The sequence below is a fragment of the Klenkia sesuvii genome (genome assembly GCF_037083825.1).
GTDB lineage: Bacteria > Actinomycetota > Actinomycetes > Mycobacteriales > Geodermatophilaceae > Klenkia > Klenkia sesuvii.
On sequence record NZ_JBAPLU010000010.1, the window covers coordinates 57,672 to 157,799 of the forward strand.

The 100,128-nt window shown below is 74.0% G+C and carries 112 protein-coding genes and 1 pseudogene (1 of these 113 cut by a window edge); 22 read left to right on the plus strand and 91 right to left on the minus strand.

Going from position 1 to position 100,128, the window contains the following annotated elements:
• Positions 1-1,124, plus strand: the 3' portion of a protein-coding gene (locus TEK04_RS11505; protein ID WP_336404486.1) for an MFS transporter. The gene continues 421 nt to the left of window position 1, outside the view; 1,124 of the gene's 1,545 nt are visible here — the last part of the coding sequence; its start codon lies beyond the left edge, outside the window; its stop codon occupies positions 1,122-1,124.
• A 28-nt stretch (positions 1,125-1,152) separates the two neighbouring features.
• Positions 1,153-2,553 (plus strand): hypothetical protein, encoded by a 1,401-nt coding sequence (locus TEK04_RS11510; protein WP_336404487.1) that lies wholly within the window; start codon positions 1,153-1,155, stop codon positions 2,551-2,553.
• Between the two features lie 6 nt (positions 2,554-2,559).
• On the opposite strand, the gene TEK04_RS11515 is transcribed toward TEK04_RS11510, so the two are convergent.
• Genes TEK04_RS11515 through TEK04_RS11540 form a run of 6 tightly spaced genes read right to left on the minus strand, consistent with a single transcriptional unit; the run spans position 2,560 to position 6,663 of the window.
• On the minus strand, positions 2,560-3,258 hold the full coding sequence (locus TEK04_RS11515) for a DUF6230 family protein (protein WP_336404488.1): 699 nt from the start codon (positions 3,256-3,258) through the stop codon (positions 2,560-2,562).
• Positions 3,255-4,028, minus strand: coding sequence for a hypothetical protein (locus TEK04_RS11520; protein WP_336404489.1), 774 nt, complete (start codon positions 4,026-4,028; stop codon positions 3,255-3,257). The genes TEK04_RS11515 and TEK04_RS11520 overlap by 4 nt, the downstream gene beginning before the upstream one ends.
• Positions 4,003-4,740 carry a DUF6114 domain-containing protein gene (locus TEK04_RS11525; protein WP_336404490.1) on the minus strand — a complete coding sequence of 246 codons (738 nt, stop codon included), beginning with the start codon at positions 4,738-4,740 and terminating at the stop codon, positions 4,003-4,005. Before TEK04_RS11525 ends, TEK04_RS11520 begins: the two co-directional genes overlap by 26 nt.
• Entirely contained in the window at positions 4,737-5,393 is a 657-nt protein-coding gene (locus TEK04_RS11530; protein ID WP_336404491.1) for a DUF6230 family protein, read from the minus strand. Before TEK04_RS11530 ends, TEK04_RS11525 begins: the two co-directional genes overlap by 4 nt.
• A gap of 59 nt (positions 5,394-5,452) precedes the next feature.
• Positions 5,453-6,004, minus strand: a complete 552-nt coding sequence (locus TEK04_RS11535; RefSeq protein WP_336404492.1) for a DUF6114 domain-containing protein — start codon at positions 6,002-6,004, stop codon at positions 5,453-5,455.
• Positions 6,005-6,039: 35 nt separating this feature from the next.
• Positions 6,040-6,663, minus strand: coding sequence for a DUF6230 family protein (locus TEK04_RS11540; RefSeq protein WP_336404493.1), 624 nt, complete (start codon positions 6,661-6,663; stop codon positions 6,040-6,042).
• Between the two features lie 446 nt (positions 6,664-7,109).
• Here TEK04_RS11540 and lepB point away from each other — a divergent pair, with 446 nt between their 5' ends.
• Positions 7,110-7,676, plus strand: coding sequence for a signal peptidase I (gene lepB, locus TEK04_RS11545; RefSeq protein ID WP_336404494.1), 567 nt, complete (start codon positions 7,110-7,112; stop codon positions 7,674-7,676).
• 699 nt (positions 7,677-8,375) lie between these two features.
• On the opposite strand, the gene TEK04_RS11550 is transcribed toward lepB, so the two are convergent.
• The 10 genes from TEK04_RS11550 to TEK04_RS11595 form a co-directional block, all read right to left on the minus strand.
• A complete protein-coding gene (locus TEK04_RS11550; RefSeq protein WP_336404495.1) occupies positions 8,376-9,971 on the minus strand; it encodes a DEAD/DEAH box helicase in 1,596 nt (531 codons plus the stop codon).
• A gap of 225 nt (positions 9,972-10,196) precedes the next feature.
• Positions 10,197-11,255, minus strand: a complete 1,059-nt coding sequence (locus tag TEK04_RS11555; protein WP_336404496.1) for an adenosine deaminase — start codon at positions 11,253-11,255, stop codon at positions 10,197-10,199.
• A gap of 10 nt (positions 11,256-11,265) precedes the next feature.
• A complete protein-coding gene (locus tag TEK04_RS11560; RefSeq protein WP_336404497.1) occupies positions 11,266-12,075 on the minus strand; it encodes an ABC transporter permease in 810 nt (269 codons plus the stop codon).
• Positions 12,072-12,932, minus strand: coding sequence for an ABC transporter ATP-binding protein (locus tag TEK04_RS11565; protein WP_336404498.1), 861 nt, complete (start codon positions 12,930-12,932; stop codon positions 12,072-12,074). Before TEK04_RS11565 ends, TEK04_RS11560 begins: the two co-directional genes overlap by 4 nt.
• Positions 12,933-13,103: 171 nt before the next feature.
• Positions 13,104-14,384: a thymidine phosphorylase gene (locus tag TEK04_RS11570; protein ID WP_336404499.1), complete on the minus strand. Its 1,281-nt coding sequence runs from the start codon at positions 14,382-14,384 to the stop codon at positions 13,104-13,106.
• Positions 14,381-14,782, minus strand: a complete 402-nt coding sequence (locus TEK04_RS11575; protein ID WP_336404500.1) for a cytidine deaminase — start codon at positions 14,780-14,782, stop codon at positions 14,381-14,383. Before TEK04_RS11575 ends, TEK04_RS11570 begins: the two co-directional genes overlap by 4 nt.
• Positions 14,779-16,065, minus strand: coding sequence for an ABC transporter permease (locus TEK04_RS11580; RefSeq protein ID WP_336404501.1), 1,287 nt, complete (start codon positions 16,063-16,065; stop codon positions 14,779-14,781). Before TEK04_RS11580 ends, TEK04_RS11575 begins: the two co-directional genes overlap by 4 nt.
• Positions 16,062-17,228, minus strand: a complete 1,167-nt coding sequence (locus tag TEK04_RS11585) for an ABC transporter permease (RefSeq protein ID WP_336404502.1) — start codon at positions 17,226-17,228, stop codon at positions 16,062-16,064. The genes TEK04_RS11580 and TEK04_RS11585 overlap by 4 nt, the downstream gene beginning before the upstream one ends.
• Positions 17,225-18,748 (minus strand): ABC transporter ATP-binding protein, encoded by a 1,524-nt coding sequence (locus tag TEK04_RS11590; RefSeq protein WP_336404503.1) that lies wholly within the window; start codon positions 18,746-18,748, stop codon positions 17,225-17,227. The genes TEK04_RS11585 and TEK04_RS11590 overlap by 4 nt, the downstream gene beginning before the upstream one ends.
• A 172-nt stretch (positions 18,749-18,920) precedes the next feature.
• Positions 18,921-19,991, minus strand: a complete 1,071-nt coding sequence (locus TEK04_RS11595; RefSeq protein WP_336404504.1) for a BMP family lipoprotein — start codon at positions 19,989-19,991, stop codon at positions 18,921-18,923.
• Positions 19,992-20,361: 370 nt separating this feature from the next.
• Here TEK04_RS11595 and TEK04_RS11600 point away from each other — a divergent pair, with 370 nt between their 5' ends.
• On the plus strand, positions 20,362-21,927 hold the full coding sequence (locus TEK04_RS11600) for a D-alanyl-D-alanine carboxypeptidase family protein (protein WP_336404505.1): 1,566 nt from the start codon (positions 20,362-20,364) through the stop codon (positions 21,925-21,927).
• Between the two features lie 19 nt (positions 21,928-21,946).
• Here TEK04_RS11600 and TEK04_RS11605 read toward each other — a convergent pair.
• The 4 genes and pseudogenes from TEK04_RS11605 to hisC all read right to left on the minus strand — a co-directional run.
• A pseudogene (locus TEK04_RS11605) lies at positions 21,947-22,891 on the minus strand (YihY/virulence factor BrkB family protein); the annotation flags it as partial.
• Complete coding sequence (locus tag TEK04_RS11610; RefSeq protein ID WP_336404506.1) at positions 22,843-23,472, minus strand: 2'-5' RNA ligase family protein; 630 nt, start codon at positions 23,470-23,472, stop codon at positions 22,843-22,845. The gene TEK04_RS11610 and the pseudogene TEK04_RS11605, both read right to left, overlap by 49 nt.
• Complete coding sequence (gene trpS / locus TEK04_RS11615) at positions 23,469-24,488, minus strand: tryptophan--tRNA ligase (protein ID WP_432277332.1); 1,020 nt, start codon at positions 24,486-24,488, stop codon at positions 23,469-23,471. The genes TEK04_RS11610 and trpS overlap by 4 nt, the downstream gene beginning before the upstream one ends.
• Before the next feature lie 37 nt (positions 24,489-24,525).
• Positions 24,526-25,641 (minus strand): histidinol-phosphate transaminase, encoded by a 1,116-nt coding sequence (gene hisC / locus TEK04_RS11620; RefSeq protein WP_336404508.1) that lies wholly within the window; start codon positions 25,639-25,641, stop codon positions 24,526-24,528.
• Between the two features lie 25 nt (positions 25,642-25,666).
• On the opposite strand from hisC, the gene galE reads away from it, so the two are divergent.
• Positions 25,667-26,614 carry a UDP-glucose 4-epimerase GalE gene (galE, locus tag TEK04_RS11625; RefSeq protein ID WP_336404509.1) on the plus strand — a complete coding sequence of 316 codons (948 nt, stop codon included), beginning with the start codon at positions 25,667-25,669 and terminating at the stop codon, positions 26,612-26,614.
• 67 nt (positions 26,615-26,681) lie between these two features.
• On the opposite strand, the gene TEK04_RS11630 is transcribed toward galE, so the two are convergent.
• The 6 genes from TEK04_RS11630 to TEK04_RS11655 form a co-directional block, all read right to left on the minus strand.
• Entirely contained in the window at positions 26,682-28,013 is a 1,332-nt protein-coding gene (locus tag TEK04_RS11630; protein WP_336404510.1) for a hemolysin family protein, read from the minus strand.
• 394 nt (positions 28,014-28,407) lie between these two features.
• Positions 28,408-29,289: an endonuclease domain-containing protein gene (locus TEK04_RS11635; protein ID WP_336404511.1), complete on the minus strand. Its 882-nt coding sequence runs from the start codon at positions 29,287-29,289 to the stop codon at positions 28,408-28,410.
• A gap of 218 nt (positions 29,290-29,507) precedes the next feature.
• Entirely contained in the window at positions 29,508-30,725 is a 1,218-nt protein-coding gene (locus tag TEK04_RS11640) for an NADP-dependent isocitrate dehydrogenase (protein WP_336404512.1), read from the minus strand.
• 49 nt (positions 30,726-30,774) lie between these two features.
• Entirely contained in the window at positions 30,775-31,722 is a 948-nt protein-coding gene (locus TEK04_RS11645) for a malate dehydrogenase (RefSeq protein ID WP_336404513.1), read from the minus strand.
• 47 nt (positions 31,723-31,769) lie between these two features.
• Complete coding sequence (locus tag TEK04_RS11650) at positions 31,770-32,069, minus strand: DUF3017 domain-containing protein (RefSeq protein ID WP_336404514.1); 300 nt, start codon at positions 32,067-32,069, stop codon at positions 31,770-31,772.
• Between the two features lies 1 nt (position 32,070).
• Complete coding sequence (locus TEK04_RS11655) at positions 32,071-32,934, minus strand: bifunctional methylenetetrahydrofolate dehydrogenase/methenyltetrahydrofolate cyclohydrolase (RefSeq protein ID WP_336404515.1); 864 nt, start codon at positions 32,932-32,934, stop codon at positions 32,071-32,073.
• Between the two features lie 145 nt (positions 32,935-33,079).
• On the opposite strand from TEK04_RS11655, the gene TEK04_RS11660 reads away from it, so the two are divergent.
• Complete coding sequence (locus TEK04_RS11660; protein WP_336404516.1) at positions 33,080-33,685, plus strand: hypothetical protein; 606 nt, start codon at positions 33,080-33,082, stop codon at positions 33,683-33,685.
• Positions 33,686-33,757: 72 nt separating this feature from the next.
• Here TEK04_RS11660 and purH read toward each other — a convergent pair whose 3' ends face one another.
• From purH to TEK04_RS11695, 7 genes are all read right to left on the minus strand, one after another.
• Positions 33,758-35,308, minus strand: coding sequence for a bifunctional phosphoribosylaminoimidazolecarboxamide formyltransferase/IMP cyclohydrolase (gene purH, locus TEK04_RS11665; RefSeq protein ID WP_336404517.1), 1,551 nt, complete (start codon positions 35,306-35,308; stop codon positions 33,758-33,760).
• Positions 35,305-35,907, minus strand: coding sequence for a phosphoribosylglycinamide formyltransferase (gene purN, locus TEK04_RS11670; RefSeq protein WP_336404518.1), 603 nt, complete (start codon positions 35,905-35,907; stop codon positions 35,305-35,307). Before purN ends, purH begins: the two co-directional genes overlap by 4 nt.
• Before the next feature lie 34 nt (positions 35,908-35,941).
• The gene (locus tag TEK04_RS11675) at positions 35,942-37,123 is read right to left on the minus strand and encodes a cell division protein PerM (RefSeq protein WP_336404519.1); all 1,182 of its coding nucleotides are present in this window, start codon (positions 37,121-37,123) and stop codon (positions 35,942-35,944) included.
• 142 nt (positions 37,124-37,265) lie between these two features.
• Positions 37,266-38,627 carry a hypothetical protein gene (locus tag TEK04_RS11680; protein ID WP_336404520.1) on the minus strand — a complete coding sequence of 454 codons (1,362 nt, stop codon included), beginning with the start codon at positions 38,625-38,627 and terminating at the stop codon, positions 37,266-37,268.
• 176 nt (positions 38,628-38,803) lie between these two features.
• Entirely contained in the window at positions 38,804-39,679 is an 876-nt protein-coding gene (gene sucD / locus TEK04_RS11685; protein WP_336404521.1) for a succinate--CoA ligase subunit alpha, read from the minus strand.
• 33 nt (positions 39,680-39,712) lie between these two features.
• Positions 39,713-40,876 carry an ADP-forming succinate--CoA ligase subunit beta gene (sucC, locus tag TEK04_RS11690; protein ID WP_336404522.1) on the minus strand — a complete coding sequence of 388 codons (1,164 nt, stop codon included), beginning with the start codon at positions 40,874-40,876 and terminating at the stop codon, positions 39,713-39,715.
• 106 nt (positions 40,877-40,982) lie between these two features.
• Positions 40,983-42,128 carry a hypothetical protein gene (locus TEK04_RS11695; protein ID WP_336404523.1) on the minus strand — a complete coding sequence of 382 codons (1,146 nt, stop codon included), beginning with the start codon at positions 42,126-42,128 and terminating at the stop codon, positions 40,983-40,985.
• 191 nt (positions 42,129-42,319) lie between these two features.
• On the opposite strand from TEK04_RS11695, the gene TEK04_RS11700 reads away from it, so the two are divergent.
• Entirely contained in the window at positions 42,320-43,219 is a 900-nt protein-coding gene (locus TEK04_RS11700) for an alpha/beta fold hydrolase (protein ID WP_336404524.1), read from the plus strand.
• 235 nt (positions 43,220-43,454) lie between these two features.
• Positions 43,455-44,342, plus strand: a complete 888-nt coding sequence (locus TEK04_RS11705; protein WP_336404525.1) for a M23 family metallopeptidase — start codon at positions 43,455-43,457, stop codon at positions 44,340-44,342.
• 18 nt (positions 44,343-44,360) lie between these two features.
• Here the strand turns inward: TEK04_RS11705 and pcrA are convergent, their stop codons facing one another.
• Positions 44,361-46,679, minus strand: a complete 2,319-nt coding sequence (gene pcrA / locus TEK04_RS11710) for a DNA helicase PcrA (protein WP_336404526.1) — start codon at positions 46,677-46,679, stop codon at positions 44,361-44,363.
• 188 nt (positions 46,680-46,867) lie between these two features.
• On the opposite strand from pcrA, the gene TEK04_RS11715 reads away from it, so the two are divergent.
• Positions 46,868-47,158, plus strand: a complete 291-nt coding sequence (locus TEK04_RS11715; RefSeq protein ID WP_336404527.1) for a chorismate mutase — start codon at positions 46,868-46,870, stop codon at positions 47,156-47,158.
• 40 nt (positions 47,159-47,198) lie between these two features.
• The gene (locus tag TEK04_RS11720; protein ID WP_336404528.1) at positions 47,199-47,936 is read left to right on the plus strand and encodes a PIG-L deacetylase family protein; all 738 of its coding nucleotides are present in this window, start codon (positions 47,199-47,201) and stop codon (positions 47,934-47,936) included.
• A gap of 154 nt (positions 47,937-48,090) precedes the next feature.
• Here TEK04_RS11720 and TEK04_RS11725 read toward each other — a convergent pair whose 3' ends face one another.
• Both TEK04_RS11725 and TEK04_RS11730 read right to left on the minus strand, forming a co-directional pair.
• Positions 48,091-48,747, minus strand: a complete 657-nt coding sequence (locus TEK04_RS11725; RefSeq protein ID WP_336404529.1) for a response regulator — start codon at positions 48,745-48,747, stop codon at positions 48,091-48,093.
• The gene (locus TEK04_RS11730) at positions 48,744-49,928 is read right to left on the minus strand and encodes an ATP-binding protein (RefSeq protein ID WP_336404530.1); all 1,185 of its coding nucleotides are present in this window, start codon (positions 49,926-49,928) and stop codon (positions 48,744-48,746) included. The genes TEK04_RS11725 and TEK04_RS11730 overlap by 4 nt, the downstream gene beginning before the upstream one ends.
• A gap of 124 nt (positions 49,929-50,052) precedes the next feature.
• Between TEK04_RS11730 and TEK04_RS11735 the strand changes: the two genes are divergently transcribed.
• Together TEK04_RS11735 and TEK04_RS11740 are read left to right on the plus strand one after the other, a co-directional pair.
• Positions 50,053-50,994, plus strand: coding sequence for a PspC domain-containing protein (locus TEK04_RS11735; protein ID WP_336404531.1), 942 nt, complete (start codon positions 50,053-50,055; stop codon positions 50,992-50,994).
• Positions 50,987-51,400, plus strand: coding sequence for a hypothetical protein (locus TEK04_RS11740; protein WP_336404532.1), 414 nt, complete (start codon positions 50,987-50,989; stop codon positions 51,398-51,400). Before TEK04_RS11735 ends, TEK04_RS11740 begins: the two co-directional genes overlap by 8 nt.
• Before the next feature lie 26 nt (positions 51,401-51,426).
• Here the strand turns inward: TEK04_RS11740 and TEK04_RS11745 are convergent, their stop codons facing one another.
• From TEK04_RS11745 to guaB, 4 genes are read right to left on the minus strand one after another with little or no spacing between them, the layout of a single operon-like run.
• Positions 51,427-52,452: a sodium:calcium antiporter gene (locus tag TEK04_RS11745; RefSeq protein WP_336404533.1), complete on the minus strand. Its 1,026-nt coding sequence runs from the start codon at positions 52,450-52,452 to the stop codon at positions 51,427-51,429.
• Positions 52,453-52,471: 19 nt separating this feature from the next.
• On the minus strand, positions 52,472-54,034 hold the full coding sequence (guaA, locus tag TEK04_RS11750) for a glutamine-hydrolyzing GMP synthase (RefSeq protein ID WP_336404534.1): 1,563 nt from the start codon (positions 54,032-54,034) through the stop codon (positions 52,472-52,474).
• Between the two features lie 11 nt (positions 54,035-54,045).
• On the minus strand, positions 54,046-55,167 hold the full coding sequence (locus TEK04_RS11755; RefSeq protein WP_336404535.1) for a GuaB3 family IMP dehydrogenase-related protein: 1,122 nt from the start codon (positions 55,165-55,167) through the stop codon (positions 54,046-54,048).
• A 12-nt stretch (positions 55,168-55,179) separates the two neighbouring features.
• Positions 55,180-56,700 (minus strand): IMP dehydrogenase, encoded by a 1,521-nt coding sequence (gene guaB / locus TEK04_RS11760; protein WP_432277333.1) that lies wholly within the window; start codon positions 56,698-56,700, stop codon positions 55,180-55,182.
• Positions 56,701-56,808: 108 nt separating this feature from the next.
• Between guaB and TEK04_RS11765 the strand changes: the two genes are divergently transcribed.
• Complete coding sequence (locus TEK04_RS11765; protein WP_336404536.1) at positions 56,809-57,213, plus strand: DUF5319 family protein; 405 nt, start codon at positions 56,809-56,811, stop codon at positions 57,211-57,213.
• Between the two features lie 12 nt (positions 57,214-57,225).
• Here the strand turns inward: TEK04_RS11765 and TEK04_RS11770 are convergent, their stop codons facing one another.
• Both TEK04_RS11770 and TEK04_RS11775 read right to left on the minus strand, forming a co-directional pair.
• The gene (locus tag TEK04_RS11770) at positions 57,226-58,350 is read right to left on the minus strand and encodes a glycosyltransferase (RefSeq protein WP_336404538.1); all 1,125 of its coding nucleotides are present in this window, start codon (positions 58,348-58,350) and stop codon (positions 57,226-57,228) included.
• A gap of 80 nt (positions 58,351-58,430) precedes the next feature.
• On the minus strand, positions 58,431-59,183 hold the full coding sequence (locus TEK04_RS11775) for a helix-turn-helix transcriptional regulator (protein WP_432277334.1): 753 nt from the start codon (positions 59,181-59,183) through the stop codon (positions 58,431-58,433).
• 207 nt (positions 59,184-59,390) lie between these two features.
• On the opposite strand from TEK04_RS11775, the gene TEK04_RS11780 reads away from it, so the two are divergent.
• Positions 59,391-59,783, plus strand: a complete 393-nt coding sequence (locus tag TEK04_RS11780) for a WhiB family transcriptional regulator (RefSeq protein WP_432277335.1) — start codon at positions 59,391-59,393, stop codon at positions 59,781-59,783.
• Positions 59,784-59,958: 175 nt separating this feature from the next.
• Here TEK04_RS11780 and groL read toward each other — a convergent pair whose 3' ends face one another.
• Both groL and groES read right to left on the minus strand, forming a co-directional pair.
• Entirely contained in the window at positions 59,959-61,599 is a 1,641-nt protein-coding gene (gene groL, locus TEK04_RS11785; RefSeq protein ID WP_336404539.1) for a chaperonin GroEL, read from the minus strand.
• A gap of 158 nt (positions 61,600-61,757) precedes the next feature.
• Entirely contained in the window at positions 61,758-62,066 is a 309-nt protein-coding gene (gene groES, locus TEK04_RS11790; protein WP_336404540.1) for a co-chaperone GroES, read from the minus strand.
• Between the two features lie 186 nt (positions 62,067-62,252).
• Here groES and TEK04_RS11795 point away from each other — a divergent pair, with 186 nt between their 5' ends.
• The gene (locus tag TEK04_RS11795) at positions 62,253-63,488 is read left to right on the plus strand and encodes a class I SAM-dependent methyltransferase (RefSeq protein ID WP_336404542.1); all 1,236 of its coding nucleotides are present in this window, start codon (positions 62,253-62,255) and stop codon (positions 63,486-63,488) included.
• Positions 63,489-63,491: 3 nt separating this feature from the next.
• Here the strand turns inward: TEK04_RS11795 and tsaD are convergent, their stop codons facing one another.
• The 3 genes from tsaD to tsaB are packed head-to-tail and all read right to left on the minus strand — an operon-like array spanning position 63,492 to position 65,558.
• Positions 63,492-64,529 carry a tRNA (adenosine(37)-N6)-threonylcarbamoyltransferase complex transferase subunit TsaD gene (gene tsaD / locus TEK04_RS11800; RefSeq protein WP_336404543.1) on the minus strand — a complete coding sequence of 346 codons (1,038 nt, stop codon included), beginning with the start codon at positions 64,527-64,529 and terminating at the stop codon, positions 63,492-63,494.
• Positions 64,522-64,959, minus strand: coding sequence for a ribosomal protein S18-alanine N-acetyltransferase (rimI, locus tag TEK04_RS11805; RefSeq protein WP_336404544.1), 438 nt, complete (start codon positions 64,957-64,959; stop codon positions 64,522-64,524). Before rimI ends, tsaD begins: the two co-directional genes overlap by 8 nt.
• Positions 64,956-65,558 carry a tRNA (adenosine(37)-N6)-threonylcarbamoyltransferase complex dimerization subunit type 1 TsaB gene (gene tsaB / locus TEK04_RS11810; protein WP_336404545.1) on the minus strand — a complete coding sequence of 201 codons (603 nt, stop codon included), beginning with the start codon at positions 65,556-65,558 and terminating at the stop codon, positions 64,956-64,958. Before tsaB ends, rimI begins: the two co-directional genes overlap by 4 nt.
• 80 nt (positions 65,559-65,638) lie before the next feature.
• On the opposite strand from tsaB, the gene TEK04_RS11815 reads away from it, so the two are divergent.
• Together TEK04_RS11815 and TEK04_RS11820 are read left to right on the plus strand one after the other, a co-directional pair.
• Entirely contained in the window at positions 65,639-65,860 is a 222-nt protein-coding gene (locus TEK04_RS11815) for an antitoxin (protein WP_336404546.1), read from the plus strand.
• Between the two features lie 7 nt (positions 65,861-65,867).
• A complete protein-coding gene (locus TEK04_RS11820; RefSeq protein ID WP_336404547.1) occupies positions 65,868-66,284 on the plus strand; it encodes a TA system VapC family ribonuclease toxin in 417 nt (138 codons plus the stop codon).
• A gap of 7 nt (positions 66,285-66,291) precedes the next feature.
• Here TEK04_RS11820 and tsaE read toward each other — a convergent pair whose 3' ends face one another.
• The 11 genes from tsaE to TEK04_RS11875 form a co-directional block, all read right to left on the minus strand.
• The gene (tsaE, locus tag TEK04_RS11825) at positions 66,292-67,236 is read right to left on the minus strand and encodes a tRNA (adenosine(37)-N6)-threonylcarbamoyltransferase complex ATPase subunit type 1 TsaE (RefSeq protein ID WP_336404548.1); all 945 of its coding nucleotides are present in this window, start codon (positions 67,234-67,236) and stop codon (positions 66,292-66,294) included.
• Positions 67,233-68,411 (minus strand): alpha/beta fold hydrolase, encoded by a 1,179-nt coding sequence (locus tag TEK04_RS11830; protein WP_336404549.1) that lies wholly within the window; start codon positions 68,409-68,411, stop codon positions 67,233-67,235. The genes tsaE and TEK04_RS11830 overlap by 4 nt, the downstream gene beginning before the upstream one ends.
• A complete protein-coding gene (gene alr, locus TEK04_RS11835; RefSeq protein WP_336404550.1) occupies positions 68,408-69,547 on the minus strand; it encodes an alanine racemase in 1,140 nt (379 codons plus the stop codon). The genes TEK04_RS11830 and alr overlap by 4 nt, the downstream gene beginning before the upstream one ends.
• Positions 69,544-70,998 (minus strand): NAD(P)H-hydrate dehydratase, encoded by a 1,455-nt coding sequence (locus TEK04_RS11840; RefSeq protein WP_336404551.1) that lies wholly within the window; start codon positions 70,996-70,998, stop codon positions 69,544-69,546. The genes alr and TEK04_RS11840 overlap by 4 nt, the downstream gene beginning before the upstream one ends.
• The gene (locus TEK04_RS11845; RefSeq protein WP_336404552.1) at positions 70,995-71,369 is read right to left on the minus strand and encodes a holo-ACP synthase; all 375 of its coding nucleotides are present in this window, start codon (positions 71,367-71,369) and stop codon (positions 70,995-70,997) included. Before TEK04_RS11845 ends, TEK04_RS11840 begins: the two co-directional genes overlap by 4 nt.
• Positions 71,370-71,448: 79 nt before the next feature.
• Positions 71,449-73,311, minus strand: a complete 1,863-nt coding sequence (glmS, locus tag TEK04_RS11850) for a glutamine--fructose-6-phosphate transaminase (isomerizing) (protein WP_336404553.1) — start codon at positions 73,309-73,311, stop codon at positions 71,449-71,451.
• A 31-nt stretch (positions 73,312-73,342) separates the two neighbouring features.
• Positions 73,343-74,704: a phosphoglucosamine mutase gene (gene glmM, locus TEK04_RS11855; RefSeq protein WP_336404554.1), complete on the minus strand. Its 1,362-nt coding sequence runs from the start codon at positions 74,702-74,704 to the stop codon at positions 73,343-73,345.
• Positions 74,705-74,714: 10 nt separating this feature from the next.
• The gene (gene rpsI, locus TEK04_RS11860) at positions 74,715-75,143 is read right to left on the minus strand and encodes a 30S ribosomal protein S9 (protein WP_432277336.1); all 429 of its coding nucleotides are present in this window, start codon (positions 75,141-75,143) and stop codon (positions 74,715-74,717) included.
• Entirely contained in the window at positions 75,140-75,583 is a 444-nt protein-coding gene (rplM, locus tag TEK04_RS11865) for a 50S ribosomal protein L13 (RefSeq protein WP_336404555.1), read from the minus strand. Before rplM ends, rpsI begins: the two co-directional genes overlap by 4 nt.
• A 136-nt stretch (positions 75,584-75,719) precedes the next feature.
• Positions 75,720-76,961, minus strand: a complete 1,242-nt coding sequence (locus TEK04_RS11870; protein ID WP_336404556.1) for a DUF7373 family lipoprotein — start codon at positions 76,959-76,961, stop codon at positions 75,720-75,722.
• 50 nt (positions 76,962-77,011) lie between these two features.
• Entirely contained in the window at positions 77,012-77,497 is a 486-nt protein-coding gene (locus tag TEK04_RS11875) for a beta-class carbonic anhydrase (RefSeq protein ID WP_336404557.1), read from the minus strand.
• A 103-nt stretch (positions 77,498-77,600) separates the two neighbouring features.
• Here TEK04_RS11875 and moeA point away from each other — a divergent pair, with 103 nt between their 5' ends.
• From moeA to TEK04_RS11890, 3 genes are read left to right on the plus strand one after another with little or no spacing between them, the layout of a single operon-like run.
• Positions 77,601-78,833 carry a molybdopterin molybdotransferase MoeA gene (gene moeA / locus TEK04_RS11880; protein WP_336404558.1) on the plus strand — a complete coding sequence of 411 codons (1,233 nt, stop codon included), beginning with the start codon at positions 77,601-77,603 and terminating at the stop codon, positions 78,831-78,833.
• On the plus strand, positions 78,830-79,300 hold the full coding sequence (gene moaC, locus TEK04_RS11885) for a cyclic pyranopterin monophosphate synthase MoaC (protein WP_336404559.1): 471 nt from the start codon (positions 78,830-78,832) through the stop codon (positions 79,298-79,300). The genes moeA and moaC overlap by 4 nt, the downstream gene beginning before the upstream one ends.
• Complete coding sequence (locus tag TEK04_RS11890; protein WP_336404560.1) at positions 79,297-79,794, plus strand: MogA/MoaB family molybdenum cofactor biosynthesis protein; 498 nt, start codon at positions 79,297-79,299, stop codon at positions 79,792-79,794. The genes moaC and TEK04_RS11890 overlap by 4 nt, the downstream gene beginning before the upstream one ends.
• Here the strand turns inward: TEK04_RS11890 and fdhD are convergent, their stop codons facing one another.
• Positions 79,795-80,625, minus strand: coding sequence for a formate dehydrogenase accessory sulfurtransferase FdhD (gene fdhD, locus TEK04_RS11895; RefSeq protein ID WP_336404561.1), 831 nt, complete (start codon positions 80,623-80,625; stop codon positions 79,795-79,797).
• Between the two features lie 32 nt (positions 80,626-80,657).
• Between fdhD and mobA the strand changes: the two genes are divergently transcribed.
• Both mobA and TEK04_RS11905 read left to right on the plus strand, forming a co-directional pair.
• Positions 80,658-81,257: a molybdenum cofactor guanylyltransferase gene (mobA, locus tag TEK04_RS11900; protein WP_336404562.1), complete on the plus strand. Its 600-nt coding sequence runs from the start codon at positions 80,658-80,660 to the stop codon at positions 81,255-81,257.
• A gap of 9 nt (positions 81,258-81,266) precedes the next feature.
• On the plus strand, positions 81,267-81,926 hold the full coding sequence (locus tag TEK04_RS11905; RefSeq protein ID WP_336404564.1) for an SDR family oxidoreductase: 660 nt from the start codon (positions 81,267-81,269) through the stop codon (positions 81,924-81,926).
• Here the strand turns inward: TEK04_RS11905 and truA are convergent.
• The 32 genes from truA to rpsJ form a co-directional block, all read right to left on the minus strand.
• Positions 81,923-82,771, minus strand: coding sequence for a tRNA pseudouridine(38-40) synthase TruA (truA, locus tag TEK04_RS11910; protein ID WP_336404565.1), 849 nt, complete (start codon positions 82,769-82,771; stop codon positions 81,923-81,925). The two genes, TEK04_RS11905 and truA, sit on opposite strands and share 4 nt — an antisense overlap.
• 4 nt (positions 82,772-82,775) lie before the next feature.
• Positions 82,776-83,501, minus strand: a complete 726-nt coding sequence (gene rplQ / locus TEK04_RS21370; protein ID WP_432277337.1) for a 50S ribosomal protein L17 — start codon at positions 83,499-83,501, stop codon at positions 82,776-82,778.
• A gap of 127 nt (positions 83,502-83,628) precedes the next feature.
• Positions 83,629-84,693: a DNA-directed RNA polymerase subunit alpha gene (locus TEK04_RS11920; protein ID WP_336404566.1), complete on the minus strand. Its 1,065-nt coding sequence runs from the start codon at positions 84,691-84,693 to the stop codon at positions 83,629-83,631.
• Between the two features lie 104 nt (positions 84,694-84,797).
• A complete protein-coding gene (rpsD, locus tag TEK04_RS11925; protein ID WP_336404567.1) occupies positions 84,798-85,424 on the minus strand; it encodes a 30S ribosomal protein S4 in 627 nt (208 codons plus the stop codon).
• Positions 85,425-85,470: 46 nt separating this feature from the next.
• Positions 85,471-85,875 carry a 30S ribosomal protein S11 gene (rpsK, locus tag TEK04_RS11930; RefSeq protein ID WP_055764664.1) on the minus strand — a complete coding sequence of 135 codons (405 nt, stop codon included), beginning with the start codon at positions 85,873-85,875 and terminating at the stop codon, positions 85,471-85,473.
• 119 nt (positions 85,876-85,994) lie between these two features.
• The gene (gene rpsM, locus TEK04_RS11935) at positions 85,995-86,369 is read right to left on the minus strand and encodes a 30S ribosomal protein S13 (RefSeq protein WP_091061434.1); all 375 of its coding nucleotides are present in this window, start codon (positions 86,367-86,369) and stop codon (positions 85,995-85,997) included.
• A 14-nt stretch (positions 86,370-86,383) separates the two neighbouring features.
• The gene (rpmJ, locus tag TEK04_RS11940; RefSeq protein WP_012950458.1) at positions 86,384-86,497 is read right to left on the minus strand and encodes a 50S ribosomal protein L36; all 114 of its coding nucleotides are present in this window, start codon (positions 86,495-86,497) and stop codon (positions 86,384-86,386) included.
• Positions 86,498-86,565: 68 nt separating this feature from the next.
• Positions 86,566-86,787 carry a translation initiation factor IF-1 gene (gene infA, locus TEK04_RS11945; RefSeq protein WP_012950459.1) on the minus strand — a complete coding sequence of 74 codons (222 nt, stop codon included), beginning with the start codon at positions 86,785-86,787 and terminating at the stop codon, positions 86,566-86,568.
• Between the two features lie 235 nt (positions 86,788-87,022).
• Positions 87,023-87,826, minus strand: coding sequence for a type I methionyl aminopeptidase (gene map / locus TEK04_RS11950; protein ID WP_336404568.1), 804 nt, complete (start codon positions 87,824-87,826; stop codon positions 87,023-87,025).
• A gap of 84 nt (positions 87,827-87,910) precedes the next feature.
• Positions 87,911-88,510, minus strand: coding sequence for an adenylate kinase (locus TEK04_RS11955; RefSeq protein WP_336404569.1), 600 nt, complete (start codon positions 88,508-88,510; stop codon positions 87,911-87,913).
• Entirely contained in the window at positions 88,510-89,820 is a 1,311-nt protein-coding gene (gene secY / locus TEK04_RS11960; protein WP_336404570.1) for a preprotein translocase subunit SecY, read from the minus strand. The genes TEK04_RS11955 and secY overlap by 1 nt, the downstream gene beginning before the upstream one ends.
• 76 nt (positions 89,821-89,896) lie before the next feature.
• The gene (gene rplO / locus TEK04_RS11965; protein WP_336404571.1) at positions 89,897-90,340 is read right to left on the minus strand and encodes a 50S ribosomal protein L15; all 444 of its coding nucleotides are present in this window, start codon (positions 90,338-90,340) and stop codon (positions 89,897-89,899) included.
• A gap of 22 nt (positions 90,341-90,362) precedes the next feature.
• Positions 90,363-90,545 carry a 50S ribosomal protein L30 gene (gene rpmD / locus TEK04_RS11970; RefSeq protein ID WP_092802629.1) on the minus strand — a complete coding sequence of 61 codons (183 nt, stop codon included), beginning with the start codon at positions 90,543-90,545 and terminating at the stop codon, positions 90,363-90,365.
• A gap of 1 nt (position 90,546) precedes the next feature.
• Entirely contained in the window at positions 90,547-91,185 is a 639-nt protein-coding gene (gene rpsE / locus TEK04_RS11975; RefSeq protein ID WP_336404572.1) for a 30S ribosomal protein S5, read from the minus strand.
• A gap of 34 nt (positions 91,186-91,219) precedes the next feature.
• Positions 91,220-91,636: a 50S ribosomal protein L18 gene (rplR, locus tag TEK04_RS11980; RefSeq protein ID WP_336404573.1), complete on the minus strand. Its 417-nt coding sequence runs from the start codon at positions 91,634-91,636 to the stop codon at positions 91,220-91,222.
• The gene (rplF, locus tag TEK04_RS11985) at positions 91,636-92,175 is read right to left on the minus strand and encodes a 50S ribosomal protein L6 (protein ID WP_336404574.1); all 540 of its coding nucleotides are present in this window, start codon (positions 92,173-92,175) and stop codon (positions 91,636-91,638) included. Before rplF ends, rplR begins: the two co-directional genes overlap by 1 nt.
• Before the next feature lie 15 nt (positions 92,176-92,190).
• Entirely contained in the window at positions 92,191-92,601 is a 411-nt protein-coding gene (gene rpsH / locus TEK04_RS11990) for a 30S ribosomal protein S8 (RefSeq protein ID WP_091061410.1), read from the minus strand.
• Positions 92,602-92,700: 99 nt separating this feature from the next.
• On the minus strand, positions 92,701-92,886 hold the full coding sequence (locus TEK04_RS11995; RefSeq protein ID WP_014742845.1) for a type Z 30S ribosomal protein S14: 186 nt from the start codon (positions 92,884-92,886) through the stop codon (positions 92,701-92,703).
• Positions 92,887-92,905: 19 nt separating this feature from the next.
• A complete protein-coding gene (gene rplE, locus TEK04_RS12000; protein WP_336404575.1) occupies positions 92,906-93,490 on the minus strand; it encodes a 50S ribosomal protein L5 in 585 nt (194 codons plus the stop codon).
• 1 nt (position 93,491) lies between these two features.
• Complete coding sequence (gene rplX, locus TEK04_RS12005) at positions 93,492-93,827, minus strand: 50S ribosomal protein L24 (RefSeq protein WP_336404576.1); 336 nt, start codon at positions 93,825-93,827, stop codon at positions 93,492-93,494.
• A 2-nt stretch (positions 93,828-93,829) separates the two neighbouring features.
• Entirely contained in the window at positions 93,830-94,198 is a 369-nt protein-coding gene (gene rplN, locus TEK04_RS12010; protein WP_336404577.1) for a 50S ribosomal protein L14, read from the minus strand.
• A gap of 202 nt (positions 94,199-94,400) precedes the next feature.
• A complete protein-coding gene (rpsQ, locus tag TEK04_RS12015) occupies positions 94,401-94,709 on the minus strand; it encodes a 30S ribosomal protein S17 (protein ID WP_092802611.1) in 309 nt (102 codons plus the stop codon).
• On the minus strand, positions 94,706-94,939 hold the full coding sequence (gene rpmC, locus TEK04_RS12020; RefSeq protein ID WP_336404578.1) for a 50S ribosomal protein L29: 234 nt from the start codon (positions 94,937-94,939) through the stop codon (positions 94,706-94,708). The genes rpsQ and rpmC overlap by 4 nt, the downstream gene beginning before the upstream one ends.
• Entirely contained in the window at positions 94,939-95,355 is a 417-nt protein-coding gene (gene rplP, locus TEK04_RS12025) for a 50S ribosomal protein L16 (RefSeq protein WP_056289191.1), read from the minus strand. The genes rpmC and rplP overlap by 1 nt, the downstream gene beginning before the upstream one ends.
• Positions 95,356-95,358: 3 nt before the next feature.
• On the minus strand, positions 95,359-96,285 hold the full coding sequence (gene rpsC, locus TEK04_RS12030) for a 30S ribosomal protein S3 (protein ID WP_336404579.1): 927 nt from the start codon (positions 96,283-96,285) through the stop codon (positions 95,359-95,361).
• Positions 96,285-96,749 (minus strand): 50S ribosomal protein L22, encoded by a 465-nt coding sequence (gene rplV, locus TEK04_RS12035; protein WP_432277338.1) that lies wholly within the window; start codon positions 96,747-96,749, stop codon positions 96,285-96,287. Before rplV ends, rpsC begins: the two co-directional genes overlap by 1 nt.
• 22 nt (positions 96,750-96,771) lie before the next feature.
• Entirely contained in the window at positions 96,772-97,053 is a 282-nt protein-coding gene (gene rpsS, locus TEK04_RS12040; protein ID WP_091061398.1) for a 30S ribosomal protein S19, read from the minus strand.
• A gap of 17 nt (positions 97,054-97,070) precedes the next feature.
• Complete coding sequence (gene rplB, locus TEK04_RS12045; RefSeq protein ID WP_336404580.1) at positions 97,071-97,904, minus strand: 50S ribosomal protein L2; 834 nt, start codon at positions 97,902-97,904, stop codon at positions 97,071-97,073.
• 53 nt (positions 97,905-97,957) lie between these two features.
• A complete protein-coding gene (gene rplW, locus TEK04_RS12050; protein ID WP_092802599.1) occupies positions 97,958-98,260 on the minus strand; it encodes a 50S ribosomal protein L23 in 303 nt (100 codons plus the stop codon).
• Positions 98,257-99,027 (minus strand): 50S ribosomal protein L4, encoded by a 771-nt coding sequence (rplD, locus tag TEK04_RS12055; protein WP_336404581.1) that lies wholly within the window; start codon positions 99,025-99,027, stop codon positions 98,257-98,259. The genes rplW and rplD overlap by 4 nt, the downstream gene beginning before the upstream one ends.
• A complete protein-coding gene (gene rplC / locus TEK04_RS12060) occupies positions 99,024-99,689 on the minus strand; it encodes a 50S ribosomal protein L3 (protein WP_336404582.1) in 666 nt (221 codons plus the stop codon). The genes rplD and rplC overlap by 4 nt, the downstream gene beginning before the upstream one ends.
• Positions 99,690-99,702: 13 nt before the next feature.
• On the minus strand, positions 99,703-100,008 hold the full coding sequence (rpsJ, locus tag TEK04_RS12065; protein WP_014742859.1) for a 30S ribosomal protein S10: 306 nt from the start codon (positions 100,006-100,008) through the stop codon (positions 99,703-99,705).
• Between the last annotated feature and the right edge of the window lie 120 nt (positions 100,009-100,128).

A 100,128-nucleotide genomic window follows, 5' to 3' on the forward strand; every position in this document is an offset into this window, starting at 1 on the left:
AGCAGCGGCGCCTGGCCATCGCCGTCTGGGCGGCCGGGTTCTCCGGTGGCGCGGCCCTCGGCCCGGTGGTCGGCGGCTTCCTGCTCGAGCGGTTCTGGTGGGGTTCGGTGTTCCTCATCAACGTGCCGGTGCTGGTCCTGCTGCTGGTGGCCGGGCGCCTCCTGCTCCCCGAGTCGCGCGCACCGCAGCCGGGCCCGCTCGACGTCGTGAGCGTCGTCCTGTCGCTGGCGACCATGCTGCCGCTGGTCTACGCGGTGAAGAAGCTGGCCGGCAGCGGCCTGGCCCCCCTGCCGGTCGCCGCGGCCGCGGTGGGGCTGGTCGCCGGCACCGTGTTCGTCCGGCGGCAGCTCCACCGCAGCCATCCCCTGCTCGACCTCTCCCTCTTCCGCTCCCGGGTGGTGCGGGCCGCGATCAGCGCCAACCTGCTCAGCATCGCGGCCTTCGGCGGCCTGCTGCTCATCGCCTCGCAGTACCTGCAGCTCGTGCTGGGCGCCACGCCGATGGAGGCCGGTCTCGTGCTGGTGCCGGGGCTGGCCGCGGCCGTCGTGGCCGGGCTGCTCGCCGTCCCGCTGAGCCGCCGGGTGCCGGTGCGGGCCCTGGTGGTGGTCGGTCTGCTGCTGGGCGCCGCCGGGTTCGCCCTGGCCACCCAGCTGGGCACCGGGACGACGGCCGCCACCGTCGTCCTGGCCTTCGTGCTGGTCGCCGCGGGCGCCGGGTTGGCCGAGACGCTGACCAACGACGCCATCCTCACCGCCGCCCCGGCCGAGCGGGCCGGGCAGGCCAGCGCGGTCAGCGAGACGGCCTACGAGCTCGGCACCGGTCTGGGCGTCGCGGTGTTCGGCAGCGTGCTCGCCGCGGTCTACACCGCGCAGCTGACCTTGCCCGCCGGGCTCGACGCCGGGCAGGTCGCCGCCGTGCAGACCCTCGGCGGGGCGCTCGACGTCGCCGGCGGCCTGCCCGGCGACGCCGCCGCCGCGCTGGCCGACAGCGCCCGGGCCGCCTTCGCCGGCGCCACCGACACCAGCGCGGTCATCGGCCTGGGCGTGATGCTCGCCGCCGCGGCCGTGGTGTCGACGGTGTGGCGGGCACCGCGGGCGGCGGACGGCGAAGACCCGCGCGGCTGATCCCGGGGCCAGAGGGCAGGATGTGCCCGTGGCCAGGCCGAGCATCGTCCCCATCGCCCTCACCCTCGACGACCGCACGGGCTACACCCTGTGGGCCCCGCCGTGGGAGGAGGACGGCGAGGAGTGGCAGGCGTTCCTCGGCAACTCCGAGGGCGAGACCGCCGTCGTGCACCTGTTCCCCACCCCGGCCGCGCTGGCCGCCTACTGCCGCACCAGCACCGACCACGACTTGGCCGACCATCCGGTGTGGCCGGTGGTCGCCGGGCTGGGCGCTGCCGACGTCACCCCCGACGACGACCACCGCTACGACCTCGACGGCGTGTACGACGTCGTCGCCGACAACCCCGACCGCTGGGCGGTCGAGGAGCTCGCCGCCACCTTCGAGATGACCGGCCGCCTCGCCGAGTGCTGCGACACCGCCCCCGACGACGAGGACGACGACGAGGACGAGACCGCGTTCGAGTCCGTCGCCGAGCTCATGGCCGCCCCCGAGGTCGCCATGCTCGGGCTGGGCATCGACGCCTTCGTGGGCCGCGCCGGCGAGGAGGCGTGGATCCGGCTCGGCGGCACGGTCGACGAGCTGTGGGAGGACGTCCTCGAGGAGCTCGAGGAGCACCTGGACTGGACCGGGGCCGGCACCGTCGACCCCGACGACTACCCGCCGGCCGCCGAGTCCGCGGCGGTGGTCGACGACGGCGCCGACCTGGACGACGCGGACGTGGACGACGCCGTCCCGGACACCGCAGCCCCGGACGACGCCGACGAGACGGGTGCCCGCGACGACACCCGGGGCGACGACACCGCCGCCGCAGCGGTGCCCACGAGCACCATCAGCAGCTCGAGCCGCCTGTCTGCCGACCCGGCTGCGGTGGCCGCGGCGGCCGGCTTCTGGGAGGGCGTGGGCATCCTGCCCGTCGAGGTGGTGGTGCCCGAGGGCGCGGGCCTGACGCTGCGCTGCTACGTCGAGGACGCCGCGCGGTTCCTCGGCGCCGACCGGGAGGTGTTCCTGTTCCACACCCCGGCCGAGCTCACCGCGTTCGTGCGGGGCGAGGAGGACCACGACCTGACCGAGATCGCCTCCTGGCCCGAGGTCGCCGAGACCGGCACCACCCCGCTGCCCGTGGACCAGGACCGGTACGACCTCGTCGAGGTGGCCGACGTCCTGGCCGAGGTGGCCGACGGCGCCGCCGGGCTGGTCGACCACAGCGTGCTGGTGCAGCCCGTCGAGGGCGTGCGCGACCTCGCCGAGTACGCCGGCCTCACCCGGGTCGAGGAGCTGCTGGGCACCGGCACACCCCTGGGCCAGGCGGTCGCCCGCGCCGAGCGCGACCCCCGTGCCGCACTGCGCGCCGAGGACGCCGCGCGCCTCACCGGCCCGTGGGACGAGCTGGTCGGCGAGGTCAGCGCCGCGCTGGTGTTCCGCGACTGACCGCGCTCACCCCGCCACGGGGGTGCCGCTGCAGCCGTTCTCCCCCGGGACGAGGGTGATGCGCAGCCCCGGCAGGGTGAGCGGCCCACCGATCGTCGTGTCGGCCAGCAGGCCGCGGACCTCGACGATGTCCCCGGCGCTGGCGTCGATCGCCGTCCACCCCGGCTCCGTCGGTGCGCCCAGCGGGTTGGCCGCACCGGGCCGGGTGGTGACGTCGCTGGACGCGAGCCCGATCTGCACCACCCCGTCCAGGTTGATCCCCGAGCCCGAGCCGCGGAAGGACAGCAGGTCGATCTGCACGTCGGCGGCGGTGATCTCCTGGGTGGCCGGGTCGCCGTCGCCGGCCTCGACCCGGATGGTCACCGGCCCGATGCCGGGCAACTGCTCGACCTGGGACAGGCACAGCCCGTCCATCCGCGCGGTGGCGAACCCCGCCCGCAGCACCGGGGTGGTGCGGGCTCCGCCGTCGGGGTCGGTGCGGGTCACCGGCACCATGGCGAAGGCCACGTCCTGGCCGCTGATCCGGCCGGTGCTGAACTCGGCCGTCCCGCCCTGGTAGACCACCGTGGCAGCCAGCACGTCCTGGGAGACGGCCACCACACCGGCGGCGAGGACACCCAGGCCGAGCACGGCAGCCGCCACCGACCGGCGCCAGCGGGTGCCGCCCACGAAGCTCTCGGGCAGCGCGGCGGCGTGGCCGCTCATGGGCCCACCGTCACGTCGGTGTCGGGCAGCCGGACCGAGTACTGCCCCTGGATGGGGCCGGTCTCGGCGGTGGTGACCACGTACCGGGCGTCCAGGGACATCCCGCAGCCGCGGACCGAGAGCGGGATCCAGTCGGTCGTGCCCAGGATTCCGTTGTCGACCCGGGTGTCGGACTCGCAGGTGAACACCGGGAGCAGCAGCAGGCTGAACTCGAAGCGCAGCAGGCTCTCGCCGGTGACCCACATGTCGGTGACGACGGTGGTGCCCGCACTCCCCTGGCCGCCCAGCACCGCGTCGGCGTCCGGCGCGAGGGTCAGGGTGTAGCCGTTCCCGCCCACGGTCTGCAGGGTCACGTCCTGGGTCACCGCGAACTCCCGGAACGTCAGGCGGTACAGCTGCTGGGTGGTGCCGTCCTGCAACCGGACGGTCTGCAGGCCCGACCGCGAGACCCCGGTGATCGACCACTTCTTGTCCCAGCAGGTGCGTCCGAAGATGCCGCACCGGGACGAGGCCGGGGGGATGGAGATGCGCAGCGTGACGCCGGACAGGCACGGCCGCAACTGGACGCCGGCGCGGGTGGTCAGGTCCGCCCGGTTGGCGTCGCCCGGGCCGCAGGTGGCCAGCCCGGGCGGTACGTCCACCGCTCCGGAGCTGGTCGGCCACCAGGTGGCGACCACCAGCAGCATCGTCAGGGCCAGCACCACGACCCGGCGCTGCCGATCGGCCGGGAGGACCAGACCGCCGTCACCGCGCCGAGTCGTGGTCAGCATCGCTGCCCGCGTCCTCTCCCTCGCGCTCGGGCTCCCCCTCCGGCTGGTCCTCGCCCTCCGGCTCACCCTTGGCCTCCGGCTCGCCCTTGGCCTGGCCCTCGGGGTCCCGGTCCTTGCGCGGACCCCACGCCCAGATCATCGAGCCGCCCAGGATGCCGAGCACGGACCCGAGCAGGAACCCGCCGAGGTTGGCCGCCACGAAGGCCGCCAGCGCGAAGAGCCAGCCCATGATGCCGAGCAGCGTGCGCTGCTGGGGGGCGAACCAGGAGACCAGCCCGAGCAGGACCATCCCCCCGCCGAGCAGGAACCCCGACGCCGCGCCACCCCCTCCCCCGATGGCGATGCCCAGCGGCGCGATGCAGAACCGCAGGACGACGGCCCCGCCGAGGGCCAGCCAGAGCCCGCCCCAGAACGGGCGGGTCCGGCGGAAGGCGCCGAACAGCGCCCACCCGACGGCCACGGCCGCCGTGGCGTGCCGGACGGCCCGGCGGACCCGGGTTGCCCGGCCGGAGCCCGGCGCCGCGGAGAGCGTGGCGTCGGTGCTGTCGTCGGTGCTGTCGTCGGTGCTGTCGTCGGTGCTGGCGTCGTCGGTGCCGATGTCGTCGGTGCCGATGTCGTCGGTGCCGGTGTCGTCGGTGCCGATGTCGTCGGTGCCGGTGTCGTCGGCGGCCTCGGTGTCCGAGCCCGCCCTGTGGTCGATCCCGGAGGTCATGGCACGCACGTCCCCTTGTCCACCGCACCGGGCACGACCCGGATGCTGAGGTTGGGCAGGGTCACGTCGCCCTGCAGGTCGATGCCGTAGGAGCTCGCGTCCAGGCCGCCGATCTGCATGACGTCGGCCTGCAGCCCGAATCCCCCGACCGGCCCGGCGAACGGGGTGCCGCCCATGTCCAGGGTGTCGGCGGACTGCCCGAGGGTCAGCCGGGCGATGTTCTCCCCGGTCCCCGACAGCGAGTCGGTCGCCAGGCGCAGGGCCGTGGTGTTGATGGCCCCGTCCGCGCCGTCGGACACCGCACCGTCCACCGGCTCGCCGGCGGTGAGCACGAACGACACCGCCCCCAGCACGGGCAGCTCGTCGGTGGCGATGGCGCACAGGCCGTACAGGTCGGCCTGCTGGAAACCGAACTGCATGGCCGGTGCGTCGCCGGCGGACCGGGCCTGGGCACCGAGGTACCCCGCGGCCTGCTGGCCCACCACCCGGTCGGTGTAGATCCGGTAGGCATTGTCCGAGGCGGTGAAGTTCACCGCCAGCACGTCGGCGGAGACCATCTGGAACATCGTGCCCAGCGCCACCACCCCGGCCGCTGCGACGGGCACCGCCCGCAGCCGCGTGCCGGACCGGCCGGCGACGTCGGCTGCGACCATGCCGGCTCGTGAGCCCGCCGCTGCGGAACGCACCCGCGCGGTCGCCCGCCGCAGCGCCCTCACCGGGACACGTCCGCGGCGTCGGCGTCGGCGTGGATGACTGCGGTCGGCCCGGCCGGGACCGGCCGGCGCTCGGCCCGATCGGTCTCGTCGGCCTGGTCGCCGTCGAAGACCTCCAGACCGTCGTCGGCGGCCCCGGCCTGGTCGGCCGCGTCGTGGGCGGGGTCCTCGGCGGGGTCCTCGGCGGGGTCGTGACCCTCGGCGCCCTGGTCCAGCTGCTGCTGGGTGTAGGGCGTCCAGGCGAAGACCATGCCGCTGCCGACGATGCCCAGCACCATGCCGAGCAGCCACCCACCGAGGTTGGCCAGGGGCAGCGACGCGACGGAGAAGATCATCGCCATGATCGCCGGGAAGAACCGCTGGTCAGGCTTGACCAGGGCCACCAGCGCGGCTGCGATCATGCCGCCACCGAGGATGTAGACCTGGGCGCCGCCGACCCCGAGCCCCAACAGCAGGCTGAAGGAGCCGACCGCCGGGCGGAGGACGAACCACCCACCCAGGGCCAGGATCAGGCACCCCCAGAACGGCCGGGTGCGGCGGAAGCGGGTCAACGCCCGCCACGCCCTCCCGCCGACGCCGCTACCCCTCAGCACGTCGCTGTACCCAGCTGCGGCGTGATGGTCAACCCCTGCCCGAAGTTCAGGCTCTCCAGGCTGAGGGCGTAGGCATCGGTGTCCAGGTCGTTCAGCACCACCGGACCGTTCGCCTCCAGGCCGAAGCCACCGGGGCGGTAGCCGTTGGCCACCGTGCTCTGGTGGTCCAGCGTCGACTGCGCCACGCCGATGCTGGTCTGCGGCAGCCGCGCCGAGCCGGCCTCGATGGCGTCCGCGCTGATGTCGACGTCGCCCAGGCTGGTGGTCCCGCCTGCGGTCAGCCGGAGCCCGATGTTGCCCAGCACAGGCACGGGCTGGTTGGCGGCCAGGCAGAGCTGGTCGACCTCACCGGCGTTGAGCGTGACCAGGGCGCTCTTCTTCTGGTCCTCGGTGGTGTCGTCCTGCCCCGACGCCGTCGTCGCCTGGCGCAGGGACAGCTCCAGGCCGGTGGCCCGGGCCTGATCGGCCGAGACGGTGAACGGGTCCACCGAGGACAACTGCGCGGCGACCATCCCCTGCAGGATGGCGTAGCCGAAGCCCACGCTCACCACTGCCGCGGGGACCGTCACCGCCGTGAACCTGCCGATGCGGACCCGCCCGGTGCCTGCTTCCTTCACGTCGACCTCCTCGTCGAGGAGACGCCCGACCGTTGAGCGCCTCTGGGTACTGCATCCCCGTGCCGGCGCGGTCGTGGCCTGCCACGAACGAGCCGGGAATGTGGCGATCCCCCATCACCCGACCTAGTGAACTGACTACGCGCAGTCACTATGACGTGGTTCACGTTAAACAGATTCCTACCAACTCACAAGGCGCTCGGAGCCCCAGAACGAGAACGTTCGCAACTATCGCCAGCACTTGGACGGCATCCTGGTGCGTTGTCCACCCGCGTCGGTCACGTTGTCACGCAGCGTAGTTGATGACGTGCTCTGAGCTGATTCGTCGCACAATGCCCCGAACAGGACGCATAGATGGCACCCTGCGTCCACGGATCACCGACGACAGGAGCACAGCTGTGGGAACCGCTCGGCGTCCTAGCGCTCGCCGGACGGCAGGGTGGGTGGCGGTGACCCTGCTGCTGGCCGGCCTGCTGGTGCCGGTCGCGGCGCTCACCTTCTCGGTGGAGGTGGTCGGCACCAGCATGGAGCCGACGGTGCACCCCGGGGACCGGCTCCTGGTGGACGTCCTCGCCCGCGAGGACATCTCGCGGTTCGACCTCGTGGAGGCCACGGTCTTCGGTTCAACGGTCGTCAAGCGGGTCATCGGGCTGCCCGGTGACCGGATCGAGGTCCGCGTCGGCGACGAAGCCTCCCTCGTGCTCCTGACCCCGTCCGGCACCACGACGACCTACCGGGTGGACAACCCCGCCTGGACCGCGCAGGCGGGCACTCTGCAGCGCCCGTGCTGCGCCCCCGACGGCTCCAGCACCGGCCCGGCCGGTCCGGTGGTGGTCCCACCGGACCACTTCTGGGTCATCGGCGACAACTGGGGGGCCTCCGACGACTCACGGGTCTACGGGTTCGTGCCCGCCCAGGACGTGGTCGCCCAGCTTGATCGGCGCATCCTCCCCCTGGACCGGGCCGGGGTGGTCCCCTCCGACGTCCGGCTCGAGCCCGCCGCCGTCGAACCGTAGCCGCGCGCCGGGTGCGACGGGCGCCCGCCGGAGCCGCCGCCCTGAGGTCGCGGACCCCCGGGACGGCGGTCGCCGTGGGCGGGCTGGTCCGACCGCGCCGGACGGTCCCCGTGGGCGGGCCGGTCCGACCGCGCCGGACGGTCGCCGTAGGAGCGGGCCGGCCGGTCGCCGTCCCGACGCGGGGGTCGGCGGTCGCCGTCCCGGCGGGGACGATCGGAGCCGCTGCGGGCCGGGCGGGCCGGGCGCTCGACCGGCTCGACGTGCACGCCGGAGGCGACGAGCTCGGCGATCGGGGCGTCACCCGGATGGATCCGGGAGACGTCGGTAGGGCCGCCCGCCCGGGAGGACGTCCAGGCGGCGGGTGCGCCCAGGTCCGGAGACCGGGAGCTCCACCGCGAGGGAGCGCACCGCGCCGGAGCGCACCGCGTTGCGGCTGCACCCTGGGGCGGGTGCTCGTGCCAGATGAGCCGTGCCAGCGCGCACCGGGGCGGAGGGTGCGTACCTGGACGGCGATGGGGGGTGTCGACCCGCGCGCAGGCGCACTCCGGCGGTGGCTGCGCCCTGGGGCGGGTCACAGCGCCAGGCCGATCGGACCTCCGCGCACCAGCCCGCCACAGCGCCCGGACGCGGGGGTGGCCCGCCGGGGACGCCGAACGCCCGACCCCTCCGTGGAGGGACCGGGCGTTCGGTGTCCGTGCGTCAGTACGAGCGCGCGGGGCGCGGCGGGCGGCCGCCGGCGTTGCCGCCCTGGGGGCGGGACCCACCGGGACGACGGTCGCCGTAGGAGGGCCGGTCCGAGCGGGCCGGGCGGTCGCCGTGGGACGGCCGGTCCGAGCGCACCGGACGGTCACCGTAGGAGGGCCGCTCACCCGCGGGGCGGGCGGGGCGGTCGCCGTAGGCGGGCCGGTCGCCGGCCGGACGGGCCGGGCGGTCGCCGTGGGAACGGGCCGGGCGGTCGCCGTAGGAGCGGTCACCGTCGCGACGCGGGGGACGACGGTCGCCGTCCCGACGCGGACGCCCACCACCGTGACCGCCCCGCGGGGGGCGGACCGGGCGCTCGACCGGCTCGACGTGCACGCCGGAGGCCACCAGCTCGGCGATCGGGGCGTCACCCGGCCGGATCCGGGAGACGTCGGTGCTCACCTGGGCCTGGCGGAACCGCCGCTTGGCCTGGCCGACCTGGTCGGGCAGCAGCAGCGAGACCACGACACCCGCGGCACCGGCGCGCGCGGTGCGGCCCGAGCGGTGCAGGTAGGTCTTGTGGTCGGCCGGCGGGTCGTAGTGCAGGACCAGCTGGACGTCGTCGACGTGGATGCCGCGGGCGGCGACGTCGGTGGCGACCAGCACCGGGGACCGGGCGTCGGTGAACGCCTCGAGCGCGCGGCGGCGGGCCGACTGCGGCAGGCCACCGTGGATCGGCTCGGCCTTGATGCCGACGGCCTGCAGGTTGTCGGCCAGCCGGTCGGCGCCGTGCTGGGTGCGCACGAAGATGATCGTGCGGCCCGGGCGGGCGGCCAGCTGCTCGGTGACCTTCAGCCGGTCGGGGAAGGACACGCTGTAGGCGCGGTGCTCGGCCGGCGGCGCGCTGTCGGCGGGCTTGACGACCTCGTGCCGCGCCGGGTCCTTGAGGTAGCGGCGGACCAGGGTGTCGACCTCGCCGTCGAGCGTGGCCGAGAACAGCAGCTTCTGGCCGTCGGGGCGGACCTGGTCGAGCAGCTCCTTGACCACCGGCAAGAAGCCGAGGTCGGACATGAAGTCGGCCTCGTCGATGATCGCGACCACGACGTCGGCCAGGGTGCACTCGCCCTGGTTGATGAGGTCCTGCAGGCGACCGGGGGTGGCGATGACGACGTCGACGCCGCGGCGCAGCTGCTGGATCTGGCGGTACATGGACGCACCGCCGTAGACCGCGGCGAACTGCACGCCGTTGGCCTGGCCCAGCGGGGCCAGGTTGTCGTGCACCTGCTGGGCGAGCTCGCGGGTGGGCACGAGCACCAGCCCGCGCGGGGTGCGCCGGCCGTGCTGCACGTCCTGGCCGAGCCGGTGCAGCATCGGCAGCCCGAAGGCCAGGGTCTTGCCCGAGCCGGTGGCGGCCTTGCCGAGCACGTCGCGCCCGGCCATGGCGTCGGGCAGTGCGGAGGTCTGGATGGCGAAGGGGTGGCGGATGCCGCGCCGCTCGAGCGCGGTGACCAGCTGCTGCTGGAGGCCGAGCTGGGCGAAGGAGGGGCCGGTGGGCGCCTCGGCGGCGGGGGTGTTCTCGGTGGTGCTGGCGTCGACAGGGTCGAACGAGGTCAAGAAGGGACTCCGATGCAGATCGGGCGCGTCCCGTGGTGTGGTGCCGGGCCCGCCGGGGGCGGGACTCACTGGGCGACCCCAGGATGCGTCTGCGGTGACGCGGAGGTCTGCACGGATGCGCTCTACCCCGGGCAGGACCGCCCGGGAGGTGTGGCCGGCGATCGCCGACCTGCCCAATCTAGCAGCGGAGCGCCCCCGATGATTCCCCCGGACCGGTGGGCGTGATCACGCTCGCAGGTCGGCGTAGCCCTCGCGCACGCGGGTCAGCAGCGCTGCGCGGTCGGTGTCGTCGAGGAAGGCGCCGGCCACGGCCCGCTCGGTGACCGTCTGCACGTCGTCCCAGCCCCAGCCGTGTGCCTCCGCCACGGCGACGAACTCGCTGGTCACCGACACCCCGCTCATCAGCCGGTTGTCGGTGTTGAGCGTGACGGCGAACCCGGCGCGGTGCAGCCGGCCGACCGGGTGCCGGGCGATGGATGGGTAGGCGCCGGTCTGCACGTTGGACGACGGCGCCACCTCCAGCACCACCTGCTCGTCGAGCACGCGCCGGGCGACCGGGCCCAGCGGGCCGCCGTCCTCGGGCACCTCGTCGGCGATGCGCACCCCGTGGCCCAGCCGCTCCGCGCGGGCGCCCTCGAGCGCCGCGCGGATGCTCCCGACGCCGTCGGCCTCGCCGGCGTGGATCGTGCGGTGCGCGCCGGCGTCGTCCAGCAGCGCGATGGCCTCGGGGTGCCGGTCGGCGGGGAAGCCGATCTCGGGGCCGGCCAGGTCGAACCCGACGACGCCGGCGTCGCGGTACCGGACGACGAGCCCGGCCACCTCGTCCCACCGGTCGGCCTGCCGCATGGCGCACAGCAGCGCGCCCACCCGGATCGTCCCCGCCTCGCGGGACCCGGCCGCGAACCCGTCGAGGATGGCCTCGACCGCGGCCTCGATGGGCATGGCGGTGAGCAGCTCGGGGGCCATGCGCACCTCGGCGTGCACGACCCCGTCGGCGGCGAGGTCCAGCGCGCACTCCCGGGCCACCCGCTGCACGGCCTCGGGGGTCTGCATCACCGCCACCGTGTGGGCGAAGGTCTCCAGGTAGCGCACCAGGGAGCCCGAGTCGGCCGCCTGCCGGAACCAGGCGCCCAGCGACTCGGCGTCCGGCGCCGGGAGGTCGGTGTACCCGACCGCGTCGGCCAGCTCGAGCACGGTCTGCGGCCGGAGACCGCCGTCGAGGTGGTCGTGCAGCAGCACCTTGGGGGCGCGGGCGAGGGTCTCCGGGGTCAGCGGCGCGGGCATGCGGGGGAAGCTACCCGTCGGCGCGGTCCCGCCAGCGGAAGGTGCGCACGCACAGCAGCAACCCGACGACGACCCAGGCCAGCAGCACCAGCGCCACCCGGCCCAGCTCCCACGACCCGGCCGGCTCCTGCGCGGCCAGCGCGTCGGGCAGGAACACCGACCGCAGGCCCTGGGCCATCCACTTGAGCGGGAAGACCGCGGCGATGGTCTGCATCCACTCGGGGATCTGGTCGAACCGGAAGAACACCCCGGAGATGAACTGCAGCACCAGCGCGAACGGCGTGACCATCGCCGAGGCCGACCGGCCGTTCTTGGGCAGGCTGGAGACCGCGATGCCCAGCAGGGTGCAGGCCGCCGAGCCCAGCAGCGCCACCCAGGCGAAGGTCAGCCACTGCGTGCCGCTGGGCAGGTCGATGCCGTAGAGCACCACACCGACCACGAGCAGGATCGCGATGGTCACGACCGTGACGGCCAGGACCTGCACGACCTTGCCGATGAAGTAGGCCGCCGTGGGCATCGGGGTGCCGGCCAGGTGCTTGAGCGTGCCGTCGCTGCGCTCGGTGGCGATGCCGATGGCCATGTTCTGCAGGCTCGCGCCCAGGATGCCCGCCGCGATCACCCCGGCCATGAAGTACTGGGTGAAGGTGACCCCGCCACCGATCTCGTAGTCCAGCACGGCGCCGAAGACGACCAGCAGGATCACCGGGAACATCAGCGTGAAGACCACCGACTCGCGCTGCCGGAAGAACTCCTTCAGCTCGACGCCGGCCCGCACCCGGAACACCCGGGCCAGGGAGGGCAGGCTCGTCGGGGCGCTCACGCGGGCTGGCCGATCATCTGCAGGTACACGTCCTCGAGGGTGGGGCGGGTGACCGCCAGGTCGGGCACCTCACCGCCGAACCGGGCGGCGAGCTCGGCGACGAAGGCGGTGGGCGTCGGGGTCGGGGTGGTGCGCCGCGCGCCGTCCTCGGTCCAGCTGACCACCGCCGGCGCGGTCTGCCGCCCGCCCAGCTCCCCCGGGACGGCGACCTCCACCAGCCGGCCGCCGGTGATGACGCCCACCCGGTCGGCCAGCTCCTCGGCCTCGTCGAGGTAGTGGGTGGTGAGCAGCATCGTCGTCCCCAGGTCGCGCAGCGAGCGGATCAACGACCAGAACTGACGGCGGGCCTCGGGGTCGAAGCCGGTGGTGGGCTCGTCGAGGAACAGCAGCGCGGGCTTGCCGACGATGCCCAGCGCGACGTCCAGGCGCCGGCGCTGGCCACCGGACAGCGCGCGGCCGCGGGCCCCGGCCTTCTCGGCCAGCCCGACCAGCTCGAGCACCTCGGCCGGGTCGCGGGCGTCGGGGTAGTAGGCGGCCTGCGCGCGCAGCAGCTCCAGGCAGGTGAGCTGGCTGTCCCCGGCACCGGACTGCAGCACGATGCCGATCCCCGACCGCCAGCGCCGTCCGCCGGTGGCGGGGTCCTGGCCGAGCACCTGCACGTCGCCGCCGTCGCGGGAGCGGTACCCCTCCAGGATCTCCACGGTGGTGGTCTTGCCGGCGCCGTTGGGGCCGAGCAGGGCGAAGATCTCACCGCGCCGGATGTCCAGGTCCAGCCCGTCGACGGCGTTGCGCTCGCCGTAGGTCTTCACCAACCCGCGGATGCTGATCGCCGCGTCGCGGTCCAGGGGTGCACTCACGAGGAGCCAGTCTCCCTGATCGACCTGTGCCGCCCCGCCCACCCCGACCCCGCCCAACCCAACCCTGACCCCACCCCTTGTCGATCACGGACCCCAGGACACCGGGGCACGGCGCGCCGCGCGCACAGGTCCGTGATCAACTGCGGGGTTGGTCGGGGGGGGTGGGCGGGTTCAGGCGGTGATGCGGTCGACGACCAGCGGCAGCACGGTGTCGGAGGTGTCGACACCCACGGCACCCTCCAGCGCGGCCAGCGCGCGCTCGATGCGCGCCGGCTCGTCGGTCTGCAGCTCCAGCAGGGGCTGGCCCGCCGTGACCTGCTCCCCCACCGACGCGTGCCAGACGACGCCGGCCGAGGCCGACACCGGGTCCTCCTTGCGGGCCCGGCCGGCACCCAGGCGCCACGCGGCCACGCCCAGGGAGAAGGCGTCGAGCCGGGTGAGCGTGCCGGTGGCCGGCGCGGTGACCACGTGCCGCTCGGCCGGCTGCGGCAACGGGGCGTCGGGGTCCCCGCCCTGGGCGCGGATCATCCGCCGCCAGGCGTCCATGGCCCGGCCGTCGGCCAACGCGGCGGCGGGGTCGACGTCGCCGCGGCCGGCCCCGGCGAGCATCTCCCGCGCCAGCGCGAGGGTGAGCTCGACCAGGTCGGCCGGGCCGCCGCCGGCCAGCACCTCGACGGACTCCGCAACCTCCACCGCGTTGCCGGCCGAGCGGCCCAGCGGCCGGTCCATCGCGGTCACCAGCGCGACGGTGCGGACGCCGGCCGCCTCCCCCAGGCCGACCATGGTGCGGGCCAGCTCGCGGCTGCTCTCGACGTCCTTCATGAACGCGCCCGACCCGGTCTTGACGTCGAGCACCAGCGCGTCGGCGCCCTCGGCGATCTTCTTGCTCATGATCGAGCTGGCGATCAAGGGGATCGACTCGACGGTGCCGGTGACGTCGCGCAGCGCGTAGAGCAGCTTGTCCGCCGGGGCCAGGTCGTTGCCGGCGGCGCAGACGACCGCACCGACGTCGCGCAGCTGGCCGAGGTACTCGTCCTCGGTCAGCGACGCCCGCCAGCCGGGGATGGCCTCCAGCTTGTCCAGCGTCCCGCCGGTGTGGCCCAGCCCCCGGCCGGACAGCTGCGGGACGGCCACCCCGCACGCGGCCACCAGCGGGGCCAGCGGCAGGGTCACCTTGTCCCCGACGCCGCCGGTGGAGTGCTTGTCGGCGGTCGGGGCGCCCAGCGACGAGAGGTCCTTGCGGACGCCGGAGTCGATCATCGCCTGGGTCCAGGCGGCCAGCTCCGCCGGCGTCATCCCGCGGAAGAACACGCTCATGAGCAGCGCGCTCATCTGCTCGTCGGGCACCTGGCCGGCCGTGTAGGCCCCGATCACCCAGCGGATCTGGTCACCGGTCAGCTCGACGCCGTCGCGCTTGGCCCGGATGACGTCGATCGCGTCGTGCGCACTCATGCGTTGGCCGCCTTCACCAGGTCGTCGGGCCCGAAGGCGTCGGGGAGGACTTCGCGCATGGGCACGATGCCCAGCGACACCGTCTCGATGAGCATCTCGGCGCCGCCGAACTCCCAGAGCAGCTGCCGGCACCGGCCGCACGGCATGAGCGGCTGGCCGTCACCGCCGACGCAGGCCACCGCGACCAGCCGGCCGCCGCCGCTGCGGGCCAGTTCGCTGACCATCCCGCACTCGGCGCACAGCCCGAGGCCGTACGAGGCGTTCTCCACGTTGCAGCCGGTGACCACACGGCCGTCGTCGACCAGCCCGGCCACCCCCACCGGGAAGTTCGAGTACGGGGCGTAGGCGTGCGTCATCGCCTCGCGGGCCGCGGCCCGCAGGGCCTCCCAGTCGATCAATGCTCCCCCCTCCGGTAGACCAGGCCGTCGGCCTTGGGCATCCGCAGCCGTTGCGAGGCCAACGAGAGCACCAGCAGCGTGGTCAGGTGCGGGGTGAAGCTGACGATGCCCTCGGGCAGCACGTCGATGGTGATGTACCCGACGAGCAGGACGGCGGCGAAGGCGGCCGCGGTGACCGCCTGGGTCACCTTGCCGCGCGTGGCCTGCCAGACCGCCGCGGCCAGCAGCAGGACGGCGACCAGCAGCAGCAGCGCCACGACGCCGGTGCGGCTGCGCAGCTGCAGGGCGTCGGCGTACCCGAAGAGCCCGGCACCGGCGGCCAACCCACCCGGGCGCCAGTTGCCGAAGATCAGCGCGGCCAGCCCGATGAACCCGCGGCCGCCGGTCTGGCCCTCGCGGTAGATGTTGGCGATGAAGACCAGGAACACCCCGCCCAGGCCGGCCAGCGCACCGGAGATCAGCACGGCGACGTACTTGAGCCGGTAGACCGGCACGCCCAGGGAGTCCGCGGCGGCGGGGTTCTCCCCGCACGACCGCAGCCGCAGCCCGAACGCCGTCCGCCAGAGCACGAGGTAGGACGCCGGCACCAGCAGCACCGCGACCACCGTCAGCACGCCCACGCCGCTGGTGAACCCCCGCAGGATGCCCGCGACGTCGGAGACCAGGAACCAGTGCCGGCTCTCCAGCGACCCCAGCAGGTCCGGCCCCGACGACAGCACGGGCAGCGAGAAGCTCGGCGGCCGCGAGGACACCGCCGGGGACTGGGTGACCCCGCCGCCGGCCGGGTTGTCGGTGTAGAGCAGCTCGGACAGGAACCGCACCAGCCCGGCGGCCAGGATGTTGATGGCCACACCGGAGATGACGTGGTCGACCCCGAAGGTCACCGTGGCCACCGCGTGCAGCAGACCGCCCAGGGCACCCATGACCAGGCCACCCACGACCGCACCGGCCCAGCCCCACTGGTAACCGGCGAACCCGGCGCCCCACGTGCCCAGGATCATCATGCCCTCGAGCCCGATGTTGACCACGCCCGCGCGCTCGGCGAACAACCCGCCCAGGGCCACGAGCAGCAGCGGCACCGCCAGCAGCAGCGCGGCCGCCATCGTCGACGACGAGGTCAGCGACGTCTGACCGCTGATCACCCGCACGGCGGAGAACAGCACCACCAGGCCGACGACGAGCCAGGTGGTGCGGCGGGCGCGACCACCGCCGAGGAACAGGTCGGTCACCGGCCCGCGACCGGCGCTGCCGGGACGGGCACCGACGGGTGCAGCTGTGCTCATGCCTTGCTCCCGGTGGACTCGGTGCGGACGGCGGGCTCGGCGGGCTCGGCCGGCGTGGCCGGGGCGCCAGCGGCCCCGCCGGCGCGCTCGGCCTGCCGGCGGACCAGCCGCCGGGCGACCTCGTTGGCGACCACGACCGACAGCACGATCGTGCCCTGGATGATCGTGACCACCGAGGCGGGGATGTCGGCGAACTGCAGCGGGATGGCGGCGCGGTCCAGGAAGCCGAACAGCAGCGCACCGAAGGCGATGCCGACCGGGTTGTTGCGCCCCAGCAGCGCCACCGCGATGCCCAGGAAGCCCAGGCCCGCGGTGAACTCGGTGCCGTAGTTGTGCGTGCTGCCCAGCAGGTCGGGCAGGCCGATCAGCCCCGCGATCGCACCCGAGATGAGCATGGTCTTGACGACCATCCCGCGGGCGTCGACCCCGCTGGCGCTGGCCGCCGAGGCCGACATGCCGCTGGCCCGCAGGTCGAAGCCGAAGCGGGTGCGCTTGACCAGCACCGAGACGACCACGCCGGCGACCACGGCGACGAGCAGGAACCCGTAGAGGTCGCTGCGCGGCTCGGCCAGGCCCACCGCGCTCAGCAGGCCGTTGAGGGACGGGAACCAGCCCGACTCGGGGATGGTCGCGGTGGTGATGATCGCCGCGCCCTCACCGCTGCCCCGCAGGGGACCGGTGAGCAGGTAGGAGGCCAACCCCAGCGCGATGAAGTTGAGCATGATCGAGCTGATCACCTCGCTGACCCCGCGGGTGACCTTGAGGACGCCGACGATCCCGGCCCACAGCGCCCCGACCGCCATCGCCACCACCACGATGAGCAGCACGTGCAGCGGGGCGGGCAGCACGACCGCGGCGCCCACGGCGGCGGCGATGATGGTGGCCAGGCGGTACTGGCCCTCCACGCCGATGTTGAACAGGCCCATGCGGAAGGCGACCGAGACGGCCAGGCCGGCCAGGAACAACGGCACCGCGCGGTTGAGCACGGTGACGATGGCCTGCGTCTGCTGACTGGGCCGGTCACCGAAGTCGAACATGACCCGGACGGCGGCCAGCGGGTCCTGGCCGATGGCGAGGATGACCAGCGCGGAGATGACCAGCGCGACCAGGATGGCCAGCAGCGGGGCCAGCAGCGGGGTGGCGACCCGGCGCACGAGGCTCATGCCGCACCCGCCGACGCCGCGCCGGTCATGTGGCCGCCCAGCTCCTCGGGGGTCAGGGACGTCGGGTCCAGGGTGGCCACGAGGGCGCCCCGCAGCATGACCTGCAAGGTGTCCGACAGGCCGATCAGCTCGTCGAGGTCGGCCGAGATCAGCACGATCCCCATCCCTTCGGCGCGGGCGTCGCGCAGCAGTTCCCAGATCACCGACTGCGCGCCCACGTCGACCCCGCGGGTCGGGTGGGCCGCCACGAGCAGCCGGGGCCGGGCGCTCATCTCCCGGCCGACGATGAGCTTCTGCTGGTTGCCGCCGGACAGGGCGACGGCGAGGGTGTCCGGCCCCGGGGCCCGGACGTCGTACTCGCGCATGATCCGCTCGGTGTCGCTGCGGGCGGCCTTGCGGTCGATGAAGAAGCCCTTGGCGTTGGGTGCCTCGGTCTGGTGACCGAGCACGCGGTTCTCCCAGAGCGGGGCCTCCAGCAGCATGCCCTGGCGGTGCCGGTCCTCGGGGATGAAGCCGATGCCGCGCTCGCGGCGGGTCCGGGTGCTCCAGCCGGTGATGTCCTCCCCGCCCAGCACCACGGTGCCGGCGGCCAGCGGCCGCAGACCGAGGACGGCGTCGACCAGCTCGGCCTGGCCGTTGCCCTCGACCCCGGCGATGCCCACGACCTCGCCCTCGCGCACGGTCAGCGTGACGTCGTCGACGGCCGGCCGTGCGCCCGGGCCCGCGACGGTGACCCCGCGCAGCTCCAGCACTGGGGTGTCCCGGACGGTGGAGGTGCGGCTCTGGGCCGCGGGCAGCTCGGCCCCGACCATCATCTCCGCCAGCTGGTGGGCCGTCGTGGTGCGCGGGTCGGCGGTGCCGACGGTCGTGCCGCGCCGGATGACGGTGATGGAGTCGGCCACCTTGCGCACCTCGTCGAGCTTGTGCGAGATGAAGATGACGGTGAGGCCCTCGCGCTTGAGCTCGGCCAGGTTGCCGAACAGCTCGTCGACCTCCTGCGGCACGAGCACGGCCGTGGGCTCGTCGAGGATCAGCGTGGTGGCGCCGCGGTAGAGCACCTTGGCGATCTCGACGCGCTGCCGGTCGCCGACCCCGAGGTCCTCCACCAGGGTGTCGGGCTCCAGCCCCAGGGCGTAGGCCTTCGAGATCTCCAGCAGGGCGTCGCGGGCGCCGGCCCCGATGCCGTGCCGCTTCTCCGCGCCCAGGACGACGTTCTCGAGCACCGTGAGGTTGTCGGCCAGCATGAAGTGCTGGTGCACCATGCCGACACCGGCCGCGATGGCGTCGGCCGGGCTCTTGAACACCACCTCGCGGCCGTCGAGCAGGACCTGGCCCTCGTCGGGCCGGTGCATGCCGTAGAGCGTCTTCATGAGCGTGGACTTGCCGGCGCCGTTCTCCCCGACGATGGCGTGCACCTCACCGCGGGCCACCCGCAGCTCGATGTCCTTGTTGGCCACCACGCCCGGGAACCGCTTGGTGATGCCGCGCAGCTCCACCGCGAGGGGTGTTGTCTGGGTCACTGCTGCCTCTCTCGACGCCGGCCTGGGGGCGAGCCGCACGATCTGCGGCGGGGCGGGCGGGTCAGCCCGTCGTCGTCCCGACGGTGGGACGGTACACAGCAGAAACGGCGGGCCCGGGCGCTGATCGCCCGGGCCCGCCGCCGTCCTGCCGTGCTCCTGGTGGTGCTGCGGGTCAGTTCGCGGGCGTGGTGGGCACCGTGATCTGGCCGTCGACGATCTGCTGGGTGTAGTCGTCCACCGTCGACTCGATGTCGTCGATGAACCCGCCGGAGTAGGACAGGCCCACGCCCTCGGTGGAGAGGTCGTTGACGATGTCGGTGCCGCCCTCGACGGTGCCGTCGGAGTAGCTGGTGATGAAGTCCTCGACGGCGTTGTCCACGCGCTTGAGCATCGAGGTCATGATCACGGCCTGCAGAGCCGGGTCGCCGACGGTCTCGTACTGGTCGGAGTCGACGCCGATCGCCCGGGCGCCGGCCTCGGCCGCCGCCTCGAACACGCCCTGGCCCGAGCCACCCGCGGCGTGGAACACGATGTCCGCCCCGGCCTGGTACATGCCCTGGGCGACGATCTTGCCGCGGGCCGGGTCGCTGAAGCCGGAGAAGTCACCGGCCGGCGAGATGTACTGCACCTGGACGGTGATGTCGGGGTTGACCGCCTGCGCACCGGCGACGTAGCCGGCCTCGAACTTCTCGATCAGCGGCGACTGGACACCGCCGACGAAGCCGATGTTGCCGGTCTCGGACTTGGTGGCGGCTGCCACGCCGGCCAGGAACGAGCCCTGCTCCTCGGCGAACAGCAGACCGGTCACGTTCTCGCCCTTGCTGCTGCCGTCGAACAGCGTCACCGAGCCGTCGACCTGGGCGAAGGTGGTGTCCGGGTAGTCGGCGGCGACGTCGGCGATGACCTCGTCGTAGTTGAACCCGACGGCGATGACCGGGTTGTAGCCGGCCTCGGCGAGCTGGGCCAGACCCTCGGCGCGGTCGGAGCCGTCGTCGTTGGGGCTGAACTCCTCGACCTCGCCGTCGAGGGCCTCGGCCGCGGCGGAGGCGCCGGCGTAGGCGGAGTCGTTGAACGACCGGTCGCCGCGGCCGCCGGTGTCGTAGGCCAGACCGATCTGCAGGTCGCCGGAGGCGCTGCTGCCGCCGCCGCCACCGGCCTCGGGCTCGTCACTGGCGCAGGCGGCCAGGGCCAGGCTGCCGGCGATCGCCAGGGCGGCCAGCTTCATCCCACGCGCTCGGCGCAAGACGGTCTCCTCTCGTCTGGGGCGGCACCCGCCCACGAGGGGTCGGGCGTGCCCCGTGGTGTGCACTCCGTGGTCCGCCGCCCGGGCCCGACGAGGGCGGGGCGGCGATCCCGGCACGCTATCCGCGTCCGGGGCGTCCCCGGCAGCGCTGGCCGGACACCGAGACCCGATCGTTAGGACCCGGAGACGTCCACGACACAGACCGGTGACGCAGAGCAGTGACGCGGAGCAGTGACGTAGAGCAGTGGCGCAGGGCAGCGATGCGGAGCGGCGGCACCGGATCGGCACACGCGGCCCACCCGTCACGGGTCTGCACCCGGCGCGCGTCGGACGTCGCCCGACCCGACCCCGCCCGGTTAGCGTCGCCACCATGCGATCCCTGCTGCCCGGTGCACGCACGGCCGCGGTGGCCGCGGTCGCCGGGCTGGTCCTGCTGGCCATGGCCCCCGCCGCCCCCGCAGCCCTCGCCGCCGACGGCGCCCGCCCCACCGTCGACCCCGCGGCGCCCACCCCCACCGCGCCCCCGGACGGCGGCCCGGCCCAGGGCCACGCCCCCGACGGCAGCACGGTCGGCGGAGCGGGACTGGACACCCGCGGACTGGTCACCGCCACCGGCGCGCCCGCCCTGCCCGAGGGCATCGACGCCCGTGGCTGGCTGGTCGCCGACGCCGGCACCGGGGAGGTGCTCGGCGCCCAGGACCCGCACGGCCGCTACTACCCGGCCAGCACGCTGAAGACGCTGACCCTGCTGACCCTGGCCCCCGAGCTCGACCCGGCGCTGGTGGTCGAGGGCACCGTGGCGGACGAGGGCGTGGAGGGCAGCCGGGTCGGTCTGGTGTCCGGCGGGGAGTACCCGGTGTCGCTGCTGTTCGACGCCCTCGTGATGCAGTCGGGCAACGACGCGGCCAACGCCCTGGCCCGCGCCGCCGGTGGCGTCGACGCCACGCTCGCGGCCATGAACGCGACCGCGCAGCGCATCGGGGCGCTCGACACCGTCGCCGGCACCCCGTCGGGCCTGGACGTCGCCGGCCAGACCTCCTCCCCCTACGACCTCGCGCTGATCATGACCCAGCTGGTCGAGGACCCGACGACCGCCGCCGTCCTGCAGCAGACCACCGCGCAGATGCCCGCGGTCCCCGGCAAGAGCGACGGCTACCAGATCCAGACCCAGAACACGCTGCTCACCGACTACCCCGGCACCCTCGGCGGCAAGACGGGGTTCACCGACGCCGCCCGGCACACGTTCGTGGCCGCCGCCGAGCGCGACGGCCGCCGCCTGGTCGTCAGCCTCATGCAGGCCGAGCGCTACCCGGTCGCGACCACCGAGCAGGCGCAGCGGCTGCTCGACTGGGGGTTCGCCACCCCGGCCGGCGGCGGGGTGGGCACCCTGGTGCGCCCCGGGGAGGTCGACGCCGACGTGGACGACGTGGACCTGCCGGCCCCCTCCCCCGCCGACGGCACGCTCAGCTCGCTCGACGCCGCGGCCGCCGCGGCCAGCCCGGCCGTGGCGCCGGCCTCCACCGAGGCCCCGGCGGAGTCGGTGCTGCTGCCGGTCGCCCTGGCCACCGCCGCGGTCGCCGTCGTGGTGGCCACCGTCGTCGGCCGCCGACGCGCCGTCCGGCTGGTACCCGCCGGGGGCTGGTCCGACGACCGCGCGGTCAGGCGTCCCCCGCCCCGCCGTCCCGAGGCCGGTCGGCCCGCGGCAGGCCCCTCCACCCCGCCCGGCGGAGCGCGCCGGGCCCCCACCGACCTGCCGCCGCACCCATCAGCGCCCCTGCCCCCACCAGACCCGCGGCCAGCCGCAGCGGGCCGGGCCGAGGGCCCCGCTCGTCGACCAGCACCACGTCGGGCAGCGGGGTCGGGGCTGCGGGGCCGTGCGGCACCTGCGCGTCCGACTGCTCGACCGCCGGGAGGGTCGCGGTCCACGAGGCCGTGAAGAACGCGAAGCGGGCGACCACGTTGATCCACACGATCAGCCCCACGAACCCACCCAGGGCCGACGCGGTGACGTTGCCGCTCAGGATCTGCAGGTAGTAGCCGCCCACCAGCTTCAGCAGCTCGAAGCCCACCGCACCGAACACCGCGCCGGGCAGCAGCGTGCGCGCCCGGTACGGGGTGCTGGGCACCCCCTTGAGCACCCACAGGAACACCAGGGTGTCCCCCGCCAGCGCCAGCCCGATGCCCAGGGCCGCGGTGAGCAGGAAGAACCCGGGCACCTGGTCGATGCCCAGCGCGTCGAACACCACCGTCGAGGCCGCCGTCGTCCCGGTGGTCAGGCCGATGGACAGCACGCCGGCGCCGGCGAACCCGAACAGCGCGAGCAGGTCCTTGAGCCGGTCGGTGACGAAGTCGGGCTGGTCGGGCTCGCCGCGCCAGACGATGCCCATGCCTACCCGCAGCTTGTCCACCGCCCCGATGCCGACGACCAGGAACCCGACCAGGCCGACCATCCCGGTGGTGCCGCGAGCGTTGATGGCGCTGACCACCGCCTGCGCCAGGTCGCTGCCGGTCTGGCCCGGGACGGCGTCCTGGATGGCGCCGATGAGCTGCAGCTGCAGCGCGGTGTCCCCGGCGAGCACGAACCCGGCGATCGAGGCCAGCAGCAGCACCACCGGGAACAACGCCAGGAAGACGTAGTAGGTGACGCCCGCCGCCAGGAAGTCGCACTGGGCCCGGTTGTAGTGCCCCCCGGCGTGCACCAGGTGGTCGAACCAACCGGCGCGGGCGCGGCCGCGGTGGACCAGGTCACGGATGCGGTCGACCAGTCGGGTGACCACGTTGCCACCGTCGGCCGGCTGGGGTGTGGTCACGGCGGAGAGTGTGCAGGGCCGACGCCGACCCCGCAGGGCCGTCAGCTGCCCGAGGGACCCGTCAGGGGGTAGCGGCGGGCCACCGACCACGCGCCGGTGGGCTGCTGCTCGAACTCGGTGAAGTGCTCGACCCGGAAGGTGGCGGTCAGGTCGGCCAGCTCGGCCGCGGCCATGTCGAGGGCGTCGCCGGGCACGTCGTGGGCCACGGTCACGTGCGGGTGGTACGGGAAGCTCAGCGGCCGGTCCAGCGGCCCGCTGCGCACGTCGGTGGCGATGCGTTCGCAGTCGAGCACGCCGCGGGCCACGGTCACGAACACCACCTCCGACACGGGGCGGAAGGTGCCGGTGCCCTGCAGGTGGACGTCGAAGGCGGGGTGGCTGCGCGCGACGCCGGCCAGGTGCGCGGCGATGAGCGGCCGGTCGGCGACTGCGACCTCGGTGGGCGGCAGCAGGGTGACGTGCGGGGGGACGATGCCGGCCTGGGGGTCACCGCACTTGGTGCGCCACTCGACCAGCAGCTGCGCCCACGGCTCGGGGACGTCGACGACCACGCCCAGCACCGCGGTGGCGCCGACGTCCTTGTTGGCGCTGCGCGGGACGAACGTGTCGTCGTGCCGCCGGCGCGGCCCCCGGGGGCCGGACGGCGGCACGGGCGGCAGCGGCCGGGTCACGAGGCCGTCCGGGGTGGCAGGAAGCCGATGCGCTCGTGCACCGTGGCCAAGGTCGGCGCGGCCACCTCGCGGGCCCGGGCGGCCCCGGCCGCCAGCACGCGCTCGAGCTCGGCGGTGTCGGCGAGCAGCTCGGTGGTGCGCGCCTGGACGGGGGCCAGCGCGGTCACCACCACCTCGGCCAGCTCCTTCTTCAGGTCGCCGTAGCCGCGGCCGGCGAACCGCTCCTCGAGCTGGGACACCGTCTCCCCGGAGAACGCCGAGTGGAGCGTCAGCAGGTTGCTCACCCCCGGCTTGCCCTCGGGGTCGAACACCACCTCGCGGCCGGTGTCGGTGACCGCGCTGCGGATGCGCTTGCCGATGACCTTCGGGTCGTCGAGCAGGTTGACGCAGCCGGCCTCGGGCAGGCTCTTGGACATCTTCTTGTCCGGCTGCTGCAGGTCCAGCACCTTGGCCGCCCCCGGCGGGATGTAGGCCTCGGGCAGCACGAACGTGTCGCCGTAGCGGCCGTTGAACCGGGTGGCCAGGTCGCGGGTGAGCTCCAGGTGCTGGCGCTGGTCCTCCCCCACCGGGACCCGGGCGGCCTGGTAGAGCAGGATGTCGGCGGCCTGCAGGACCGGGTAGGTGAACAGCCCGACGCTGGTGCTGGCCTGGCCCTGGCGGGCCGACTTGTCCTTGAACTGGGTCATGCGGCTGGCCTCGCCGAAGCCGGTGAGGCACTGCAGCACCCACCCCAGCTGCGCGTGCTCGGGTACGTGGCTCTGCACGAACAGCGCGCTGCGGTCGGGGTCCACGCCGAGGGCCAGCAGCTGGGCCGCGCTCACCAGCGTGCGGCGCCGCAGCACCGCCGGGTCCTGCTCGACGGTGATCGCGTGCAGGTCGACGACGCAGTAGAAGGCCTCGTGGTCGGCCTGCATGCTGACCCACTGCCGCAGCGCACCGAGGTGGTTGCCGAGGTGGAAGGAGTCCGCCGTCGGCTGGATGCCGGACAGCACGCGAGGGGCAGGCACGTCCCTCATCGAACCACGCGCCACACCGGTCCCGGGGCGGACCCGCTCAGCCCCGGGCAGCCGCGACCGCGGCGACCTCGTCGAACGCGGCCAGGAAGGCGTCGTCCTCCTCGGGCGTGCCGACGGTGACCCGCAGCCCCTCCCCGGCGAAGGGCCGGGTGATGACCGCCCGCGACTCCAGGGCCGCCGCCACCTCGGCGGTGCGCTCGCCGAGCGGCAGCCAGACGAAGTTGGCCTGGCTGTCGGCCACCGGCTGCCCCCGGTCGCGCAGCGCCGCGGTCAGCCGCGCGCGCTCGGCGGTCACCTCGTCGACCCGGGCCCGCACCTCGTCCTCGCTCGCCAGCGCGGCCACCGCGGCGGCCTGCGCGACCATCGAGACGCTGAAGGGCACGTGCGTCTTGCGCACCGCCTCGGCCACGGCCGGGTCCTCGGCGAGCAGGTACCCCACCCGCAGCCCGGCCAGGCCCCAGGCCTTGGAGAAGGTGCGCAGGACGGCGACGTGCGGGCGACCGCGCATCAGCTCGGTGCCGTCGGGCACGTCGGGGTCGGTGACGAACTCGCGGTAGGCCTCGTCGAGCACGACCAGGGTGGAGGGCGGCACGGCGTCGAGGAACGCCTCCAGCTGCGCCCGCCGCACCGCCGTCCCGGTGGGGTTGTTGGGGTTGCACACCAGCACCACGCGGGTGTCGTCGTCGAGCGCGGCCAGCAGGCCGTCGAGGTCGTGGGTGTCGGCCGGGCCACCCCCGGCGCCGGGCACCAGCGGGACCTGGACGGCGCGCGCACCGGCGACCTGGGCCAGCAGCGGGTACATCTCGAACGACCGCCAGGCGTAGGCCAGGCCGGCGCCCGGCTCCACGTAGGCCTGGGTGATCTGCTGCAGCAGCGTCACCGCCCCGCACCCGGTGGCCACCTGCTCGGGTGCCACGCCGTAGCGGGTGGCCAACGCGCCGGTCAGCACGCCGGCCCCGTTGTCGGGGTAGCGGTTGGTCTCCCCCGCCACCTGGGAGATGGCCTGCACCACCGCCGGCAGCGGCGGGAAGGCGACCTCGTTGCTGGCCAGCTTGACCGCCCGCGGGACCCCGATCTCGCGGGCCAGGTCGGCCGGGTTGCGACCGGGCCGGTAGGCCGGCAGTGCGCTCACCGCGGCGCGCGGGCTGACCATGGGGAACCCTCCGTAGGCTTCGGGCATGCGAGTTCTGGTCGCCGGCGGTGCCGGCTACATCGGCAGCGTAGTCACGGCGGCCCTGCTGGCCGGGGGGCACGAGGTGACCGTCCTCGACGACCTCTCCACCGGCCACGCCGACGCCGTCCCCGAGGGTGCGACGTTCGTGCGGGCCTCCCTGCACGACTCGGCCCCCGTGCTGGCCGACGTCCGGCCCGAGGCCGTGCTGCACTTCGCCGCCAAGAGCCTCGTCGGCGCCTCCCAGGTGCAGCCCGAGGACTACTGGCACACCAACGTCGGCGGCTCGCTGGCCCTCCTGGAGGCCATGCGCGCGGTGGACTGCCGGCGCATCGTGTTCTCCTCCACCGCGGCCACCTACGGCGAGCCCGAGAGCGTGCCGATCACCGAGGACGCCCCTACTCGTCCGACCAACACCTACGGCGCCACCAAGCTCGCCGTGGACCAGATGCTGACCTCCTACGCCGTGGCGCACTCCTTCGCCGCGGTGAGCCTGAGGTACTTCAACGTCGCCGGTGCCGGGTTCGGCCTCGGCGAGCGGCACGCCACCGAGACCCACCTCATCCCGATCGCCCTGCAGGTGGCCGCCGGCACCCGCGACGCCATCACCGTGTTCGGCGAGGACTACCCCACCCCCGACGGCACCTGCATCCGCGACTACGTGCACGTGCTCGACCTGGCCGATGCGCACCTGCTCGCGCTGACCGCCCCGGCGCCGGGCGAGCACCGCGTCTACAACCTCGGCAACGGCACCGGGTTCAGCGTGCAGCAGGTGGTCGACGCCGTCCGCGAGGTCACCGGCCACGCGGTGCCGGTCGTCGTCGGCGCCCGCCGGGCCGGCGACCCCGCCCAGCTGGTGGCCTCCTCCGAGCGCATCCGCGCCGACCTCGGTTGGGACCCGCAGCACGCGGAGCTGACCACGATGGTGCGCGACGCCTGGTCCTTGGTGAGCTGATGGAACGGCCCCGTCCCACGGGCCCGCGACGTGCGGAGCGCGTCGTCGGGTGGGACGGGGTCCTTCCTCAGGTGGCGGCCGCCCCGGCCCGCAGGGTGTCGCCGTCGATCGCCGGCGGCGGCGCCGGGGAGACCGCGATGCGGGCGATCCGGCGGCCGTCGAGCTCGGTGACCGTGAGCACCCGGCCCTCGTGCTCGGCGGTGTCGCCCACCGCCGGGATGCGGCCCAGCTCGGCCAGCACCCACCCGGCCACCGTCTCGTAGGGCCCCTCGGGCAGCTGCAAGCCCGTGGCCTCGGCGAAGTCGTCGAGGTTGAGCAGGCCGTCGACGTCGTGCGGGCCCTCGGCCGGCTCGTCGGTCTCGGGGGCGGCGTCCTCGTCGTACTCGTCGTAGATCTCGCCGATGACCTCCTCGATGAGGTCCTCGAGCGTCACGATGCCGTCGGTGCCGCCGTACTCGTCGACGACGATCGCCAGGTGGTGGCTCTCCCGGCGCATCTCCGACAGCGCGGTGAGCACCCCCGCCGTCCCGGGCAGCTGCTTGACCTCGCGGGCCAGGTCGCCCACCGTGGCCGCGCGCCCGGCCGGGTGGTTGGGGAGCAGCAGGTCCCGCACGTGCACGAAGCCGACGACGTCGTCCTGCGTGCGACCGACCACCGGGTAGCGGGAGTGGCCGTTGTCGGCGATCAGCTTGGCCGCCCGGCTGGCGGTCAGCGAGGCCTCGAGGAAGTCGACCTCGGTACGCGGCGTCATGACCTCGCGCACCTCGCGGTCACCGGCCCGGAACACCTCGTCGATGAGCCGGCGCTCGTCGGTGGACAGCGACTCGTGCGCGGCCACCAGGTCGCGCAGCTCCTCCTGGCTGATGGACTCGCCGCTCTGCTTGGGGTCCCCGCCCAGCAGCCGCACCAGCACGTCGGTGGACCGCGAGAGCAGCCAGATGACCGGCCGGAAGACCGAGGCGATGCGGTTGAGCGGGCCGGCGACGAGCAGCGAGAAGCCCTCGGCCCGCTGCAGCGCCAGCCGCTTGGGGGTCAGCTCGCCGACCACCAGCGACAGGTAGCTGATGGCCACGGTGACCAGCACGAAGCTCATCGGGTCGGCCACGCCCTGGGGGACCCCGACGGAGGTCAGCCAGTTCGCCAGCGGTCCGGACAGCGTGCTGGCGCCGAACGCCGCGGAGAAGAACCCGGCCAGGGTGACCCCGACCTGCACCGCGGCGAGGAACCGGTTCGGGTCCGACAACAGCCTGGTCAGCGACCGCCCCCGCCGACCGCGCTCACCCAGCGCCCGCGCCTGCGACTCGCGCAGCGAGACCAGCGCGATCTCGGCCCCGGCGAACGCACCGCCGATGAGCACGAAGACGACGACCATGACGATGTTGAGCCAGACGTCGCTCACCGGCGGCGTGCTCCTTCTGCGGTTGCGGTGCGGGGAGGCCCCAGGATCGCGGGTCCTGGGCGGACGGTCCACCCGGGAACGGTCGGCCGCAGGCCGGCGTTCCCCCCGCCGGGGCCCGCAGCCCGCTGCGGGGCCCGCCCCTGACCGCTCCCGGGGGCAGCCCAGGTGCCCCGTGGCGCTCGTCCGCGCCGCGACCGCCGGGGTGTCCGGGGCGTCCGCGGACAACATCGCCCAGGCTACGGCGACGCCGGGTCGGTGAGGCCGGGTGGATGGACAGCCCGGGCCACCGCGCCACCATCCTCGACTGCGCTGGCTCCCCTGCGCTGGGGCCCCATGATCACCCCGGGTCAGCTGCTGCCTCCCGGACGCGCAGACCACACCTGACCCGTGGTGATCACCCGGCCAGCGCCGCCAGCACCCGGGCGACGAGCTCGCCGGGGTGCGTCAGGTCCCGCGCGGTCACGAAGACCACCCGCCAGCCGGCTGCCTGCAGCGCGTTCAGCCGCATCCGGTCCCGGGCGAACTGCCCCGGTTCGGCGTGCCAGAGCCCGTCGTACTCCACCGCCACCTTGCGGTCGGGCCATGCCAGGTCCACGCGCGCCACGAACCGGCCGCCGTCCAGCACCCGGTACTGCGCCACGGGCGTGGGCACCCCGGCCCGCGCCAGCTCGAGGCGGGTCCGCGTCTCCTGCGGCGACTCCGCCAGCCCGTCGGCGAGGTCGACAGCCCGGCGCGCCCGAGCGCTGCCCCGGCAAGGGGGCAGGGCGTGCACCGCCGCGCGGAGGTCCTCGAGGCCCACCAGCCGCGCCCGCACGAGCCTGTCCAGCAGCACCACCCGGTCCACGAGGTCGCCCGGACGGCGGGCCAGGTCGACCGCGGTGCGCAGCCGGTCGGTGGCCGGGATGCCGCCGAGGACCACCAGGTCGCCCTCGAGCTCGGCGGTCCGGGCACGGACGTCGGACGACGGGCTCCACCGCACCCCCGGGGGCAGGACGACGTCCACCGGGTCGTCCGGCCCCACGAGGTCCGGGACGCCCCAGTGCGCAGCCGCGGTCAGGTCCGCGACCGCTGCACCCGCCGGCATGGTCAGGACGACCGCAGCGACCCGGATCCGGTGGGTCAGCGGGACCGCCGCGTCGACGTAGACGTCCTGCCGGAGCCGACGCCAGGCGGCGCTGCGCAGCTGCGCGGGTGTCAGCCACCCCCGCGCGACGACGTCGCTGCCGCGGAACACCCGACCGGCCAGGGCGGGGGGGACGACGGGTCGGACCGGCACGGACCGCAGCCTGCCCGGTCGGCAGCCGACCACCCGGAGTTGTCCACAGGCCGGTGATCACCCCCGGTCAGCTGCTGCCTCGTCCGGCGCGAGGGCGCATCCGACCCGAGGTGATCATGCCCCGCCGGCCCCGGCGGGCCCGGGAACCCAGTCGGACCCCGGACGCGCGACGGCCCCCTGCGCGCGAGCGCAGGGGGCCGTCGTCGGCGTGCGGTGGATCAGGCAGCCATGGCCTTCTGCAGGTTGGCGTCGATCGCGGCGAGGAAGTCCTGGGTGGTCAGCCAGGGGGCGTCCTTGCTGATCAGCAGGGCAAGGTCCTTGGTCATCTGACCGCCCTCGACGGTCTCGATGCACACCCGCTCGAGGGTCTCGGCGAACTCGGTCACCTCGGGGGTGCCGTCGAGCTTGCCGCGGTGGGCCAGGCCCCGGGTCCAGGCGAAGATCGACGCGATGGGGTTGGTCGAGGTCTCCTTGCCCTGCTGGTGCTGGCGGTAGTGCCGGGTCACCGTGCCGTGGGCGGCCTCGGCCTCGACGGTCTTGCCGTCGGGGGTGGCCAGCACCGACGTCATCAGGCCCAGCGAGCCGAAGCCCTGCGCCACCGTGTCGGACTGGACGTCGCCGTCGTAGTTCTTGCACGCCCAGACGTAGCCGCCCTCCCACTTGAGGTTGGCCGCGACCATGTCGTCGATGAGCCGGTGCTCGTAGGTGATGCCGGCGGCCTCGAACTGCTCCTTGAACTCGGCGTCGAACACCTCCTGGAAGATGTCCTTGAACCGGCCGTCGTAGGCCTTGAGGATCGTGTTCTTCGTCGACAGGTACACCGGGTAGTTGCGGGCCAGGCCGTAGTTCAGCGAGGCGCGGGCGAAATCCCGGATCGACTCGTCGAGGTTGTACATCGACAGCGAGACACCGGCGCCGGGGGCCTGGAAGACCTCCCGCTCGATCGGCTCGGAGCCGTCCTCGGGGGTGAAGACGACCTTCAGGGTGCCGGCCGAGGGGAACGTGAAGTCGGTGGCGCGGTACTGGTCGCCGTAGGCGTGGCGGCCGACGATGATCGGCTTGGTCCAGCCCGGCACCAGGCGCGGCACGTTCTGCATGATGATCGGCTCGCGGAAGATGACGCCGCCGAGGATGTTGCGGATCGTGCCGTTCGGCGAGCGCCACATCTGCTTGAGGCCGAACTCCTCGACGCGGGCCTCGTCGGGGGTGATGGTGGCGCACTTGACGCCGACGCCGTGCTTCTTGATGGCGTTGGCCGCGTCGACCGTCACCTGGTCGTCGGTGGCGTCCCGGTGCTCCATGCCCAGGTCGTAGTACTCGAGGTCGACGTCGAGGTACTTGAGGATCAGCTCGTCCTTGATGAACTGCCAGATGATCCGGGTCATCTCGTCGCCGTCGAGCTCGACGACCGTGCCCTTGACCTTGATCTTGCTCACGTGGAAGTGATCCCTCTCTGTTGGAAGCCGGCCCCTGCGGGGTCGGCGGTCACATGTCGGCGATGTCCGCCTGCTTGGTCCGTACGGCCTCGGCTGCCTCGCGCAGCCCGGCCAGCTCGTCGTCGGTGAGGTCGCCCTCGACCACCCGGCGCACGCCCTCGCGGCCGATCTCGGCCTCGACGCCCAGGTACACCCCGGAGATCCCGTACTCGCCGTCGACCCACGCGCACACCGGCATCACGGCACCGGAGTCCTCCACGACCGCCTTGGCCATGCGGGCCGCGGCGGCCGAGGGCGCGTAGTAGGCCGACCCGGTCTTCAGCAGCGCCACCACCTCCGCCCCGCCGTTGCGGGTGCGGTCGACCAGGTGCGCGACCCGGTCGGCGTCGAGCACCTCGGACAGCGGTCGCCCGTCGACGGTGCACCGGCTGGGCACCGGCACCATCGTGTCGCCGTGGCTGCCGAGGGTCAGCGTGCGCACCGAGGCGGTGGGGACGCCGAGCTCGCGGGCGACGTTGTCGGTGAACCGGGCGGTGTCGAGCATGCCGGCCTGGCCCATCACGCGGTGGGTCGGGAAACCGGTGGCCAGCTGGGCGAGCGCGGTCATCTCGTCCAGCGGGTTGCTGACCACGATGACCACGGCGTCGGGCGAGGTGCGGGCGACGTTCTCGGCGACGTCGCGGACGATGCCGGCGTTGGTCTCGATGAGGTCCATGCGGCTCATGCCGGGCTTGCGGGGCAGCCCGGCGGTGATGACCACGACGTCGGAGCCCTCGGTGCCCTCGTAGGAGCCCCCGCCGACGCCCACGACCTCGGTCTCGAAGCCCTCGATGGAGCGGGACTGGTTGATGTCCAGGGCCAGGCCCTCGGGCCTGCCCTCGATGATGTCGGTGAGCACGACCGTGCCCACGACGTCGTACTGCGCGAGACGGAGTGCCGTGGTGGACCCGTAGAAGCCAGAACCCACCACGGTGATCTTGCCGGGCTTCGTCGCCATGGCCGCCAACCTAGCGCCGGGGGCCCGCGGCTGCGCCCCCGGGCCGGTCAGCCCGGGGGGATGGCGACCGCGACGAGGGCCAGCAGCAGGCCGCTGCCGGTGGTCAGCAGGACGTCGGTGGTGGTGCTGCGGACGGCGAGGAACCCCAGCCGCCGCACCGGCAGGGTCAGGCGCAGCACCCCGGCGCCGACGAGCGCCAGCCCCAGGAGCACGAGCCCGCGGCGCCAGCTGCCGGCGGCGACGGTGAGCAGCCCGGCCGCCACCACCAGCAGCACCGCGGTCAGCGGCAGCTGGCGCAGCACGCCGGCCAGGCACGGCCGGCGGGTGTACAGCGGGGTGCGGGCCACCTCAGGCGAGGACGGGCCGGGCGGCCCGCTCGGCCAGCGTGACCACGTTGCTCAGCAGCATCGCCCGGGTCATGGGCCCGACCCCGCCCGGGTTGGGCGCGACGTGCCCGGCGACCTCGACCACGTCGCCGGCGACGTCGCCGGCGATCTTGCCGTCGACCCGGCTGACCCCGACGTCGAGCACGGCGGCACCGGGCTTGACCATCTCGGCGGTGACCAGCCCGGGCACGCCGGCGGCGGCCACGACGACGTCGGCGGTGCGGGTGTGGGCGGCCAGGTCACGGGTGCCGGTGTGGCACAGCGTCACGGTGGCGTTCTCGCTGCGCCGGGTGAGCAGCAGGCCCAGCGGCCGGCCGACGGTCACGCCGCGGCCGACGACGACGACCTCGGCACCGGCCAGCGGGACGTCGTACCGGCGCAGCAGCTCGACGATGCCCAGCGGGGTGCACGGCAGGGGGCCGGGGACGCCGAGCACGAGCCGGCCCAGGTTGGTGGGGTGCAGGCCGTCGGCGTCCTTGTCCGGGTCCATGGCCTCCAGCACCGCGGCCTCGGAGACCTGCCGCGGCAGCGGCAGCTGCACGATGTAGCCGGTGCAGGCGGGGTCGGCGTTGAGGTCGGCGACCACGGCCAGGACGTCGGCCTGGGTGGCGTCGGCCGGCAGCTCGCGCTGGATGCTGGCGATGCCGACCTGCGCGCAGTCGGAGTGCTTGGCGTCGACGTACCAGCGGCTCCCGGGGTCGTCGCCCACCAGCAGGGTGCCCAGGCCCGGCCGCCGGCCGGCGTCGGCCAGGGCGGACACCCGGTCGGTGAGCTCGGTGCGGATCGCCGCCGCGGTGGCCTTGCCGTCCAGTCGTGTCGCGGTCACCGGTCCAGTCTGCCGCACACTGCCGCACAGGTGACGTGCTGGAACGGCCTCGCCCCCGGCCCCGCGGCGCGCGGAGCGTGTCGTGGGGAGGGACGAGGTCCTTCTCCTACGCTCGGCCGCGAACGGTCAGCGCCGAGGAGGACAGATGAGCCAGCCCGACCCCGACCGCACGCAGGTGTCCGGCACCCCGCGCACCGCCGACCCGGTCGACGAGCAGGCGGCGGCCGCGCCCGAGGCCGACCGGCCCGGCGCGGGGCGGTCCCCGGTCGACCCGTCCGCCACCGCCCCCGCCTGGTCGACCAAGCCGGTGGCCGTGCGGCGCGCCGACGCCGTCGGCGCCCTGTGCCTGCTGCTGGCCGGGGTGTCGGCCGCCCTCAGCCTGGTGCTCCCCTGGACCCCCGACGGGGCGACCGGCTACGGGCTGGCCGAGGACGTCGTGCGGTCGGCCCGCACCGACTGGACCGACCTGGTCGCCACCGGCCTGTGGCAGCCGGGGGCGGTGCTGGTCGGCGGCGCGGTGCTGTTCGTCCTCGGCCTGCTGCTGCTCGTCCGCGCCCGGGCACACCGCGTCGTGGGGGTGCTGGCCCTGCTCGTCGCCGGTGTCGTGGTGGCCGCCGTCCTGGTCCCGGCGGTCGCCCGGGACTGGCGACCACAGGACTTCGACCTCGGCTTCGCGTTCGCCGTCGCCGTCGCCGTCCTCGGGCTGCTCGGCGCCGTCAAGGCGGTGCTCACCGGTCCCCAGCTCAGGTGAGGTACTGGAACGGCCCCCTCGCCGGGCCCCGGCGCGCGCGGAGCGTGCGCCGGGGGGCGAGGAGGTCCTTCTTCAGTGGGCGAAGTGGCGGGTGCCGGTGAGGTAGAGCGCGATGCCCGCCTCGGCGGCCGCGGCCACGACCTCCTCGTCGCGCACCGAGCCACCGGGCTGCACCACGGCGGTCACCCCGGCGTCCAGGAGGACCTGGAGGCCGTCGGCGAAGGGGAAGAACGCGTCGGAGGCGGCGACGGACCCGGCCGCCCGCTCCCCCGCACGCTGCACCGCCAGCCGGGCGGCGTCGACCCGGTTGACCTGCCCCATGCCGACCCCGACCGTGGCGCCGTCGCCGGCGAGCAGGATGGCGTTGGACTTCACCGCGCGCACCGCGCGCCAGGCGAACACCAGGTCGTCGAGGGCGGCGGCGTCGACCGGCGAGCCGGTGGCCAGCGTCCAGGTGGTGGGGTCGTCGCCCTCGGCCGACACCCGGTCGACCTCCTGAACGAGCACGCCCCCGCTGATCGGGCGGAGCTCAACGGGGTCGGCGGCGGCGGCCTCGGGCATGCGCAGCAACCGCACGTTCTTCTTGCGGGTGAGCACCTCGACGGCGTCGTCGGTGAACGCGGGCGCGACGACGACCTCGGTGAACACCTCCGCGATCTGCTCGGCGGTCGAGAGGTCGACCTCGCGGTTGGCGGCGATGACCCCGCCGAAGGCCGAGACGGGGTCGCAGGCGTGCGCCTTGCGGTGGGCCTGCGCCAGGTCCGTGCCGACGGCGATGCCGCAGGGGTTGGCGTGCTTGATGATCGCCACGCAGGGCGCGTCGTGGTCGTGCGCGGCCCGCCAGGCGGCGTCGGTGTCGACGTAGTTGTTGTAGGACATCGCCTTGCCGTGCAGCTGCTCGGCGTGCGCCAGGCCCGGGCGCCAGTGCCGGTACAGCGCGGCCGCCTGGTGCGGGTTCTCCCCGTAGCGCAGCACGTCCGAGCGCTCCCAGGCGGCTGCGGTCCAGGCCGGGAAACCGGTCTCGTCGGGGGCGACGACCTCGCCCAGCCAGGAGGCGACGGCGACGTCGTAGGAGGCGGTGTGCCGGAAGGCGTCGGTGGCCAGCTGCTGGCGCTGGGCCAGCGTCGTCCCGCCCTCGGCGACGGCGGCCAGGACGTCGTCGTAGCGGGCCGGGTCGACGACGACGGCGACCGACGGGTGGTTCTTGGCCGCGGCCCGCACCATGGCCGGGCCGCCGATGTCGATCTGCTCGATGCACTCGTCGGGGGTGGCGCCCGAGGCGACGGTCTCCCGGAACGGGTAGAGGTTGACCACCACGAGGTCGAAGGCGGCGATGCGCAGCTCGTCGAGCTGGCGCACGTGGTCGGGCTTGCGCCGGTCGGCCAGGATGCCGGCGTGCACGCCCGGGTGCAGGGTCTTCACCCGGCCGTCGAGGCACTCAGGGAAGCCGGTGACCTCCTCGACGGGGGTGACCGGGATGCCGGCCTCGGCGATGCGGCGCGCGGTGGCGCCGGTGCTGACCAGCTGCACCCCCGCGTCGGCCAGGCCCCGGGCGAGGCCCTCGACGCCGGTCTTGTCGTAGACGCCGAGCAGCGCACGGCGGACGGGGGTGCGATCGGTCATGGGTTGGCACTCCTGGGCAGGTCGGCGGCGGTGGTGAGGGAGACGAGGGTGTCGACGAGCAGCGCCCGTTCGACGGTCTTGATGCGCTCGTGCAGGCGGGCCTCGTCGTCACCGGGCAGCACCGGCACGGGGACCTGGGCGACCACCGGGCCGGTGTCGACGCCGGCGTCGACGAGGTGGACGGTGGCCCCGGTGGTGGTGACACCGGCGGCGAGGGCGTCGCGCACGGCGTGCGCGCCGGGGAAGGCCGGCAGCAGGGCCGGGTGGGTGTTGAGCAGGCGGCCGCCGAACGCGGCGAGGACGGCGGGGCCGAACAGCTTCATGAAGCCGGCGCTGACCACCCAGTCGGGGCGGTGGACGGCGATCTCGGCGGCCAGGGCGGTGTCCCAGGCCGCCCGGTCGGGGTGGTCGCCCAGCGGGACGACGAAGGTGGGCACCGCCCGCTCCCGCGCGGCGACCAGCCCCGGCGCCCGGCGGTCGGCCCCGACGGCGACGACGTCGAAGGACGGCGCGTCGGCGGCCAGCAGGGCCGCGCACAGCGACCCGGCACCGGACAGCAGGACGACGACCCGGGCGGGTGTCGGGTGGTCCGGCGGCACGTACCGGGAGGCTACTCGGGCCCGCCGTGCGGACTCAGCGCCGCCGCCAGCGGGACACCGCGGCCGCCACCGCGGCGGCCAGCCCGGCCTGGGCCGCGGTGGACAGCCCGGTGGAGAGGGCCGGCGCCCCGACGTCGGCGAGGGCGCCGTCGCCGAGCGGGCCACCGCCGACCAGGGCGAGCGCCCCGGCCAGCACCCCGACCCCGACACCGGCGACCACGCCCCACAGCGCCGCGGTGACCGCGCCGCCGTCGACGTCGGTGAGCCGGCGGGCCAGGGCGGTGCCGGCGACCAGCCCGGCCAGCGCGGGCAGCACCTGCGAGACGAAGGCGAGCAGGGGCACGGCCTGGGTGTCGGGCAGGGCGGCGAGCAGGGGCAGGGCCGGGACGGCGCCGAGGGTGACCCCGGAGGTGGACACCAGCGTGCCGGCACCGACGGCGAAGCCGGGCCCGGAGGCCAGCCCGAGCACCGCCGCGGCTGCGTTGGGCAGCAGCAGGGCGCTGAGCCCGACCAGCCCGACCGCCCCGGCGCCGGCGCCCCCCAGGCTGGTGGCCAGTGCGGCGACGCCCGAGACGTCGCTGGCCAGGGCGACCGCGACGACCAGCAGCGCGAGGGCGAGCAGCGCGGCAGCACCGGCCAGCACCCCGCGGGCCAGGGCGCGGCCGGGACCGGGCACGCGGTCGAGCAGTTCCCCGGCCAGGCCGGACTCCCGCGCGGCGCCCCACCCAGCGGCCAGCGCCGGGAGCAGGAGGGCCCCGGCCACGGTGCGCGGCCACAGCACGGCGGCGTCGGGTGCGTCGGCGAGCACGGCGACACCCAGGGTGAGCACGGCGTGGACGCCGGCGACGGTGCCGCCGGCGAGCGCGACGTCACGGGGCGCGGCGAGGTCCCGCGCGGCCACGACCCAGCGGGCCGCGCTGGACGTCCCCCAGGCGGCGAGGGCGGTGAGCAGCAGCGGGGCCAGCGCGAGCGTGCCCGCCTCCCACCGCAGGCCGGCGCCGTGCGCCAGCAGCCACATCCGGGCGGCGAGCCGGGTGTTCCCGCCGAGCGACAGGCCGCCGGTGGGGTCGAGGGCGGCGACGACGACGAGGGCCAGGGTGAGCAGCACCAGCCCGGTGAGGGTGACCGCCGACGAGGCGACCGCCGCCAGCGCGGCCGGGGGCACCTCGGACCGACCACGGGCGTGCCGGGTCAACCGGTCCAGGAGCGGGCGCACCCCCCCACTCTCGCAAGTCGCCGAGGCGGGCGGGCGCGGCCCCGCCGCGTGCCGCGGAGTTCATCGACGACGAGACCCGCCCCGGACGTGTCCGGGGCGGGTCTCGTCGGTCGCGCGGGGTGGTGCCGGGTGCCGGCGACGCTCAGGCGTCGCCGCGGGGCCGGTCCCGGTCCTCGTCGGGAGCCGGGGGCGGCGGCGGGGTGGACCCGGCCGCGGAGGTCGGCGGGGCCGGGGGCTGGCCGCCGGTCGACGAGGTGCTCCACCCCCCTGCGGAGGACTGGCCCGAGGCCTGACCCGAGGACGTGGAACCCGTGGCCGGGCCGGAACCCGTGGGCGGGCCCCAGGACGGCGTGGTGGAGCCACCTGCGGAGGGTTGGCCCCAGCCGCCCTGCCCGGCCGGGGACTGACCCGGCTGGCTCGGGCCGCCCTGGCCGCCCTGGCCGCCCTGGCCGCCCTGGCCATGGCCCGACGGGCCCTGTCCGTAGCCCTGCTGGCCCTGCTGGCCGTAACCGCCCTGGCCCTGCTGGCCGTAGCCGCCCTGGCCCGGCTGGCCCGGCTGGCCGTAGCCGCCGCCCTGGCCCTGCTGGCCCTGCTGGCCCGGCTGCCCCTGCTGGCCGTAGCCCGGCTGGCCCTGCTGGCCCTGCTGGCCCTGCTGGCCGTAGCCCTGGCCCGGGTGCGGCTGGCCGTGGCCGGACTGGCCGAACTGGGGTGCCGGCTGGTTGGCCCAGGTCGCGGCGTTGGCCAGACCACCGTTGAGGGCCGGCTTGTTCTTCAGCTCGGGCAGCAGGCCGAGGACGGCGAAGGCCAGTGCGGCGCCCGACACCAGGAAGGTGAGCAGCGCGAAGAAGCTGAAGCCCGCCTCGAAGGTCTGGATCCACTCGATGAGGGTGAGCAGGAAGGCGAGCCCGGTCAGCCCGACGGTGACGAAGCTGCGCGGGAAGCCCAGCCTCAGGTCGAGGAAGGCGGGCAGCAGCGCCCACACGGCGGCCAGCAGCAGCAGGATGAACGAGAAGACGATCAGCCCGGACTCGAAGCCGTTGACGCTGTAGCTGTAGCCGAACCCGAAGTCGCCGCTGAACCAGGGCAGCAGCGCGAACAGCAGGTAGAGCAGGGCGCTGCCGGCGACGACGTAGTCGCCGATCTTGAGCTTCTTCAGGTCGAAGCCACCGCCGGCCGACGGGCCCGGCTGGCCGTAGGGCGGCTGGCCGTAGCCGGCCTGAGGGGCTCCGTAGCCGCCCTGCGGGCCGGGGCCGCTCGGCTGGCCGTAGCCGCCCTGCGGGCCGGGCTGGCCGAAGCCGCCCTGCGGGCCGGGCTGGCCGTAGCCGCCCTGCGGGCCGTACTGCCCGGGCTGGCCGTAGCCGGACTGCGAGGGCTGCTGGCCGTACCCGCCCTGGTGGCCGTACCCGCTCTGCTGGCCGTGACCGCTCTGCTGGCCGGGCTGGCCGGAGCCGGCCGGACCCTGTCCGGGGCCCCCCGGCGTCTGGTCGGGTCCACTGGTCGTCATCGCTCGGCTTCTCTCCTGAGTCGTACGGGGTGGGACGTGATCAGCATGTCAGGGTCCCGCGACGCATCGTGGTCACCCGCCAGGGGTGCCGCAACTGCAGAACGGCGAGGTACCCCTACTTCCGAGGGGTACCTCGCCGTCCGGTGCGCCGTGGGCGCGGGGGGTTGCGCCGGGGATCAGCCCAGCAGCTCGCGCATGAGGCGGGCGGTCTCGGACGGGGTCTTGCCGACCTTGACCCCGGCGGCCTCGAGGGCCTCCTTCTTGGCCTGGGCGGTGCCGGCCGAACCGGACACGATGGCCCCGGCGTGGCCCATCGTCTTGCCCTCCGGGGCGGTGAAGCCCGCGACGTAGCCGACGACCGGCTTGGTGACGTTGGCCTTGATGAACTCGGCAGCCCGCTCCTCGGCATCGCCGCCGATCTCGCCGATCATCACGATGGCCTCGGTCTCCGGGTCGTCCTGGAAGGCCTGCAGCGCGTCGATGTGCGTCGTGCCGATGACCGGGTCGCCACCGATGCCGATGGCGGTGGAGAAACCGATGTCGCGCAGCTCGTACATCATCTGGTAGGTCAGCGTGCCGGACTTGGACACCAGCCCGATCTTGCCGGCCTGGGTGATGTTGGCCGGGATGATGCCGGCGTTCGAGCGCCCGGGGCTGATCAGGCCCGGGCAGTTGGGGCCGATGATGCGGGTGCTCTTGCCCTGGGCGTAGGCCCAGAACTCGGTGGAGTCCTTGACCGGGATGCCCTCGGTGATGACGACGCAGAGGTTGATCCCGGCGTCGACGGCCTCGACGACGGCGCCCTTGGCGAACTTCGGCGGCACGAAGACGACGGTGACGTCGGCCCCGGTCTCCTTCATGGCCTCGGCGACCGACCCGAAGACCGGCACGGAGGTGCCGTCGAAGTCGACGGTCTGGCCGGCCTTGGAGGGGTTCACGCCGCCGACCACCGCGGTGCCGGAGGCCAGCATGCGCTGGGTGTGCTTGCGGCCCTCCGACCCGGTGATGCCCTGCACGATGACCTTGCTGTTCTCGGTGAGGAAGATGCTCATGTTCTGGTGTCCTTCGGGGTCAGCAGGTCGGGGTCAGGCGGCGGCGAGCTCGGCGGCCCGGCGGGCGGCGCCGTCCATGGTGTCGACCACGGTGACCAGCGGGTGGGCGGCCTCGGCGAGGATGCGGCGGCCCTCGTCGACGTTGTTGCCGTCGAGCCGGACGACGAGGGGCTTGGTGGCCTCGTCGCCGAGGATCTCCAGCGCGGACACGATGCCGTTGGCGACCGCGTCGCAGGCGGTGATGCCGCCGAAGACGTTGACGAACACGCTCTTCACGGCCGGGTCGCCGAGGATGATGCCCAGGCCGTCGGCCATGACCTGCGCCGAGGCACCGCCGCCGATGTCGAGGAAGTTGGCCGGGCGGACCCCGCCGAAGTCCTGACCGGCGTAGGCGACGACGTCGAGGGTGCTCATGACCAGACCCGCGCCGTTGCCGATGATGCCGACCTCGCCGTCGAGCTTGACGTAGTTGAGGCCCTTCTCCTTCGCCGCCGCCTCGAGCGGGTCGGCCGCGGCGGCGTCCTCGAGGGCGTCGTGCCCGGCCTGCCGGAAGGCGGCGTTCTCGTCCAGGGTGACCTTGCCGTCCAGCGCGAGGACGGTGCCGTCGGGCGCCTTGGCCAGCGGGTTGACCTCGACCAGCGTCGCGTCCTCGGCGGAGAAGACCTCCCACAGCTTCATGGCGATCTCGATGACCTGGTCGCGGACCTCGGCGGGGAACTTCGCCGCGTCGACGATCTCCTCGGCCTTGGCGCGGTCGACGCCGACCGTCGCGTCGACGGGGATGCGGGCCAGCGCCTCGGGCTTGGTGACCGCGATCTCCTCGATCTCCATGCCGCCCTCGACGCTGGCCATGGCCAGGAAGGTGCGGTTGGAGCGGTCGAGGAGGTAGGAGAAGTAGTACTCCTCGGCGATGTCGCTGGCCTGGGCCACCATCACCTTGCGGGTGACGTGGCCCTTGATGTCGAGGCCGAGGATGTCGGTGGCGCGGGCCTTGGCCTCCTCCGGGGAGTCGGCGAGCTTGACGCCCCCGGCCTTGCCCCGGCCGCCGACCTTGACCTGCGCCTTGACGACGACCTGGCCCGCGATGTCGCGGGCGATGGCCTCGGCCTGCTCAGGGGTCTCGGCAACGCCGCCGGGGAGCACGGGCACGCCGTGCGCTGCGAACATGTCACGGGCCTGGTACTCGAAGAGATCCACGAAGAGGCACCGTAACGCCCCGGCAACCCTGCTGCCGACCTCCTGTCGCCGTCCGTGGGACGCATCACAGGGTGCGCACCCGGGGTGGCGGGCCGACTGGTGGCCCTCAGCCCCCGGGCAGCGCGTCGGCGTCGGCGCCCTCGTCGGTGGTCTCGTCGACGGTCCCGTCGGTGGTCCCGTCGGTGGTTGCGTCGTAGCCGGCCGCAGCGCGACCCCGGGCCCGGCCCGGCGCGGGGCGCCACCGCCAGGCCACCAGCGCCAGGCCGGCCAGGGCCAGGCCGGTCAGCAGCAGACCCGCACCGGGCACGGTCCAGTCCAGGTCCGGGGAGTGCAGGGCGTCCCGCAGCCCGGACAGGCCCGCCTGGACGACCGCGACGGCGACCGCCGCGAGACCGCCGACCGCTGCCAGCCGGGGACGCAGGGACGCCGCGACCGCCCCGGACAGCAGCAGCGCGCCGGCCAGCACCAGACCACCCAGCAGGGCCGCGCCGGGTCGCTCGAGCAGGGCGCGCGGCCCCTCGGTGGTGACGACGGTGACCAAGCCGGTGGCCGGGTCGGTCACCAGCTGGTCGGGGACGTCTGCGGCCGGCAGCGCCAGGCACAGGGCGGCGAGCGCGCCGAGCAGGACCGCGGCGCCGGCGAGCACGGGTCGCAGCGGGTCCAGGGAGCCGGCGTCCTCCATGACCGTGCGCCCCCAGGCCAGGCCGGCGAGCACCCCGGCCGCGACGGTGAGGGCGAGGGCGACGACGCCGAGCACCCAGCCCGACCCCCGGGACACCGTGCTGGTGACGACCAGGTCGCCGGCGAGCACCTCGACGCCGGGCCGGGTCGTGGAGGCGGTGCCCTGGTAGAGCTCGATCAGCAGCCGGCCCACGGCCAGCCCCCCGGCCACGCCGGCGTAGGCCAGCCCCAGGCGGGGCAGCCGCCCGGCCGCCGTCGGTGCACCCACCACCAGGGCGGCGACGGGCGTGACGAGGGCGACGAGCACGTCGAAGGGCCCGGTGGCCAGCGACAGCGGGACGTCGTCGACGACCAGGTAGGTCGGGACGACGGCGACCGCGCCCACCAGCCCGGCCAGGGCCAGCACGACCCCGGCCGCGCGGGCGAGCAGGGGGACGTCACCGACGACGAGCCGGTCGACCGGCGGCCGGTCCACGCCCCGCGGGGGGCGACCGCCCGTGGTCGGGGTGGCTCGCCGGGCCCGGGCGGTCGCGGGGCGACGCGGCTGGTCGGGGGTCCTGCGGGTGGCCACGCGTTCCTCCTGCTGCTGGTCGGGGCGCCCGAGACCGCATCGTGATCGTGTCGCCGGCCGCGATGTGTGACGGTGGACACACGGGGGCATTACCGTGGCGTGAACGGGGCAGGAATTCGTGAGCCCCACCACAGCACAGCAGGCCGCCTCGCCGCACCAGCCCGGGGCCGCACCCGACCCGGGAGGTGTCCGTGACGACCGCCGTGCCCACCCCAGACTGGCACGCCGCGCCCTCCCTCGTGGCCAACGGCATGTCGGGCGTGGCTGCGGCGGCGCGCACCCTCCGGTCGCTGTGCCGGCCGGCGACCGTGACCGGCGGGCTGACCGAGCTGGCCTGGGTTGGTGCGCACGCCGCGCTCTGGCCGCTGGGCACCTGGGCCGAGGCGCGGCACGCCGACGAACGGATCCGCCCCGAGTGGCAACCGCCCGCCGTGCGCGCGTTCTTCGCCGCCGACCCGCTCGCCGCGCGGGTGCCCGTCGTCCTCGTGCACGGCATGGTCGACAACCGCTCGGTGTTCACCGTGATGTCCCGGGCGCTGCGACGTCGCGGGTTCACGTCGGTGAGCACGTGGAACTACAGCCCCCTGGTGCAGGACGTACGGCTGGCCGCGGCCCAGCTCGAGCAGCACCTGGCCCGCCTCTGCGAGGAGACCGGGCACGACCGGGTGCACGTCGTGGGGCACAGCATGGGTGGCCTGGTGGCGCGCTACCTGCTGCAGTGCCGCCGCACCGACCGGATCGCCTCCCTGACCACCCTGGGCACACCGCACGGTGGCACCGCCTGGGCGCACGCGGGCCCGACCCCCCTCATCCGCCAGCTGCGCCCGGGGTCGGAGTTCATGGCCGAGCTCGCCGCGCCGGCCGGGGCGCTGGACGTCCCGGTGACGGCGGTCTGGAGCGACCTCGACCAGCTGGTCATCCCGGTGGCGCGCGGCCGCTGCGACCACCCCGACCTGCGGGCCCGCAACGTCCTGGTGCGCGGGGTGGGGCACATGTCGCTGCCCATCCACCGGACCGTCGTCCACGAGGTGGCCGCCGTCCTGGCCGGGCACCGGTCCGCCGAGCACGACCGGTCCGTCACCGCAGCCTGACCCGACCGGGGCGCACTCAGCGTCATCGGAAGTCGACAGAGCGACACGCCGCTCGCTTCCCCGGCCCCGGGGGTCACGCGTGGTCACAATGCGATCACGCAGTCGACACCCGTCGGCGCCCGTCGACTCGACGTGACCCACGCACGACCCCGTCCTGCCCAGCCCGTCGCCGGGAGCTCCACCGGGCGGGACGACCTCGGAAGGCGGTGCCCGATTGGCTCGGTCGCGTGACCTCGTGGGCCCATCCCGCACCGGTCGTCCGGTCCGGGACCGCTCGGTCCTCGACGCGCCCGTGCTCGACCTGCGCACCGGCGTCTCGCCCGCCCCCCGAGTACCCGACGACGCGGCGGCCCTCTTCGACCCGCTGCCGTCCGTCCGCACCGCGGTGGAGGAGACCGGCGGCTCGCGGGTCGGCGCCGTCGAGGTGCTCTCCAGCGATCCGGACCGTCGCCCGGCCCGCGGACGGCACCGCATGCCGCGACCACCTCGCCGCCGGTCGCCGGCCCTGCTGGCCGCGCTCTCGGTCGGCGGCCTGCTGGCCGCCGTGCTCGGCGGCACCGGCTCACCGGCGGTCAGCGCCCCCGTCGGCGACGCCGCCGACTACGGCCTCTCGGCCGCCGAGTCCAACTTCGCCGGCGGGATGGACGACGCCGACGCCCGGCGCGAGATCACCGCCGCCGAGGCCGCTGCCCGCCTGTCGGACCTCGCCGCGTCCCGCGCCGAGCGCGAGCCGGACTTCGTCCTCCCCACCGACGGCGTCATGACCACGTGCTTCTGCCAGCGCTGGGGGCAGATGCACTGGGGCATTGACCTCGCCGCACCGCTGGGCACCCCCATCTACGCCGCCGCCGACGGCGTCGTGCTGCGCGCCGGGCCCGCCAGCGGCTACGGCAACGCCATCTACATCCAGGACGCCGACGGCAACGTCGAGATCTACGGCCACATGCGCTACCTGGACGTCGAGGCCGGGGACGTGGTCTCCGCCGGTGACCAGATCGCCAAGGTCGGCAACGAGGGCCAGTCCACCGGTCCGCACCTGCACTTCGAGATCCACCTGGGCTCCATGACCGGCCGACCCACCGACCCCGAGGCCTGGCTCGCCGACCGCGGGATCAGCATCTGACCTCGCGCCGGGCCCTGGTCAGAGCTTGACCACCGGGGCGTAGCGCAGCACGAGGCGCTTGACCCCGCCGGAGCCGAAGTCGACGGTGGCCTGGGCCTTGTCGCCCACGCCGTTGATCTCCACCACGGTGCCCAGCCCGAAGGCGTCGTGGCTGACCCGGTCGCCGACGTCGACGCTGATGACCTGCCGGTTGCCCACCCCGCCGCGCAGTCCGCCGGTGGACAGCCCGGTCGCGGCGACCCGGCGCTGGGCCGAGCCGTAGGCCGCCGAGGGCTTGGGGTCGACGCCGGTCCAGTGGACGGCGTCGCCCGGCAGCTCGTCGAGGAACCGGGACGGCGGGTTGTAGGCCGGCTGACCCCACGAGGTGCGCACGGTCGCCCGGGACAGGAACAACCGCTCGCGGGCCCGCGTGATGCCGACGTAGGCCAGCCGGCGCTCCTCCTCCAGCTCCTTGCTGTCGCCCAGGGCGCGCAGGTGCGGGAAGACGCCGTCCTCGAGCGCGGTGAGGAAGACGACCGGGAACTCCAGCCCCTTGGCGGTGTGCAGCGTCATCATCGTGACCACCCCCGCGTCGTCGCCGGCGACCGGGATCTGGTCGGCGTCGGCCACGAGGGACACCTGCTCGAGGAAGTCGGTGACGGTGCCCTCGGGGTTCACCGCCTCGAACTCGGCGGCGACGCTGACCAGTTCGTGCAGGTTGTCCACCCGGCCCTCGTCCTGCGGGTCGGTCGAGGCCTCGAGCTCGCTCATCAGGCCGCTGCGCTCGAGGATGGACTCCAGCAGGGCGCTGGGACCCGACCCGGTGGCCAGCAGGTGCTCGAACTCCTCGAGCAGCGCGACGAACTCCTGGATGTTCTTGAGGGAGCGGGTGGCCAGGCCCGGGGCCTCCTCGGCGCGGCGCAGCGCGGTGGCGAAGGCGATGCGCTCGCGGTCGGCCAGGGTCTCGACGCAGGCCTCGGCGCGGTCGCCGATGCCGCGCTTGGGGGTGTTGAGCACCCGGCGCAGGCTGACCACGTCGGTGGGGTTGCTGACGACCTTGAGGTAGGCCAGCGCGTCACGGACCTCCTTGCGCTCGTAGAAGCGCACCCCGCCGACCACCTTGTAGGGCATGCCGACCCGGATGAACACCTCCTCGAAGACGCGGGAGGCGTTGTTGGTGCGGTAGAAGACCGCGATGTCCTTCGGCCGGGCGAGGCCGTCGTCGACCAGCTTGTCGATCTGCTCGGCGACCCAGGCGGCCTCGTCGTGCTCGTTCTCCCCGACGTAGCCCTCGATCTGCTCGCCGTCGCCGGCGTCGGACCACAGGTTCTTGGGGCGCCGGGCGGTGTTGCGGGCGATGACCTGGTTGGCCGCGCGCAGGATGCGCTGGGTGGAGCGGTAGTTCTGCTCCAGCACGATGGTGGTGGCCTCGGGGTAGTCGCGCTCGAACTCGTCGATGTTGCGGATGGTCGCGCCGCGGAAGGCGTAGATGGACTGGTCGGCGTCACCCACCACGCACAGCTCGGCCGGCGGCACCGGCCCGCCGGGGTACCCGACGAGTTCGCGCACGAGGGCGTACTGCGCGTGGTTGGTGTCCTGGTACTCGTCGACCAGCACGTGCCGGAACCGCCGCCGGTAGTGCTCGGCGACGTCGGGGAAGGCCTGCAGCAGGTTGACCGTGGTCATGATCAGGTCGTCGAAGTCCATGGCGTGCGCCTCGCGCAACCGGCGCTGGTACAGCGCGTACACCTCGCCGAGCACCTTCTCGGGTGCGGTGACCGGCGCGTAGGACTCCTCGTCGACCAGCTCGTTCTTCAAGTTGGAGATCTGGGTGGCCAGGCTGCGGCCGGGGTAGCGCTTGGCGTCGAGGTCGAGGTCGCGGGCCACCATCGTGAGCAGCCGGACCGAGTCACCCTGGTCGTAGATCGTGAACGAGCTCTTCAGACCCAGCTTCGCGGCCTCGGCGCGCAGGATGCGCACGCACATGGAGTGGAAGGTCGACACCCACATGGCCCGGGCCCGGGGGCCGACGAGCTGGGCCACCCGCTCCTTCATCTCGCCGGCGGCCTTGTTGGTGAAGGTGATCGCCATGATCTCGCCCGGGTGCGCCCCGCGGGCGCCCAGGAGGTAGGCGATGCGGTGGGTGAGCACCCGCGTCTTGCCCGACCCCGCGCCGGCCACGATCAGCAGCGGCCCGCCCTCGTGCACCACCGCGTCGCGCTGGGGGCCGTTGAGCCCGGCGAGCATGCGGTCGAGCTCGCGGCCGACCTGGCCGGAGGTCTGGCGGGGCAGGGCGGCGGTACCGGGGAGGGAGATCTGGGGGCTGCTCATGACGTCGTCGAGCTTAGGCGCCGGCACCGACACTCCCCCAGGCGCGCGAGGTGTGGCAGGATCCACCCCGTGCAGCGCTCGCGGGAGTTTTCCTACGGCCACCGGGTTCCGGTCGCCGTCCCTCAGCGCTAGCCACTGACCGACGAGACCCGGGCCCACGAGCCCGGGTTCCTTCGTCTCCGGGGTCGAGTGCCCTCCCACCAGGAGGAACCGCCATGAGCACCACCCTCGAGAACTCCCCCGCTGCCGACGACGCGGCCCAGGCCGCCGCCCGCATCGGCGAACTGCGCACGGAGATCGACGCCTGCGACGCCGAGATCATCCGGCTCGTGCGGCAGCGGCTGTCCATCTCGCGCGAGATCGGCACGCTGCGGCGCTCCACCGGTGGCACCCGGCTCTCGCTGGCCCGGGAGCAGCAGGTGCTGGCGACGTTCCAGGACGCGCTCGGCGCCGACGGCGCCGCCCTGGGCATGATGCTGCTGCGCCAGGGCCGCGGCCGGCTCTGAGCACGGGAACAGCAGCTCCGGGTGGACGCTTGGGACCGGTGTGACCGCACCGACCCAGCCCCCCGCCGAGCACGTCGACCGCGTCCTGTGCGTGCTGGCCCACCCCGACGACGTCGACTTCGGCAGCGCGGGCACGGTGGCCACCTGGACCGACGCCGGCACCGAGGTCGTCTACTGCCTGGTCACCGACGGCGACGCCGGCGGCTTCGACGACACCCCGCGCGAGCGGATGGGTCCGCTGCGCCGGGCCGAGCAGACCGCGGCGGCCGCCCACGTCGGCGTCACGCGGCTGCACTGGCTGGGCTACCCCGACGGCCGGGTCGAGCAGACCCTCGACCTGCGCCGCGACATCGCCCGGGTGATCCGGCAGGTGCGCCCCGACCGCGTGCTCACCACCTCCCCGGAGCGCATGTGGGACCGCGTGGGCGCCAGCCACCCCGACCACATGACCGTGGGCGAGGCGACGCTGCGCGCGGTCTACCCCGACGCCCGCAACCCCTTCGCGTTCCCCGAGCTGCTGGCCGACGAGGGCCTGGAGGCCTGGACCGTGTCCGAGGTCTGGCTGTCGGCCAGCCCGCGGGCGCACCACGCCGTCGACGTCACCGACACCGTCGAGCGCAAGTTCGCTGCGCTGGAGTCGCACACCACCCAGGTCGCGCACCAGCCCGAGGGCCAGCTGCGCGAGTTCGTCGGCGGCTGGATGCGGCAGACCGCCCGCACCCACGGCCTGCCCGAGGGCCGCCTCGCCGAGGCCTTCCACATCGTCCACACGAAGTAGTCGCAGGGTCGCGAGGAGTGGGGCCCGGAGGGTCCCGCGATGACATCGCGATCCTTCGGACCGCACCGCGGCCAGGTGCGGTCCCCCACGCCGACGAGCGCGTCCGTCCACCCCTCGGCGACCCTTCGGGCCACCTCTGGGTGAACCAGGCACCTCAGTCCAGTCTTCGAGCCAACACCCACCTCGTCAGCTCGTTGCGGTTGGAGAGCTGGAGCTTGCGCAGCACGTTCGAGGCGTGCGACTCCACGGTCTTGACCGAGATGAACAGCCGCTGGCCGATCTCCCGGTAGGTGTAGCCGCGGGCCAGCAGCTGCATGACCTCCCGCTCCCGCGCCGACAGCAGGTCCAGCCCGGGGTCGGTGTCCGGTGCGGGCACGGGCACGGCGGGGCCGGCGGAGAAGGCGTCGAGCACGAAGCCCGCCAGCCGCGGGGAGAACACCGCGTCCCCACCGGCCACCCGCACCACGGCGTCGCGCAGGTCGGGCCCCGAGATCGTCTTGGTGACGTAGCCGCGGGCCCCGGCCCGGATCACGGCGATGACGTCCTCGGCGGCGTCGGACACCGACAGCGCCAGCCACCGGACGTCGGGCAGCTCGGCCCGCACGGTCTCCAGCACCGTCCGGCCACCACCACCGGGCAGGTGCACGTCGAGCAGCACGACGTCCGGCTGCGTCGCACGCACCCCGGCGACGGCCTCCGCGACGTCGGCGGCCTCGCCGACCACCTGGACGGCGTCCCCCAGCTCGGCCCGGACCCCCGACCGCACCATGGCGTGGTCGTCGACCAGGAACACCCGCACCCGCTCGGTCACGTCGTCCTCCTCGGCAGCACCAGCTCGACCTCCGTGCCCGACCCGGGCGCGGAGTGCACGACCGCCGTCCCGCCGACCCGCGCCAGCCGGCCGACGACCGAGTCGCGCAGACCGCGGCGGTCGGCGGGCACCGTCGTCGGGTCGAAGCCGGCGCCGCGGTCGCGCACGAAGACCGTCACCGCGTCGGCGGTGACCTCGGTGTAGAGGTCGACGGCGGACACCCCGGCGTGCTTGGCGGCGTTGACGACCGCCTCACGGGTGGCCCGGCCCAGGGCCTCGACGGCGTCGTCCACGGGGAGGTCGCCGACCACCACCGGGTCCACGGCCACCTCGTGGTCGGCCTCGACCTCGGCAACGATGGCCTCGACCGTGGCCGACCAGGTGCCCGACGCCCCTGCCCGCGGCGAGTACAGCCAGCTGCGCAGCTCGCGCTCCTGCCCGCGCGCCAGCCGGGTCACCTGCACCGGGTCGCCGGCGTGCTTCTGCACCAGGGCGAGGGTCTGCAGCACCGAGTCGTGCAGGTGGGCGGCCACCGCGGCGCGCTCCTCGGACCGGATGCGGGCCGCCCGCTCGGCCGACCGGGAGTCCAGCAGCCGGCGCCACACCGGTGCCGTGGCCAGCCCGATGCCGATGAGCACGACCAGGGTGGCGACGAAGCCGTTGCGGGCGTTGGCCAGCTGACCGGTGGTCGCCAGCAGCAGCACCACCCCGCCGCCGGCCAGGAGCACCCCGATCACCAGGCCCCACCGGGCCGACCGGGCATCGGTGCGGCCGGTGTCGAGCTGGTACCAGATGACGGCCAGGCCACCCCCGGCCAGGACCAGCGGGACGACGACGTCGCCGCGGGCCAGGGTGTCCAGCTGGCTGGAGAGCACGAGCGCGACCAGGCCGAGCAGCACCAGCCCCACGACGTGCCGGCGCGTGGGGGCGCCGGCCGTCCCGGGGCGGACGTGGCCCTCGGGCGCGGGCTCCATCGAGAACCAGAGCAGGGCGTAGGCCACGACGCCGATGCCGGCGACGGCCAGCAGCACGAAGGCGATGCGCACCAGCACCGGGTCCAACCGCAGGTGGTCGGCGGTCCCGGCCGCGACGCCGCCCAGCGCTCGGCCCTCGCGGACCCGCAGGAGCGGGGGCCGGCCGGTGCCGACGGCGGGGCCGGTCGGCGGGGCGGCGGTGGTCACGGCCCCATCGTGCCCGGCGTGGGTGGGCGGGCACATCGGGGAGCACCCCGAGGGGTCGGGATCAGGGTCGATCCGGGGTGTTCCCCGATGTCGTCGCGTCCCCCTCGTCGACAGGCTGGACGGCATGACGACCCCATCCCCGCCGCAGACTCCTCCTCCCCCGCTGCCGCCCTACCCCGAAACCCCGGCGGGCGGCACGCCGCCGCCCTTCTCGGCCCCGCGCCCCCCGCTGCGCCGCAGCCGCACCGACAAGGTGCTCGGTGGCGTCGGCGGCGGACTGGCCGAGTACACCGGCATCGATGCCCTGCTGTGGCGGGTGGGCTTCATCGCCCTGGTGTTCGCCGGCGGCACCGGTTTCCTGGTCTACCTGCTGCTGTGGCTGTTGATGCCGGCCCGCCCGGCCGACGCCGCCGGCCCCGTGTCCGCGCCCCAGCCGGCCGAACCCCGCTCCCCGGTCCCCGGGGTCACCGTCGCCGCGCTGCTCGTCGTCCTGGGGGTCACCTCGCTGATCGCCTGGGCGACGCCGTGGAGCCCCGGCCCGGTGGTGTTCCTGTCGGTCGCCCTGCTCGTCGTCGGCCTGGGGCTGGGCGTCGGCGCGTTCGTCGCCGGCCGTTCCTCCCGCGGACCGCTGATCGCGCTGGGCGTGGTGCTGGCGTTCGCCACGATCGTGGCCTCGGCGGGGCAGGGCTGGCTCGACCGCTCCCGGGGCGGGGTCGGCGACCGCACGTACACCCCATCGACCGCCGAGGCCGTCCGCGCCGAGTACGAGAGCGGCGTGGGTGACCTCGAGCTCGACCTCACCCGCATCGACCTGGCCGACCTGTCCGGGCCGATCACGACGTCCATCAACGCCGGCATCGGCGACGTGGAGGTCCTGGTGCCCCGCTCGGCCGACGTCCAGGTCGACGTCCAGAACGGGGTGGGCGACGCCGACGTCCTCGGCGACGGCTCCCAGGGCGGCTTCTTCCCCGGCACCGGCGGGCAGCGGTGGACCGACGACGGCACGCCCGAGATCGTGCTGACCATCGAGTCCGGCATCGGCGACGTGACGGTGTCCCGTGGCTGAGCCGGCCGACCCCCGCACCCCCACGACCAGCGAGCAGGAGACCACCGTGCACCCCACCGCCGGGCACCCCGACCCCGACCGCCAGGACACCACTCGCCAGGACACCAATCGCCAGGACACCGCTCGCCAGGACACCGCGGTGCTCACCGACGAGGGCACCGGGTGGACGCCGCCGGACCCCGCCGTCGCCCCAGCCGTCGCCCCCGCCGTCGCCCCGGCCCCGCCCCGGCGCTCCCCCGACCTGCTGTCGCTCACCGCCGGCGTGGTGTTCTGCCTGGTCGCCGTCCTCGGCCTGGTGGGCACGTCGCTGCCGGGGTGGGTGTTCGGCGGCGGGTTCGTCGCCGTCGTCCTCGTCGTCGCCGGCACCGGCCTGCTGGTCAACGAGCTCCGCCGGCACCGCCCCTGACCCGCCACCGACCCGCACGGCGGCCGTCAGCCGGCGACGGCCGCCAACGCGACGGTGCCCACCCACACGGCGGGGATGGCGATGCCCTCGAACCCGATGCCCTTGCGCTCCCGCACCACCAGTCCGCCGGCCAGCACGGTGATGATGAGCACCGTGCCGCCCAGCAGCACGAGGCTCGAGGGCCCGGCGTCCCGGTAGATCGGGCCGTCGAGGTAGAACACGTCGGCCACCGCGATCATCAGCGTGTCGAAGACGTTGCCGCCGATGATGTTGCCCACCCCCAGCGTGAGCGCCCCCATCCGCACCGCCGTGATCAGCACGACCAGCTCCGGCAGCGAGGTGATCGCGGTGGTGAGCGTGAAGCCGGTCAGGTCACTGGGCAGCCCGGTGAGCGCGACGAACCGCAGGCCGGTCTGGCCCACGAAGAACCCGGCCACCCCCACCACGAGGCCCAGGGCGGCCAGTTCGCCCCACAGCCGGGACGACCCCACGGGCAGCTCGCCGCCGTCGTCCTCGTCCTCCTCGGTCTCCGTGGTGCCGGTCCGCGTCGCCTGCCACATGGGGTCGGCGGCCACCCGCTTGAGCAGCACCAGGCCGTAGCCGTAGAACACCGGGATGGCGACTGTCATCGGGTGCACCCACCCGATCGACAGCGTGGGGGTGGCGTAGGCGATCACCGGGACCGCCAGCAGCGCGGTGAGCACGAGGGCCTGCAGGATGTTCTGCAGCGACGCCGCCGAGTGCTCCAGGTTGGCCCGGCGGTACACCAGGTCGGCGATGGCCAGCCAGACCGTCTGCAGGGCGACCCCGCCGATGGGGTTGGCCAGCCCGAAGCCCGGGTCGCCCCCCAGTGACCCGGTCGCGGTGGTGACGATGCCCGGCAGCGAGGTCACGGCCCCCAGCAGCAGCGCGCCGCCGACGGCGTCGCCCAGGCCCGTGCGCGCCGCGAGGGTGTCCGCGACCCGGGTCAGCCGGATGCCGGCCACCACGATGACCCCGGCCATCGCGGCCAGCACGACCCCGACCAGCCAGAGCGGCCAGCCCGCGGTCACCGTGCCGGCCCGCGCGCGGTCACTCCCACTCGATGGTGCCCGGGGGCTTGCTCGTCACGTCGAGGGTCACCCGGTTGACCTCGGCGACCTCGTTGGTGATGCGCGTGGAGATCGTGGCCAGCACGTCGTAGGGCAACCGGGTCCAGTCCGCGGTCATGGCGTCCTCGCTGGACACCGGGCGCAGCACCACCGGGTGGCCGTAGGTGCGGCCGTCGCCCTGCACGCCCACCGACCGGACGTCGGCCAGCAGCACGACGGGGCACTGCCAGATCTCCCGGTCCAGCCCGGCGGCGGTCAGCTCGGCGCGGGCGATGGCGTCGGCCTTGCGGAGGGTGTTCAGCCGCTCGGCCGTGACCTCCCCGACGATGCGGATGCCCAGGCCGGGGCCCGGGAAGGGCTGGCGCCAGACCAGTGACTCGGGCAGGCCCAGCTGCAGGCCCACCTCGCGCACCTCGTCCTTGAACAGGGTGCGCAGCGGCTCGACCAGGGTGAAGGTGAGGTCCTCGGGCAGCCCGCCCACGTTGTGGTGGCTCTTGATGTTCGCGGTGCCGGTGCCGCCGCCGGACTCGACGACGTCGGGGTAGAGCGTGCCCTGCACCAGGAACTCGACCGTCTCGCCGTGCGCCTGGGCGTCGGCGACGACGTCGGTGGCGGCCTGCTCGAACACCCGGATGAACTCGCGGCCGATGATCTTGCGCTTCTGCTCGGGGTCGCTGACCCCGGCCAGGGCGGTGAGGAACTGCTCGCGGGCGTCGACCACCCGCAGGTCGGCACCGGTGACGGCGACGAAGTCGCGCTCGATCTGCTCGGTCTCGCCCTCGCGCATCAGCCCGTGGTCGACGTAGACGCAGGTGAGCCGGTCGCCGATGGCCCGCTGCACGAGTGCCGCGGCCACCGCGGAGTCGACCCCGCCGGACAGCCCGCAGATCGCCCGCGCGTCGCCGATCTGCGCGCGCACCGCCGCGACCTGCTCCTCGACGACGTTGGCCATGGTCCAGGACTTCTCGAGCCCGGCGATGTCGAACAGGAAGTGCTCGAGCACGGTCTGCCCGTGCGCGGTGTGCTTCACCTCGGGGTGGAACTGCACGCCGGCGAGCCGGCGGTCGACGTCCTCGAACGCCGCGACCGGGGCGCCGGTGGACGTGGCCGTGACGGTGAACCCGGGCGGGGCCGCGGAGACCGCGTCGCCGTGGCTCATCCACACCGACTGCTCCAGCGGGGTCTCCCCGAACAGCCGGTTGGCCGTGGTGACGGTCAGCGGGGTGCCGCCGTACTCGCGGTCGCCGGTGTGCGCGACCGTGCCGCCGAGGGACTGCGCCATCGCCTGGAACCCGTAGCAGATGCCGAAGGCCGGCACCCCGGCCTCGAACAGCGCCGGGTCGACCTGGGGGGCGCCCTCGGCGTACACCGACGACGGCCCACCCGACAGCACGATCGCCGCCGGCTCGCGGGCCAGGACCTCGGTCACCGGCACGTCGGAGCCCACGAGCTCGGAGTAGACGCCGGCCTCGCGGATGCGGCGGGCGATCAGCTGGGCGTACTGCGCCCCGAAGTCGACGACCAGGACGGTCGGGAAGTCCATCGACACCCGGCTCAACCGCCGATGACCAGGTCGACCCGCTGGAACTCCTTGAGGTCGCGGTAGCCGGTCTTGGCCATCGTGCGGGCCAGCGCACCGAACAGGTTGGTGCGGCCGTCGGCCTCGACCGCGGGCCCGTTCAGCACCTGCTCCAGCGACGCGGCGGCGGGCACCGGGGCGTCCACCACGCCGCGCGGCAGCCGGGGGTGCGCGGCCACGGAGTCCCACCACGCGCCACCGGCCGGGGCCTCGGTGGCCGAGCGCAGCGGCTCGCCCAGCTGGACGGCGTCGGCGCCGCAGGCCAGGGCCCGGGCGATGGCCCCGGAGGTCTCGATGGCGCCGTTGGCGATGACGTGCACGTACCGGCCGCCGGTCTCGTCCAGGTAGTCGCGGCGCGCGGCGGCGGCGTCGGCGATCGCGGTGGCCAGCGGCACCCGCACACCCATGACCGCGTCGCCGGTGGAGGCGCTGTCGGCCCCGACGCCCACGATGACCCCGGCCGCGCCGGTGCGCATGAGGTGCAGGGTGGTCTGGTAGTCCGCCGCCCCGCCCACGATCACCGGGACGTCGAGGTCGGCGATGAACTCCTTGAGGTTGAGCGAGTCGTTCTGGGTGGTGACGTGCTCGGCGGAGACGATCGTGCCCTGGATGACCAGCAGGTCGACCCCGGCGGAGAGCACCGTCGGGGCGAACTGCTCGGTGTGCTGCGGGCTGATCCGCACTGCGCTGGTCACCCCGGAGTCGCGCAGCTCCTTGACCCGGGCGGTGATCAGGTCGGTCTTCACCGGCTCGCGGTGGAGCTCCTGCAGCAGCGCGGTGCTCGACGTCCCCGAGCCGGCGGCGTCGCGGAGCCGGGCGTAGGCGTCGGCCGGGTCGTCGTAGCGGGTCCACAGGCCCTCGGCGTTGAGCACGCCCAGGCCGCCGGCCCGCCCCACCGCCACCGCGGTGGCCGGGCTCATGACCGCGTCGGAGGGGCTGGCGACCAGCGGGATGCCGAACCGGAAGGCGTCGATCTGCCAGGCGGTGGACACGTCGTCGACGTCCCGGGTGCGCCGGCTGGGCACGATCGAGACCTCGTCGAGGTCGTAGCCGCGGCGGGCGAAGCGGTTCAGCCCGATCTCGACGTTGTCACGCACTGGCACTGCTGGTCACCGGGCCCGGTAGTTGGGAGCTTCGACGGTCATCTGGATGTCGTGCGGGTGGCTCTCGGTCAGGCCCGCCGCGGTGATCCGGGTCAGCTGACCCTTCTCCTGCAGCTCCGCGACGGTGGCCGCGCCGGCGTAGCCCATGGAGGCCCGCAGGCCGCCGACGAGCTGGTGGGCGACGCCGGACAGCGCACCGCGGTAGGGCACCTGGCCCTCGATGCCCTCGGGCACGAGCTTGTCGTCGGAGAGGACGTCGTCGGCGAAGTAGCGGTCGCGGCTGTAGGACTGGTTGCCGCGCTTCTGCATGGCACCCAGGGAGCCCATGCCGCGGTAGGACTTGTACTGCTTGCCGTTCATGAAGACCAGGTCACCCGGGGCCTCCTCGACGCCGGCGAACAGGCTGCCCAGCATCACGGTGTCGGCGCCGGCGACCAGCGCCTTGGCGATGTCGCCGGAGTACTGCAGGCCGCCGTCGGCGATCACCGGCACGCCGGCGGGCCTGCAGGCCAGCGAGGCCTCGTACACGGCGGTGACCTGCGGGACGCCGACACCGGCGACCACGCGGGTGGTGCAGATCGAGCCCGGCCCGACGCCGACCTTGACGCCGTCGACGCCGGCGTCGACCAGCGCCTGGGCGCCGGCGCGGGTGGCGACGTTGCCGCCGACGACCTGGATGCCGAAGTCCTTCTTGACCCGGGCCACCATCTCGAGCACCGCCCGCTGGTGGCCGTGCGCGGTGTCGACGACCAGGACGTCGACGCCGGCGTCGACCAGCAGGCCGGCCCGCTTGTAGGCGTCCTCGCCCACGCCGAGGGCGGCGCCCACCACGAGGCGGTTGTCGGCGTCCTTGGTGGAGTTCGGGTACTGGTCGCGCTTGATGAAGTCCTTGACGGTGATCAGCCCGCGCAGCCGGCCGGCGTCGTCGACCAGCGGCAGCTTCTCGACCTTGTGCTGGCGCAGCAGGGCCAGCGCCGTCTCGCCGTCGACCCCGACCGGGGCGGTGACCAGCGGCAGCGGGGTCATGACGTCGCGCACGAGCCGGTTGGCGTGGTCGGACTCGAACCGCATGTCGCGGTTGGTGACCATGCCGACCAGCACGCCGTCGGCGTCGACGACCGGCGCCCCGGAGATGCGGTAGCGGCCCGACAGGGCATCGACCTGGGCGAGGGTGTCCCCCGGTGAGCAGGTGACCGGGTTGGTGATCATCCCGGACTCCGAGCGCTTGACCAGGTCGACCTGACCGGCCTGCTCCTCGGCGGCGAGGTTGCGGTGCAGGATGCCGACGCCGCCGGCCCGCGCCATGGCGATGGCCATGCGGGCCTCGGTCACGGTGTCCATGGCGCTGGAGACCAGCGGGATGGCCAACCGGATGCCGCGGGTGAGAGCCGTGGACGTGTCCACCTCGGCCGGGACGACGTCGGAGGCACCGGGCACCAGCAGGACGTCGTCGTAGGTCAGCCCGAGCGGGGCGAACTTCGCAGGGAGCTCGGGGGTGCTGGCGTCGGGCTGCACGGGTGCCGCCACCTCTCGTCGTCTGGTACCCCAGGGCAGGCGCCGGGACGGCGCTCGGGTACCCCGACGATCGTAGGCTGCCGCCCCCGTCACACCCCAGGGACGGTTAGCCTCCTCCGTGTGACCTCGTGGGACGACGCCTTCGCCGGGGACGGCGGCCTCGGGGACGACGACGCCGCGCCGCCGCCCCCGCTGTCGGTGGAGGAACGCGCCGGCGTGCTCGACGACCTGGCCGAGCTCGAGGTGTTCCGCACGCTGCTGGAGCCCACCGGGGTCAAGGGCATCGTGGTCGACTGCCCCGACTGCGACGAGGAGCACCACGTCGACTGGGCGCTCATGCAGGCCAACCTGCGGCAGCTGCTCGACGAGGGCCAGACCGGCCGGCACGAGCCGCCCTTCGACCCCGACCCCGACGACTACGTCAGCTGGGACTACGCCAGCGGGTACGCCGACGGGGTGGCCGCCCGCGCCGAGGCCGACGAGCCCGGCGGCCGGGGCCCGGGTCGGCACGCCCGGGACGACTAGCTCCCGGGACGACTAGCTCCCGGGGCTGGGGCTGCCCACCGTCGTCCGGGCGTCCTCGCGGGGCCGGTAGACCACCAGCGCGTGGAACACGAACCGGGCCACGAAGGCCAGTGCCAGCGTGAGGGCCGTGGCGATCGCGCTGTGCAGGACCCCGCGCGAGACCAACCACCAGGCCAGCGAGATGCGCAGGGCGCTCTCGGCGTTGTTGAAGCCGAACGAGCGCAGGAAGCGCCGCCGGGTCGACTCGGCGCCCGGGATGAGGTCGCCGAAGACGAAGCGCTCCTGCAGCAGGAAGTTGACCACCATCGTGACCTCGGCGGCGATGACGGCTGCCGGCAGGAACGCCATGCCCAGGGCCACCATCACCGACACCAGCGCCACGTTGGCCACCGCCCCGAGCGCCCCGATGAGCGCGAAGCCCGACATGCGGCCGAACCGCAGGTCGGCCAGCTGCCAGAGGAACCACAGCCCCTGGCGCACCGACGCCTTGGACGAGCCACCGGTGCGGGCGCCGAAGGCGAAGGGCACCTCCCGGATCCGCCGCCGCCGACGGACCAGCACCTCCAGCAGGATCTTGAACCCCTTCGGACGCAGCTCGGCCAGGTCGACCCGGCCCAGGTCCAGGGCGAAGAACCCGGTCATCGGGTCGCTGCAGGTGTGCAGCCTGGTCGGGAACATGGCCTTGGTGACCAGCGTCGTGGTGCGCGAGACGCCGTGCCGCAGCCACCCGGACAGCCCCACGGCCGCCCCACCCGGTGCGTAGCGCGAGGCCACGGCCACGTCGACCCCGTCGAGCGCGGCGAGCAGCCGGGGCAAGTCCTCGGGCGGGTGCTGCAGGTCGCCGTCCAGGACGGCGCACTGCGCCCCCCGGGCGGCCCGCAGGCCGGCGACCACTGCGCCGGACAGGCCGCCCTCGGGCTCGGCGCGGTGGATGACCACGACCTCGCTGCGCAGGGAACCCGCGGTGCGGCGGGCGATGTCGGCGGTGTCGTCGGTGGAGTCGTCGACGACGACGACCTCGGTGCGCGGGCCACCGACGGCGGCGTCGACGCGACGGAGCAGCTCGGCGACGTTGGCCGCCTCGTCGAAGGTGGGCACGACGACGCTGACCTGCACGCCGACGGACTCCTCCAGCACGCGCTCGACCCCTTCCCCCGTCGCGGCACCCCCCGGGTGGGCGGCGGGCCCGCGGACCTCAGCCGGTCACGCCGGGCACCTCAGGACATCATGCCGCGTCGGAAGCCCGTGGCGACGGCCTCGGCGCGGTCCTTGGCGCCGAGCTTGCGGAACAGGCGGCGGGCGTGGGTCTTGATGGTGTCCTCGGACAGGTAGAGCTCGCGGCCGATCTGGGCGTTGCTCTTGCCCTGGCTCATGCCGGTCAGCACCTGCATCTCGCGCACCGACAGCGAGACCGCGGGCACCTCGACCCGGACGGCGGCGCGCACCGTGGTGGGCCCGGAGGAGGCCAGCGCGCTGGACCCGACCCAGGCCGGCGCCGAGGACGCGCCGACGGTGGACAGGGGGCCCGTGTGCGGGGTGCGGCCGGGGTCGACGCGGAGGCCGGCGCGGGAGGTGGCCAGGGCGGTCTCCAGGGCCGTGGCGTCCCAGCGCAGGTACCCGCGGGCCCCGGCGGCGACGGCCGCGCGCACGGTCTCGGCGTCGTCGGGGGCGCCCAGCAGCACCACCGACAGGGTGGGGTGGGCGCGCAGGACCTGGGTGGCCACGGCCAGCCCGCTGTCGGTGGCCCGCTGGGTGCCCACCAGGAGGACGTCCGGTTGGCGGGTGGCCAGCCGGTTGAGCAGCGACGGCAGGTCCCCCACCGCCTCGACGCGGCCGACGAAGGGCAGCGCGACCATCCGGGAGGCGACGTCGTCGCGGACCCGCCGGCGCTCGTCGAACACCCACACGGCGGCCCCGCCCGGGGCGGTGCTCCCGCCGTTGACCGCGCTGCGCGTCCTGTCGTCGATCACGTCTGCTCCTGTCCTCACCGGGTGCACCCGATCGGGGCGACCCTGTCCCCCACCCGGTGGTCGGCGGGGGCGTCACCCACCTTGATCGCGCACCCCAGCGCTGCCCAGCGGGTGTCACCCCGGCGGGTGAGGGCCCGCCGCGGGCCGGCGACGGGCACTCCCCGCAGCCGGCCCGAAGCACACATCCGGCGATCCCGCAGAAGAAGGATGGTCGAGATCGGTTTGGACGTGATCACGGCCGGGCAGGAGGCCTCTGCGCCGGGCAGCACCCCGGCCCGCCGAGTACAGGAGGACCACCCCATGGCCGACATCCGCCGCCTGCCCACCCCCGTCGCCGAGGTGTGGGACTGGCAACTGCACGGCTCGTGCCGTGGTGAGTCCACGTCGCTGTTCTTCCACCCCGACGGCGAGCGCGGCCCGGCCCGGGCCCGTCGCCAGGCTGCGGCCAAGGCCGTGTGCGGCACCTGCCCGGTGATCGACGCCTGCCTGAAGCACGCCCTGAGCGTCCGCGAGCCCTACGGCGTGTGGGGCGGCATGAGCGAGGAGGAGCGCACCCGGCTCATCGCCGCCGAGAACGCCCCCCTCCGCGTCGGCGTCTGACGCCGGGGGCCGCTCCCCCGAACCCCGAAGGGCCGGTCGACCACGGATGGTCGACCGGCCCTTCGTCGTTGCGCGGCTCGTCACTCCTCGTCGGAGTGACCAGCCGCCGGCCCCGTCCCAGGGGCCCCGGGCGCGCGCAGCGTGTCCGGGGGTGGGACGGGGTCCTTCTGCTTCGTCAGTGCGAGTGGCCGTGGCCGCCGTGGCTGTGGCCGTGGTGCCCGCCGCCGGCGTGCTCGTGCTCGTCCTCGGGCGCCTCGACCACCGCGGAGTCGGTGGTGAGGATCATCGCCGCGATGGAGGCCGCGTGGCCCAGGGCCGCCTTGGTGACCTTGACCGGGTCGATGACGCCCTCCCCGGCCAGGTCGCCGTAGGCGCCGGTCGCGGCGTTGAAGCCCTGGCCGGTGCCCAGCTCGCGCACCTTGCCGACGACGACCGGCCCCTCGAACCCGGCGTTGGCCGCGATCTGGCTGAGCGGGGCGTCGAGGGCCTTGCGCACCGAGCGGGCGCCGGTGGCCTCGTCGCCGTCGAGGGACAGGCCGTCGACGGCCGCGGCGGCGTGCACCAGCGCGGAGCCACCACCGGGGACGACGCCCTCCTCGACCGCGGCGCGGGTCGCGGCGATGGCGTCCTCGATGCGGTGCTTCTTCTCCTTCATCTCGACCTCGGTGGCCGCCCCGACGCGGATCACGCCGATGCCGCCGGCCAGCTTGGCCAGCCGCTCCTGCAGCTTCTCGCGGTCCCAGTCGGAGTCGGTCGCCTCGATCTCGCGGCGGATCTGGGCCACCCGGTCGGAGACGGCGCTGGGCTGCCCGCCACCGTCGACCAGCACGGTGTCGTCCTTGGTGACGGTGACCCGGCGCGCGGTGCCCAGCACCTCGAGGCCGACCTCGGAGAGCTTGAGACCGACGTCCTCGCTGACGACCTGGCCGCCGGTGACGATGGCGAGGTCCTGCATGAACGCCTTGCGGCGGTCGCCGAAGAACGGCGACTTGACCGCGGCGACCTTGACCGTCTTGCGGATGGAGTTGACGACGAGGGTGGACAGCGCCTCGCCCTCGACGTCCTCGGCCACGATGAGCAGCGGGCGGGCGCCGGTGCCGAGCACCTTCTCCAGCAGGGGCAGCAGGTCGGCCAGGGCCGAGACCTTCCCCGACACCAGCAGGACGAGGGCGTCGTCGAGGACGGCCTCCATCGACTCCTGGTCGGTCACGAAGTAGGGCGAGAGGTAGCCCTTGTCGAAGGCCAGGCCCTCGGTGACGACGAGCTCGGTGTCGAGGGTGTTGGACTCCTCGACGGTGATGACGCCGTCGTTGCCGACCTTCTCCATGGCCTCGCCGATGAGGTCGCCGATGACGGCGTCCTGGGCGGAGATGGTGGCCACGTGCGCGATGGCCTGCCGCCCGTCGACGGGGATGGCGACCTCGTCGAGCGCGGACTGCACGGCGGTGACGGCGGCGGTGATGCCGCGGCCCAGGGCCGTGGGGTTGGCCCCGGCCGCCACGTTGCGCAGGCCCTCGTGCACCAGCGCCTGGGCGAGCACGGTGGCCGTGGTGGTGCCGTCGCCGGCGACGTCGTTGGTCTTGGTGGCGACGTTCTTGGCCAGCTGCGCGCCGAGGTTCTCGAACGGGTCGTCGAGGTCGACCTCGCGGGCGATGGTGACGCCGTCGTTGGTGATGGTGGGGGCGCCGAACTTCTTGTCGATGACCACGTTGCGGCCGCGGGGGCCGAGGGTCACGCGGACGGCGTCGGCGAGCTTGTCGACGCCGCGCTCGAGGGCGCGGCGCGCGTCCTCGTCGAACTGGATGATCTTGGGCACGGGGGTCCTCTCGATCCGGATGCTCTGGGGGTGGGACGCAGACCGCCCCGGGGACCCGGTGTGCGGGTCGCCCGGGGCGGTCAGGTGAGGTGCTGGAACGGCTACGTCGCAGGGTCCCGCCGGGCGCGGAGCGCGTGGTGGGGGGCGACGTGGTCCTTCTACTTCTCGACGACGGCCAGCAGGTCGCGGGCCGACAGCACGAGGTATTCCTCGCCGGCGTAGCGCACCTCGGTGCCGCCGTACTTCGAGTAGACGACGACGTCGCCCACGTTGACGTCCAGGGGGACGCGGTTGCCGTTGTCGTCGATGCGGCCGGGGCCCACGGCGACGACGGTGCCCTCCTGGGGCTTCTCCTTGGCGGTGTCCGGGATGACCAGGCCGGAGGCGGTGGTGGTCTCGGCCTCGTTGGCCTGGACGACGACGCGGTCCTCGAGCGGCTTGATGCTGACCTTGGTGGCGGTGGTCACGTGGTGACTCCCCCTCTTCTCGTCCGACGAGCAGTGGATGGTGCTGATGCTGTGGCACGGGGGCCGGGGTCTGCCGTCGCGGGGGTCAGGCCCGGCCCGTGTCGATTGGCACTCTACCTACGCGAGTGCCAGCCGCTCAAGCGGGTCGGCCCCCGCTCCCCCGGTCGGATGGTCCACGCTGTGCCGGTGCCGTCCGAGGGGGAGCAGCCCAGCCCGCAGCCTGCGGGCGAGACCGTCCGCCAGCTGCGCGCGCTGGCCACCCCGCAGGGGGCCGCGGCGCTGGCCCGCGCGACCGGGTTGCTCGCCGCGCGCACCGACGTGGTCACCGCGCTCTCCCGGCTGCGCGCGGAGTTCGGTGCCGACCTGGGCGGTCCGGCCTGGGGCGTGGCCCGGCAGCGCGAGAAGGCCCGCCCCGTCTTCGGCGCCGACGCCGACCGCCTGCTGTTCACCGGCGACACCCTCGAGCAGGCCGGGCGGCCCGAGCTCGCCGACCGCCGCGCCGCCCGACTGCTGGCCGGCGGGGTGGCCAGTGCCGTGGACCTGGGGTGCGCATCGGGCACCGACAGCCTGGCGCTGGCCCGGGCGGGGGCCTCGGTGCTCGCCGTGGACCGCGACCCGGTCGCCCGGGAGCTGACCGCGCACAACGCGGCGTCGCTGGGCCTGCCCGTGGAGGTCCGCGACGCCGACGTGGTCGACCTCGTGGCGGGTGCGACCGGGGGCCGGGTGGCCGGCCGCGGGGCCGCCGTGCTGGACCCCGCCCGGCGGGCGCACGGACGGCGGATCACCGACCCCGACGGCTGGTCGCCGCCCTGGTCGACGGTGGCCGCGCTGCTGGACGCGGTGCCCCGGTGCGTGGTGAAGGTGGCGCCCGGCCTGGACCACGACCGCGTGCCCGCCGGCGTCGAGGCCGAGTGGGTGTCGGTGGGCGGATCGATCGTGGAGGCGCTGCTGTGGGGCCGGGGGCTGTCGGCCACCTGGCGGCGGGCGACCGTCGTCCGGGCGGGTGCGGTGCACGAGCTGACCGCCGACGCCGACCCCGGCCGCGCCCCCGTCGCCGCGCCGCGGGGGTGGCTGCACGAGCCCGACCCGGCCGTCATCCGGTCCGGGCTGGTGGCGACCGTGGCCGAGCAGCTGGGCGCGACGCTGGTCGACCCGCAGATCGCCTACCTCACCTCCGACGCACCCGTCGACTCGCCGTGGGTGAGTTCCCACCGGGTCACCGACGTGCTGCCGTTCTCGGTCAAGCGCCTCAAGGCCCTGCTGCGCGAGCGCGGCATCGGCCGGGTGGTGGTGAAGAAGCGCGGGTCGGCCGTGGAGCCCGAGGCGCTGGTCCGGCAGCTGCGCGGGAAGGGCGAGGGCCGCGCGGTCGTCGTCGTCACCCGGGTGGCCGACGTCCCCACCGTCCTGCTCTGCGAGGGCTGAGCGCTACCGGGAGACCACGTCGATCGGCAACGAGCTGTCGGCGCCCAGGTCCGGGTCCGACGGCGCGACGCCGGCCGTCACGAGCCGGGAGCCGAGTGCGGCGACCATCGCGCCGTTGTCGGTGCACAGCCGCCGGCTGGGCACCCGCAGCACGACGCCGGCGGCGTCGCAGCGCTCCTGGGCGACCGCGCGCAGCCGGGAGTTGGCCGCCACTCCCCCACCGATGACGAGGTGGTCCACGCCGTGGTCGCGGCAGGCGCGCACGGCCTTGGCGGTGAGCACGTCGACCACGGCCTCCTGGAAGCTCGCCGCGACGTCGGGGACGCTGACCTGCACGCCGTCGCGCTGCTGGGCCTCCACCCACCGGGCGACGGCCGTCTTCAGGCCGGAGAACGAGACGTCGTAGGCGGGGTCCCGGGGGCCGGTGAGCCCGCGCGGGAAGGCGATGGCCCGGGGGTCGCCGGCGAGGGCCTCCCGGTCGATCGGCGGTCCGCCCGGGAAGGGCAGGTCGAGCACCCGGGCCACCTTGTCGAAGGCCTCGCCGGCGGCGTCGTCGATGGTGCGGCCGAGCTCCTGGACGTCCTGGGACAGGTCGGGCACCAGCAGGATCGAGCTGTGCCCGCCGGAGACGAGCATCGCGATGCTGGGCTCGGCGAGCCGGCCGTGCTCGAGCTCGTCGACCGCGACGTGCGCGGCCAGGTGGTTCACCCCGTACAGCGGGACGCCGAGGGCGAGCGCGTACGCCTTGGCCGCCGCGACCCCGACCAGCAGCGCCCCGGTCAGCCCGGGGCCGCTGGTGACCGCGACGGCGTCGACGTCCCCGAGGGTCACCCCGGCGTCGGCGAGCGCCCGGTGCACGGTCGGCACCATGGCCTCCAGGTGCGCCCGCGAGGCGATCTCGGGGACGACGCCGCCGAAGCGCTCGTGCGCGGGGCTCGAGGTGGCCAGGGCGTCCGACAGCAGGGTGTGCCCACGGACCAGGCCGATGCCGGTCTCGTCGCAGCTGGTCTCGAACCCCAGGACCAGTGGCTGCTCAGCCACGTCGCATCACCACCGCGTCCTCGCCGCTGTTCGGGTAGTAGTGGGGCCGCACGCCGATGGGCACGAACCCGCGCCGGGCGTACAGCCCCTGGGTGGCCTCGTCCGACGCCCGCACCTCCAGCAGGACGACGGGGCTGCGCCGGTCGGCCTCGGCCAGCAGCGCGTCGAGCAGCCGCCCGCCGATGCCCTCGCCCTGCCGGGCGCCGGTGACGCCGATGGTGGCCACGTGCGCCTCGTCGGGGTAGGCGATCAGGCCGGCGTAGCCGACCACCTCGCCCTCGTCGACGGCCACGGTGTAGCTGCGGGTGTCGGTCATCCCCAGCTCCTCCAAGTACATGGCCCGGGTCCAGGTGTCGGGGGCGAAGAGCTCGTCCTCCAGCCGCATCACGGCGGTGAGGTCGTCGCGGGTCATCGGCCGCAGCTCGGTCACCGGGTCACCGGCTTGCGCACCACGTTCGGCACGGCGTCGGGGCGGCGCAGGTAGAGCGGGGTCAGCGGCGCGGGCGGGCCGGCCGGGATCGAGCGCAGCAGTCCGGCGGTGGTCACCTCGGCGGGCACGACCTCGCGGCCCAGCCGGTCGGCGAAGCGGGCGTCGCCCACCACGGGCAGGTCGGGCAGGTCCAATTCCTCGGGCCGGCCGACCCCCGGCTCGCCCAGCGGGGCGCCGTCGTGGGCGCGCCAGTAGACCTCCTTGCGGCGGGCGTCGGTGACGACCACCCGCGGGCCCTCGCCCACGGCGTCCAGCGAGCAGACCCCGTGCACGGGGACGCCGACGACGTCGCCCAGCGCGGCCGCGGTCACGATGCCCACCCGCAGCCCGGTGTAGGGCCCGGGCCCCAGCCCGACGACGACCCGGCCGAGGTCGGCGAGCGCGACGCCGGCGCGGGCCAGCACGTCGGTCACCGTCGGGGTCAGCAGCTCGGCGTGCCGGGTGCCCGAGGGCACCCCGGCCTCGGCCAGCACCCGGTCGCCGTCGGCGACGCCGACCACGAGGGTCGGCGTCGCGGTGTCGATCGCCAGGGTGAGCACGACCGACCAGGTTAGCCGTGCCCGGTTTCCCGCGTCGCCGGGTGATGCGTTGGTGCGTTGGTGCGACCTATCCTCGTCGCATGCGGACCACCCTGGACCTCGATGCCGACGTCCTGGAGGCCGCGCGGCAGCTGGCCGGGGAGTCGCGCCGTTCACTGGGCTCGGTCCTGTCCGAGCTCGCACGGCGTGGGTTGACCCCGGCCCGGGTCGACGCCAGCGGCGACCTCCCGGTCATCCGGGTCCCAGCCGGCACGCCGGCGATCACCCCGGAGATGGTCGCCCGCGCCCTCGACGAGGACTGATCCGCGCGTGACGCTGCTCGACGTGAACGTCTTGGTGGCCCTGGCCTGGGACTCCCACGTGCACCACCTCGCCGCCCGGCAGTGGTTCGTCGCGAACGCCCCGGCCGGGTGGTCGACCTGCTCGACCACCGAGAACGGGTTCCTGCGGGTCAGCGCCAACCGTCGAGCGCTGCCGGCGGCCGTCGACCTCGCCGATGCCCGAGCCGTGCTGGCCGCGCTCCGCTCCGCGGGTCGCCACGGCTTCCTCGTCGACGACGTCTCCCCGCTCGACCCCGACATCACCCCGGTCCGCGGGCACCGGCAGGTCACCGACGCCCACCTGCTGGCCGTGGCCCGTCGAGCGGGTCAGCAGCTGGTGACCTTCGACCGGCCCCTCGGCGAGCTCGGAGCCGCGGACGTGGTGGTGCTGGCCGCTCTGGCGTGATCCGCGCTCAGGGGGCCGTGGACTCGTCGACGTCGGGCAGCTCGACCGGCCAGCGGTCGGGCTCCTCGGCCAGCGCCAGCAGGTCGGCCAGCCCGCCCGGGTAGACCGTCTCGGTGGTGGTGGCCAGCTCGGCCCGGGTCCACCAGCGGTGGCCCACGATGGTGCGCTGCTCGTCCTCGGTGTGGCCGGCGACGGACACCTCGAACGCCGGCACCCGGACGACGTAGAACGCGTCGCGCTGATCGACCACCACGTCGCTGAACCCGTGCCGGACCCGGCGCCAGGCCAGCGGTCCGTGCACCTGGGCGGGGTCGACCCGCAGGCCGGTCTCCTCGGCCAGCTCGCGGACCACCGCGGTGAGCTCGTCCTCGCCGTCGTCGATACCGCCACCGGGGGTCATCCACCAGGTGACCACCGGGTCCAGGCCCGCGTCGCTGTCGTGGAACAGCAGCACCCGGTCGGCGTCGTCGACCAGCAGCACCCGCACGGTCGACCGCTGCTTCGTCGGCCGGGGGTCCAGCCGCGCTGCCCACGACGGCCCGTGCGGCACCAGCGTCGCCGTCCGGACGTCGTCGTCGCCGCGGGTCAGCTCGACCACCAGGTGCTCGTCGACGAGCTGCTCGACCAACCCGTGGCCCCACTCCACGACGGTGATCGACTCCTCGACGGTCGCGTCGAGGTCGAGGTCGTCGACGTCGAGCAGCGAGCCCAGCCGGTAGGCGTCGACGTGCACCAGCGGCAGCCGGCCCCCGCGGTGCACCCGGGCCAGCACGAAGGTCGGCGAGGTGACCGGGCCCGGGACACCGAGGCCGGCGCCGATGCCCTGGGTGAGCGCGGTCTTGCCGGCCCCGAGCGGGCCCGACAGCACGACGAGGTCACCGGGGCGCAGCAGGCCGGCCAGCTCGACGCCGAAGGCGTGCGTGTCCTCGACCGTGGTCAGGGTGCGCCTCACCGGGCGCCCGCCCGGCGGACCAGGTCCACGACGGCCGCGGTGACCTCGTCGGGGTGCTCGAGCAGCACGAGGTGCCCCGATCGCGGCACGACGCGGTAGCGGAGGTCGCGGGCGCCGGCCGCGGTCAGCTCGGCGACGATGCGGTCGCTGTGCCCCTGCGGGATGAGCTTGTCCTCGTCGCCGGTGAGCACCAGGACGGGCAGGTTCGCCAGCGGCTCGATCGCGGCCTCGGCGTCCAGCCCGACGATCGCCGGGTAGAACTCGGCGATCACCTCGACCGGGGTGCCGCCGATCATCGCGTCCACGTAGTCGACCAGCCGCGGGTCGACGTCGGCCCGCGCGAACGACAGCGCCCGGGTGGCCCAGCTGACCACGTCGGCGGCCGACCGGCGGACCCACTCGGCGAAGGTGGGTCGGTGCCGCATCACGAACCCGGCGACCGGGAAGACGGCCGCGCGCACCCGGGTCAGCACGCCGGGCAGGCCCAGGTCGAGGTCGGCCAGCCCGCCGGCGGAGGTGGACACCAGACCCACGCCGACCACCCGCCCGCCGAACAGGTCGGGACGGCGCGCGGCCAGCTGCAGCACCGTCATCCCGCCCATCGAGTGCCCGACCAGCACCACCGGCCCGCGGGGCACCCGCGCGTCGAGCACCGACGCCAGGTCCTCGGCCAGCTGGTCGACGGTGGAGTGCGCGGCGTCCCCGCGGGCCGAGGCGCCGTGCCCGCGCTGGTCGTAGAGCACCACCCGGGCCTGCGGGGCGTGCCCGTTGCCGGTGGCCAGCTCGCGGCCGAGGTCGCGGCGCTGGAAGGTCCACGACGCCATCGACAGCGTGTAGCCGTGCACCAGGACGACGGTGAGCGGGGCGTCGCGGGGGCCGACCTCCTCGACGTGCAGCAGCACGCCGTCCGACGCCGGCACCAGCGCGGTGCGGTCGGCCGGGCGGGAGCCGACCCCCAGGGGGTCCTCGGCGCGCTGGACGTCGCCCGGCAGGTCGGTGACGTCGACGGCGTCGACGTGGGGCAGCGGCAGCGCCCCCGGGACGGGGCCGACCTTGTCGGCGCGGACGCGGGAGGACGCCGCCCGGGTGGCCGCGACGCCGACCGCGGTGCCGGCGGCGGCCAGGCCGAGCAGGCCACCGACCAGCCCGACCGTGCGGGGCTGCGGCGGCCTCACGCGGGCACCCCGGCCGACCCGGTGTAGGTGCGGGTGAACCGGCCGCCGACCCGGGTGACCAGCTCGTAGTGGATGGTGTCCAGGGCGTCGGCCCAGTCCTGCGCGGTCGGTTCGCCGGCGTCCCCGGGGCCCCACAGCACGACCGGGTCGCCGGGGGCCACGACGTCGTCGCCGAGGTCGAGCACGAACTGGTCCATGCAGACCCGCCCGGCGATGGTGCGGCGGGCGCCCGCGGCCAGCACCGGCGCCCGGTTCCCGGCTTCGCGGGGCACGCCGTCGGCGTAGCCGACCGGGACCAGCGCGAGGTTCGCGGCAGCCGCCGTGCGGTGGGTGTGGCCGTAGGAGACCCCGGTGCCGGCCGGGACGCGCTTGGTCAGCGCGACCCGGGCGCGCACCGTCATCGCCGGGCGGAGACCGTGGACGGCGGGGTCCCCGCCCAGGGGGTCCAGGCCGTACACGGCGACGCCGGGCCGGACCATGTCGTACCAGGTGTGCGGCAGCGCCACGGTCGCCGCGGAGTTGGCCAGGTGCCGGCGGGCGTCGGTGAGCCCGGCGCCCCGCGCCACCGCGGTCGCCTCCTCGAACACCGCGACCTGGGCGGCGATCGTGGGGTGGGTCGGCGCGTCGGCGTAGGCCAGGTGGCTCCACAGCCCGGTGACGACCACGTCGCCGTCGGCCTGGGCGCGCGCCGCGGCCGCGACCAGCGCGGGCCAGTCCTCGGGGGTGGCGCCCTCGCGGGAGAGGCCGGTGTCGACGAACAGCTGCACGGCGGCGGTGCGCCCGGTGGCCCGGGCGGCGTCGACCACCTCGGCCAGCGCCCACCCCGCGTTCACCGACAGCTCGACGTCGGCGGCGAGGCCGGCGGCGTAGTCGGCACCCGGGACGTGCTGCCAGGACAGCAGCGGCGCGGTGACGCCCGCGGCCCGCAGCGCCAGCGCCTCCTCGAGCACGGTGACCCCGAGCGCGTCGGCGCCCCCGGCCAGGGCGGCGCGGGCGGCCGGCACCAGGCCGTGGCCGTAGCCGTCGGCCTTGACCACGGCCATCAGCGGCCGCCCCACCCGCTCCCGCAGCACGGCGGTGTTCGCGGCGATGGCGTCCAGGTCGACGACCACCTCGGCGCGGTTCTGCACGGTCACGCCCCCGATCCTCCCAGCCCACCTCCCCGGCCGGTCGTCAGGTGCACGGCCGTCGGCAGGTGGCGCAGCAGGTCGGAGGCGATCAGCGGTCCGCCCGCCGCGGCGAGCTGACCGGCCCGGCCGTGCAGGTGCGCGCCCGCGGCCGCGGCCTCGGTGGCGTCGAGGCCGGTGGCCAGCAGGGCGCCGACGACCCCGCTGAGCACGTCGCCGGTGCCCGCGGTGGCCAGCCAGGGTGTACCGGTGCCGTTGACGAAGGTGGTGCCGTCGGGCCCGGCGACCACCGTCGCGTCGCCCTTGAGCAGCACGGTGACCCCCAGGTCGCGCGCCGCGGACCGGGCCGCCCCGACGCGGTCGCCGCCCAGCTCCCACCCGAAGCGGGTGAACTCGCGGTCGTGCGGGGTGAGCACGGTGGGCGCCGACCGGTCGTGGGCCAGCTCGGGCGAGGCGGCCAACAGGGTCAGGGCGTCGGCGTCGACCAGCACCGGCAGCTCGGTGGCCAGCACCTCGGCCAGCACGCTGCGGGCCTCGTCGTCGGTGCCCGCCCCGGGACCGACCACCCAGGCCTGCACGCGCCCGGCGTCGGCTGGCCGGCCGTCGGTGACGATCGCCTCCGGCCACGCCGCGCGCACGCCCTCGGCAGCGGTGCCGGCGTAGCGGACCAGGCCCGGCCGGGTGCGCAACGCGGCCCCGGTGCACAGCACAGCCGCCCCGGGGTAGGTCGCGGAGCCGGCGTGGACGCCGACCACGCCCCGGGAGTACTTGTCGTCGCCGGCGCCGGGGTCGGGCAGGCGGGCGGCCACGTCGGGGTCGCCGAACCGCCGGGCCGACGGGGCGCCGAGCTCCAGGCCGAGGTCGACCAGGTGGACGACCCCGGCGTACCCGCGCCCCTCGCCCACCACCAGCCCCGGCTTGACCGCGCCGAAGGTGACGGTGTGCTGCGCCGGGAACGCCTCACCGGGCACCGCGCCGGTGTCGGCGTCGACCCCGCTGGGGACGTCGACGGCCACCAGCAGGCCCGGCCCGGCCACGGCGTCGGCGACGGCTGCGGCCGCCGTGGGCCGCAGCCCGCCGCGCCCGCCGATGCCGGTGATCCCGTCGAGCACGAGGTCGGCCCGGTCCGACCCGGCGGCGTCGGGTGCGGTGACCACCCGGGCCCCGGCCCGGCGCAGCGCGGCCAGGCCCGCGGGGTGTGCCCGGTCGGGGTCGAGCAGCAGCGCGGTGACCGCCGCTCCCCGCCGGGCGAGGATCGCCCCGGCCCACAGCGCGTCGCCCCCGTTGTTGCCGGCCCCCACCAGCAGGGTGACCCGCAACCCGACGGCGCGGCCGGCCAGCCGCAGGCACACCGTGGCCAACCCGGTCGCGGCGCGCTGCATCAGGGCACCCTCCGGGGTCCGGGCCAGGACGACGGCCTCGGCCGCCCGCACCTGGTCGGCCGTGTACAGCCCAGTCACCGGTCCCGCTCCGCGATCACCACGGCCGAGGCGATGCCCCCGTCGTGGCTCAGCGACACGTGCCAGGTCGTCACCCCGAGCTCGGCGGCCCGGGCGGCCACGGTGCCGCGCACGGCCAGCAGGGGCCGGCCGTGGTCGCCGACGGTCACCTCGGCGTCGTGCCAGTGCAGGTCCCCCGGGGCGCCGAGCGCCTTGGCCAGCGCCTCCTTGGCCGCGAACCGGGCGGCCAGGGACTCACCGGTGCGTGGTGCCCCCGACGGGGTGACCTGCTCCGCAGCGGTGAACAGCCGGTCGCGCAACCCCGGCGTGCGGGTGAGCGAGGCGGCGAACCGCTCGACCGGGCACACGTCGATGCCCACCCCCACGATCACCGGAACCCGCTGGACCGGCCTCGTCGCAGGGGCCCACGACGTGCGGAGCGCGTCGTGGGGGGCGACGAGGTCCTTCTGTTCACTCGACGGTGACGGACTTGGCCAGGTTGCGGGGCATGTCGACGTCCAGGCCGCGGGTGTCGGCGATCTCGCACGCCAGCACCTGCAGCGGCACCGTGGTCACCACCGGCGCGAGCAGGGTCGGCGTGCGCGGCACCCGGATGACGTGGTCGGCGTAGGGCACCACGTCGTCGTCGCCCTCCTCGGCGATGACGATCGTGCGCGCCCCCCGGGCCCGCACCTCCTGGATGTTGGAGACGACCTTGCCGTGCAGCGACTCCCGGCCGTGCGGCGAGGGCGCGACCACCACCACCGGGGTGCCCTGGCCGATGAGCGCGATGGACCCGTGCTTGAGCTCGCCGGCGGCGAACCCCTCGGCGTGGATGTAGGCCAGCTCCTTGAGCTTCAGCGCACCCTCCAGCGCCACCGGGTAGCCCACGTGGCGACCCAGGAACAGGACCGTGGACTCGGTGGCCAGCGACCGGCCCAGCTCGCGCACCTCCTCGACCCCGGCCAGCACCTCGCGCACCTGGTCGGGCAGCTTGCGCAGCTCGGCCACGACGGCGGCGACCTCGTCCTCGTACTTCAGCCCGCGCACCTGGGCCAGGAACAGCCCGACCAGGTAGCAGGCCACGACCTGGGTGAGGAACCCCTTGGTCGAGGCGACGGCGACCTCGGGCCCGGCCCGGGTGTAGAGGACGGCGTCGGACTCGCGCGGGATGGTCGAGCCGTTGGCGTTGCAGATCGCCAGCACCCGGGCCTGCTGCTCCTTGGCGTGCCGCAGGGCCATGAGGGTGTCCATGGTCTCGCCGGACTGCGAGATGACGACCACCAGCGTGGACCGGTCGAGCACGGGGTCGCGGTAGCGGAACTCGCTGGCCAGCTCGACCTCGACCGGGATGCGGGTCCAGTGCTCGATGGCGTACTTGGCGATCAGCCCGGCGTGGTAGGCCGTGCCGCAGGCGATGACGAAGACCTTGGTGATGCCCCGGAGGTCCTCGTCGGAGATCCGCACCTCGTCGAGCACGATCTCGCCGCGGTCGCCCAGGCGGCCCAGGAGCGTGTCCGCGACGGCCTGCGGCTGCTCGTCGATCTCCTTGAGCATGAACCAGTCGTAGCCGGCCTTGCCGGCCGCCTCGGCGTCCCAGTCCACCGTGTAGGCGGTGGGCTCGACCCGGCCGCCGGCGAAGTCGGTGACGGTGACGCCCCGGCTGCGGTCGATCTCCACGACCTGGTCCTGGCCGAGCTCGAGGGCGTTGCGGGTGTGGCCGATGAACGCCGCGACGTCGGAGCCCAGGAAGTACTCCCCGTCGCCGACCCCGGCGACCAGCGGGGAGTTGCGGCGGGAGGCGACGAGGGTGTCGGGCTCGGCCACGTGGCTGGCGACGAGGGTGAAGGCGCCCTCCAGCCGCCGCGAGACCTGCCGCATGGCCTCGGCGAGGCGGCCCTCGCCGGCGGGGAGGGTGGGGTAGACCGCGGCGAGCAGGTGGGCCACGACCTCGGTGTCGGTCTCGGAGGAGAACTCGACGCCGGTGGCCTCGACCTCGGCGCGCAGCGCGGCGAAGTTCTCGATGATGCCGTTGTGGATGACCGCCACGGAGCCGTCCGCGGACACGTGGGGGTGCGCGTTGCGGTCGGTCGGCCCGCCGTGGGTGGCCCAGCGGGTGTGCCCGATGCCGATGGTGGCCGGCGGGAGCGCCTGCTCGGCGAGCTCCTTCTCGAGGTTGGCCACCTTGCCGGCCTTCTTGGCCCAGGACAGCTCGCCGTCGGCCAGCACGGCCACCCCGGCCGAGTCGTAGCCCCGGTACTCCAGGCGCCGCAGGCCCTCGAGCACCACGTCCAACGCGTTCCGGGGACCGACGTACCCCACGATGCCGCACATGGGCACCGACAATACGTGTCCTGGACCGGCCTCAGACGGCGGCGACGACCTCGGCCAGCCGGTGGGCGACGGTGTCCGCCTGCTCCTGGGTGGGTGCCTCGACCATCACCCGCACGAGCTGCTCGGTGCCCGAGGGGCGCAGCAGCACCCGGCCGCTCTCACCCAGCTCCTCCTCGACCGCGTTGACCGCCCGGGCGACGTCGTCGCTCTCGCTGACCGCGATGCGGTCGGCGACGGGCACGTTCACCAGCACCTGGGGCAGCTTGCGGACCACGGAGGCCAGCTCGCCGAGCGACGACCCGGTCTCGGCCGTGCGGGCCATGAGCATGAGGCCGGTCAGCAGGCCGTCGCCGGTGGTGGCGTGGTCGAGGAACACCAGGTGCCCGCTCTGCTCCCCGCCCAGCGACAGGCCGCGCTGGCGCAGCGTCTCGAGCACGTAGCGGTCGCCGACCGCGGTGGTGGCGACGGAGATGCCCGCCGCGCGCATGGTGTGGTGGAAGCCCAGGTTGCTCATCACGGTGGCGACCACGGTGTCCCCGGCCAGCTGGCCGGCGGCGTGCAGCCCCAGGGCGCACACCGCGAGGATGCCGTCGCCGTCGACGACGTCGCCGTCGGCGGTGACGGCCAGGCAGCGGTCGGCGTCGCCGTCGTGCGCCAGGCCGAGGTCGGCCCCGGTCTCGCGGACGGCGGCCTGCAGCGGGCCCAGGTGGGTGGAGCCGACGCCGTCGTTGATGTTCCAGCCGTCGGGCTCGGCACCGATGACGTGCACGGTGGCCCCGGCGCGCCGGTAGACCTCCGGCGCCAGCGCGCTGGCCGCGCCGTGCGCGCAGTCGACGACCACGGTCACGCCGGCCAGCGAACCGGGGACGGCGGCCAGCAGGTGGTCGGCGTAGCGGGCGCCCGCGTCGGCGACGTCGTGGACCCGGCCCACGTCGGCCCCGGTCGGGCGCGGGGCGCGGTCACCGGCTCGCCGGTCGTGCCCCGCGCCGAGGGAGACCCCGCGCTCGACGGCGGCCTCGACCGCGTCGGGCAGCTTGTGCCCGCCGCGGGAGAACAGCTTGATGCCGTTGTCGGGCATCGGGTTGTGGCTGGCCGACAGCATCACGCCCAGGTCGGCGTCGAGCACGCCGGTGAGGTGGGCGACGGCCGGGGTGGGCAGCACGCCCACCCGCAGCACCTCGGCGCCGGCGCTGGTCAGGCCCGCGACGACCGCGGCCTCGAGCATCTCCCCGCTCGCGCGGGGGTCCCGGCCGACGACCGCGACGGGACGCGAGGTCCCGTCGCGGTCGGCGAGCACGCCGGCGGCGGCACGTGCCACCGACAGGGCCAACTCCGGCGTGAGGTCGGCGTTGGCCCGACCCCGGACGCCGTCGGTGCCGAAGAGGCGACCCACGGCGACGCGGTCAGCGCTTCGAGTACTGAGGCGCCTTGCGGGCCTTCTTCAGGCCGTACTTCTTGCGCTCGGTGACGCGGGCGTCGCGGGTGAGGAACCCGGCGCGCTTGAGGGCCGGGCGGTCCTCGGGCTCGACCTCGATGAGGGCCCGGGCGATGGCCAGGCGCAGGGCACCGGCCTGCCCGGAGACGCCGCCACCCTTGAGCAGGCCGACGACGTCGTAGGTCTCGCCCTTCTCCAGGATCACCAGGGGCTCACGGATGAGCTGCTGGTGCACCTTGTTGGGGAAGTACTCCTCGATGGTCCGGCCGTTGAGCCGGAACTGGCCGGTGCCGGGCAGCAGACGCACCCGTACGACGGCCTCCTTGCGACGGCCGACGGTCTGCACGGGGCGGCCGTCGGCGTCGGTGACGTTCTGGGCCGTGAGGGGGGTGGTCACTGGGACACCTGCTTGATCTCGAAGGGCTGGGGCTGCTGGGCGGCGTGCGGGTGCTCGGGCCCGGCGTACACCTTGAGCTTGGACAGCATCTGACGGCCCAGGGAGTTGTGCGGCAGCATGCCCTTCACGGCGCGCTCGACCACGCGGTCGGGGCGGGTCTGGATCTCGTCGCCCACGTTGATGGCGGTGAGCCCACCCGGGTAGCCCGAGTGCCGGTAGGCGGTCTTCGCGTCGCGCTTGGACCCGGTCAGGGCCACCTTGCCCGCGTTGATGACGACGACGAAGTCGCCGGCGTCGACGTGCGGTGCGAACTGCGGCTTGTGCTTGCCGCGCAGCAGCTGCGCGGTCTGGCTGGCCAGTCGACCGAGCACCACGTCGGTGGCGTCGATGACGTGCCAGGCCCGGGTGATGTCACCGGGCTTGGGGGTGTACGTGCGCACGGGTATGCCCACTTCCTCGTCGTCGGGTGGCTGGTGGTTCGCCCCACCGAGCACGGGGGACGGAACGCAGGCGCGCGGGCACCAGCCGGCTGCGCACGCCGGTCGACGACGATACCAGCCGGGTCGGCCGGGCCGGTCAGCCGTCGATGAGGTCCCGCTGCTGCGGGAGCAGCGCATCCATGGGGGCGTAGTCGTCGACCGCGTCGAGGCCCTGGATGTCGACGCTGGCCAGGTAGCTGCCGTACCCCACGTAGCAGCGCTGCGCGACGTTGCCCGGGCCGTTCTCGAACACGAAGCAGGGCGCCTCGGGGATGGCCGGCAGCGTGAACGGCGTGCCGCCGAACGCGGTGGCCTCGAGCTGGGCGAAGCCCTCGTACACGGCGTTGGTCTGCGCCGAGGTGGGGAAGGTGTAGAGGGAGACGGCGTAGTCGCGCGAGGCCGCCTCGTCGTAGGTGGTCCGGTAGAACACGCCGCCGAAGCCGTTGGCGGTGAGCAGGTCGCGCTCGACGACGGGGTCGATGGCCAGCCGCAGGTAGCCCTCGAGGTCGTAGGAACCGGTGAACCGGGTCGGGTCCCCGGGGGTGCGGAGGGCGTAGGGCCCCAGGCCCAGGGGGTCGGTGGGCAGGTCGGGCACCTGGTCCTGCGGGGTGGGCGCGAAGCCCTCGAGCAGCCCGAGCTGGTCCCGGACCTGGGCCGTGACCAGGTCCGGCGCCGAACCGGCCGGGGCGTCGAGGTAGACGTAGACGAGCATGCGGCCGCTGGGCACCCACACGTCGACGGTGTCGGTGGGGGCACCGGCGGTGTCCGAGCCGCCGGCCGACAACGACCCGCTCGCCCCGAGGTCGGGCAGCTCCACCGGCTGCCGGTCCCCGCTGCCCTGGTCCAGCGCCAGGGTGGTGAGCGCCGCGGCGGCCGCCGCGGCGGAGTCCGGGTCGCTCATCTCCGAGACCAGCACCAGCGTGGCGTTGCCGGCTGCGTCCTGGCCGCAGGTGCCCCAGCCGACGACGAACCCCCAGCGGTCCAGCTCCTGCTCGACCCGGCCGTCGCCGAAGTAGAGGCCGTCGACCCCGCTCGCCGAGCCGAACGGCCCGGTGGGGAAGCACGACCCGGTGCGGTCGGGGGTGATGGCCACCGGCAGCGAGGTGACCCCGGCGATCCGGCGCGCCTCGGCCCCGGTGCCCGGGCCGACGGGGGGCGCGGGCGTCACCTGGCCGGTGGGGCCCGCGCTCGGGCTGGGGGACGTGCTGACCGAGGGGGCGCCGGTGGTGGGCGCGGGGCTCGCCGAACCCGTCACCGTGCTGGTGCACCCGGCGGCGAGCAGCGCGGCCGCCAGCAGCCCCGCCAGCCGCACGGACGGGGCACGGCGCACGCTCAGCACACGCCGACCCTAGTGGGTCGGCGTGGCCCCCGGCCCGCGCAGGACCCCGCTCAGACCACCTCGCGCAGCAGCCCGGTGGTGACGTCGTAGACCGTGCCGCGGGCCTCGTGGGAGGCCAGGTAGGGGGTGCTGCGCAGCACGGCCAGGGAGTGCCGCACGTCGGCGTCGAGGTCGGTGAAGGTGCGTCCGGCCCACGGCGGGCGGTGCCCGGTGGCCTGCTCGACGACGTCGGCCAGGCCGCGGTCGTCGGTCGTCTGCATCCCGCAGTCGGTGTGGTGCACCAGCACCGTCTCGCGGGTGCCCAGCAGGTGCTGGGAGATCGTCAGGGAACGCAGCGTGTCCTCGGTGATGATGCCGCCGGCGTTGCGGATGACGTGCGCGTCGCCCACCTCGAGCCCCAGCAGCTGGAACAGCGGCATGCGCGAGTCCATGCACGCGATGACGGCCACCTTGCGGGCCGGCGCGACCGGCCGTGACCCGGGGAACCGCCTGGCCCAGTCGGCGTTGGCGGCCAGCATCCGGTCGATCTCCGTCACGTGCACCCCTCGTCCCGTCGCGTCCTGCGGCTCCACCTCGGGAGCAGGGGGAACCTAGCGCCGCCCCCCGCACCGCGCACCACGCATGGGTGAGGATGTGGCGGTGGACACCGCAGCAGGACGCCGTCGCACGGTCGAGGAGCACCGGGCGGTCGTCGCCGCGCTGCTGGCCGGTTGCTCCCCCGGCACCGAGGAGGTCCCGGTCGCCGAGGCCGCCGGACGGGTGCTGGCCGAGGACGTGCTGGCCGCCGTGCCCCTGCCGGTCTTCACCAACTCGGCCATGGACGGCTACGCCGCCCGCTGGGCCGACGTCGGCGGGGCGAGCGCGGGTGCGCCGGTGCGCCTCCCGGTGGCCGCCGACCTGCCCGCCGGGCGCACCGAGGTCCCGCCGCTGGAGCCGGGGACGGTGCACCGCATCATGACCGGCGCCCCCCTGCCCGACGGCGCCGACGTCGTCGTGCCGGTGGAGTCCACCGACGGCGGGACGGCGACGGTGGCCATCAGCGGGGCACCCGCGGCCGGCACGTTCCTGCGGCACGCCGGCGAGGACCTCGCGGCCGGGGCCACGGCGCTGCCCGCCGGGACCGTGCTCGGGCCGGCGCAGCTGGGCCTGGCGGCCTCGGTCGGGCGGGCCGCGGTCGTCGTCCGGCGCCGCCCGCGGGTGCTGGTGCTGTCCACCGGGAGCGAGCTGGTGGCCCCCGGGGAGCCGTTGGCCCACGGGCAGATCCACGAGTCCAACTCGCTCGTGCTGGCCGCTGCCGTGACGGCCGCGGGCGGCGCGGCGCGCACCCTGCACTTCGTCCCCGACGACGTCGACCAGTTCCTGACCACCGTGCGCGCCGAGCTCGCCTCGGCCGACGTGCTCGTCACCAGCGGCGGGGTCAGCATGGGCGCCTACGAGGTGGTCAAGGACGCCCTCGGGGCGCTGGGCACCGTCGAGTTCGTCGGGGTGGCCATGCAGCCCGGCGGACCGCAGGGTGCCGGCACGGTGGACGGCGTCCCGGTGGTCACCCTGCCGGGCAACCCGGTCAGCTCCTTCGTGTCGTTCGAGGTGTTCGTCCGCCCGGCGCTGCGGGCCGCGCTCGGCGTACCCGGGCCCGACCGGGTGGAGCTGACCGCGCGGCTGGCCGGCCCGCTCACCTCACCGGCCGGACGGCGGCAGTACCTGCGCGGCCGGTTCAGCTCGGGCACGGTGGAGCTGGTGGGCGGGGCCGGGTCGCACCTGGTCGCCCACCTCGCCCGCGCCGACTGCCTGGTCGTCGTCCCCGAGGACGTCACCGAGCTGCCGGCCGGCGGCGAGGTCCAGGTCGTGCTGATCGGAGGAGCCCTGCAGTGAGCACCGGATTCACCCACCTCGACGCCGCCGGCGCGGCCCGCATGGTCGACGTCACCGCCAAGGCCGTCACCGCCCGCACGGCCACCGCGGCCGGGCGCGTGCTGGTGAGCCCCGAGGTGGTGGCCCTGCTGCGCGGGGAGGGCGTGCCCAAGGGCGACGCGATCGCCGTCGCCCGCATCGCCGGCATCGCCGGGGCCAAGCGCACACCCGACCTGGTCCCCCTGTGCCACCCCATCGCGCTGCACGGGGTCACCGTCGACCTCGAGGTCACCGACGAGGCGGTGGAGATCACCGCGACCGCGCGCACCGCCGACCGCACCGGCGTGGAGATGGAGGCGCTGACCTCCGTCGCCGTGGCCGGCCTGACGGTCATCGACATGGTCAAGGCCGTCGACCCGCGGGCGACCGTCACCGACGTCCGCCTGCTGGCCAAGTCCGGCGGCAAGAAGGGCGACTGGGTCCGGTGACGCTGCCCCCGGGTGCCCGCGCCGTCGTGGTCACCGCCTCCAACCGGGCCTCCGCCGGGGTCTACCCCGACCGCTCCGGGCAGGCCCTGGCCGCCGGCCTGCGCGAGCTGGGCTTCGAGGTGGCGGGCCCGCACGTGCACCCCGACGACGTCGACGTCCTGGCCGCGGCCCTGCGCGACGCGGTCGCCTCGGGCGCGGACCTGGTGGTCACCACCGGCGGCACCGGCCTGACCCCCACCGACGTCACCCCCGAGGCCACCCGCCGGGTGCTCGAGCGCGAGGCCCCCGGCATCGCCGAGGCGGTCCGCCGCCACGGCCAGCCCACCGTGCCCACCGCCGTCCTCTCCCGCGGGCTGGCCGGGACCGCCGGCCGCACCCTGGTGGTCAACCTGCCGGGGTCCACCGGCGGCGTGCGGGACGGCCTCGCGGTGCTCGGGCCGCTGCTCCCCCACGTGGTCAGCCAGCTGCGGGGCGGCGACCACCCCGGGCCCTGATCAGCTCCCCTGGCCGACCCGGTGGGTCCCCGCGTACACGTTGCAGCCGTCGCCGCGGAGGAACCCGACCAGGGTGGTCCCGGTGGACTCGGCGAGCTCGACGGCCAGCGAACTGGCGGCCGACACGGCCGCCAGCACCGGGATGCCGGCCATCGCCGACTTCTGCAGCAGCTCGAAGCTGGTGCGCCCGCTGACCATCAGCACCTGCCCGGCCAGCGGCAGCCGCCCCTGCCGGACGGCGTCCCCCACCACCTTGTCGACCGCGTTGTGCCGGCCCACGTCCTCGCGGACGCAGACCAGCTCGCCCTCGGCGGTGAACAGGCCGGCGGCGTGCAGCCCACCGGTCTTCTCGAACACCTCCTGCGCGGCCCGCAGCCGGTCGGGCAGGGCGAGGAGGGTGTCGACCCCGACCCGCACGGGGTCGGCGGCGACGTCGAAGCGGGTCCTGGTGCGGATGGCGTCGATGCTGGCCTTGCCGCAGACCCCGCACGAGCTGGTCGTGTAGAAGTTCCGGTCCAGGGCGGTGTCGGGCACCGGCACGCCGGGGGCGAGGTCCACGTCGACGACGTTGTAGGTGTTGCGGCCCTCGTCGTCGACCGAGTCGCAGTAGCGCAGTGCGGCCACGTCGGCCCGCGAGGCGATGACGCCCTCGGTGAGCAGGAACCCGTGCACGAGGTCGAAGTCGTCACCGGGCGTGCGCATGGTGACCGCCAGCGGCCTGCCGTCGAGCCGGATCTCCAGCGGCTCCTCGCTGGCCACGGTGTCCGGCCGCGTGCTGCGGTGCGGCCCGCGGATGCGCAGCACCGGCGTTCGGGCGGTCACTCGTCCCACGTCGGCGACGGTACCCACCTACCGTCTGGTGCGTGGACCACCTGCCCCCCTGCGCCGCCGTCGTCCTGGCCGGCGGCCGGGGTGCGCGGATGGGCGGTCGGGACAAGCCGCAGCTGGAGGTCGGCGGCCGCAGCATGCTCGACCGGGTGCTGGCCGCCGTGCCCGACGCCCGGCCCCGCGTGGTGGTGGGGCCGCCCCGGCCGGTGCCCCCCGACGTCGTGGTGGTGCGGGAGGACCCGCCCGGTGGCGGTCCGGTGCGGGCCCTGCGTGCCGGGCTGGCCGCCGTCCCCACCGACGTGGTGGTCGTGCTGGCGGCCGACCTGCCCTTCCTCACCGCCGAGCTGGTCGACGAGCTGCGGGGCCGGCTGGCCGGGGACGGCGTGCTCCTCGTCGACCCGCAGGGCCGCGACCAGTACCTGCTCGGGGTGTGGCGCACGACGGCGCTGCGCGCCCGGCTGGCCGGGGTCGACGCCCCCACCTCGCTGCGCGCCGTGCTCGCCGGGCTGGACGTGCACCGGTTCCGGCCCACGGCGCCGGCGCGCGGCCCGGCCGGCTGGACCGACTGCGACACCCCCGCCGAGCTCGAGCGCGCCCGGGCGGCCGCGGGCGTGCCACCCACCGCGACCGGGTAGTGCCCCACCATGCACATCGCCATCGCCGGTGCCCACGGCCAGATCGCCCGACGCCTCACCCGCCTGCTCGCCGCCCGCGGCGACACCGTGACCGGCCTCGTCCGCAACCCCGACCACGAGGCCGACCTGGAGTCCGACGGCGCCCGGCCGGTGGTGCTCGACCTCGAGCAGGCGTCGGTGGACCAGGTCGCCGACGCGGTCCGCGGTGCCGACGCCGTGGTCTTCGCTGCCGGGGGCGGCCCGGACAGCGGCATCGCCCGCAAGGACACCGTCGACCGCGGCGCGGCCGTCCTGCTGGCCGACGCGGCCCAGGCCGCCGGCGTCCGGCGCTACCTGCTGCTCTCCTCCTACGGCGTCGACGCCGTGGCCGACGGCGCGACCCCCGACGGCGTCGACGAGGTGTTCGTCGCCTACCTGCGGGCCAAGCTGGCCGCCGAGCAGGACGTGCTGCCCCGTGCCGACCTGGACAGCACCGTGCTGCGACCGGTCACGCTCACCGACGACCCGGGGACCGGCACCGTGCGCCTGGCACGGTCGGTGGACCGCGGTGAGGTCACCCGGGACGACGTCGCCGCCGTCCTGGTCGCGCTGCTGGACACCCCGCGTACCGGGGTGCTCGAGCTCACCGGCGGCGACACCCCGGTCGCCGACGCCGTCGCGGCGGTCTAGCCCTCCCGCCTCGCGCGGGTCACCTGGGTGCGGGCCGCCAGCTGGTCGTCGGGCGGGTAGTCCACGCCCAGCAGCGTGAGCCCGTGGGCGGGCGCCACGGGCACCTCGTCGGAGCGGGTGGTGCGGCTGAGCAACCCGGCCGGCCACTCCGGCGCCCGCCGCCCCTCCCCCACGGCCAGCAGCGCGCCCACGAGGCTGCGCACCATCGAGTGGCAGAACGCGTCCGCCGAGGCGGCCACCGTGACCAGGTCCCCGTCCCGGGTGACGTCGAGGGCCTGCAGCACGCGGATCGTGGTGGCCCCCTCGCGCCGCCGGCAGTAGGCGGCGAAGTCGTGGTGCCCCAGCAGCAGCGCGGCCGCCACCCGCATCGCCGCCGCGTCCAGGCGCCGGGGCCACCCGACGGTGTCCCGTCGCCGCAGGGGTGGGGGGCCGGACACGGCGTCGGTGAGCCGGTAGGCGTAGTGCCGGGCCAGCGCGGAGAAGCGGGCGTCGAACCCGGCCGGGGCCGGCGCCGCGGCGGTGACGGCGACGTCGGGCGGGAGCACGCCCCGGAGCCGGCGGAGCACCCTCGACTCGTGCTGGGCCCACAGGTCGGCAGGCAGGTCGAGGTGGGCGACCTGCCCGGTCGCGTGCACGCCGGCGTCGGTGCGGCCGGCGACGGTCAGGTCCACGTCGTGCCGCAGGACGGTGACCAGCGCCAGCTCGAGCTCACCCTGCACCGTGCGCTGTGTCGGCTGCCGGGCCCACCCGTGGAGGTCGGTGCCGTCGTAGGCGACGTCGAGCCGGATGCGGACGAGCCCGCCACCGGTACCGGTGGCGGGCTCGTCGGTGGAGCTGGGTGTCACGGTGTCACGTGGGGTCGGGCTCGGACTCCCCGCCGGGGGCGTCGTCGCCGGCCGTCGCGGCATCGGTGACCTCGGCGGCGTTGACCTCGGCCGCGGCGGCCTCGGCCACCTCGGGCGACAGCTCCTCGTCGGCCACGACGACGCCGTTCTCGGCAGCGGGCTCGGCCTCGGTGGTGCTCTCGTCCTGGACCTCGCCGTCCGGGGTGAACACCTCGGTGGCGGTGGCCTCGGCGTCGGCCTGGTCGCTGGCCTCGTCGGCGACCTCGGTGGCCGAGGCGGTGACCTCGCCGGCCGCGGCGGCCGAACCGGCACCGGCGGCGAACTTCGTGCCCCGGGCGCGCTCGGCCTCGCCGACGGCCTGCTGGGCGACGGTCAGCGCGTCGACGAGCTCGATGACGGCCATGGGGGCGTTGTCGCCCTTGCGGGGGCCGACCTTGGTGATCCGCGTGTAGCCGCCGGGGCGGTTCTCGTACCGCGGACCGATCTCGGCGAACAGGTGGTGCACCACGTCCTTGTCGCGGATCTGGGTCATCACCTGGCGGCGGGCGTGCAGGTCACCGCGCTTGGCGAGCGTGATGAGCTTCTCGGCCACCGGGCGCAGGCGCTTGGCCTTGGTCTCGGTGGTGGTGATCCGGCCGTGCTCGAACAGCGAGGTGGCGAGGTTCGCCAGCATGAGGCGCTCGTGCGACGGCGAACCGCCGAGGCGGGGGCCCTTGGTGGGGGTGGGCATGGTGATCCTTCCTCAGGCCGCCGGGTCGTCCGTGCAGGCCGCGCGTTCACTGATGGGTGGTGCTCCGGGCCGGCGGTGCCGGACCCGGCGGGACCCCACCGCACCGGGGCGCGGTGGGGTCCGTCTGTCAGAGCTGCTCGGTCTCGCGGAAGTCGCCTTCGTTGTAGTCCTGCCCGTCGGCGTACTGCGACTCGCCGGGGTAGCTGTCGTCGTAGGTCTCGTCGTAGCTCTCCACCGAGGTGGGGACGAACCCGGGCGGGCTGTCCTTGAGGGCCAGACCCATGGCGGCCAGCTTCAGCTTGACCTCGTCGATGGACTTCGCACCGAAGTTGCGGATGTCCAGCAGGTCGGCCTCGGAGCGGGTGACGAGCTCACCGACGGTGTGCACGCCCTCGCGCTTGAGGCAGTTGTAGGACCGGACGGTGAGGTCCATGTCCTCGATCGGCATCGAGAAGTTCGCGATGTCGGCGGCCTCGGCCGGGCTCGGCCCGACCTCGATGCCCTCGGCGTCGACGTTCAGCTCGCGCAGCAGGCCGAACAGCTCCACCAGGGTCGAGCCGGCCGACGCGATGGCGTCGCGGGGCTCGATCGAGGGCTTGGTCTCGACGTCGACCACGAGGCGGTCGAAGTCGGTGCGCTGCTCGACGCGGGTGGCCTCGACGGCGTAGGTCACCTTGAGCACCGGGGAGTAGATGGAGTCGACGGGGATGCGCCCGATCTCCTGGCCCGGCTGCTTGTTCTGGGTGGCCGGCACGTAGCCGCGGCCGCGCTCGACGACCAGCTCGATCTCGAGCCGGCCCTTCGCGTTCAGCGTGGCGATGTGCAGGTCGGGGTTGTGCACCTCGACACCGGCCGGGGGCGCGATGTCTGCGGCGGTGACCTCACCGGGGCCCTGCTTGCGCAGGTACATGGTGACCGGCTCGTCGGAGTCGGAGCTGACGACCAGACCCTTGAGGTTGAGGATCAGCTCGGTGACGTCCTCCTTGACGCCCGGCACGGTGGTGAACTCGTGCAGGGTGCCCTCGATGCGGATGCTGGTGACGGCAGCGCCGGGGATCGAGGAGAGGAGGGTGCGGCGCAGGGAGTTGCCGAGGGTGTAGCCGAAGCCGGGCTCCAGCGGCTCGATGACGAACCGCGAGCGCGAGGCGTCGATCGTCTCCTCGGTGAGCGTGGGGCGCTGTGCGATGAGCATGTGGTTCTCCTTGGGGTCCTCCGGCGACCGCCATATGACGCCGTGAGGGGGACGTGCCGACGGGGCGGGCGTCTGTCTGCCCGCCCCGTCGTCCTACGGGTGCATCACTTCGAGTAGAGCTCGACGATCAGCTGCTCCTGGACCGGCGTGTCGATGACCTGCCGGGCCGGGATCGAGTGCACGAGCACCTTGAGCTGGCTGGAGATGACCTCGAGCCACGCCGGCACCGGGCGCGAGCCGGCCTCGGCCTGGGCGACCTGGAACGGCACCATCTCGGCGGACTTCGCGGCCACCACGACGATGTCGTTGGCGCTCACGCGGTACGAGGGGATGTCGACCTTGCGGCCGTTCACCTTGATGTGGCCGTGGCGCACCAGCTGGCGCGACATGTCACGGGACTTGGCGAAGCCGGCCCGGTAGACCACGTTGTCCAGGCGCGACTCGAGGATCTGCAGCAGGACCTCACCGGTCTTGCCCGTCTTCTTGTTCGCCTCCTCGTAGTAGCCGCGGAACTGCTTCTCCAGCACGCCGTAGATGCGACGGGCCTTCTGCTTCTCGCGCAGCTGCAGGAGGTACTCGCTGTCCTTGGTGCGACCGCGACCGTGCTCGCCCGGGGGGTAGGGGCGGATCTCGATGGGGCACTTGGCGGACTCGCACTTGCTGCCCTTGAGGAACAGCTTCATCTTCTCGCGCCGGCACAGGCGGCAGTCGGCTCCGGTGTAACGGGCCACGTCGGGTCTCCCTGGGGTTTCTAAGAGTGGAGTCGAAGGCGCGGGGTCAGACCCGGCGGCGCTTCTTGGGGCGGCAGCCGTTGTGCGGCTGGGGGGTGACGTCGGAGATCTGCCCGACCTCGAGGCCCGTGGCCTGGAGGGAGCGGATGGCGGTCTCGCGGCCGGAGCCGGGACCCTTCACGAAGACGTCGACCTTCCGCATGCCGTGCTCCTGCGCCTTGCGCGCGGCGTTCTCGGCGGCCATCTGCGCCGCGAACGGCGTCGACTTGCGGGAGCCCTTGAACCCGACGTGCCCGGCCGAGGCCCAGCTGATCACGTTGCCCGTGGGGTCGGTGATCGACACGATCGTGTTGTTGAAGGTGCTCTTGATGTGCGCCGCGCCGTGGGCGACGTTCTTCTTCTCCTTGCGGCGCACCTTCTTGGCGCCCGCCGCGCGTGCCCTGGGAGGCATGACTCTCTTCTCTGTTCGTGGCCTTGTGGAGCTCGGGATGGAGCTGGGAGAACCCGCGACCGCCCCCTCTGCGGGGGCGCAACGGCCGGGGTGGGGTGCCGGTGAGGGCTACCGCTGGGTCAGCGGGCCTTCTTCTTGCCGGCGATCGTCTTGCGCGGGCCCTTGCTCGAGCGCGCGTTCGTCTTGGTGCGCTGCCCGCGGACGGGCAGGCCGCGGCGGTGGCGCAGGCCCTGGTAGCAGCCGATCTCGACCTTGCGGCGGATGTCGGCAGCCACCTCGCGGCGGAGGTCACCCTCGACGCGGAAGTGCTCGTCGATGTAGTCGCGCAGCTTCAGCAAGTCCTCGTCGGAGAGGTCCTTGGCGCGCAGGTCCGGGCTGACACCGGTGGCGGCCAGCGTGGCCTTCGCCGAGGTCGGGCCGATCCCGTAGATGTAGGTGAGCGCGATCTCCATCCGCTTCTCGCGGGGCAGATCGACGCCGGCCAGTCGTGCCATGTCCTGTTACTCCCTCAGCCCTGGCGCTGCTTGTGCCGGGCGTTGTCGCAGATGACCATGACCCGGCCGTGCCGGCGGATCACCTTGCACTTGTCGCAGATCTTCTTCACCGACGGCTGGACCTTCACCGGTGCCGCCCTCATTCCTTGTAGTTCGTGGATGACGGGCCCGGCCGACGTGGCCGGACCCGTGCAGGTCACTTGTAGCGGTAGACGATCCGACCGCGGGTCAGGTCGTAGGGCGAGAGCTCCACGACCACGCGGTCCTCGGGCAGGATGCGGATGTAGTGCTGCCGCATCTTGCCGCTGATGTGCGCGAGCACCCGGTGCCCGTTCTGGAGCTCGACCCGGAACATCGCGTTGGGGAGCGGCTCGACGACTCGACCCTCGACCTCGATGGCCCCGTCCTTCTTCGCCATTCCCTGCGCTGCCTCCCGATCTGGTTCTCCCCGGCGCATGCCGGATCGACTGCCACCTGCGCCGTCCGGGGCGCCGGTGGTCGTGCTGGGTGTCTGGTGCTGGGCGTACTCGCAGAGGGCGCCCGCCGGTGTGCGGCCACAGCACGACGACGGACGGCGCGAACGCCAGCGGCCACTGTACCCCGAGCGCCCCACCTGCTCCAACCCCGGGCGCCCGGGGTGCGGGGCATCACCCTCAGGAGCGGACGGTGATCCCGAACGGGGCCAGCCCGGCGACGCCGCCGTCCTCGGCGGTGAGCACCCACGGGCCCTCGGGCGTGATGGCCACGGTGTGCTCGAAGTGCGCGGCGCGCGACCCGTCCTCGGTGACGACGGTCCAGCCGTCCTCCAGCTCGACGGTGTCCGGCCCGCCCACGGTGATCATGGGCTCGATGGCCAGGGCCATGCCGGGCACCAGCTTGGGCCCGCGACCGGGCCGGCCGTGGTTGAGCACGTGCGGGTCCTGGTGCATCTCGGTGCCGATGCCGTGCCCGCCGTAGTGGTCGACGATGCCGTAGGGGTGGGCCTCGGCCCGCACCGACTGCTCGACCGCGTGGCTGATGTCGGTGAGCCGACCGCCCACCAGCGCCTTCGCCAGACCGGCCCACATGGACCGCTCGGTGACGGCCAGCAGCGCGGCGTCCTCGGCCGAGGGCTCCCCCACCGTGAGGGTGAGGGCGCTGTCGCCGTGCCACCCCTGCAGGATCGCCCCGCAGTCGACGGAGAGGTTGTCGCCCTCGGCCAGCACGCGCGACGCCGCCGGGATCCCGTGCACGACCTCGTCGTTGATCGAGGCGCAGATGCACCCGGTGAAGCCGTGGTACCCCAGGAACGAGGGCACCGCACCGGCGGTGCGGATGTGGTCCTCGGCGATCGCGTCGAGCTCACCGGTGGTGACACCCGGCCGGACCTCCGCCCGGACCGCGGCCAGCGCCCCGGCCACCACGAGGCCGGCCGCGCGCATCAGCTCGATCTCGTGCGCGGTCTTGATCTGGATCATGCGTCCGCTCCACCTCGCCAGCAGGGGTACCCGCCCCAGCAGACCCGCGGTCACCGGGGACGCGCCCCGGCTGCCGGCACGGGGTCAGCCCTGCTCGTCGTCGTCGGCCTCGGTCAGCGCCGCCATGGCGCGCGCGGTCACCTCGTCGATCTCGCCGATGGCGTCGATCCGGGACAGCAGCCCCTCCTCGGCGTACCACGCCGAGAGCGGCTCCGTCTGGGCGTGGTAGACCTCGAGCCGGTGGCGGACGGTCTCGGGCTTGTCGTCGTCGCGCTGCACCGGCTTGCCGTCCACCACCACGACGCGACCGGACAGCCGACGCACCAGCTCGTCCTCGTCCACGACGAGCTCGAGCACGCAGCTGAGCCGCTGGTCCAGCTCCGCCAGCGAGGTGCGCAGCTGCTCGGCCTGGGCGATGGTGCGCGGGAACCCGTCGAGCAGGAACCCGGCCTTGGCGTCGGGCTCGGCCAACCGGTCGCTGACCATGGCCACGGTGATCTCGTCGGGGACGAGGTCGCCGCGGTCCATGTAGACCTTGGCCTGCTTGCCGAGGTCGGTCCCACCGCTGACGTTGGCCCGGAAGATGTCGCCGGTGGAGATGGCCGGGACGCCGAGCCGGCCGGCGATGATCTGCGCCTGGGTGCCCTTGCCCGCGCCGGGGGGCCCCAGGAGGACGACGCGCACTACTTCAGGAACCCTTCGTAGTTGCGCTGGTTGAGCTGCGTCTCGATCTGCTTCACCGTCTCCAACCCCACTCCCACCATGATCAGCACCGCGGTCCCGCCGAACGGGAAGTTCTGGTTCTGCCCCTCCTGCGTGATCGACAGGAACAGGTTGGGCAGCACCGCCACCAGGCCCAGGTAGATCGAGCCCGGCAGGGTGATCCGGGACAGCACGTACTGCAGGTACTCCGCCGTCGGCCGGCCCGGTCGGATGCCCGGGATGAAGCCGCCGTAGCGCTTCATGTCCTCCGCCCGCTCCTCCGGGTTGAACGTGATCGACACGTAGAAGTACGTGAAGAACACGATCAGGCCGAAGTAGATGGCGATGTGCACCGGGCTGGACTGGTTGATCACGTACGTCTCGAAGAACTGCCGCACCGACCCGGCCGAGTCGCCCTGCAGCTGGCTGATCAGCTGGGGCAGGTAGAGCAGGGAGGAGGCGAAGATGACCGGGATGACACCGGCCTGGTTCACCTTCAGCGGCAGGTAGGTGGAGGTCCCGCCGTACATGCGCCGGCCGACCATGCGCTTGGCGTACTGGACGGGGATGCGCCGCTGGGCCTGCTCGACGTAGACCACCGAGGCGATCACCACGAGGGCGAGGACGCAGACGAGGGCGAACACCAGGCCACCGCGGGTCTGCAGGATCGACCCGCCCTCGGCGGGGATGCGCGCGGCGATCGAGGTGAAGATCAGCACGGACATGCCGTTGCCGATCCCCTTCTCGGTCAGCAGCTCGCCCAGCCACATGATCATTGCGGTACCGGCCGTGAGCGCGATGACCAGCACGACGGTGGTCCAGATCGAGTCCGACGGGATCAGTTCCTGGGCGCAGTTCGGGAACAGCTGCCCGCTACGGGCCAGCGCGATGATCCCGGTGCTCTGCAGCACCGCGAGCGCGATCGTCAGGTAGCGGGTGTACTGGGTCAGCTTCTGCTGGCCCGACTGCCCCTCCTTCTTCAGCTGCTCGAAGCGGGGGATGACCACGACCAGCAGCTGCACGATGATGCTCGCCGTGATGTACGGCATGATCCCGAGCGCGAAGATCGACAGGCGGAGCAGTGCACCGCCGGAGAACAGGTTGACCAGCGAGTAGACGTCGCGCTGGTCGGAGGCCTGGGCCTGGTCGAGGCAGCTGTTGATCGCCTCGACCGAGACGCCCGGCCCGGGCACGCTCGCGCCCAGCCGGTACACGGCGATGATCGCCAGGGAGAACAACAGCTTGCGCCGGAGGTCTGGCGTCCGGAACGCCGCGGCGAACGCCTGCAGCACGTGCCCTCCCCGAGTCGGTCGTTGGAGTGTAGGGACAGCAGACCCCCGGGGTGCAGGGCACCCCGGGGGTCTGTGCTCAGAGCTGGGTGGTGCTGCCGCCCGCGGCGGCGATCTTGTCGGCCGCGGAGGCCGAGAAGGCGTGGGCCGAGACCTCGACCTTCACGCCGCCCAGCTCGCCGGTCCCGAGGACCTTGACGGGCTGGTTGCGCCGCACGGCGCCGACCTCGGCCAGCGTCTCGGGGGTGACCGAGCCGCCGTCGGGGAACAGCGAGGCGATCTTCTCCAGGTTCACGACCTGGAAGACGACCTTGTTGCGAGGGGTGAAGCCCGAGAGCTTCGGCAGTCGCATGTGCAGCGGGGTCTGGCCACCCTCGAAGCGCGCAGAGACCTGCACGCGGGCGCCGGAACCCTTGGTGCCGCGACCGGCGGTCTTGCCCTTGGAGCCCTCACCACGACCCACGCGGGTCTTCTTGGTGTGGGCGCCGGGGGCCGGACGCAGGTGGTGGACCTTCAGAGTCATGTCAGTGTTCCTTCTCGACCGCTCAGGCGATCTCGTCGACGGTGACCAGGTGCGGCACCGTGGCGATCATGCCGCGGATCTCGGGACGGTCCTCCTGCACGACCGTGTGGTTGATCCGCTTCAGACCGAGCGACCGCAGTGTCTGGCGCTGGTTGGGCTTGGTGCCGATGGCGGACTTGACCTGGGTGACCTTCAGCTGCGCCACGTCACACCCCCTGGCCGGCACGCGCACGGAGCATGGCTGCGGGGGCGACGTCCTCCAGGGGCAGGCCGCGGCGGGCCGCGATCTCCTCGGGGCGGACGAGGTCCTTCAGCGCCTGCATCGTGGCGTGCACGATGTTGATCGGGTTCGAGGACCCGAGGCTCTTGGAGAGCACGTCGTGGATCCCGGCGCACTCGAGCACGGCACGCACCGGGCCACCGGCGATGACACCGGTTCCGGGGCTGGCCGGCTTGAGCAGCACGACACCGGCAGCCGCCTCACCCTGCACCGGGTGCGGGATGGTGCTGGCGATGCGCGGCACCCGGTAGAAGTGCTTCTTGGCCTCCTCGACACCCTTGGCGATGGCCGCGGGCACCTCCTTGGCCTTGCCGTAGCCGACACCCACGGTGCCGTCGCCGTCGCCCACGATCACCAGCGCCGTGAAGCTGAAGCGCCGACCGCCCTTGACGACCTTGGAGACGCGGTTGATCGCGACCACGCGCTCCAGGAACTGGCTCTTCTCGGCCGGGCCGCCGGCCCCGCGGCCGCCGTCCCGCCGGTCGCGGCGGTCGTTGCCGCCCTGTCCGCCACCGGCGCCACCGGTCCCGCCGGCGCCACCGCCGCGTCGCTGTGGTCCTGGCATCAGACGTCCCTCTCGATCTTCGTGTTGTCGCGCATCAGAAGTCCAGCCCGCCCTCGCGGGCGCCGTCGGCGAGCGCCGCCAGACGGCCGTGGTAGCGGTTGCCACCACGGTCGAAGACCACGGCGGAGATGCCCGCGGCCTTGGCCCGGTCGGCCACCAGCGCGCCGACCTGGCGCGCGAGGGCCGACTTGTCGCCGGCGGTGCCGCGCAGCGCGGCGTCCATGGTCGAGGCGCTCACCAGGGTGATGCCCTGGGTGTCGTCGACGACCTGCACGTGCACGTGGCGCGAGCTGCGCTTGACCACCATGCGGGGACGCTCGGGCGTGCCCGACACGCGCTTGCGCAGCCGGTTGTGGCGCCGCGCGCGCGAGACGCGACGCGCGGTGCTGGCGTCGGTGCCCACGGGCTTGTGCACCCGGGCCACCTTCTCGTTGGTCTTGGTGTCTGCCATCACTTGCCCGTCTTCCCGACCTTGCGCTTGATGACCTCGCCCTGGTACCGCACACCCTTGCCCTTGTAGGGGTCGGGGCGGCGCAGCTTGCGGATCTTGGCGGCGACCTCGCCGACCTGCTGCTTGTCGATGCCGCTGACCTTGAAGCGGGTCGGGGCCTCGACGGTGAAGGAGATGCCCTCGGGGGCCTTCACCAGGACCGGGTGGCTGAAGCCGAGGGCGAACTCGAGGTCGCTGCCCCTGGCCTGCACGCGGTAGCCGACGCCGACGATCTCGAGCGTCTTGGTGTAGCCCTCGGTGACACCGGTGATCATGTTGGCGATCAGCGTGCGGGAGAGACCGTGCAGGGCACGGCTCTCGCGCTCGTCGTCGGGCCGCTGCACGAGCAGCGCGCCGGCGTCGTCCTTCTCCACGAAGATCGGGGAGGCGAGGGTGTGGGACAGGGCGCCCTTGGGGCCCTTCACGTTGACGGTGCGACCGTCGATGGCGACGTCCACGCCGCCGGGCACGGTGACCGGGAGTCGTCCGATTCGAGACATCTGGAGATTGCTCCCTTACCAGACGTAGGCGAGGACTTCCCCACCCACGCCCTTCTTGTTCGCCTGCTTGTCGGTCAGCAGACCGGTCGAGGTGGAGATGATCGCCACCCCGAGCCCGCCGAGGACCTTGGGCAGTGCGGTGGACTTCGCGTACACGCGCAGACCGGGCTTGGACACGCGCCGGACGCCGGCGATGCTCCGCTCGCGGTTCGGGCCGTACTTCAGGTCGACCACCAGCTCCTTGCGGACCTGGCCGTCCTTCTCGACGTCGTTGACCTTCCAGCCGGCGATGTAGCCCTCCTGCTGGAGGATCTCGGCGATCTTGGTCTTGAGCTTCGACGACGGCATGGCCGCGGCGTCGTGGTACGCGGAGTTCGCGTTCCGCAGCCGCGTGAGCATGTCCGCGATCGGGTCGGTCATCGTCATGTGTCGGTCGTGCCTCTCTCGCCGCGGTTCCCTCCGCGCGGTGCGGAGGGCCTCTCGGCGATCAGTGGTGCTGGGAGGTGGTGCTCTGCGGGGCGCAGATCACCAGGAGGACTTGGTCACGCCGGGGAGCTCGCCCGCGTGGGCCATCTCCCGGACGCAGATGCGGCACAGCCCGAACTTGCGGAAGACCGCGTGCGGACGTCCGCAGCGCTGGCACCGGGTGTAGCCGCGGACCTTGAACTTGGGGGTGCGGGCCGCCTTGTTGACGAGCGCCTTCTTGGCCATGGTGTCTCCTGTTCCCGGCTCAGCGAGTCGTCTGGACGACGGTCTGGCCGGCGAAGGGGAAGCCGAGCAGGCTCAGCAGCTCGCGACCCTCCTCGTCGGTGGTGGCGGTGGTGACCAGCGTGATGTCCATGCCACGCGGGCGGTCGATCTTGTCGACGTCGATCTCGCGGAACATCGACTGCTCGGTGAGGCCGAACGTGTAGTTGCCGTGGCCGTCGAACTGCTTGGAGTTCAGGCCGCGGAAGTCGCGGATGCGGGGCAGGGCGAGGCTGAGCAGCCGGTCCAGGAACTCCCACATGCGGTCACCGCGGAGGGTGACCTTCGCACCGATGGGCATGCCCTCGCGCAGCTTGAACTGGGCGATGGACTTGCGGGCGCGCACCACGGCAGGCTTCTGGCCGGTGATGGCGGTGAGGTCGCGGACCGCGCCGTCCATGAGCTTGGCGTCGCGGGTGGCCTCGCCCACGCCCATGTTGACGACGATCTTGGTCAGGCCGGGGATCTGCATGACGTTGGCGTAGCCGAACTCGCTCATCAGGGCCGGCGCGATGTCCGAGCGGTAGTGGGCGAGCAGCCGGGGCAGCTCTCGGGTGGGTGCACTCATGTCACAGGTCCTTGCCGGTTCGCTTCGAGACACGGATGCTGCGCCCGTCCTCGTCCTTGCGGTACCCGATGCGGGTGGGGTTGCCCTCGGAGTCCACGACCATCACGTTGCTCACGTGGATGGCGGCCTCCTGGGTCACGATCCCGCCCGACTGCGCACCACGCTGGGTGGTGCTCACGCGGGTGTGCTTCTTGACCCGGCCGATGCCCTCGACGAGCACCTTGCCGGTCTTGGGGAAGGCGGCGATGACGCGGCCCTTGGCACCCTTGTCCTTGCCGGACAGGACGACGACCTGGTCGCCCTTCTTGACCTTGAGAGAGGGGGTCTTCTCGGCCATGGTCACAACACCTCCGGGGCGAGCGAGATGATCCGCATGAAGCGCTTGTCACGCAGCTCGCGGCCGACCGGGCCGAAGATGCGGGTGCCGCGCGGGTCGCCGCTGTCGCGGATGATGACCGCGGCGTTCTCGTCGAAGCGGATGTAGGAGCCGTCGGGACGACGACGCTCCTTCACGGTGCGGACGATGACCGCCTTGACGACGTCGCCCTTCTTGACCCCCGCGCCGGGGATGGCGTCCTTCACGGTGGCGACGATGACGTCGCCGATGCCCGCGTAGCGACGACCGGAGCCACCGAGAACACGGATGCACAAGATCTCCTTGGCACCGGTGTTGTCGGCGACGCGCAGTCGCGACTCCTGCTGGATCACTGCATGACTCCTGTGGTGTCTGGGCTGACCGCCGGGCCGGAACGGTGAAGCGGCGGTCGGGACTCACGTGCGACAGCCGGCGGCTCACGCCGCCGGCCGTCAGGTCCCGGATGTCGGCACGCCCCGGGGCGCGCCAGTCGTCCAGGGTACGCGCCACGACTCCCCCGCCACCAGCGGGGTCGTCGTGGGGCGCACCCGAGGACTACTTGGCCTTCTCGATCACCGAGACCAGGCGCCACCGCTTGGTGGCGGACATGGGCCGGGTCTCCATGATCTGGACGCGGTCGCCGATGCCGGCGGTGCCGGCCTCGTCGTGCGCCTTCAGCTTGCTCGTGCGGCGCAGGATCTTGCCGTACAGGCCGTGCTTCACGCGGTCCTCGACCTCGACGACGATGGTCTTGTCCATCTTGTCGGAGACGACGAGGCCCTCGCGGACCTTGCGGAAGCCGCGACCGGCCAGGCCGGGACCGGAGGCGACGGCCTCGTTGGTCTCGTTGGTGGTCTCGCTCATGCCACACCCTCGCTCGGGGCGACCGACAGGCCCAGCTCGCGCTCGCGCATGATCGTGTAGATCCGGGCGATGTCGCGGCGCACGGTCTGCAGGCGCCGGTTGTTGTCCAGCTGGCCGGTGGCCACCTGGAACCGCAGGTTGAACAGTTCTTCCCTCGACTCACGCAGACGCGTGGCGAGCTCCTCGGCCGAGAGCTCGCGGAGCTCCGGGGCGGTCAGGCCGGCGGCCATCACACCTCTCCTTCACGGGTGATGAAGCGGCACTTCATGGGGAGCTTGTGGATGGCACGGCGCATCGCCTCGCGGGCGATGGGCTCGTCGACACCCGACAGCTCGAACATGATGCGGCCCGGCTTCACGTTGGCGACCCACCACTCGGGCGAGCCCTTGCCCGAACCCATGCGGGTCTCGGCGGGCTTCTTGGTCAGCGGACGGTCGGGGTAGATCGAGATCCACACCTTGCCGCCACGCTTGATGTGCCGGGTCATGGCGATACGGGCGGACTCGATCTGGCGGTTGGTGACGTACGCCGGCTCGAGGGCCTGGATGGCGTACTCGCCGAAGTTGATCGCGGTGCCGCCCTTGGCCCGGCCGGTGCGGTCGGGACGGTGCTGCTTGCGGTGCTTGACGCGACGCGGGATCAGCATCTGTCAGCCCTCCGTGGTCTCGGCACCGGCGGCCTGCGCCGTCGCGGCGCCCTCGGCGCCGACGGCCTCGCCGACGCTCTGCGCGGGAGCGGCCTCGGTCGAGGTGTCCACCGCCGTGGCGGTGGTGTCCTCGGCAGGAGCCTGGGTGGGCTCGGTGGTGCCGGGGCCCTCGGCCGCGGCGCGGCCGGCCTCGGTGCCACCGGCGGTGGTGCCGGTCGAACCCGACCGACGGGGGCGCTGAGCCCGCTCGCGGCGCTGCTGACGCTGCGCCAGGGCCTCCAGGGCCTCGCGCTCGGCACGGGAGCCGGAGGCGTCGCCCTTGTAGATCCAGACCTTCACGCCGATGCGGCCGAAGGTGGTGCGGGCCTCGTAGATGCCGTAGTCGATGTTCGCGCGGAGGGTGTGCAGCGGCACGCGACCCTCGCGGTAGAACTCCGACCGGCTCATCTCGGTGCCGCCCAGACGACCGGAGCACTGCACCCGGATGCCCTTGACCTGCGGGCTGCGCTGGGCCGACTGCATGGCCTTGCGCATCGCACGACGGAAGCTGACCCGGCTGGAGAGCTGCTCGGCGACGCCCTGGGCGACCAGCTGCGCGTCGGACTCGGGGTTCTTCACCTCAAGGATGTTCAGCTGCACCTGCTTGCCGGTGAGCTTCTCCAGCTCACCCCGGATGCGGTCGGCCTCGGCGCCGCGGCGGCCGATGACGATGCCCGGGCGCGCGGTGTGGATGTCGACGCGGACACGGTCGCGGGTGCGCTCGATCTCGACCTTCGAGATGCCGGCGCGCTCCATGCCCTTGCCCATCAGCTTGCGGATGGCGACGTCTTCCTTGACGTAGTCCGCGTACTGCTTGTCGGCGAACCAGCGCGACTTGTAGTCGGTGGTGATCCCGAGGCGGAACCCGTGCGGGTTGACCTTCTGACCCACTAGCGGGTCCCTCCCTTCGTGTTGGCCTTCTGCTGGGTCGCGGGACCGGACTGCCCGGTCTCACGACGTGCCTTGCGCGACCGCGCGGCGAGCTCGGCGCTCGAGGCGACCTCGCTGACCTCGACGGTGATGTGCGACGTGCGCTTGTTGATGCGGAACGCCCGCCCCTGGGCGCGCGGCCGGATGCGCTTGAGCGTCGGGCCCTCGTCGACGTAGGCCGCGCTCACGACCAGCGCGGCCGGGTCGAGCTGCAGGTTGTGCTCGGCGTTGGCCACCGCGGAGGCGACGACCTTGGCCACCGGCTCGCTGGCGGTCTGCGGGGCGAAGCGCAGCAGCGCCAGCGCCTCGTCGGTGGGCAGGTAGCGGATGAGGTCCACCACCCGCCGGGCCTTCATCGGGGTGACGCGGACGAACCGGGCCGTGGCCCGGGCGACCGGTGCGTCGGTCCCCAGCTGGGAAGTCATCTGAAGATTCTCCTCGTGCCGCTCAGCCGCGCCGCGACCGACGGTCGTCCTTGACGTGCCCACGGAATGTGCGCGTGGGCGCGAACTCGCCGAGCTTGTGCCCGACCATGGCCTCGGTCACGAAGACCGGGACGTGCTTGCGGCCGTCGTGCACGGCCAGGGTGTGGCCGAGCATGTCCGGGATGATCGTCGAACGCCGCGACCAGGTGCGGATGACGTTCTTGGTGCCCTTCTCGTTCTGGGCGTCCACCTTGGCGAGCAGGTGGTCGTCGACGAACGGGCCCTTCTTCAGGCTCCTTGGCATTGTCTTCCCCTACCCGCTCAGCGCTTCTTGTTGGTGCGACGACGGCGCACGATCATGGCGTCGGAGGCCTTGCGCTTGCGCGTGCGGCCCTCCGGCTTGCCCTTGGGGTTGACCGGGTGGCGACCACCGGAGGTCTTCCCCTCACCACCACCGTGCGGGTGGTCGACCGGGTTCATCGCGACACCGCGGACGGTGGGGCGCTTGCCCTTCCACCGCATGCGGCCGGCCTTGCCCCAGTTGATGTTGGACTGCTCGGCGTTGCCGACCTCGCCGACCGTCGCGCGGCAGCGGACGTCGACGTTGCGGATCTCGCCGGAGGGCATGCGCAGCTGGGCGAAGCGGCCCTCGCGGGCGACCAGCTGGACGCTCGTGCCGGCCGAGCGGGCGATCTTCGCGCCGCCGCCGGGACGCAGCTCGATGGCGTGCACCACGGTGCCGACCGGGATGTTGCGCAGCGGCAGGTTGTTGCCGGGCTTGATGTCGGCGTTCGGGCCGCACTCCACCACGTCGCCCTGCTTGAGGCGGGCCGGCGCGATGATGTAGCGCTTCTCGCCGTCGGCGAAGTGCAGCAGCGCGATGCGCGACGTGCGGTTGGGGTCGTACTCGATGTGCGCGACGGTGGCCGGCACGCCGTCCTTGTCGGCCCGACGGAAGTCGATGAGCCGGTAGGCACGCTTGTGCCCACCGCCCTGGTGGCGCGCGGTGACGCGGCCGTGGACGTTGCGGCCGCCCCGACCGTGCAGCGGGCGGACCAGCGACTTCTCGGGGTGGTCGCGGGTGACCTCGGCGAAGTCGGCGACGGACGAGCCGCGTCGGCCCGGCGTCGTCGGCTTGTACTTACGGATGGCCATGGTTCCTACTCAGTCCCTGTCTGATCTGGCGTGAGGTCGCTGGTCCGGTGCGCTCAGGCGCCCGGACCGCCGAAGAGCTCGATGCGGTCGCCGGCAGCGACGGAGACGATGGCGCGCTTGGTGTCCTTGCGCTTGCCCATCACGGCGCCCTTGGAGCGCTTCCGCTTGCCCGGTCGGTTGATCGTGTTCACGGACAGGACCTTCACGTTGAAGACCTGCTGCACAGCGATCTTGATCTGGGTCTTGTTGGCGTCGGGACGGACGATGAACGTGTACTTGTTCTCGTCGAGCAGCCCGTAGCTCTTCTCCGAGATGACCGGGGACAGCAGGACGTCCCGGGGGTCGCGGACGCTCATGCCTTCTCCTCGGTGGTCGCGGGCGCCACCGAGGGCACCTCGCTGTCGATCTCGTGGGTCTCCAGGTCCGGCAGCTCGGCGCTGCTGGCCCGACCGCGGCCGCTCTTGCCCTTGACCGGGCCGGCCACGTACTCGGCGAGCGCGGCCTCGGTGAAGACGACCTCGTCGGCGCACAGCACGTCGTAGGTGTTGAGCTGGCCGGCCTCGAGCAGGTGCACGTGCGCGAGGTTGCGCAGGCTCACCCAGTTGAGGACGTCGTCGTGGTCGAGGACGACGAGCACGCGCTTGGCGGTGCTGACGGCGTTCAGCGCGGCGAGGGCGCCCTTGGTCGAGGGGGCGTCACCGGTCACGAACGCCGACACCACGTGCACCCGGCCCTCGCGGGCCCGGTCGGAGAGGGCACCGCGCAGCGCGGCGGCCTTCATCTTCTTGGGGGTCTTCTGCTCGTAGGTCCGCGGCTGCGGGCCGTGCGAGATGCCACCGCCCTCGAACTGCGGCGCGCGCAGCGAGCCCTGGCGGGCCCGGCCGGTGCCCTTCTGGCGGTAGGGCTTGGCGCCCGTACCGCTGACCTGCGCCCGGGTCTTGGTCGCGTGGGTGCCCTGGCGTGCTGCAGCGAGCTGCGCCACGACCACCTGGTGCATCAGCGAGACGTTGGCGTTGGCGTCGAACAGCGCACCCGGGAGGGTGGCGGTGCCGGTCTTCTCGCCGGCCGGGTCGAGCACGTCGACCGTCCGGTCGGTGCGCTCGGTCGTCTGCGAGCTGGTCACTTCGTGTCACTCCCCACGGGGCCACCCTTGACCGCGGAGCGGACCAGGACCAACCCACCCTTCGGACCGGGGACGGCGCCCTTGATGAGCACCAGACCCTTCTCCGTGTCGACCTTGTGGACCTTGAGGGACAGCGTGGTCGTCGTGACCGCGCCCATCCGGCCCGCCATGCGCATGCCCTTGAACACACGACCCGGGGTGGCGCAGCCACCGATCGAGCCGGGCGAGCGGTGCTTGCGCTGCACGCCGTGCCCGGCGCCCAGGCCCTTGAACCCGTGGCGCTTCATGACACCCGCGGTGCCCTTGCCCTTGCTCTTGCCGATCACGTCGACGGTCGCGAGGTCCGCGAGGACGTCGGCGGTCAGCTCCTGGCCGACCGTGTAGTCGCCGGCGTCCTTCGTGCGCAGCTCGACCAGGTGCCGTCGCGGCGTGACGCCCGCCTTGGCGAAGTGCCCGCCCTCGGGCTTGTTCACCTTGCGGGGGTCGATCGCGCCGAACCCGATCTGGATGGCCGAGTAGCCGTCCACCTCGGGCGTGCGCACCTGGGTGACCACGCACGGGCCGGCCTTGACCACGGTGATCGGCACGATGCGGTTGTTCTCGTCGAAGACCTGGGTCATCCCCAGCTTCTCGCCGAGGAGACCGCGGAATGTGCTCGCCATTGTCTCGGTGCCCTTACTGGATGTTGACGTCGACCGAGGCCGGCAGGTCGATGCGCATCAGCGCGTCGACCGTCTTCGGCGTCGGGTCGAGGATGTCGATGAGCCGCTTGTGCGTGCGCATCTCGAAGTGCTCGCGCGAGTCCTTGTACTTGTGCGGCGAGCGGATGACGCAGTACACGTTCTTCTCGGTCGGCAGCGGCACCGGGCCGACGACGCGCGCTCCGGTCTTGGTCACCGTGTCCACGATGCGCCGCGCCGAGGCATCGATGGCCTCGTGGTCGTAGGCCTTCAGCCGGATGCGGATCTTCTGTCCCGCCATCGCCTTGTCTCGCTCCTGCCGATCGGGTGTTGCTGGAAGTCCGTGCGGACGTGATTGCTGGGTCGGACGACCCGGGTGTGGTGCCCCGGGCAGACCCGGGTGGTGGGGGGGGGGCGCTCA

What these genes read in the sequence shown, in the direction of transcription:
- TEK04_RS11515 (WP_336404488.1), bottom strand. Translation starts at nt 3,258, where the DNA reads ATGAGCGGCCACGCCGCCGCGCTGCCCGAGAGCTTCGTGGGCGGCACC.
- TEK04_RS11520 (WP_336404489.1), bottom strand. Translation starts at nt 4,028, where the DNA reads ATGCTGACCACGACTCGGCGCGGTGACGGCGGTCTGGTCCTCCCGGCC.
- TEK04_RS11525 (WP_336404490.1), bottom strand. Translation starts at nt 4,740, where the DNA reads ATGACCTCCGGGATCGACCACAGGGCGGGCTCGGACACCGAGGCCGCC.
- TEK04_RS11530 (WP_336404491.1), bottom strand. Translation starts at nt 5,393, where the DNA reads ATGGTCGCAGCCGACGTCGCCGGCCGGTCCGGCACGCGGCTGCGGGCG.
- TEK04_RS11555 (WP_336404496.1), bottom strand. Translation starts at nt 11,255, where the DNA reads ATGCCCGCGCCGCTGACCCCGGAGACCCTCGCCCGCGCCCCCAAGGTG.
- TEK04_RS11570 (WP_336404499.1), bottom strand. Translation starts at nt 14,384, where the DNA reads ATGAGTGCGCACGACGCGATCGACGTCATCCGGGCCAAGCGCGACGGC.
- TEK04_RS11580 (WP_336404501.1), bottom strand. Translation starts at nt 16,065, where the DNA reads ATGAGCACAGCTGCACCCGTCGGTGCCCGTCCCGGCAGCGCCGGTCGC.
- TEK04_RS11585 (WP_336404502.1), bottom strand. Translation starts at nt 17,228, where the DNA reads ATGAGCCTCGTGCGCCGGGTCGCCACCCCGCTGCTGGCCCCGCTGCTG.
- TEK04_RS11600 (WP_336404505.1), top strand. Translation starts at nt 20,362, where the DNA reads ATGCGATCCCTGCTGCCCGGTGCACGCACGGCCGCGGTGGCCGCGGTC.
- trpS (WP_432277332.1), bottom strand. Translation starts at nt 24,488, where the DNA reads ATGAGGGACGTGCCTGCCCCTCGCGTGCTGTCCGGCATCCAGCCGACG.
- hisC (WP_336404508.1), bottom strand. Translation starts at nt 25,641, where the DNA reads ATGGTCAGCCCGCGCGCCGCGGTGAGCGCACTGCCGGCCTACCGGCCC.
- galE (WP_336404509.1), top strand. Translation starts at nt 25,667, where the DNA reads ATGCGAGTTCTGGTCGCCGGCGGTGCCGGCTACATCGGCAGCGTAGTC.
- TEK04_RS11645 (WP_336404513.1), bottom strand. Translation starts at nt 31,722, where the DNA reads ATGGCGACGAAGCCCGGCAAGATCACCGTGGTGGGTTCTGGCTTCTAC.
- TEK04_RS11660 (WP_336404516.1), top strand. Translation starts at nt 33,080, where the DNA reads ATGAGCCAGCCCGACCCCGACCGCACGCAGGTGTCCGGCACCCCGCGC.
- purH (WP_336404517.1), bottom strand. Translation starts at nt 35,308, where the DNA reads ATGACCGATCGCACCCCCGTCCGCCGTGCGCTGCTCGGCGTCTACGAC.
- TEK04_RS11680 (WP_336404520.1), bottom strand. Translation starts at nt 38,627, where the DNA reads ATGACGACCAGTGGACCCGACCAGACGCCGGGGGGCCCCGGACAGGGT.
- sucD (WP_336404521.1), bottom strand. Translation starts at nt 39,679, where the DNA reads ATGAGCATCTTCCTCACCGAGAACAGCAAGGTCATCGTGCAGGGCATC.
- TEK04_RS11715 (WP_336404527.1), top strand. Translation starts at nt 46,868, where the DNA reads ATGAGCACCACCCTCGAGAACTCCCCCGCTGCCGACGACGCGGCCCAG.
- TEK04_RS11735 (WP_336404531.1), top strand. Translation starts at nt 50,053, where the DNA reads ATGACGACCCCATCCCCGCCGCAGACTCCTCCTCCCCCGCTGCCGCCC.
- guaA (WP_336404534.1), bottom strand. Translation starts at nt 54,034, where the DNA reads ATGGACTTCCCGACCGTCCTGGTCGTCGACTTCGGGGCGCAGTACGCC.
- TEK04_RS11780 (WP_432277335.1), top strand. Translation starts at nt 59,391, where the DNA reads ATGGTCGAGATCGGTTTGGACGTGATCACGGCCGGGCAGGAGGCCTCT.
- TEK04_RS11815 (WP_336404546.1), top strand. Translation starts at nt 65,639, where the DNA reads ATGCGGACCACCCTGGACCTCGATGCCGACGTCCTGGAGGCCGCGCGG.
- glmS (WP_336404553.1), bottom strand. Translation starts at nt 73,311, where the DNA reads ATGTGCGGCATCGTGGGGTACGTCGGTCCCCGGAACGCGTTGGACGTG.
- TEK04_RS11905 (WP_336404564.1), top strand. Translation starts at nt 81,267, where the DNA reads ATGCACATCGCCATCGCCGGTGCCCACGGCCAGATCGCCCGACGCCTC.
- rplQ (WP_432277337.1), bottom strand. Translation starts at nt 83,501, where the DNA reads ATGCCCACCCCCACCAAGGGCCCCCGCCTCGGCGGTTCGCCGTCGCAC.
- TEK04_RS11920 (WP_336404566.1), bottom strand. Translation starts at nt 84,693, where the DNA reads ATGCTCATCGCACAGCGCCCCACGCTCACCGAGGAGACGATCGACGCC.
- rpsK (WP_055764664.1), bottom strand. Translation starts at nt 85,875, where the DNA reads ATGCCTCCCAGGGCACGCGCGGCGGGCGCCAAGAAGGTGCGCCGCAAG.
- rpsM (WP_091061434.1), bottom strand. Translation starts at nt 86,369, where the DNA reads ATGGCACGACTGGCCGGCGTCGATCTGCCCCGCGAGAAGCGGATGGAG.
- infA (WP_012950459.1), bottom strand. Translation starts at nt 86,787, where the DNA reads ATGGCGAAGAAGGACGGGGCCATCGAGGTCGAGGGTCGAGTCGTCGAG.
- map (WP_336404568.1), bottom strand. Translation starts at nt 87,826, where the DNA reads ATGATCCAGATCAAGACCGCGCACGAGATCGAGCTGATGCGCGCGGCC.
- rplO (WP_336404571.1), bottom strand. Translation starts at nt 90,340, where the DNA reads ATGACTCTGAAGGTCCACCACCTGCGTCCGGCCCCCGGCGCCCACACC.
- rpsE (WP_336404572.1), bottom strand. Translation starts at nt 91,185, where the DNA reads ATGCCAGGACCACAGCGACGCGGCGGTGGCGCCGGCGGGACCGGTGGC.
- rplR (WP_336404573.1), bottom strand. Translation starts at nt 91,636, where the DNA reads ATGGCAGACACCAAGACCAACGAGAAGGTGGCCCGGGTGCACAAGCCC.
- rplF (WP_336404574.1), bottom strand. Translation starts at nt 92,175, where the DNA reads ATGTCTCGAATCGGACGACTCCCGGTCACCGTGCCCGGCGGCGTGGAC.
- rpsH (WP_091061410.1), bottom strand. Translation starts at nt 92,601, where the DNA reads ATGACGATGACCGACCCGATCGCGGACATGCTCACGCGGCTGCGGAAC.
- TEK04_RS11995 (WP_014742845.1), bottom strand. Translation starts at nt 92,886, where the DNA reads ATGGCCAAGAAGGCGCTCGTCAACAAGGCGGCCCGCACCCCCAAGTTC.
- rplE (WP_336404575.1), bottom strand. Translation starts at nt 93,490, where the DNA reads ATGAGTGCACCCACCCGAGAGCTGCCCCGGCTGCTCGCCCACTACCGC.
- rplX (WP_336404576.1), bottom strand. Translation starts at nt 93,827, where the DNA reads ATGGCCGAGAAGACCCCCTCTCTCAAGGTCAAGAAGGGCGACCAGGTC.
- rpsQ (WP_092802611.1), bottom strand. Translation starts at nt 94,709, where the DNA reads ATGAGCGAGACCACCAACGAGACCAACGAGGCCGTCGCCTCCGGTCCC.
- rpmC (WP_336404578.1), bottom strand. Translation starts at nt 94,939, where the DNA reads ATGGCCGCCGGCCTGACCGCCCCGGAGCTCCGCGAGCTCTCGGCCGAG.
- rplP (WP_056289191.1), bottom strand. Translation starts at nt 95,355, where the DNA reads ATGCTGATCCCGCGTCGCGTCAAGCACCGCAAGCAGCACCGTCCCGAC.
- rplV (WP_432277338.1), bottom strand. Translation starts at nt 96,749, where the DNA reads ATGACTTCCCAGCTGGGGACCGACGCACCGGTCGCCCGGGCCACGGCC.
- rpsS (WP_091061398.1), bottom strand. Translation starts at nt 97,053, where the DNA reads ATGCCAAGGAGCCTGAAGAAGGGCCCGTTCGTCGACGACCACCTGCTC.
- rplB (WP_336404580.1), bottom strand. Translation starts at nt 97,904, where the DNA reads ATGGCCATCCGTAAGTACAAGCCGACGACGCCGGGCCGACGCGGCTCG.
- rplW (WP_092802599.1), bottom strand. Translation starts at nt 98,260, where the DNA reads ATGAGCGTCCGCGACCCCCGGGACGTCCTGCTGTCCCCGGTCATCTCG.
- rplC (WP_336404582.1), bottom strand. Translation starts at nt 99,689, where the DNA reads ATGGCGAGCACATTCCGCGGTCTCCTCGGCGAGAAGCTGGGGATGACC.
- rpsJ (WP_014742859.1), bottom strand. Translation starts at nt 100,008, where the DNA reads ATGGCGGGACAGAAGATCCGCATCCGGCTGAAGGCCTACGACCACGAG.